The organism is Rhodococcus sp. NPDC060086 (assembly GCF_042730275.1).
Classification (GTDB): Bacteria; Actinomycetota; Actinomycetes; order Mycobacteriales; family Mycobacteriaceae; genus Rhodococcus.
Genome location: NZ_JBHWWZ010000001.1, coordinates 56,220 through 169,871 on the forward strand (window position 1 = coordinate 56,220; position 113,652 = coordinate 169,871).

Sequence of the window (113,652 nt, forward strand, 5' to 3'; positions counted from 1 at the left end):
GCTTCGGCGTGGGCCGATAGCACACACCCAGCAGGGCACCGGCCGCAGCGAGTCCGCCGACCAGGGCGATGAGGACACCGGCCCAACCATCGAGCAGGTTGTCGCCGAAGATCAGGTGGTCGAGGCTGAAGCTACCGGCACCCATGATCGCGACGGCAACGGCTCCCCCGGCGAGCACGAGGTTGTACTCCCAGCCGTTGGCGGCCACGAAGAAGCCGCTGCCCCGGTGCACGGTCCATGCGGCGACGAACATCAGCGCCACGAAACCGGCGGCAGCGAACGGGGTGAGAAGACCCAGTGCCAGCGCAAGACCCGCGCCGACCTCGGTGAGAGCCGCAAGCCACGCATGAATTCTGCCGGGACGCATGCCCATGCCGTCGAACCAACCGGCCGTACCCGGAATGCGGCCACCTCGGAAAAGTTTGCCGTACCCGTGCGCTGCCATCGTCAGCCCCAGCAGCACGCGAAGTACCAGCAGGCCGGTGTCGATCGTATCCACTTCAGCTCCGTTCCTGGACATGCCCGCGCGTGACGGATGCCCTGACGGTGCCACACCGACCGCACCAGAGGATTGTTACCTACATCACTCGGTGACCAAAGACCACACATCCCCCGCCGCTACCGCAGCCTCGAGAAGTTCCGCATCCCACGACGCAACAGTGCCGAACTCGTTGCGCCACGACAGGACACGATTCGCGTGCCGATGCAGTTCGTGCTCCATCGTGAAGCCGATCGCACCGAGCGCCTGATGCGCATTGCGGGTGACCACCGCCGCCGCGTGACCGGTGCACGATGCTGCCGCAGCGACCGCGAAGCGGGTGGCGCTACTGCCGAAACCGTTGTCGACCGCGGCCGCCACCGCCGCGTCGGCTGCCGCCCGTGCGAGGGCCGACTCGGCGGCGATGTCGGATACGAGCGCTTGGACGGCCTGGAACTTTCCGAGTGGCCGACCGAACTGGACACGCGCCGTGACATGTTCGACGACGAGCCCCAGAATCCGATCCATCGCTCCCACCGAGGAGAGTGTCCGCGCAAGCGCACCCCGGTAGCGGAACTCGTCGGCCACCGACGCAGGCACCTCGGTACCCGAGAGCGCAGAGACGTCGACGCGGATGTGGTCGCGCGGCTCCGACGCGAGATTCACGGCCTCCGTGAGTTCGACCTGAGCCCTGGGGATCTCCGCGACCCTCCAGGTACTTCCCGCGTCCTGCCACAGGACGACGATCGAGTCGACGTCGCGCGCCCAGGGCACGAAGCGGGCGCCACCGTCGGCATCGAGTACCGCTGCCGTGCGCACGCCGTCGCCGCCCTCGAGCCCGGCTGTCGTGAGCAGCCACCCGGCGAGCAGGTCGTTCTCCGCGACCGGCACCGCCGCAGAGCCCGCACCGGCTGCGGTGAGAAGCAGTGCCGCCTCGGTCCAGCCTGCGCCGCTGCCACCGTTCGCTTCGTCGCCGGTCAGGCGTGCGAGACCCAATTCGCTGAGCGTGGCCCACAGGCTGCGATCGAATTCGATGACGTCACCGATGCGGTGGTCGTCGCCGGAGGTGAACACTTCGGCGAGCATCCGCTCGAAGTCGCGCAATTCGGTGTTGTCCGTTGCCGTGTTGTCGGTCATCGTAGTCCCAATCCTCGTGCAATGACCCCGCGCAGGATCTCGCTGGTTCCGCCGCGCAATGTGAAGCCCGGGCGCTGCATGACGCTCGCCCGGATCAGCTGCGAAAGATGTTCGTCGGAGGTTCCGTAGCCGGCGATCTCGTCTGCCAGATCGGAGAGGTCACCCTCGGTTTTCGTGCCGAGCACCTTCACCACCGACGCGGCAAGTTCCGCGTTCTCCCCGCGTTCGAGCGATTCGGAGACGGCCGTGGACATCCGGTGCAGCCCGGCCATCCGACCGATGGTCGCGCCGATCCGCGTGTCGGATTCGACGGTGCCCGACCCGACACCGCGGACCAGGCCCTCGAGGACACCGAACGTCGACAGGAATCGTTCGGGACCGCTGCGTTCGAAGCCGAGTTCGCTCGTGACCTGCTCCCAGCCCGATCCGATCGCACCGAGGACGAGATCGTCGGGGACGAAGACATCCTCGAGCAGCACCTCGTTGAAGTGGTGGTCGCCGGACATCGACAGGATCGGGCGGATGGTCACGCCGGGTGAGTCGAGCAGCACGATGAACTGGCTCAGGCCGTCGTGGCGGTGCGCTGGGTCGAGCGGCGCGGAGCGGGCGAGACCGAAGAATGCGTCGGCGTGATGTGCACCCGAGGTCCACAGCTTGGTTCCCGTGATCTTCCAACCGCCCTCGACCTCGACGGCGCGAGTCTTGACGCTGGCCAGGTCGGAGCCGGAGTCGGGCTCGGACATGCCGATGGCCCAGCAGATCTCGCCCGCGGCGATGCCAGGGAGGAACCTCTGCTTCTGCGCTTCGGTGCCGTACTTCAGAAGAGACGGCGCGGCCTGCCGGTCCGCGACCCACTGTGCCGCGACGGGAGCACCGACCGCGAGAAGTTCTTCGGTGACGACGAAGCGCTCCATGAAAGTGCGTCCATGCCCGCCGTATTCGGTGGGGATCGTCATGCCGACCCAGCCCTCGGCCGCGAGCGCCCGGGTGAAGTCGATGTTCCATCGGGTCAGCCAGGTATCGATACCGGGTGTGAACACCCCGGACGCGATCTGTTCCTTCAGGAAAGCCCTCACCTGCATGCGCAGTTCGGCGAGCGCCGGATCGGGTGTCCCGGCCTGCGGGACCAGTCGTGTACTCATCGTGATTCTCTTCCGTCGCGCGGGGCAGCGTTCGTCCCGCTCGGGCACAACAAATCCATTGCCATGTCGGCATAGCGTTCGGCGATATCGTCCGGCGTGTCGGGTCCGGCCGGGTCGTACCAGTTGGCGATCGCAGACACCATCGCCAGGATCGATCTGCGGCAGTCGTCGGGATATTTCGTGGTGAACAGGTCCTGGCGGACGCCCTCGTCGATGATGTCGCGCATCCGTTTGCGTCCCGCGCGTCGGCGCTCGTCGTACTGGCGTGCCCCGTCGGGCTCCAGATTGCGCACCTCGGTCGCGATCAGCTGCCCCTGCTTGGGGTACTGGGTCCGGAACTTGACGTTCCCCCGCACGAACGCGCGTAGCTGCGCGACGGGATCGTCTCCGGCATCGGCGAGCTCGGCGTCGCACACCGCGTCGTACGTGTCGACGCCGTCCAGCAGAATCGCGAGCAGCAGATCCTGCTTGTTCTTGTAGTGGTAGTACAGCGCAGACAGGCTCACGCCGGCTTCCTGCGCGATGGTCCGGATCGATGACGCTCCGTACCCGTTGCGCACGAACTCTTTACGTCCGACATCGATGAACAGTTGTTGTTTGGGAGACGGTGCCATCACGTCGCCCCCGCATCGGCATACACGTCGATGAGGTCTTGCAGAGCACCCTTGACCATCTTGCCGGTGGCGGTACGCGGCAGGTCGTCGACGAAGCGAACTCTACGTGGGCACTTGAACTTCGACAGCCTCTCATGGCAGAAGTCGATGATCTCGCGTTCGAGGTCGTCGCCCGGCGCGGCGCCCCCTGCGGGGCGCACGAACGCTTCGACGCGTTCACCGCGGTCCACGTCCGGAACACCCACCACCGCGACATCGCCGACCCCCGGGTGCAGGGCAAGGATGTTCTCGATCTCCTGCGGGTAGATGTTCACTCCACCGGAGATGATCGTGAACTTGTCGCGGCCGGTGAGGTACAGGTAATCGTCCTCGTCGAGGTAACCGAGGTCGCCGTTGGTCGCCCAGTTCTTCTCGAACGGATGTCGCGCGGACTCGGTCTTGACCGGATCCTTGTGGTACTCGACGTTCTGCACGGGTTTCTCGAAGTAGACGGTCCCCGCCTGCCCTGCAGGCAGCTCGCTGCCGTCGGCTGCACAGATGTGCGCGACCCCGCTGCTTCCGGCTCCTCCTGTGCGGCCCACACTTCCGGGTTTGCGGAGCCACTCCTGCGGTGTGATGACAGTGCTGCCGACCGCCTCGGTGGCCGAGTAGTACTCGTACACGATCTCACCCCACCACTGGATGAGGTTCGCCTTGACTTCGACGGGACACGGCGCCGCAGAGTGGATCGCGCAGCGCAGCGACGACAGGTCGTACTTGTCGCGCACCTCGTCGGGGAGTCGGAGCAGTCGCACGAAATGCGTGGGAACCCATTGACTGTGGGTGACGTGATGGCGCTCGATCAGTTCCAGCGACAGTTCCGCGTCGAAGCGTTCCATGAGCACGACGCTGCCACCCAACCCCTGCGTGAGCACGCTGTAACGCAGCGGCGCCGAGTGGTAGATCGGCGCAGGCGACAGGTAGACGGTGTCCTCATCGAACCCGAAGTGCCGCAGCATGTCGATGAGGGGAGTTCCGGGATCTTCGTCGATCTGCACACCGCTGAGCCGGGGCTTGATTCCCTTGGGACGCCCGGTGGTTCCCGACGAGTACAGCATGTCGCTGCCCCGCGGCTGATCGGCGAGCGGCACCGTGGACAGGCCTTCGACCTCGGTTTCGTAGTCGAGGTGGCCCGGGATCGATCCACCGAACGCGACGCGATGCCGCACCTTCGGTGTCAGTGCGGCGATCTCTTCCGCGAGCGACATGAGGGGCGCCGATACCAGCAGGATCGTCGCGTCACAGTCGTCCACGATGTACGCGGCCTCCGCGGCCGCGAGATGCGAATTGACGAAGGTGATGTACACACCGGAACGGAGCGCACCCCAATACAGTTCGTACACAGTCGCGTCGTTGACGGTGATCACTGCGACATGATCACCGGCACCCACATCGTGCGCGCGTAGCCAGTGTGCGAACCGGACGGACGCATCCTCGAGTTCTCGATAGGTGATCGTCCGCCCGGTCGCAGCCTCGTGTACCGCGGGCCGATCCGGGTGCGTTGCAGCGTAGCGGCCCGGGTACATGACTACAGCCCCAGATCCTTGGAGATGATCGTCTTCATGACTTCGCTGGTGCCACCGTAGATCCGCGTGACCCGCGTGTCGGCGTACAGGCGGGCGATCGGGTACTCGGTGATGTAGCCGTAGCCGCCGTGCAACTGCAGGCACTTGTCGATGACCCGGCCGGCGACCTCCGTGCAGAACAGCTTGGCACGCGCCGCGTCGGCGACCGACAGTTCCTTGCGGTCCAGCAGCTCGAGGCAGTGATCGACGTAGACACGCGCCGCCTGTGTTTCGGCGGAACACTCGGCGAGCACGAACTTCGAGTTCTGGAACGAGGCGACCGGCTTCCCGAACACCTTGCGGTCCTGGGTGTATGCGATCGCGTGGGAGATCGCGGCCTCGGCGAAGCCCACCTGGTTCAGTGCGATGGCGAGGCGTTCCTGCGGCAGGTTGTGCGCGAGGTAGCCGAAGCCGGCGCCTTCTTCACCGAGGAGGTTCTCGACCGGTACCTTGACGTCGCTGTAGGACAGCTCGGCGGTGTCCTGCTGATGCAGGCCGATCTTGTTGAGCTTGCGGCCCACGGCGAAGCCCTCGGTCGCGGTGGGGACGGCGATGATCGACAGGCCGCCGCGCCGGTCCTCCGGATCGAACGGCGAGGTGCGGCACACCGTGAGGATCAGATCGGCGGTGGCGCCACCGGTGATGAAGGTCTTGGCGCCGTTGACGATGTAGTGCGAGCCGTCTTCCGACAGCTTCGCGGTGGTCGCGATGTTCGCGAGGTCGGAACCGGTGCCCGGCTCGGTCATCGCGATGGCGGTCATGATCGAGCCGTCCGCGAAGCCCGGCAGCCAGCGCTTCCGCTGCTCCTCGGTGGCGTACTCGAGCAGGTACGGCAGGATCAGGCACGCGTGGACGGTGTAGCCACCGAACGACACACCGGCGCGCGCGACCTCTTCGAACACGATCGTGTTGTAGATGAAGCTGGATTCGCCACCGCCACCGAACTCTTCGGGCACCTGGATGCCGAGGATGCCGAGTTCGCCGAGGCGGCGGAAGAACTCGCGCGGGGGGTGTCCGAGCTCGTCCCACTCCTCACGGTGCGGTGCAACGTCGCGCTCGATGAAGTCACGCACCATCTGGCGGAACGCGTCGTGCTCTTCGGTGAGGATAGTCCTCTTCACGATATGGAATCCTTCTGTTCTGGGTTACTTGCCGGTGAAGTTGCCCGGGCGGCGTTCCATGAATGCCGCGAGCGCTTCTCGATGGTCTTCGGTGTGGTGCGAGAGCGCCTGCAGCGACGCAGACAGCTCGAGGAGGGTGTCGAGGTCGACGCGTTGTCCTTCGCGGAGCAGCTTCTTGGTCATGCGCAGTGCGTGTGGCGGGTTGACGGCGACACGGTCGGCGAGCGCGCGTGCGGTCTCGAGCAACTGCTCGGGTTCCACGACCTGCGACACCATGCCCCAGTCGAGGGCGGTGGCGGCATCGACGCGATCACCGGTGAACGCCATCTCGGCGGCGCGGGCGGCGCCGATCGCGCGCGGCAGCAGCCACGCGCCGCCGTCACCCGGGATGATGCCGAGTTTGACGAAGCTCTCGGCGAAGAACGCCTTCGTCGACGCGACCCGCATGTCGCACATCATCGCCAGGTCGCAGCCGGCGCCGACGGCGGGGCCGTTGACGGCCGCGATGATCGGCACCTCGCAGTGGAAGATCGCTTTGGGCAGCCGTTGGATTCCGCGCCGGTAGCCGTCGCGGAGGGCGTGCGGTGCACCGGCGAACATGCCGGTGCGATCGACCATGTCCTTGACGTTGCCGCCCGCGGAGAACGCCGAGCCGGCGCCGGTGAGGATCACGACGCGGGTGTCGACGTCGTCGTTCGCCCGGTCCACGAGTTCGACGAGGCGTTCGACGACGTCGTCTCCGGAGATCGGGTTCCGCGCTTCGGGAAGGTTGATCGTCCACGTGACGACGTGGCCGTCCCGTTCGGCGAGTACGACGTCCTGCGATGCACTCATGGGGTCGTGATCCTTCCGTTGCGCTGCCATCGACGTGCCGAACCAACGTGCTGGGTCGAACGATCGTTAAACTACGGCGCGCGCGATGGACTGTAAAGACCTCCGACGCTTTTCGCTCAGTCGGGCAGGCTCACGCCCGATTCGGTGATTCTTATGGCTACTTCATCAGGAAAGACATTGAGGAAGACGAACGGGTCGCGGCCCAATACCCATCCCGGTGCGAGCGCGGTCGCATAGCGCTCGAAATAGCCGACCTGTTTGCCGAACAGCACCAGCTCCTCGGGACTCGTGGTGTTCCATCGACGCCCCAGCGACACGAGCGCACCGATCAACGCGCTGAGCCGCAACTCCGAGAGGTCTCGTCCCAGCAGCGGGCCGAAGGTCTCCGCCATCTGCCGCCCGACCTCCGCATCATCGACATCGAGATTCTCCGCGACCCCGAGCTCCCGGAGACTGCTCGCGACCGAGGAGAAGTCACCGTCGAGCAACGCCGAGCGGAACAATTCGCGCAGCACCGTGCGCCACTGTTCGGGGAGCTCACCGACGATCCCGAAGTCGAGCAACGCGACACGGCCGTCGTCGAGGTGCCACAGATTCCCGGCGTGCACATCACCGTGGAACGGGCCGTGCAACAGCACCGCCTCGATCCACACCTTCACACCGCGCCGAACCAGCAGTGCGGTGTCGAGCCCCTCCTCCCCCGACACGACGCGGTCAAGGGGTGTGCCCGTCAGGCGTTCCATACAGATCACTCTCGGCCCGCACCAATTCCAGTAGACCTCGGGCACGGTGACGAACCGGTTGTCGCCGAACGCCCCGATGTTGTTGCGGAAGCGATCCTGCCGGTCGGCCTCGACCGCGGCGTTGAGTTCGGTCATCGTTGCGTTGTAGAGGTCGCGGATGATCGCAGGAGTGTTGGCGATCCGGAAGAACTCGAAGATCTGCAGCATCTTGGCACCGACGTACGCCGCGCGCAGATCGACGAGCATCCGTCGTGCGATCCCGGGGCGTTGCACCTTGATCACGGCTTCGCGTCCGTCGAGGAGCACGCATCCGTGGACCTGCGCGACCGAGGCCGCTGCGAGCGGCACATCGTCGAATGACGAGAACATCTCGCCGATCGGGTGCCCGAGGTCTTCCTCGATAACCGCGCGCGCCTGTTCGGACGGGAAGGTGGGCACGTCGTCGAGCATGCGCAGGCAAGCGTCGGCGAGCGGGGCAGGGAACAGACCCGGCGACGATGCGACGAGCTGACCGAGTTTCACGAACGTGGGTCCGAGATGTTCGAATGCGTCGACGGTGCCGTGCGCGGCCGCATCGACGACACTGCGACGGGGTGCGCGCCGGACGATGCTCATCGCGGCCCATCGCACCACCGCCCACGTCACGAACGCGACGAGCGCGAAGGCGACGACAACGGCGCGACCGAGTTCGGCGATCCCGAACCTGTCGAGCGGCGGAGTCTCGACGTGCAATGCATCGAGTGGCGGCCCACCCGCGAACGGACCCACAGGGCCCGCCCCACCCGACGCATCGTTCCGCCCGAAGTGTTCCTGCAACACCGGCCCCCAATCCATCCTCCGCGACCCCCACCAGGACACGGCTTCGTCACGCTACCCGCATAACAGGCGTAATCGAAGCGTTCGTGACCTCCGTAGAAGGCACCGCTGCGGACTGTTGTCTGTCGGTCCCCCGGACTACTCTCGGGCAGGTAGTTGTTCAGGCAGTCGGACGAGGGCGGAGACCCATGGCAGAACAGCTCCTTGACACCCCATCGAGTGACCTCGGCGATGCCGACTTCATGGATGCCGCCGAGCCGTACCGGCGCGAACTTCTCGCGCACTGCTACCGCATGAGTGGGTCCCTGCACGACGCGGAAGACCTCGTGCAGGAGACCTATCTGCGAGCATGGCGCGGTTACGACAATTTCGGCGGACGCTCGTCGTTGCGCACGTGGCTGCATCGCATCGCCACCAACGTGTGTCTCACGGCGCTCGAGGGACGCAAACGCAGACCCTTGCCCACCGGGCTGGGTGCACCGAGTTCCGATCCGACGGACGACCTCGTGACGCGTCAGGAAGTCCCCTGGCTCGAGCCGATCCCCGGCAGCTACACCGACGACGGGCACACCGACGACCCGAGCGATCCCGCAACGATCGTCGCGTCACGCGACTCGATCCGGCTCGCGTTCGTCGCAGCGCTACAGCACCTGTCGGCGCGGCAACGCGCAGTGCTCCTGCTGCGCGATGTACTGCAATGGCGGGCAAGCGAAGTCGCCGCCGCACTCGATACCACCACCGCCGCAGTGAACAGCCTGCTGCAACGCGCCCGCGCGCAGCTACGCGACTCCCAGGCCTCGAACGTCGAACTCAGCGAACCCGACAGCGCCGAAACCCGCGCGCTCGTGAAGCGGTGGGTCGAGGGGTTCGAGAAATACGACATCGATTCGCTCGTCACGATGCTCACGGAGGACGCCATCTGGGAAATGCCGCCGTTCGACGGCTGGTATCAAGGCGCCGACGCCATCGTGACTCTGATCAAGTGCAACTGCCCGGCGAAAGGCCCGGGCGATCAGATCCTGCTCCCCACGGTGGCGAACGGACAGCCGGCCCTCGGACTCTATATGCGTGGTGAAGACGGGCAGCACCGTCCTTTTCAACTCCAGGTCCTCGACATCGTCGAGGGCAAGGTTGCGCACGCGACGGTCTTCTTCAGCGACGACCTCGTCGGGTTGTTCGCGCGCTTCGGGCTACCGGCTCACCCCTGAGCCGCACCTTCACCCTCGGGTGCCCACTGAGCCGTCCGGTCACGCTTTGCTCAGGACCCACACCGGGCCGGTGATCAACCAGATGACGGTGATGACTCCGAGCATCGGGAACACGCCGTTGAGGGCGGCGCTCTGAGTGTCGTTCGCGACGGTCGCACCGAGTCCCAGAATGGCCGCTCCACTGATTCCGGCGGCGATGAGCCAGCGCCCGAAACTCGCGATCTCGTGCCGGAACGCCTCCGACCCTTCCTTCGGCGGTCGCGCGGGCTTCTCACCACCGGCGAACAGGTAGGCGAAACGACTATCGGCCCAGCGGATGATGCTGGGGCCGAACGCGACACTCACCCCCAGGTAGATCCCGGCGATTCTGTGGATGTAGCCGACTTCCGTGCCGTTCCGCAGATCGAGTGCCACCGCAGCGAGCAATACCACGTCGATCACCGGGATCAGTGCGAGCGCAACTGCGCCGACCTTCGGTAGACGCAGCGGATATCGGAGCACGAGGCCGAGTGCAAGAACAACCCAGAACCCGACCTCGCTGGCGACGATGAATGCGGTGATGTGGCTGGTGAACATGATTGGAGCATGTCGTCGGGAGACTCGTCGCCGCGTCCGCCGATCGGGTCGCAGAGCGTCATCACTTCGGATGACGCCGGTCTGTTCGGGCAGGTCGTTGTGATCGAATGGCATCGTGATCGACCGATACGCAGCCGCGCTCATCGCACTCGCATATTTCGTGTGCGGCGCGGTGCTGTATCTGCTGGACCTCGGTGCCCTGGTTGCCCACGACGAGACGTCGGTGCAGGTGCGGCTAGTGCTTCTCGCTGCCGTGTGCGTACCGATGCTCCTGCGCCGTTCGCACCCACTACTCGGTCTGGCGCTGGCCTCGGTGCCCGTCGCCGTCGACTTCGCGCTCGGCATGTCCCTGCCGGTGTGGATCGCGTACGGCGATCTGCTGTTCGCGGCCGCGTTGTACGGCACTGCCCGGACGAGTGTGTTCCTGGAGCGGGCACCGATCGCACCGATCGCGATACTCGCCGTCGGAGCCGGAATCTACACCGGCGAGCTGAGACCGGCGGTGTTCGTCGCGGCCATGGGCGCACTCCTCATCTCACTGCCTGTGTGGTGGGCCCGGTCGGTGCGCACCCACCGCGACGCAGCCGAGGCCGAGCGCGTCAAGGCGCAGGCACTCGCCCAGGTCGCCGAACTCGACCGCGCCGCCGCAATCACCGCTGAACGGCAACACCTCGCGCGCGACCTGCACGACATCGTCGCCGGGCACCTGTCGGCGATCGCGATCCAGAGCGAAGCGGCGCTGCGGCTGCGCGAACGCGATCCGCAGAAAGCGATGACGGTCCTCGAGTCGGTTCGCACCAACAGCGTCGAAGCGCTCAGGGAGATGCAGTCGATGGTGACGTTGCTGCGCAGCGAGGACACGCGCGACGACACCGCCACCGCCGGACGTCTCGCCGACCTGTCCGGCCTCGTCTCGTCGGCCGGGGCGAGCGGCAACACCGTCACGATCGATGCGCGCGAGCTTCCCGAACTCGACGCCGAAGTCGACGTGACCGCCTACCGCATCATCCAAGAAGCCCTGACGAATGCCACCAAACACGCGCCCGGCCAGCCCGTACTCGTGTGCCTCGCGGCCGACCGTCGCGAACTGACGATCCGGATCTCCAACCCGCTCGTGCCCGCGAACACCCGAACTGTCGAGGTAGCTCCCGACAGTGATACAGCGTGCGAGAGGGGGGAACGGCAGGGGCTGCGCAATATCGCGGAGCGCGCCGCCGCGATCGGTGGTGGTGCCCGCTCCCGGATCGTCGACGATCAGTGGCGAACAGAAGTACACCTGCCATTGCGAAACGGAGCCGCCCGGTGACCATCACACTCCTGCTGGCCGACGATCACACCGCGATCCGCAGCGGCCTGCGGATGATCCTCGAGTCCGACCCCGACATCGAGGTGGTCGGTGAAGCTGCCGACGGCGCCGTCGCCGTGTCCCAGGTACGCGCACTGCAACCCGATGTGGTGCTGATGGATATCCGGATGCCGGGAACCGACGGCATCGCCGCCACGCGCATCATCACCTCGGAAACCGGTAGCCGGGTGCTCGTACTCACCAGCTTCGAGATCGACGAGTACGTGTTCGACAGCTTGCGGGCCGGTGCGGGCGGCTACCTCCTCAAGACCGCATCGGCCGATGCTCTGCTGCACGCGATCCGGTCCGTGCACGCGGGCGACGGAGTGCTCGCGCCGGAGGTCACCCGAACGGTGATCGACGCGTTCGCCGCCGTGCGCGAACGCACGCCCGCGCCGGTCCCCGCCCTCGAGACCCTCACCGGCAGGGAACGCGAGGTGTTCGACCTCATCGGCGAAGGCCTGTCGAACAGACAGATCGCCACCCGCCTCGGGGTCAGCGAAACCACCGTGAAGACGCATGTCGCGCGGGTTCTGCACAAGCTGGATCTGCAGTCACGGATCCAGGCCGCGATCCTCGCGCACGAGTCCCGCTGAGTCCTCCACCGCTGCCTGAGCGAGAATCGAGGCATGACGCTCGATATTTCCACGTTCCCGATCGACCGACCCGCCACCTACACGGGGGTCGGGGTGAACGTGTGCTCGCCCGACTCTGTCTCGGTGACGCAGACAGTCGGCCCCACCTTCTTCGACCACCGCGGACAGGTCACGATCTCGGCGCTCGGCGCCTTGTCCGACATTGTCGGAGCCGCCCCCGCCGGTGTCGCCAGGGAACACGCCACCGGGCTCCGTGCGCAAGGCGTGCTCGCGCAACTCACAGCGTCGACCGCACATCCGTTCCCGCACGCCGGCCGAGTGTCCGGAGTCGGACGCAGCATGCATTTCGACGACACCTCGGGTCTGTCGTCCGCAGAAATCCTCGATGAGCACGGCAACCTCGTCCTGCACCTGACCGGACGGACCATCGTCGTCGGACGCGCACCCGTCGACGGCGGCGGCGCACCGACCGACGCCTTCCCCACCGCCCCGGACGAGCACGAGCCATGGATCGACGGCGATGTCCTCGCTTCCAGGTCCGGCCTCGACATCGTCGGCGGCATCGCTTCCGGCACGCTGCCGCGAGGTCCGCTCGCGGGGATGCACGACCTCCGGGTGCACAACGTCGAACGCGGTGCGGTGCGCGCCACCGTCGCACCGAGCCAGTGGATGACGAACTTCATCGGCTCGATCCAGGGCGGAGTGCTGCTCTCGATCGCCGAGATCGTCACCGGCCTCGCAGCACAGAGTCTCACCGAAGCGGGCGGGCAGTACCGGATGCTTCAGATCACCCTCGACTACCTGCGTTCTCCCGCGGTGCCCGGACCGGTCGTGCAGGTGCAGTCCGACGTGGTGCGGGCCGGACGGCGTCTCGCTTCACTGGAAACGTTGCTGACCGGGGAGGACGGCACGGTGTATGTGCGGGCGTATGCGAGCGTGCAACTGTTCTCTACGCCCGCCGAGCAGCAGTGACGGCTGCTGCCCCGAGCCGCGGGAACCGTCCGTCGGAGATCGTGGTGTAGGCGTTTCCCATCCGGTTGGTCACGAACGCGAACGACAGTCCGGTCTCGGGATCGGCGAATGCGCCGGAACCCCCGAAACCGTAGTGCCCGATCGACCTGAGCGGCTGCTGACGCACTGCCACCCAGGCGGGGTGGTAGCCGAGTCGCCAGTTGGGACGGAAACCGAGAACGTAGTCGCGACGACGTGTCTGCACCTCGAGCAACTGTTCGACGGTCTCCTCCTTCAGCAGCCGGTGGCCACCGTTACCGGTCCCGGATGCATCGCCGAGTGCACCCCCATTCGCGAGCGCGCCGTACATCCGGGCCAGCGAACGCGCGGTGAATACGCCGTTCCAGCCGGGCATCACGGCGTCGTGAGCCCGGGGACTGCGCATCACCTCGTCGAATCCTTCCGCCATCCCGGCTTCGGCAAGGCCCTTGATGCCGGGCATCCGCGACATCACCGCGCCCGCGGTCGCCCACGGCGCGGGCAGAAAGTTGACCTTGGGAAACACTCGCGCGATGCGGTGCCGCTGCTCGGGCGGCACGCGATACCAGAACTCCGCCGCCCCGAACTCCTCCGCGCCGAGCGGCTCGGCGATCTCCTGCCGAACGAGATCTTGGAACGGCACACCTGAGACCCGAGCGGCGACCTCCGCGACGAGGTTCCCGTAGGTCACGGCGTGATAGCCCGGTCCTGTCAGCCGACGCGGATCCGGGGGCGATGCCGCGAGTGCCGCGGCGACCTTCTCCGAATCGAGGAGCCCGAAGCGTCCCGGAACGAGCCCGCGGGCTTTGTGGAGGCCCGCACGATGCGACATGAGTTCGCGGACGGTGATGCTTCCTTTCCCTGCCGCGCCGAACTCGGGCCAGTACTGCTCGACCGGTGCGTCGTACGACACCAGGTCACGCTCGGCGAGACGGTGCAACACCGTGCTGGCGACGCCCTTTCCCGTGGAGAACGACAGCACGATCGTGTCGCTCGCCCAGCGACGCTGCTTGTCGGCCCACCCCGCCCAGACATCGAGAACCGGTTCGCCGTGCAGGTACGCGGCAATCGCGCCGCCGCCCTGACCCGGTTTGTCGAACATCCGGAAGAAGAGGTCGGCGACGGGCAGGAATCGCTGGTCGACGACCATCTCCGTGTTCAGCGCCGCCTTCGGCATCGGTTCGTCACCGCTGGCCACCGTGTTCATCTCCCATCCGTAGGTTCCGGACCCGATGGTAGGGATCGGCCGGACGACGTGCGCACGTTCTCCGGCGTTCGACCGCTTACTGCACCCGGACCGTTACGGGTGTAAGGATGGATGCCATGACCACTGCGCACTCGGAGACCCGATCCGGAATCGATCTCGACCACGTCGACGAGGGCACTCGCGCCCAGGACGACCTGTTCGAGCACGTCAACGGCCGTTGGCTCACCGAACACGAGATCCCTGCCGACCGCGCCCTCGACGGCGCCTTCCGCACCCTCGCCGACAAGGCCGAGGTCGATGTGCGAACGATCATCGGGGAGGCAGCCGACTCCGATGCCGCGCCCGGGACGGACGCGCAGAAGATCGGCGACCTGTTCACGAGTTTCATGGACACGAACACGATCGAGGCCGCCGGGCTCGGGCCCATCACCGAGGAACTGTCGTCGGTCGCGGGTGCAACCGACCGCGCCGCACTCGCAGCCGTGCTCGGACGGTTGCAGCGGGTGGGCGTCGGCGGCGCGCTCGGCCACTATGTGGACACCGACTCGAAGAACTCCCAGCGCTACCTCGTGCACGTGGCGCAGGGTGGCATCGGCCTGCCCGACGAGTCCTACTACCGCGAGGACCAGTACGCCGAGATCCGCGACGAGTACGTCGCGCACATCGGCCGGATGTTCGCGCTCGCCGGCCTCGAACACGATCCGCAGCGCGTGCTCGCGCTCGAGTCGAAGCTGGCTGCGGGGCACTGGGACGTCGTCAAGCGGCGCGACGCCGACCTGACGTACAACCTCGTCACCCTCGATTCGGTGCTCACCGATCTCCCCGAGTTCGACTGGACCGGCTGGATCACCGCGACAGGCGCCACCGCGGAGCAGTGGGCCGAGATCGTGGTGCGGCAGCCGAGCTTCCTCGAGGTGTTCACACAGGTATGGGCGGGTGAGTCGCTCGACGATTGGAAGGCGTGGGCGTCGTGGCGGATCCTGCGGGCGCGTGCCCCGTATCTGACCGACGCGTTCGTCGACGAGAACTTCGCGTTCTACGGTCGTACGCTCACCGGCGCCGAGGAGATTCGTGAACGGTGGAAGCGCGGCGTGTCGCTCGTGCAGGACCTCCTCGGCGAATCGGTCGGCAAGCTGTACGTCGAACGCCACTTCCCGGCCGAAGCGAAGGTCCGGATGCAAGTACTCGTCGAGAACCTCACCGAGGCGTACCGGCAGAGCATCACCGATCTGGAGTGGATGAGCCCCGACACCCGCCAGGCGGCGCTCCGCAAGCTCGGCAAGTTCACGCCGAAGGTCGGCTACCCCGACAAGTGGCGGGACTACTCGGCCGTCACGATCGCTCCGAACGACGTGGTGGGCAACTACCGCAGCGGCTACGCGGCCGAATACGACCGCGAACTCGCCAAGCTCGGCGGCCCCGTCGACAGGGACGAATGGTTCATGACTCCGCAGACGGTCAACGCCTACTACAACCCGGGCATGAACGAGATCGTCTTCCCGGCGGCGATTCTGCAGCCGCCGTTCTTCGATCTGCATGCCGATGATGCCGCGAACTACGGCGGGATCGGCGCGGTCATCGGGCACGAGATCGGTCACGGCTTCGACGACCAGGGCGCGAAGTACGATGGCGACGGCAACCTCGAGAACTGGTGGACCGACTCGGACCGCAGCGAATTCGGCAAGCGCACTGCAGCTCTCATCGCCCAGTACGACGAGTTCGAACCGAAGGCGCTCCCCGGCAAGCGCGTCAACGGCAGTTTCACGATCGGCGAGAACATCGGCGATCTGGGCGGACTGTCGATCGCGTTGAAGGCCTACGAAATCGCTCTCGGCGGCGAGGAGTCCCCGGCCATCGACGGGCTGACCGGACTGCAGCGGGTGTTCTTCGGGTGGGCGCAGGTGTGGCGCACGAAGGTGCGCGACGAGGAGGCGACGCGCCGGCTCGCCGTCGACCCGCACTCACCGCCGGAGTTCCGGTGCAACGGCGTCGTGCGCAACATCGATGCGTTCCACACCGCCTTCGATGTGAAGCCGGGTGACGGGCTCTACCTCGAACCCGAGGAGCGGGTGAAGATCTGGTGACCCCATGGCTCTGGTGACCCCATGGCTCTGGTGACCCCATGGCTCTGGTGACCTCATGACGAAGGGCCACGCGTACCCCCGACGGGTACGCGTGGCCCTTTCGTCTGCGGCCGAACCGACTACGACAAGTGCGCGCCGGGGACCGGAATGCCGCGGCTCGCGAGCCACGGAGCCGGATCGATCTTGGTGCCGTCGGCGAGGTGAACCTCGTAGTGCAGGTGCGGTCCGGTGGATTGTCCGCGGTTGCCCATCGTGGCAATCTGATCGCCGGCGCTGACCGGCTGGCCCACCGAGACCAGCGACTGATCGATGTGGCCGTAGACGCCGACGGTGCCGTCGTCCTGCTGCACGCGGACCCAGAGCCCGAATCCCGAGGCCGGTCCGGTCTCGATCACATGACCACTGGTGACAGCGAGGATCGGTGTTCCGATGGGAGCGGCGATGTCGATGCCGTTGTGGTTGGTGCCCCACCGAGCACCGTAACCGGAGGTGAAGACACCCGCGGCCGGGAATACTGATGCGGGACGACGCGCGGCTTCCTCGCGCGCAGCCTGCTCCGCCGCCTCACGCGCGATGCGATCCAGTTCGGCCTGATGCGCCGCTGCCGCCTCTGCGATGCGCTGCTGTTCGCGTTCGGTGGCCTTGCGCAGTTTCTCCGTGTAGCTCGATGCATCGACTCCCGAGATGGACAGCACCTGCGGAGCCGTGGACAGCGCCTCACTGCTTCCCGTCCACGAGAGCCCGGCCTGCGCGCGGGTCGTCCTGTCGGTGGTGTCAGTAGCACCGGCAGCCGTCGTTCCGGCCGCCGTCACGGCCCCGGTAACCAGGACCACCGATATCCACCTCCCCATGCGCACGGCAGCGGGTCGACGTCGGGGTGTCACGGTCGGAGCAAGATTTTCGGCAGTGAAAGACAAAGCAACGTTCCTCTGAGCGGCCTCTCGATAACGAAAGGGTTACGAATCCATCACAGAGTACGGGTTTTGCGTTTATCGGCGGCGTGTCGGTTTGACGCCAGCCAGTCCACTGGTCAAAAAATGTCCGAAATTTCCCCACATGAGTCACACGTACAACATGCACGCTCATTCATGACGTCGAAAATGTGTGCGGCCTCACGAGCCGGAGCCTCATTTTCCGCGGTTCATCACCTTGTCTGCGGCTTCCCAATGAGCGTCGGCGACCCACAATTGCGCGAACGCATCGATCGCCTCGTCGGGCGTCGCGCCGGAGATGACGCGCTTGATCGAACCCGAGGATTCGTTGACGAGTGAGCGTGCGAGCGAGCGCCAGCCCTCGTCGAACGATTCGCGCGGCAGCACCTGATCGACGAGACCGATGCGATGAGCATCCTCGGCCCCGAGGATCGTGCCGGACCCCGCAAGCATGAGCGCCTTGCCCCGGCCCACGAGCGCGGCGAGCCGCTCGGCCCCACCCCACGCCGGCATGATCGCGAGGGAGACCTGGTTGAACCCGATCTTGATGTCGTGGGCAGCGACGCGGATGTCGGCCGACACGGCGAACTCCGCGCCGCCTCCGAGCGCATGACCGTTGAGTGCTGCAACTACGGGCCCGGGGAAAGCGGCGATCCGGTCGCAGATCGTCCGCATGCGGCGCGCCATGCCCGCGGCCTCGTCCACCGTCCGCAGCTTGGCCAGTTCCTTGAGGTCCCCACCGGAGACGAAAGCGCGATCGCCTGCGCCGGTGATGACCAGCACGCGGGCATCGCCCACCTTGTCGAGCGTCTCATCGAGACGATCCATCGTCTCGAGCGAAATCGCATTGCGCGCCTGCGGACGATCGATCGTGAGGACCGCCAATCCGTCGTCCAGTTCGAGCTCGACCATAGGGTAATTCTCCCAGGTGATATTGGAATTCTTTCCTATGGAGAATAACATGCTCACATGCCGGTGAAAGCCGGCAGGAACTCCGCCGACGCCGCGGTGTACCTCGGCGCGGCTCCGTAACCATCAGGAGCGACCCGCTCCGTAACCACCTGGAGCGCAACAGATGCGGCAGATACCCCCCGAGCTCGTCGAACGCTACGAAAACGAAGGGTGGTGGACGCACGACACACTCGGCGACCTCCTGGCCCGCGGCCTGAAAGCGGCTCCGGACGCCGAATTCCGAGTCTTCTCCGACGTACGCCCCTGGGAGGGGACGTTCGCAGACGTCGACCTCATGGCACGGCGGCTCGCGTCCGGCCTGCACAAGCGCGGCGTGGGCCCCGGCGACACGGTCGCATTCCAGCTTCCCAACTGGATGGAGGCCGCGGCGGTTTTCTGGGCATCGTCGTTCCTCGGCGCAGCGATCGTGCCGATCGTCCACTTCTACGGGCGCAAGGAACTCTCCTACATTCTGGGTGAGGCGAAGCCCAAGGCGTTCGTGAGCGCGGAACGCTTCGGCAACATGGAGTTCCAACCCGACCTGTGCGCAGACATCCCGATCGTCGGTGTCGTGGGACAGGATTCGTTCGAGGACCTGCTCGACGACGAGCCGTTCGAGGGCGTGTTGCCCGCGGACACAGCGGGCCCCGCCCTGCTCGCATTCACCTCCGGCACCACGAGCAATCCCAAGGGCGTGATCCACAGCCATCGGAGTATCGGATGCGAGACGCGTCAGCTCTCCGCGCGCTACCCCGCCGACCGGGGCAAGCAACTGACCGCCGCGCCGGTCGGCCACTTCATCGGCATGGTCAATGCCTTCCTCATCCCGGTTCTCGACGGCAGCCCCATCAATCTGCTGGACGTCTGGAACCCCGAGCGGGCGCTCGAACTCATGGAAAGCGACGCGCTCGTGGTGGGCGGCGGTGCCACCTACTTCATGACGAGCCTCGTCGATCATCCCGACTTCTCCCCCGAGCGGCACATCCCGTTCATGAAGTACGCAGGGCTCGGCGGGTCCACGGTTCCGGCCACGGTGACACGCAGGCTCGCCGACTACGGCATCACGGTCTTCCGCGCGTACGGCAGCACCGAACACCCGTCGATCACGAGCTCGTTGTCGACCGCTCCCGAGGACAAGCGGCTCTACACCGACGGCAACCCGACACCGGGCGTGGAGATCCGGCTGACCGACGACGGCGAGATCCTCAGCCGCGGACCGGACCTGTGCGCCGGCTACACCGACCCGGCCCTCACTGCGAAGGCGTTCGACGACGAGGGCTGGTACCACACCGGTGATATCGGAGTGCTCGACGACGACGGCTATCTCACCATCACCGACCGCAAGGCGGACTTCATCATCCGCGGCGGCGAAAACATCAGCGCCCTCGAGGTGGAAGAAGTGCTGCTCGCCCTTCCGTCGGTCGCGGAGGCCGCGGTCGTCTCCGCCCCCGACGAGCGCCTCGGTGAGCACGCCGCGGCGGTCCTGAGACTGCATCCGGGGCACACCTTGCCCACCCTCGACGACGTGCGGTCGCACTTCGCGCAGGCGGGGGTCGCGAAGCAGAAGTGGCCGGAGGAACTGCACGAGATCGCAGACTTCCCGCGCACCGCAAGCGGCAAGATCCAGAAGTTCTTGGTCCGAAAGGACATTGCGGCGCGCAACGGAAGAGAATAGTATTCTCACAACGAGAGAAGGAGCATTTCTGATGACAGCGAAAGAGTTGCCGTACCAGCTGTTCGACGCGGACAACCACCTGTACGAGACCGAAGAGGCGCTGACGAAGTTCCTCCCGGACAAGTACAAGGGTGCGATCAAGTACGTCCAGGTCGAAGGACGCACCAAGATCGCGATCCGGAATCAGATCAGCGAGTACATCCCCAACCCCACCTTCGAGGTCGTCGCCCGGCCCGGTGCGATGGAGGATTACTTCAAGAACGGGAATCCCGAAGGTAAGAGCAAGCGGGAGATCTTCGGCAAGCCGATGAAGTCGATCCCGGCGTTCCGTGAGCCGGCCGCACGTCTCGAGCTGATGGACGAGCTCCAGATCGAGCGCACCCTGATGTTCCCGACGCTCGCCAGCCTCGTCGAAGAGCGCATGCGCGACGATCCGGATCTGATCCACGCCGTCGTCCACTCGCTCAACCAGTGGCTGTACGAGACCTGGGGATTCAACTACAAGGACCGCATCTACACAGTTCCCGTCATCAGCCTGCCTATCGTCGAGAAGGCGATCGAAGAGCTCGAGTGGTGTGTCGAGCGTGGCGCGAAGGCCATCCTCGTGCGCCCCGCACCGGTGCCCGGATTCAAGGGGCCGCGGTCGTTCGCGCTCCCCGAGTTCGACCCGTTCTGGAAGCGTGTCGTCGAGCTCGACGTCCTGGTCACCCAGCACTCCTCCGACAGCGGCTACGCCCGCTACAACCAGGAGTGGGACGGTACGGGCGCGGAGATGCTCCCGTTCGTGACCAACGCGTTCCGCATGGTCAGCGAGTGGCGCCCGATCCAGGACGCGGTCTGCTCCTGGGTGTGCCACGGTGCGCTCTTCCGCTTCCCCGAACTGCGGATCGCGGTCATCGAGAACGGCGCATCCTGGCTCCCGCACGTGCTGCAGACCCTCGAAGACACCTTCAAGAAGGCACCCGAAGGCTTCGGCATGCAGGACCCGGTGGCGGCGATCAAGAAGAGCATCCACGTCAGCCCGTTCTGGGAAGAGGACTTCAGCAAGCTCACCGCCCTCATCGGTGCGGAGCGCGTGCTGTTCGGTTCCGACTACCCGCACCCGGAGGGCCTGGCCGAGCCCACCACCTACATCAGCCACATCCAGCACCTCCCCCTCGAAGATCAGAAGTTGGTCATGGGTGGCAACCTTGCGAGGCTCCTGAAGGTATGAACTGGCAGACCATCCCCGAGATGGTCCTGAGTTCGGGCGACCGCTTCGGCAGTGCCGAAGCGGTCGTCGACGGGGACCTCCGGATCACCTTCACCGATCTCACCGACCGGATCCGTCGAGCCGCGGGTGCTTTCGCCGACGCCGGCATCCGCAAGGGCGATCGGGTGGCGATCTGGGGTCCCAACTCGGCCGAATGGGCAATTGCCGCGTTCGGCCTGCTCACCGCAGGCGGAGTCCTCGTCCCGATCAACACCCGCTATCGGGAGGACGAAGCCGCCGACATCATCCGCCGGAGCGGGGCGAAGGCGGTGCTCGTCCAGAAAGGTTTCCTCGGACAGGATTTCACGGTCGCCGAGCCCGTACCGGTGTTCGATCTGAAGTCCGACTTCCTCTCCAGCGGAGAACCGTTCGAGGTGAAAGTGCATGGCGACGACATCGCCGACATCATGTACACCTCGGGTACCACCGGTCGCCCCAAGGGCGTCATGATGAACCATCGACAGACCCTGCGGATGTTCTCGGAATGGTGCGATCTCGCCGATCTGCGCCAGGGCGACCGCTACATGATCGTCAATCCGTTCTTCCACATGTTCGGTTACAAGGCCGGTCTGATCGCATCGATGATCCGCGGCGCCACGGTCCTGCCGATTCCTGTCCTCGACGTCGACCGGGTGCTCGAACTCGTCGAACGCGAGAAGGTCACGATGCTGCCGGGCCCCCCGACGCTCTACCAATCGCTGCTGACCACTCCTACCGCGCACGACATCTCGTCGCTACGCGCCGCCGTCACAGGTTCCGCCGACATTCCGGTCGAGCTCATCCGGAGAATCAGCAAGGAACTACCGTTCGAGACGATCATGACGGGCTACGGCCTGAGCGAAGGCGGGACGGCAACCGCGTCGCGTCGCGGCGACACGTTCGAGCAGATCGCCACCACGGTCGGAAAGCCGTGCGACGGCATCGAGATCCGAATCGCCGACGACAGTGAAGTACTCATCCGCGGCTACAACGTCATGCAAGGCTATCTCGACGATCCGCAGGGCACCGCCGAGGCGATCGATACCCACGGCTGGCTGCACACCGGCGATCTCGGCACGCTCGACCCCGAAGGACGGCTCCGCATCGTCGGACGCAAGAAGGACATGTTCATCGTCGGGGGCTTCAACGCCTACCCCGCGGAGATCGAAGGTTTTCTGCTCGAGCATCCCGCCGTCGACCAGGTTGCCGTCATCGGCGTCCCCGACGAGCGACTCGGCCAGGTAGGCAAGGCATTCGTCGTCTCGCGCGCTCCGGTGCCTGCTGCCGACCTGATCGCCTGGAGCCGCGAACGCATGGCGGGGTTCAAAGCACCCCGCTTCGTCGAGTACCTCGATGCGCTGCCACTCGGCGCCACCGGAAAAGTCATGAAAGACCAACTGCGGTAGGTCGAATCACCACCGCACCAGAGGAGGAGGCACGATGAGAGACGAAGCTGCAATGCTGGCCTTCGCCTTGAAGTGGAGGCATTGGAACGGCGGACCCGATGAAGATATCTTCGTCGAGTTCGGCATCACCCCACCGGAGTTCTTCCACAGGCTACGCGTGCTCCTGACACGGGACCGGTGGAATCGGCTCGACCCGGAGATCCTCGATCAACTCGTCAAGGTCTGCGACGAGCGCATCGGCGCGATCGACATCCGATCGGTCGCCGACCGCGATCGGACGAAGTTCGTCTCGCCACAGCACCCGCTCAGCAGGCTCTCGGCCTGACACGTTGCTCCGGCACGGTCTTCCCGTGCCGGAGCAACGCCTGGTGTGGGCCAGGCACATCGCCCAGCTTGTACGGCCGTCACTTGCGCATTTTGCTGAAATCCCAGCTCACGATCTTCGTCGGCTCGAGCTTCAACCACGCGTGCCTGCCGTCGTAGGAGAAATCGCGTCCGCCGGCATATTTCCCGGCGAAAAGCCGCTCGGGTTCGGCGAGTTCGTCGATATCGTCGCCTCGCCGCGGCGCTTCACCGACCATCACTGCGCGCCCGCGTAGCTCCACACCCCGAAGGCTCATGAAGTCGGCACCTCCGTCATCGATGATCACAGCAAGCCGCGCATCGCGATCGATGTCGGCCCAACGTTGACTACGGACAAGTGAGTTGAGCCACAACGCCTTTCCGTCCCAGACGTACCACAGTGCACTCAGGTGGGGTCCACCCGTGCCGACGGTCGCAACCCGGCACACCGGCTGATTCCGCAGGAACTCGTCGCGCTCGTCGTCGGACATCGCGATCGCGGTACCTCGTCGTTGCTCGCCCATATCGGTCTCCAATACTGTTCGGCCCCTGCGAGAAGATCCCGCGCCTGACCACACCTACAGTTCGCATGGCCAGTTCCTACGACGCTTCTGCCTTGTCGAGGTCGATGTTCTCGACCTCGAACAGATTCTTACGTCCCAGGACGGACGGCAGTGGGAAGTGACATGCCGCGTACTGTCCCGGTCGCACCTCCCGCATTTCCGGTTCTTCCTTCTCGCATCGCTCCTGCGCGTGCGGGCAGCGTGTCCGGAAACGACATCCCGTCGGCGGGGAGAGCGGCGACGGCACATCACCCGCCAGCGCCGGCCCGGCGAAAGCCTTGTCTGGGTCGGTCAACGGGACAGAGTCCAGCAGTGCGCGGGTGTAGGGATGCGCGGGGTCGTCGTAGAGCTCGATGGAGTCGCCGAACTCGCAGACCTTGCCGAGATACATCACCATCACGTTGTCGCTCACAGTGCGGACCACACCGAGATCGTGGGCGATGAACACAACCGTCAGGTCGAACTCCGCCTTGAGTTCTTCGATGAGGTTGAGGATCTGAGCCTGAACCGAGACGTCCAACGCCGAAACCGGTTCGTCGCAGATCAGCAGGCGTGGCCCGAGTGCGAGTGCACGTGCGATCGCGACACGCTGTGCCTGGCCACCGGACAACTGACGGGGAAGGATCTCCGCGAACCGGTCGCCGGGAAGTCCGACCTGCTCGAGCATCGATGCAGACTTCTTCTCGCGCTCCGCGGCATCCGCTCCAGCGACGGTCATGCCCTCGACGACGATGTCCTTGACCGCGCGACGCGGATTGAGCGACGACACCGGGTCCTGGAAGATCATCTGCATGTCGCGGCGCAGCGAGCGCATGTGCTTCTCGCTCACGTTCTCGATCCACTCATCACCGAACCTGATCCGGCCCGCCGTCACGCGATCGAGTCGCAGAACGGCACGACCGGTGGTCGACTTCCCACATCCCGATTCTCCGACGATGCCCAGTGTCTCGCCGGGTAGCAGGTCGAAACTGATCTTCGACACCGCCTGCACCGTGCCGGCCTTCGACGGGTATTCGACGACGAGATCCTGCACCGAAAGCAATGCTTCGTCGCCGCGTAGATGCGCGGTACCACTACCTGCCATGTGATTCACCTCCGGATACAGACCCCACCGGAACCTGGACGGGGTTCACGCACGCGACGTCGTGATCGACGCCGAAGGATTCGAGTTCGATCGGCGCAGAAGAGCATGCGTCCTCCGCGTGCGCACAGCGAGGAGCAAACCTGCAGCCTTCCGGGGGTGACGTCGGGTCGGGAAGCGACCCTTCGATCAGACGCAGAGGTGAATGCCTCTCGTGATCGATCGACGGTGTCGCGCCCAGAAGCGCATGGGTGTAGCGATGCATCGGCGCGTCGAACACTTCGCGCGTGGACCCGATCTCCGCGAGACGACCCGAGTACATGACAGCCACCCGGTCGGTACGACCGGCGACGACGGCGAGGTCGTGGCTGATGAGCATCATCGCCATGTTCCGGTCGCGTTGGACGCGGCGGAGCAGATCGAGGATCTGCCGCTGCACGGTCACATCCAAGGCCGTGGTCGGTTCGTCCGCGATCAGAAGATCCGGCTCACACGCCAAGGCGATCGCCAGCATCACGCGCTGGCGCATGCCGCCGGACATCTCGTGTGGATAGTTCCTCAGGCGGCGTTCCGGATCGGGCACACCCACTTCGTCCAGGAGCTTCAGTGCGCGATCGTGTGCCTCGGACTTACTCACGCCGAGGTGTCGTCGCATTCCCTCGGTGAGCTGACGCTCCACCCGCACAACAGGGTTGAGGGACCGGCCGGGATCCTGGAAGACCATGGCAATCTGGCTTCCCCAGATCTCCAGCTTCTCCTTCTTGCTCAGGGACAGCAGATCGCGTCCCTGGAAGGTGACCTCGCCCGAGCGACCTGATCGCGGCGGCATCAGACCCATGATCGCGCGGGCCATGACCGATTTACCGGAACCGGACTCGCCGACGATACCCAGCGCCTGTCCGGAGTCCAGGTTCAGCGACACATCGTCCACTGCACGGACGGTGCCTCGCGGCGTGCCGATGTAGGCACGTAGATTTCTCACTTCGAGAAGCGGCTGAGCATTCACGGCGAGCCGGCCCTTTCGGTCGTGTCGGCTAGTTACTGATCCAGAGCTCTTCAGGCAGGGTCGAGCCGAGGCTGAAAAGCTGCACCCCGTGCGTGTCCTCGCTGAACGTCACCGATGGCAACGCTCGCGTGTACCAGAGACCCACCACCGATTCGGCAAGGATCTGCTGCACCTCGTCGTAGGCCGCCTTGCGCTCTTCTTGGGTCGCGCCGAACCGGCCGCGTTCGAGCGCAGCATCGAGTTCCGGATTGTCGACGCCCATGAAGTTTCCGGTGGAGTCCGATGTGAACGCCATCGACAGTGCGTAATCCGGATCCTGAGTGACCGCGGACGAGATGAGCATGTCGAAATCGCGGGCACCCGCACGCGCAGTCACCGCGGCGAAGTCGGTGACCTCGACGTTCATCTCCACATTCTCGAAGGCGCTGAGCTGCGCCTGGATCGCCTCGGCCAGGACGCGGCTCTCGGTCGTCGGGTACGACAGGAAGGTGAACTCGACCGGCTTGCCTTCTGCTGCGAGTTCGTCGAACAGCGCCTGTGCCTCTTCGACGTTCGTCTCACCGAGCGGAATATCCGCATAGAACGGCGAGTCCTCGGGGAAGAACGAGGTGGGTACTTCGCCCTCACCGTTGTAGACCACGGTGTTGACGGCCTCGAGATCGACGGCGAGTGATACTGCACGCCGGGCGCGCTCATCGTCGAACGGCGCACGCCGCTGGTTCATGCCGGCGAACTGGCCACCGCCGGTCGACGTCACGACGTACTGGAGCCCCGCGGCGTCGGCCTTGTTGACATTCGTCCAGCTGGTCTCCGCAGTCAGATCGGCACCGCCGGTGGTCATCGTGTTCGATCTCTGGTTGGCATCGGCCACCGTGCGAACTGTCAGACTGTCGAGGTACGGCTTGGGTGCATCCCAGTACTGCGGATTCTTCTCGAGTTCGACTGCGTCCTGCCTGGCCCAGTTCACCAGGGTGAACGGGCCCGCACCGATCGGATTCCGATCGAACGACTCACGTCCTTGTTCGAGCGCCGCCGGTGATGCAACCCAGTTGAGGGCACCCGCAACGAGAGCCTGACCGAACTGCGGATTCGGCTCGACCATCGTGACGCGCATCGTCAACGGGTCGACCACCTCGGTCGACTCGACTTCGACTGCCTGGCGGATGGTCGTCGAACCCAGTGTGGGGTCCTTGAGGCGATCCCAGTTGTATTTCACTGCCGCAGCGTCGAGCGGGGTGCCGTCGCTGAAGACGAGGTCGGACTGGAGGGTGAGGGTGAAGGTTTTGCCGCCGTCTTCGGTCGAGAAGTCGGTCGCCATCTTGTATTCGAGCTCGAACGTGTCGTTGTTCGTGACCAGCAGGGTGCCGTACAGAGCGTTGCCCAGAAGCGGCTGATGCGGCCACGTGTTGGAAAGCGCCGCGGGGTCGAGAGACCGCGGTTCACCCATCTGCAGGATACGTGCGGTGCCGCCGGCAACGGGCTCGCCCGCTTCTACCGTGGCTGCGGTTGAATTGTTCTCGGACCCGGAGTCTCCTCCGGAACCGCATGCACCCAGTACCAGTGCTGCGGAGCACGCCGCCGCGAATACGGCCACTATGCGTCTGTGTCGGATCATTCTCGACCTCTCATGCTTTTTCATACTTCGGAACTACGACCCGGCGCGCTGAGGTGATCTCAGTCGTGCAGTGTGCGGTCGTACTTGGTGCGGAGGAAATCGCCTACCTGATTGAGGCCGAATACCGTGAAGAAGATGACGAGTGAGGGAACCATCACCAGGTGAGGCGACGTGGACAGCGCGTCCTTGCCGTCGTTGATCATCCCGCCCCAGCTCGGTTGTGGCGGCGGAATGCCGAGGCCGAGGAAGCTGAGCGAACCTTCCGCGACGATCAGCGCCGCCATCACGATGGGCAGGTAGGACGCGAGGGGCGCGATCACGTTCGGCGTGATCTCCTTGAACAGGATGCGGCCGTTACCGGCACCCATATTCTTTGCAGCCCTGACAAATTCACGCGACGACCACGACAACGTATTCGCGCGCGACAATCTGATGAACGACGGAACGGCCATCAAGCCCAGACCCAACAGCATGGTCGATACGCTCGGGGTCAGGATGGACGCCAGCGCGAGGAGCAGGATCAGCGGGGGGAACGCGAGCATGGCATCGGTGATCAAGGTGATCACGGAGTCGAGCTTCTTGCCGAAGTAGCCGGAGATCAGACCGAAGAAGGATCCGAGCACGAATCCGGTCAAGCCTGCGACTGCACCGATGACGAGCGAGACCTGCGCACCGTAGACGATGCGCGACAGCATCGATCGGCCGAGCGTATCGGTTCCCAGGAGCAGGTCGAACGACTCGAACGACGGAGACAGCCGAGGCGATCCGATCGGAATGTCGTAGGGCGCAATGGGAAGCAGGCCCGCGAAGATCGCGGCACCGATGATGATCACGAGCCAGACGATCGACAGGTAGACCAGGATCGAACGCTGCTTCTTGACGACCGGGACGTCTGGTAGCGTCGCGGCGGTGCTTCCTGCGGGGATGTCGCCCCCGCGCTTCTCGAGCGCGACCTGCGTCATGCTCCGACCACCTTCCTGACCCGCGGGTCGATGACTTGGTAGCTGAGGTCGACGAGGGTGTTGATACCGACGTACACGACCGCGATGAAGACGACGATGCCCTGCACCATGATGACGTCACGTGATGTGATGGACGAGGCAACCAACTGCCCCAACCCCGGTAGACCGAAGAGTGTTTCGACGATCACGGTGCCGCCGATCAAGCGTCCGAGGTTGATGCCCGCAACCGTGATGAGCGAGAAGGACGACGGCCGCAGCGCGTGCCGGAGCATCACGTACCAGGAGGGCATCCCCTTGGCTCGCGCCGACGCCACGAAGTCCTCGCGAAGTGTGCCGATGAGGTCGGTACGCAGCAGTCGGTGGAATGCGGCAATCTCGGTGAGCGCGATCGCGATCGCTGGCAGGATCGCGCCGCGCAGGTTGTCGCCGAGACCTTCGCTTATCCGCGACCAGCCCATCACCGGGAAGATCTGCATCTGAATGGCGAGAAAGTAGATCAGCACCGGACCGGCGATGAAGGCCGGCACCGAGAGGAACACAGCGGACAGGGCGTTGATACCCCGGTCGACCTTGCTTCCCGGACGCGACGCCGAGACGATGCCCATCACGAGGGAGACGGCCAGCGCGATGATCAGGCCCATGGCCGCGAGCTGCAGCGTGACGGGGAGACGCTCGACGATCGCCTCACTCACCGATTGTCCGGTCAGCGGGGAAGTCCCGAGGTCGCCGCGCACTGCATTGCCCAGCCAGTCGAAGTACCGGACCCAGAACGGTTGATCCAGGCCGAGTTCGGAGTTCATCTGCGCGACCGCTTCGGGCGTGGCGTTCTCACCCAGAATCACCTGGGCGACCGATCCCGGCGCGAAACTGAGCAGGGCGACGACCGCAATCGTGACCAGCAGGACAACCAGGATGCTGCGCCCCACCCGTTTGGAAACCGTGGAAATCATCCGAACTCAACTTTCATCGCGATACCGGAATCGTGCCGCCCAGAACAAGAGACGAAGAACTTGTGACCGCTCCCACAGTAGGACGTTCTCGCGCTGACGGCAATATCAGTTCGCAGAATTAAGAATCTATTTGTTCAATTTACAGAACGGCAATCTTGCACCCCGGCAACATTTGGCCGATCCGGACACAACGGACATCATGACAAGGGCCCCCGGCGCGACGAAAACCCGCGCCACAGTTGCGTGTACGCGGGTTCCCGTGCTGATCATCAGCCGGCTGCCGCCTCCAGGATCGTCACGGCCGCAACGGCAGTAGGCCCTCCCACATTGTGTGCCAGCCCGATCCGAGCTCCGTCCACCTGGTTGACAGCGTCGCCACGCAGTTGCTCGAACAGTTCGACGCACTGAGCGACTCCGGTGGCGCCCGGGGGGTGCCCCTTGGTGTTGAGCCCTCCGCTGGGGTTGACGGGTAGCGGTCCTCCGACGTCCGTACCACCGGACTCGATGAGTTTGAACGCCTCGAACTTCTCGGCGAACCCGAGATCCTCGTAGCTGATCAACTCGATACCCGTGAAGTAGTCGTGCACCTCCGCCACGTCGATGTCGGACGGAGTGAGCCCGGCCATCGCAAAGGCCTGCTTCGCCGCGCGCACGGTCGCGGGGAAGGACGTCATGTCGCGCTTGTGCTGGTGCATAACGGAATCAAGTCCTACGCCGCTCCCACGTATCCACACCGGACGGTCGGTGAATCTGTCGACCACATCCTCGGCGACCAGAACCAGCGCCGCGGCGCCGTCGCTCTGCGGTGCGCAGTCGTAGACCCCGAAAGGGGTGACGACGGTGTCCGCGGCGAGCGCCTCTTCGACGGTGAGCTCGAATCGTCGACAGGCCTTGGGGTTGTTCATCGCATTGTGGTGGTTCTTGACCGCGACCATCGCCATGTGTTCGCGGGTCGCCGGCGATTCGTGCAGGTATCTGCGCACGTGCAGCGCGAATCCCGCCTGCGCGAGCCCGAGCGGGTAATCCCAGGCCATGTCGCGAGACATCGCCTCCCACTCCCACAGCATGCCCTTCGACGCCGTCTCACGGAGCTTGTCGGCCCCCATGACGAGCGCGACGTCGTAGGCACCGGATGCTATGCCGAACATGGCATTTCGTATCGCATCATGTCCGGTTGCGCACGAATTCTCGACGCGGGTGACCGGGATGTCGCGCAGTCCCAGAGTGTCGGCGAGAATCCCCGACGGGAAACCGTCGGAGGTACCCATCGAGCCGAACCAGGCCGCCTGCAGATCCGAGAGGTCGAGCCCCTTGTCGATGCTCGCGGCGCACTCGGAGAACGCCATCGGCAGCAGGTCTCTGATACCCAACGCGAAATGTTCCGCGAACGGTGTCATGCCCGCACCGACAATCGCTACGTTCCTCATGCCGCCTCCTCCGTTCCTGCACCGTCCGTGCCCGCGATGTCGGGCTCGAATGCATAGCCGTAATCGGGCACACCCGAGCGGACGGCCACTCGTCTGAGCACCAGCCTGCCCCGGTCACCGATGTCGACCGTGCCCGCTTCGACCCCGGTGACCCGCACCAGCGCCCGCACTTCCACATCGTCGAGTTCGACGATCACGAGTGTGTACGGAGTCGTCAGGCCGGGCACCGGTACGTGCACGGTCACCTCGGTGTAGACGACGCCGGTACGCGGAAGTTCGACGAAGATGTAGTCGGTCTTCAGCTTTCCGTCGCGGTCCACCCGGTACCGGGGTGGGAAGTCCAGCTCGTCGCTGTCGGAGAACTTTCCCGCTTCCCACCGGACCTTCGCCTCGAAGGCCCGCTCGTACGCGGCAAGGGAGATCGGGATCTCACCGGTCGCGAGCCGGTCGGATTCGGGCAGGGGTTGCGGGGCTCGCTCCCGGCGAAGGACCGAGGCCGAGCCGTCCGCCACCGTGATCCCCGACAGACTCGCCTGTTCGATCCCTACCAGCGGTCCGGTCGTCGAGGCTTCCGCCATGGCCGCCAACGCGAACAGACTGGAACTCGCGCCGGTGGTGGGAAGCGTCACCGGGTCACCGGCGAGCGGTGCTGCTTCCTTGTGCCCCACACCCGCCACGACCACGGGCGTATCCACCCATGCCGTTGCGAGGGACGCGAGATAGCCGCGTTTCTTGAGCAGTCGCGGATCTCCGTAATCGTGGACGTCTCCCGAACTGTTCCGGGTGCGGACCGGCAGGCTCCGCGATACCCGCGCGGCAGTGCGCACCTGCAATCCACGTTCTGCGGTGAGCGCAGCCGCCGCGCCGGCAGCGTCGATGTCGACCCCGATCACGAGTGTTCGGGGTCTGGCGGAGCCGAGTGCGTCCAGTGTCGCGGGAGCCCCACCCAATCGCTCGACGACCTCGAGCTCGGGATCGAGCCCGAGTCCGGCGAGGAGCACCGCGGCATTGCTGCTCTCCGTGAGCGGAAGGTCGCGGCTCACGAGTACGACGTACTCGACCGAACCTCCCGATTCGAGTGCGGCGCGACCTGCTTCGACAGCAAGCGTGATCGCGTCCTCGTCGTCTCCTGGAACCCGGGAGTCACGTGTACCCCAGCATGGCAGGTACGTACCGATCGAAGCGATGTATGGCATGGGGCTCTCCCGACGAACTGGACGACTGCCGAACTAGGTGACTGCGCCGGCAGCCTTGAGGGCGATGATGCGATCCCAGTCGAGCCCGAGCTCGAGTAGGACTTCCTCTGTCTGAGCGGCGAATTCGGGTGCCGCTCCCGACGACGGGGCGGTGACATCGAACTGGACGGGATTGCTGACCAATTCGAGCTCACCGGCCTTGATGATGTACTCGTTCGCCCGGACCTGGGGGTCGCTCGCCACCTGCAGAGAGTCCTGCACGGGCGCCCACGGACCGGAGAGGCTTCCGAAGCGCTCGGTCCACTCGGGGAGCGTGCGACTGCGGATCGCCTCACGAAGGAGTTCCACGGCTTCTGCGGTGTGTGCGGCAATCTGCTCCGCACCGATGAATCGGGGATCGTCGATCAGTTCGGGGCGCTCGATGAGCGTGCACACCTCCGCCCAGTACTTCGTCGGTTGCAGCATCACGAACGACAGGAATCGTCCGTCCGCGGTCTCGTACAACCCGGACAGCGGGTTGGTGAGCGCGCCGTGTCCGCCGGGCACAGGCGCCACCATGTGGTCCTGCATGTGCACCGATAGCGCGATCCCGTGGCCCATCGCCCACACACCGCTGCCGAGCAACGACACGTCGACGATCGACGGCTCACCGGTGCGTTCACGCTTGAACAGTGCCGCCGAGATGCCGCCCGCGAGGTTCGTGCCGGAGATGGTGTCGCCGAACGCCGGTCCCGGAGGGGTGATCATGCCTTCGGTGCCCGGCGGGGTGAGTGTGGCAGCGATGCCTCCTCGCGCCCAGAAGGCGGTCATGTCGTAGCCGCCCTTGTCGGACTCCTCGCCACGTGGACCGAGCGCACTTCCGCGCGCGTAGATCACCTTCGGGTTCACGGCCCGGATATCGTCGACGTCGATACCGAATTTCGTGCGGGCCTGCGGGAGGAAGCTCGTCAGGAACACATCGCAGTTGCGGGCGAGGTCGTGGAGAAGTTCCCTGCCCTCGGGCGTGCTCATGTCCAGGCCGATGCTGCGCTTTCCGCGATTCGCGTGTTCGACATTGGGATTCGGGTCGCCCTCGACACGCATCGGACCGATCTGACGGAGACCACGCTGCGGATCACCGGTGACGGCGTGCTCGACCTTGATGACGTCGGCGCCCCACTCAGCGAGCACTGCACCCGCAGAGGGAACGAACCCGTACATCGCGACCTCGAGGACGCGGATGCCTTCGAGCGGCCTCACGACTTGACCGCCAGAGCGTACGACTTGGTTTCGAGGAACTCCTCCAGACCCTCATGGCTCATTTCGCGGCCGAGGCCCGACTGCTTGTAGCCGCCGAAGGGCATATCGGGGCTGAAGTAGTTGCCGCCGTTGATACCGAAGCTGCCGGTGCGGATGCGGCGAGCGATTGCGATTCCGCGATCGTCGTCGGCGGTGAGAATGCCGCCCGACAGACCGTACTTCGAGTCGTTGGCGATCCGGACGGCGTCTTCTTCGTCATCGAACGGGATCACAGCGAGGACCGGACCGAACGCCTCTTCCTGGGCGATCTCGCTCGACGGATCGACGTTCGCGACCAGGGTGGGCTCGTAGAAGTAGCCGGGGTCGACGGCCTTGCCGCCGGCTGCCAGCGTGGCACCAGCCGCAATCGCGCGCTGCACGAGTCCGTCGACCTTGTCGCGCTGCTTCGCGCTGATGAGCGGTCCCATGTAGATCTTCGGGTTCGTCGGATCGCCGAACGGCACGTTGGCCATCATCGTTGCAATGGCCGCGACGATCTCGTCGTGCTTGTCGCGCGGCACGAGAAGGCGTGAGGTCAGCGCGCAACCCTGGCCGGCGTGCGAGCAGATACTGAAAGCAGCGAACTGGGCGACGGTCGCCAGATCTGCGTCCTCGAGCACGATCAGAGCCGACTTTCCACCCAGCTCGGTGAACACCTTCTTCATCGTTGCTGCAGCCGCAGCCATGATCTGCGCGCCGACCGGTGTGGATCCCGTGAACGTCACTACGTCGACGTCCGGGTGGGTGGTCAGGACCTCGCCGACGGGGATTCCCGACGACGACAGGATGTTCACGACACCCGCGGGGATGTCGGTGTACTTCTGGATGAGCTCGCCTATGGCATTGGTGATGAGCGGTGTATCGGGAGCGCCCTTGAGGACCACGGTGCACCCGGCAGCGAGGGACGGTGCCAGCTTGGCCAGCCCAAGCTGCACCGGGTAGTTGTACGCGGTGATCGCCGAGACGACGCCTGCCGCTTCCTTTCCGACCCAGCGCCGGTGCTTCTGCCCGCGGATCTCGATCTCGGGCTTGTCTTCTTCGAACGAGTACCCGCGCAGGAGATCGGCGTAGTACTTGATGATCCCGATGGGCGCCTCGAGTTGATTGGCATGGGTGGAGATGAAGGTCGCGCCGACCTCCGCGATCAGAATCTCCCGAAGCTCTTCCTTGTGGTCCTGGAACGCCTGATGCAGCTGATCCAGGCACTTGATGCGGAATTCGACGTCGGTCGACCAGGTGGTCGTGTCGAACGCACGTCGTGCGGCGGCAATTGCAGCTTCGGCTTCGTCGACGCCGGCATCCGGAGCGTGACCGTACAGCTCACCGGTCGCAGGATTGTAGGACGGGAAGGTCTTGTCGAGCGTGATCAGTTCGCCGTCGATGAGCAGGGGTTTCGTCACGCCCGTCGATGTAGCGCCGTCGACTACTGCGGTCGACCCGTTGTCCTGCGGTGACATTCCGTCTCCTCACTGGTGGAAATAATATTCTCGCATCTGAGAATCAGAGATCTGTTGGACGCGACTGTACCAAGCGAACCGACTCACGCCTACCCCGTAACGTGATTCACGCCACCTGAAAGACCGGGGAGTCGAGAGCTGGACCCGGACAAATCCGGTCTTGCAACCCTCAATCGAACGAGAGTATGGTTCTCGCATCTGGAAGGGAGATTCTTGTGATTGAGACAACAGCACTCAGTCCGTCACTCGGGGTAGAAATCACCGGCCTCGACAACCTCGACGACGACTCAGTGGTGGCGCGACTGCTCGAAGCACTCAAGTGGCGAGGGGTGTTGCTCATCCGCGGCCTCAACCTCGACGACGAGGGCCAGCTGGCCTTCAGCCGCCGCCTGGGGAAGTTGGTACAGCCGGCGCCGGGGCAGGAAATCTTCACTGTCTCACTCGATCCCGCGAAGACACCCACGGCCGAGTACCTCAAGGGCACCTTCTGCTGGCACATCGACGACACCACCAACGACGTCCCGGCCAAGGCGACCACACTGTCAGCGCGCCACGTCGCGATGGTCGGCGGCGGCACCGAATTCGCCAATACCTATGCCGCGTACGAGAACCTTCCCGAGCATGAGAAGAAGCGCTACGAAGGCCTGCGGGTCATCCACAGCTTCGAAGCCGCGCAGCGCCTGGTGTACCCCGACCCCACCGAAGAGCAGGTTGCAGGGTGGCGCCGGCTTCCCGAGCACGAGTCCTCGCTCGTGTGGGATCGCCGCGACGGCCGCCGATCGCTCGTGATCGGCGCAACGGCCGATCGCATAGTGGGCATGAGCCCCGACGCGAGTCGCGAACTCCTCGACGAACTCCTCACGTGGACCACACAGGAGCGCTTCGTCTACTCGCACGAGTGGTCGGTCGGAGACCTCGTCGTCTGGGACAACACGGGCATGCTGCACCGTGCGCTCCCGTACGACCCGTCGTCGGAGCGCCTCATGCGCCGCACCACGATCGTGGGTGACGAAGCATGGGCGTGAAAACAGCCGTCGTCACCGGCGGAAGCTCAGGTATCGGCAAGGCCATCGCCGAACGTCTTCGTAAGGACGGCCACCAGGTCGCCGTCTTCGATCTAAATCCCTCCGGCGGTGAACTCGAATACAAGGTCGACGTCTCCGATCCGGAGCAGGTCGGGGCGGCCTTCGCGCAGGTCCGCGAAGAGCTCGGACCCGTGACGATCCTCGTCAACGGCGCCGGCCTCGAACTGTACAAACGATTCAAGAACATCGACTACGCCACCTGGCAGAAGGTCGTCGACGTCAACCTCGGCGGCGTGTTCCACTGCGTCCAATCCGCGCTTCCCGACATGATCGACGCCGGCTGGGGCCGCATCGTGAACATCTCCTCGTCGAGCGCGCAGTCGGGCCAGCAGTTCATGTCCGCGTACGTTTCGGCCAAGGCCGCCGTCAACGGGCTCACGAAGTCGCTCGCGCTCGAGTACGGACCGGACGGCATCACCGTCAACGCGGTGCCGCCCGGATTCGTGGACACTCCCATGCTTCGCCGCTCCGAGAGCAAGGGCCTGCTCGGCGGCACCATCGAAGACCACATCCAGCGCACACCGGTCCGTCGTGCCGGCCGCCCCGAAGACATCGCTGCCGCGTGTGCGTTCCTCATCTCGGAAGAAGCCGGCTACATCACCGGACAGATCCTCGGAGTCAACGGTGGCCGAAACACATAGCAGTTCGTAAACCGCAGTGCGTAAAAGCAATACGTAAAAGCAATACGTAAACCGCAGTACGTGAACCGCAGTACGTGAACCGCAGTACGTGAACCGCAGTACGTGAACACTGCCGGCCCATCATCGGGCCTGTGACAACCACACACTCGATCGAAAGGACGAACAGTGGGACGCGTAGAAGGCAAGGTCGCATTCATCACCGGCGCGGCGAGGGGACAGGGCCGCAGCCACGCTGTCAAGCTCGCTTCCGAGGGCGCCGACATCATCGCGGTCGATCGGTGCGAGGACTTCTCGACCATCGGCTACCCGATGGCCAGCCAGGAAGATCTCGACGAGACGGCTCGTCTGGTCGAGAAGGAAGGCCGTCGCATCGTGACGGTCAAGGCCGACGTCCGCGACGCCGCGCAGATGCGCGCAGCGGTCCAGCAGGGCATCGACGAGCTCGGCAAGATCGACATCGTCGTCGCACAGGCCGGTGTGGCCGGCATGAAGGGTGAGCCGCAGCGACAGGCCTGGGCCGATGTGGTCGACACCAACCTTGTCGGCACCATCAACGCCGTGCAGGCCGCACTGCCGCACCTCGGTGAAGGCGCATCGATCATCGCCACCGGCTCGACCGCCGCACTCATGGATGTGTCGAAGGTGGACCAGCCGGGCAAGGACCTCGGCGGCGCCGCGTACGTGTTCTCGAAGCGCGCTCTGTCCCAGTTCATCCATGACCTGGCGACACACCTCGCTCCTGCCGGTGTCCGCGCGAACGTACTGCACCCCACCAACTGCAACACCGACATGCTGCAGAGCGAGCCGATGTACCGGTCGTTCCGTCCGGATCTCGAGCACCCGACCCGCGCGGATGCAGAGCCGGTCTTCAGCGTGCAGCAGGCCATGCGGATTCCGTACATCGAACCCGAGGACAGCAGCAACATGGTGCTCTTCCTCGCCTCCGACGAATCCCGCTACGTCACCGGCATGCAGATGCGTGTGGACGGCGGCGGTTACCTCAAGTGGTACGACTACCACATCTGATCAGCGGTCCCGGCCTTCGGGCCGGGGCCTGACTCCCCGAAATGTACAGCCCACCAACAATATCCATTCGAACGGGAGGAACGCGATGAAGGTGCGAGTCGACCCGGACCGCTGCCAGGGACACACGTTGTGCGCCATGGCAGCACCGGATGTCTTCGAACTGAGCGAGATCGACGGCCACGCCACGGCCATCGACACAGAAATCCCCGAAGCCCTCGAGGAGAACGTCCACGAGGCCGTGCGTTCGTGTCCAGAGCAAGCGATCACAATTCTCTGATTCCCGAGAGGACAGTCATGAGTGTCGACCCAGTTGCCGACGCAGCCCGCAAGACTCCCAAATTCGACTTCGACCGGCACGCAGCGGACTACCGGGACCGTTTTCTCGATGTCACCGAGGAAATGCAATCGAAGTGCCCGATGGCGTGGTCCGACACCCACGGCGGCCACTGGGTCGCTGCGGGTAGCAGCCAGGTCTTCGACCTTGCCCGCTCTGCTGACGTATCCACCGACCACGACCTCCACAACAAGCGCAAGGGCTACAAGGGAATCGCGATTCCGTCCATGGAACGCGCGTCCGGTGTCCGCGGTGGCATCCTCGAAATGGACGATCCCGAGCACCACGAGTTCCGGGGTCTGCTCAACCCGTACCTCTCCCCCGCAGCTGTCGAGCGGTGGATTCCCTTCGTCGACGAAGTGGTCCGAGCGACCATCGACGAGAAGATCGAGAGCGGCAAGATCGATTTCGTCGACGAGCTCGCGAACATCGTGCCGGCTGTCCTGACTCTGGCCATGATGGGGATCCCCATCGAAAAATGGGTTATCTACAACGAGCCCGTGCACGCTGCGGTCTACACCCCGCCGGACTCTCCGGACATCCCGCGTATCAACGAGATGCACCGCACCATGGGGCTCGACCTCCTCACGAGCCTGTTCGAGATCCGGGAGAATCCTCGCCCGGGCTTGATCAACGCGATTGCCAACGTCGAGGTCCTCGGCGAGAAGCCCGACGACATGGAGCTGCTGGGCATCCTCAGTCTCCTGATCGGCGGCGGATTCGACACGACGACCGCGCTCACCGCCCATTCACTCGAATGGCTGGGCCTCAACCCCGAGGAGCGGACCCGTCTGAGCGAGGAGCGCGACACGCTCCTCAATCCCGCCACCGAGGAGTTCCTGCGCTACTTCACGCCGGCGCCTGGCGATGGCCGTACCTTCGCCGCCGACTACGAACTCGACGGTACCGAGTTCAAGGAAGGCGACCGGCTGTGGTTGTCGTGGGCCATGGCCAACCGCGACCCCGAGCTGTTCGACGATCCGAACAACATCGATCTCGAGCGACGAGGCAACCGTCACTTCAGCTTCGGGCTCGGAATCCACCGGTGTGTCGGCTCCAACATGGCGCGCATGGTGTTCAAGCGGATGGTGCTCGCCGTTCTCGATCGCATGCCGGACTACACCGTCGACGTCGAGGGAACAGTGCATTACGACACCATCGGCGTGATCCAGGGCATGCGGCACCTGCCCGCGACGTTCACCCCCGGGCCGCGTCTCGGCGACAATCTCGAAGACACACTGAAGAAGCTCCAGAAGATCTGCGACGAGCAGCGTCTCGCAGATCCGATCACCCGCAAGAAGGATTCGGCGGACCTCGGCAACTGATCCGGCAGCAACTGAGCCGACAGCAACCGATTTCATCCGGGGACGCTGCTGCCTGATACGCAGCGGTGTCCCCGGCACGGACAGTAAGGAATTCGACGCACGTGGCCGAGACAGCGGTGGTCGACCAGACCGGAGACACACCCGTGGCGAAAGCCTCGGGTCGCCCCCTACCCCAACTCACCTCTCAGAACCGCTTCTTCTGGACGGCCGGGGCCGACGGTGTGCTGCGGATTCAGGAATGCGAGTCGTGCTCGGCTCTCATTCATCCGCCGCAACCGATCTGCCGGTACTGCCGGGAGCACCGGATGGGTGTCCGCGAGGTATCCGGTTTTGCGACCCTGGCGGGATTCACGGTCAACCACCGTTTCTCTGTGCCCGGTCTGCCTGCGCAGTATGTCGTTGCGCAGGTTGCGATCGAGGAAGATCCTCGGGTCCGACTGACCACCAACATCGTCGAGTGCGATCCCGAGGAGCTCGAACTCGGCATGCGCATGGAAGTCGTCTTCCAGCAGGACGCGGACGTGTGGCTTCCGCTCTTCCGACCCGCGCAGGAGCGGGGCGAACTCTCTCCCCTGCCGGCCGAAGAGATCGAGCCCGATCAGTTTCGGTTCCATGTGCGCCCCCCGGCCACGCAGGACAAGTACGAGGACAAGGTTGCGCTCACCGGCGTCGGCATGTCCGAAATCGGTCGCCGGCTGATGCGTTCACCCATCGACCTGACCATCGAGGCGTGCGAACGTGCTGTCGCCGATGCAGGTCTGACGATGGATGACATCGACGGCATCGCAAGCTATCCCGGCGGCGGAAACGTCGGGGGGTTCGGTGAGGGCGGCATCACGCAGGTCGAGGCTGCGCTGGGCTTGCGGCCGACGTGGCACAACGGCGGCATCGAGACGTTCGGCCCGGGTGGATCGGTGATCGCCGCGATGATCGCGGTCGCCAGCGGCGCTGCACGGCACGTGCTCTGTTACCGCACCCTGTGGGAAGCCACCTACAGCGAATTGATGAAGCGTGGAGAGATCGCTCCCCCGTCCGGCGGACGCACCCCGAACTGGTTCATGCCGTTCGGTGCCACTTCTGCCGCCCACACCCTCGCGCAGAACGCGCAGCGACATTTTCATCGCTACGGAACCGACCGCGAGACGCTCGGTTGGATCGCTCTCAACCAGCGCGCCAATGCGGCGTTGAACCCGACCGCGATCTACCGCGATCCCATGACGATGGACGACTACATGTCGGCCCGTCCGATCACCACGCCTTTCGGGCTCTACGACTGCGATGTTCCGTGCGACGGTTCGATCGCCGTGATCGTCTCGGCCGTCGATGCGGCACGCGACCTCCCGAAGCCTCCGGTGCTCGTCGAGGCCGTCGGCACACAGATCCTGGAACGTATGGACTGGGATCAGAGCACGCTGACCCATGAACCGCATTCGCTCGGGCCGTCGGCGCACATGTGGTCGCGCACCTCGATGAAGCCCGAGGATGTCGATGTGGCCGAACTCTACGACGGCTTCAGCTTCAACTGTCTGTCGTGGCTCGAAGGGCTCGGCTTCTGCGGTATCGGTGAAGCGAAGGATTTCCTCGCCGGCGGCAAGAACATTGCCCGCGACGGGATCCTTCCCCTCAACACACACGGGGGCCAGCTGTCCCACGGCCGCACACACGGCATGGGTCTGATCCACGAGGCCGTGACACAGTTGCGCGGAGAAGCCGGTGCGCGACAGGTCGCAGGCGCACGTGTCGCGGTGGCCGCGACCGGCGGGCTCTCCCCGGGCGGCGCGATGCTTCTGCGGATGGACTCATGACGTCCACTTCCCCACAATCCTCAGCGATCGAGGAGGCCGGTGTCGGCGACGCGTGGAGTTCCTCACCCGTCTCCCGCGTCGTCGATATCGAGGGCATCCCGATCTCGGGACTCCTCCTCGAGGCCCCCGACCCGCGCGCAGTGATCGTTGCACTGCACGGAGGTGCTGCATTCTCCGCCTATTGGGACTGCCCGGGCCACCCTGAACTGTCGATGATGCGTGCCGCTGCCTCGCGCGGCTACACGGTGCTCGCTCTCGACCGTCCCGGCTACGGTGCCTCGAGGCCGTTCGCCGAGGAGCTCCGCGATTCCCAGCGTCGGGCCGAGCTCACCTACGCGGCAGTGGACGCTGTTCTCGGCTCGAACGCATGCAGTACCGGCCTGTTCCTGTGGGGACATTCGGTCGGCAGCGAACTGACGGTACGGATGGCCACCGACGACCACGGCCACGAGCTGCTCGGTCTCGCGATCTCCGGTACCGGTCGCGAACACCATGCACTCGCGGCGGGAATTCTCGGCACGCGTGAGCGCTACGCTCAGGCGAAAGGCGTGGGCGAGCTGATCTGGACTCCCGACGAGGACCTCTATCCGGCCGACATCATGGGCGGCGCGGCAATCGGTTCTCGCACACCGGATTACGAGGCCGATGTCACGGCGATCTGGCCCACGGAGACCTTCCCTCCGCTGGCAGAGCGGGTGCGTGTCCCCGTCCACTACACCGCCGGCGAGTACGAACGGGTGTGGCGCAGCGATCCGGAGGCACTCGACGATGTCGCCGCGATGTTCACCGCCTCCCATCGTGTCGTCACGGCCCGGATCGCAGGAGGCGGCCACAACCTCAGCGTCTGCAACGCCGCGCCGGAGTACCACCGGACGGTCATGAACTTCATCGACGACTCCCTCGCTCGGCGAGGCCACCAAGGTAAGGACACATGATGCGCGTCGGATTCATCGGTCTCGGTAGCCAAGGCGGCCCCATGGCGCGCCGCATCGTCGAAGCAGGCTACGACGTGACGCTGTGGGCTCGGCGGAAGGAGTCGTTGGAGCCCTACTCCGACACCGCTGCGAAGTATGCCGATACCCCTGCGACACTCGCGGAGGCCAGCGACCTCGTATGCCTGTGCGTCGTGAGTGACGACGACGTCCGCGCGGTGATCACCGGTGAGAACGGCATCCTCGAAGGAATGCGTGACGGCGGCATCATCGCGATCCACAGCACCGTCCATCCCGACACCTGCAAGGAACTCGCGGAGGTGGCCCGCGCGAAGGGTGTGTCGATCATCGATGCGCCGGTCAGCGGCGGCGGCATGGGCGCGGCCGCGGGAACGTTGCTCGTCATGCTCGGTGGAGACGACAAGAGCGTCGAGGCGGCTCGGCCCGTGTTCGAGACGTACGGAAACCCCGTTGTCCACCTCGGTGAGCTGGGATCGGGCCAGGTCGCGAAGCTGCTCAACAACCTGCTCTTCACCGCCAACCTGGCCACCGCGGCGAGCACGCTGGAGCTCGGCAAGTCGCTCGGCGTCGACCCGGCCAAGCTCGGCGAGGTCGTCTCGCACGGTACGGCGAACAGCTTCGCGCTGGGTCGTGTCGTCTCCGCCGGTGGCCTCGAGCGGATCGCAGGTCATGCCGGTGAGCTTCTGCGCAAGGACGTCACTCTCGTCGCGAGCCTCGCCGAGAGCGCAGGAGCCTCCGCAGGAGTCTCTCTGACCACAGCAGACGCCACACTCGACATGATGGGGTACCAGCGATGAGCCGCATCGGATTCATCGGAGCGGGCCGCATGGGCATGCCCATGGTGAAGCGCCTTCTCGGTGCGGGGCACGAAGTTCGGGTACTCGGGCGCTCCGACGAGTCACGCGCCGCAATCGAAAGCACCGGCGCGCACGCTGTCTCCGATGTCTCCGAGGTGGGTATCGACGTCGATCTCGTGACGGTATGCGTCTTCACCGACGCGCAGGTCCGCGAGGTCTGCCTCGATCACGGGCTCCTGCAGGCGATGCCGCGGGGGTCGTCCCTCGTGATCCACACGACCATCAGCCCGAAGACGATCGACGATCTCGTCGCGGTGGCCGAACCGCTGGGGATCGCGGTTGTCGATGCGGCGGTGAGCGGCGGTCCGCACGACATCGCGGCAGGCAACCTGACGCTCTTCGTCGGTGGTCCCGAATCCGACGTCGCCGCCGTCGTTCCCGTGCTGAATGCCTACGGCGACCCTGTACTGCACGTCGGACCGAGCGGCAACGGACTGCGCGTCAAGCTCGTGAACAACGCGTTGTTCGCTGCCCAGATCGGGCTGCTGGCCGAGGCAGAGGCGCTCGGGCAGCAACTCGGTGTCGCGCCGGATGCCCTGTTTTCCGCTCTCCCCCACGGGAGTGGGTCGTGCAAGGTGATGGGAAATGTCGCGATGCGTGGCTCCGTCGAGGCGTTCCGCAGCTCGGTCGGTGAGTTCATCTCGAAGGATGTCTCGGTGGTGCGCAACACGGTTGCAGAACTCGGCGCCGATCTCGGTGTCCTGGACACCGCGATCAGCGCACGAACCTGACCGATACGTTCAGATGACCCGGGTGTCGTGACCGGCCCAGTATTCGTCGCGCACTCGGCGCTTGTACAGCTTTCCATTGGGGTCGCGTGGGAGTTCGTCGACGAAGTCGATGCTGCGGGGGCACTTGTAGGACGCGAGTTCGGCGCGGCAGAAGGAGATGAGTTCGGCTGCCAGGTGCGCGCCCGCCGCCGACGGGTCCAGTAGCTGGATCACGGCCTTGACGGATTCGCCCATCTCGTCGTCGGGCACCCCGATCACCGCGGCGTCCGCTACGGCGGGATGTGTGACGAGCAGGTTCTCGGTCTCCTGCGGGTAGATGTTCACACCGCCCGAAATGATCATGAATGCGACCCGGTCGGTGAGGTAGAGATATCCGTCCTCGTCGCGGTATCCCATGTCGCCGAGGGTTCGCCACCCCTTGTCGTTCGTGACGGACGCCGTCTTCTCCGGATCGTTGTGGTACTCGAACGGGCGGCCTCCGGCGAAGTAGATCGACCCGATCTCACCGTCGGGAAGCTCTTCGCCGGCCTCGCCGACGATGTGACATTCCTGCATGGGCCGACCGACGGATCCGGGATGCTCCAGCCACTCCGCGGCTGTGATCACCGAGGTCCCGACATCTTCTGTTCCCGAATAGTATTCGTCGATGATCGGGCCCCACCATTCGAGCATCTGCCGTTTCACCGGTATCGGGCACGGCGCCGAGGCGTGGACGACCGAGCGGAGGCTCGAGATGTCGTACCGGGAGCGCTCGGACTCGGGAAGTTTGAGCATGCGGACGAACATCGTCGGAACGAATTGGGCGTGGGTGACCCGATGTGTCTCGATGAGCTCGAGACACCGCTGAGGATCGAAGCTCTCCATCACCACGACGGTGCCGCCGAGCCGGTGCCACGACATCGAGAACACCAGCGGCGACGCGTGATACAGCGGTGCCGGTGACAGATAGACCACGTCCGATTGTGGACCGCCCATGACCAGCCCCTTGGCGATCTGCACGGGAGGCGACGACGGGTCGCCGAACGCGGTTCGGGGAAGCGGCTTACGCACACCCTTCGGGAATCCGGTGGTGCCGCCCGAGTAGAGCATCTCGCGTCCCTCGGATTCGTCGATCGGCTCGACGGTCTCGTCGGCGAGCACTTCGTCGTAGCGTTCGAAGCTCGGCATGTCCCCGGAGACGCACACCCGAACAGAGATCTCGGTGAGGTCGAGTTGTTCGACGGTGTTGCGCACCGTGTCGCTGGTGATCAGGGCGGTGGCGCCGCAGTCGTCGAGTACGTGCTGTACCTCGCCGGTCTTGAAATGCCGGTTGATCGCGGTGTAGTACAGGCCGGACCGCTGAGCGGCCCAGCAGATTTCGAGGAAGGGGCGGTTGTTCTCCATGAGGATCGCAATATGGTCTCCGGGCTCGAGCCCGCGGGCTCGGAGTGCACGGGCGAACCGCACCGACCGTTCCTCGAGTTGCGCGTAGGTCACCGTCTCGCCGTGTGCGCCCATCACGATCGCAGGCGCATCCGGACGCTCGAGGGCATGCACGGTCGGAGTCAGTCGAATATCGGTCTCCGTCACAGGTTCTCGCTCTCACAGTGGCAGTTCGACGGTATCGGTCAGGTCGGATACCCTCAACTGTAGAACGTCATTCCGTATTTCAGAAGCACAATTCTCGTAGGGGCAGCTGTGGAAGGTTTGAAGGACAAGGTCATCCTGGTCGCCGGAGCTGCGACAGGTCTGGGAGCCGATTCTGCCGCGCGTCTGGCCCGTGAGGGAGCGAAGGTCGTCGTCGGCGACATCGATCTGCAGGGCGCCGGGCACACCGCGGAGACGATCACCGAGAACGGCGGCACCGCGATTGCCGTCCACGTCGACATCTCCGACGACGCATCCGTACAGGCTCTCGTCGCGGCGACCATCGACGCATACGGCGGACTCGATGCCGTACATATCAATGCGGGCGATATGGGATCGGTCAGCAAGGACAGCGACGTCGTCGACATCGACCTCGATGTCTGGGATCGCACCGTGGCGGTGAACCTGCGCGGCCACATGCTGGTCACCCGACACACCGTTCCGAAACTGCTCGAGCGTGGCGGCGGAGCGGTCGTCTACACGTCGTCGATCGCGTCGTTCACGGGAGAGGCAGCCCGCCCCGCCTATTCCGCCACCAAGGCCGGCATCAACGCCCTCGCCCGACACGTGGCGTCACGGTGGGGCAAAGAAGGTATCCGTGCCAACGCGATCACGCCCGGTCTGATCGTGACACCCGAGATCCGCGACGGTGCGCCCGCCGAGATCCTCGAGCGGGGAATGGCGCGTAACCGGACCACGCGCCACGGCGAACCGCGCGACGTGTCGAGCATGGTGGCATACCTGATGTCGGACGAAGGATCGTGGATCACCGGTCAGGTGGTCAACGTGGACGGCGGAACCGTTCTGCGCTGACCTACCGATGAGAAAAGCCTCGCTCCCTGAGGAGCGAGGCTTTGTTTCTCAGTGATCGGCCGGATCTCCCAGCGACACGTGGTGGAGTTCCTCCAGGTACCGCACCACATCCGTCTGGTCTGCGGCCGGATCGAGTTCGTCGACCGCCGCGTTCCACAACCGTCCCACTGCCTCCCCGAGGAGCGGTGAGATCTCCTGATCGTGCGCGAGGTCGAGTGCGATTCCGATGTCCTTGCGCATCAGGCGCGCAGCGAACCCGGAGTCGAACGATCTCGACAACACGAACTTCTCGAACTTCGTCTCGGTCGCCTGATTTCGTCCGCTGCTCGCGTTGAGCACGCCGAGCAACGTGGCGGGATCGATCCCGAACTTGCGGCCGACGAGAAGCGCTTCCGCCGCGATGAGCACGTTGTTCGCGGCCATCAGATTGTTGAGGGCCTTCGCCGCGTGACCGGATCCGACCGGACCGACGTGGATGACGTCGCTGCCCGTCGCATTCAGCAGAGGAACCACCGAATCGACCGCAGCCGCTTCTCCGCCGACCATCACGGCAAGCGCGGCCTGCCGGGCACGCGCGACACCTCCACTGACCGGAGCGTCGACGACCGCGATGCCCTTCTCTGCCGCCGCTGCGGCGAGTGCCTGTGTGCGCGTGGGGATACTCGATCCCATGTCGATGATCGTGCTACCGGGCCGAAGGTGCTTCAGCAGGCCGTCGTCCGAGAGGACGACGCTGTCGACGATGTCGCTCGTCGGGAGCACCAGGACCACGACGTCGCAGTCCGCGAAGTCGGCCGGACCTGTTGCGCCCCGGATACCGGTGTGGCCGGCGAGGAACCGTTCCTGGGACGCCGGATCGGCGTCGAACACCACCGTGGACTGACCGCTGGCCACGAAATTCTGGGCAATGGGCCGCCCCATCGCACCGAGTCCGATGTGGCCGACGGTCTTGCCGGGCAACGGCACGATCTTGATCGTTGCGGTTTCCGGGCCGGCGGTCATGCGTTGCCCTCCGCGGTGAGCGGGCCGAGTTCGGTCACGAGCACTTCCTGAACCACCCGCATCGCCGAAATACCTGCGGGGCAACCCACATAGGCGGTCGCGTGGACGACCGTCTCGGTGATCTCCTTGCGGGTGAGACCGTTGCCGAGCCCCGCGCGAATGTGCGTCGCCAGTTCCTGGTGCTGTCCCAGCCCGATGAGAATGCTGATCGTCGCGAGCGAGCGGTCGCGGCGTTCGAGCCCGTCGCGCGTCCACACACCGCCCCAGACGAATTCGCTGACGTACTCCTGCAGCGACTCTCCGTCCGATCCTGCGTTGCGTTCGAGGGCGGCATCGACGTACGCATCGCCGAGCACGTCCCTGCGGACCGCGAGTCCGGCGTCGAAGAGGGCGCGGTGCGCGTCGTCGACGGACACTCCGCTCACCCCTGCTTTCTGAGTCGTCACTGAGTCCTGGGTCATGAAACGTTCCTTCCGAGAATGAGTGTCAGCACCCGCGTGCGTTGGTCAGAGCTTGACGGTGACGCATTTGACCTGTCCGTAGTGGTGCAGCGCTTCGACGCCCTTCTCGCGTCCATAGCCACTGTTCTTCCATCCACCGAACGGGGTCTGAACCGATGCCGTCGACCACGTGTTGACGAAAACCTGGCCGGTGCGCAAGCGGTCGCTGACAGCGAGCGCCCGGGACACATCCCTGGTCCACACACCGGCGATCAAACCGTACTCCGAGTCGTCGGCGATCGTGACCGCGTCGTCGTCGGTGTCGAACGGGATCACCACGACGATCGGACCGAAGATCTCTTCGCGCGCAATGCGCATCGAGTTGTCCACCCCGGTGTACACGGTGGGGTCGATGTAGAAGCCGCCGGTCTCCTCCGCCAACGCCGAGACAGTGCCGCCGATCTCGGCACGAGCACCCTCCGATTCGGCAACCTTGAAGTATTCCTGGACGCGCCCGAACTGTTCGCGAGTGATGATCGGACCCATGTCGCGTCCCACCCGGATCGCAGCGACAGCGTCGACCAATCGGCGTACGACCTCGTCGTGGACCTCGCGTTGCACGAGCAGACGGGTACCGGCGGAACATACCTGCCCCGCGTTGCCGGTGAACGCCGCCAGTGCTCCGGCAACGGCGGTATCGAGATCCGCGTCGGCGAAGATGATGTTCGCCGACTTTCCGCCGAGTTCGAGGGTCACCGGAATGATCCGTTCTGCCGCAATCCCCGCGACAGCGCGGCCCGTCGGCACCGAGCCCGTGAACGCGACCTTCGCGACCGCCGGGTGCTGTGCGAGCGCAGCACCCGCTTCGCGTCCGTTTCCGAGCACGATGTTGACCACGCCGTCGGGAATCCCGACCTCCGTGGCGAGTTGCGCAAGCCGCACACTGGTCGCCGAGGTGTTCTCGGACGGCTTCAGTACCACCGTGTTACCTGCGGCGAGTGCGGGCGCACAGGCCCGCGACGCCTGATTGAGCGGCACATTCCACGGCGTGATGACGCCGATGACACCGTACGGCTCGCGCTTGGTGAACACATGCTGGTCGGGTGCCACGTCGAGGGTCTCCCCGACTGGCATCCCGACAAGTCCACCGTAGAACTCGAAATACACGGCAGAGTTCTCGATTTCACCCGACGCGACGGCAAGTGGCTTACCGGTCTCACTCACCTCGAGCTCGGCCAATTCGGACTTGTTCGCACGAATTGCCCGGCCGAGGTCGGTGATGAGGCGCCCACGTGCCAGGGCCGGGATCTTCAACCACTCCGATGTCGCCCTCGACGCAGCGGCGACCGCGGTGTCGATGTCGTCGCTGTCGCCGTCCGCGATCTGTCGCACGGTGCGACCGGTCGCGGGATCGGTCACCGGGAGGTAGCCACCGCCGTGGGGCGCTGCGGCAGCTCCGTCGATCCAGTGTTCGAGGGTCTCCATCGTGTTTGCCTTCCTCAGTCGCGAACTACCGACGGGCTCGGGCCCGAAGAGCATCCGGTGTGAACATCGCCCGGCGCTCGTACAGGAATTCGTGCGGATAGCCGAGGCGGATCTTCGATGCCTCATCGAGTCGCGCCAGGTGCGAGTCGTCGAGTTCTACATCCAGTGCCGCCAGATTGTCGTTGATCTGGTCGACAGTGCGTGCACCGATCGACAGCATAAGCCCTTGCGTGCGTACCCATGCGAGCGCGACCCGCGCGGGTGAGACACCGAGCTCGCCTGCAACCTCACGCGTGGTGGTCAGGACCCGCTGCACGGGGACGGGGAGCTTCGCGAAGTCCTCGTCGGACATGGTGCGGGCCAGGGTGCCGCGCCCGAGCGGACTCCATGCGGAGACCTCGATACCCAGCGCTCGTGCCATCGGCAGGAGGTCGCGTTCTGCAGTGCGTGCGGTGAGCGCATATTCCACCTGCATCGTGCAGAACGAGTTCCATCCGCGCAGTTCGGCGATGGCGACGGACTGCGATACAACCCAGGCCGGAGTGTTCGACACCCCGATCGCGAGCACCTTGCCCGACCGCACCAGGTCGTCGAGAGCGCGCAGGGTCTCGTCCACCGGTGTGCACTGATCCCACGCATGGACCCACAGCAGATCGATGTAGTCGGTGCCGAGCCTGCGAAGGCTCGTCTCGACGCTGCGGCGCAGGCTCTTCCGGTGGTTTCCGCCCGTGTTGGGATCGGCGGGGTCGGTGGGGAAAGAATACTTGGTGCTCACGACGACCGAGTCGCGCTCCGGTGCCACGAGTCGTCCGAGGATTTCCTCGCTCGAACCGTTCGTGTAGTTGTTCGCGGTGTCGAGGTAGTTACCGCCGGCTTCCCGGTACGTCTCGTAGATCTTCCGGCTGGTCGATTCGTCGGTGCCGAAACCCCATTCGGTGCCGAAGGTCATCGTGCCGAGGCACAGGTCGCTGACCCGGATACCGGAGCGGCCGAGCACTCTCATCGGAATTGCATTTTCAGGCATCGTCGTCCACCACCCAGTTCACCATGCGGTGCAACGGGTACATGCCGTCGTGCGGGCTGCCCATGCTGCCGCGAAGTGCACCACCGAGCTTGACGAGCCGCTGCACACCCGCGGTCGCGAGGTGATCGCGGATCTCGGCCTTGCGGTGCGCCGGGTAGACGCCGACCGTCTGCGTGGCCACCGTCGCGTAGGACGCAGCGTCACGCAGTTGCGCGATCGGAATGACGTTCACGGTCTTGAAGTTGGGGTGGAAGTCGACCATCTCCGGCGAACGGACGACGAGTCCGGAGCCGTCGAACTTGCCCCATACCCGGTAGTCCGGCTCCAGGTAGCGCATTCCTTCGACCGCTTCGCGGATTTCGGAGTCGGGCTTCGGGCCTAGTGCAGACGCGAAATCACGGTCCACACCGAGGCGCTCGTGCAGCAGCGCGCAGAAGCGGTCGACCTGTTCGACGTCGCCCTCGACGCAGATGTGACGCGCTGCGAGGCACGCATCCTGGTTGAAGATCGTGGCGTCCGCAGCCGCGAGCTCGGCGACCTCCCGCAGCGTCTCTTCCGATTCGAACGCCTCGCGACCGACGATCGCCATCGAGACCTTCGGGTCGAATGAGATCAGACCGAAGCCCGGCCCCGCGTACTTCGCCGCGTTCTCGATCGCGGCACCGCCGCCCCACGCCACGAGTTTGTCGAAGTACTGCGAGCGGTAGAGCACGCCTTCGACCGACTCGTCACCGCCGCGCCAGTAGACAGCAGAGATCGACTTCAGAACGGGGTGATCGGGTGCGATATCGGCCATCGTCCGGAGCACGGCAACGGTGGTGAACGGGTCTGCCGACGGCATCTTGAACACGTTGACGGCCTTGAGAAGAGCCGCGTCGGCGATCGATGTCATGGCCGCGCTCGGTGAGTTCCCGGCAAGCATGTGGACGAGTCGCGGCGGGAATGCACGGATTTTGCTGACGCTGCCGTTGGGGTCGGTGTTCTCGACCCATCCGTCGAGGACGTCGATGCTTCCGAAGGTGCGCTCGAGCCGGTATTCGAGGGCCTTCTTCGTCAGGAACTGGCCCGGTCGCCGGAAGGTGTTCTCGATGATCCGCCTGGGCAGTGCGCTGACCTGCAGCGTCATCTCCAGCGATTCCTGAAGATAGGGGTTCTTCTCCAGGGAGAGTTGCCCGGCGGTCTCCACGAGGAAGTCGATGATCTCCGAGACGGGCACGTCGAACGCCGGCCCGGGCTCCGTGCGCGGAACGAACAATTCGTTGTATTCGATCTTGGGAGTCACGAACGGGACTCCGAAGTCGCGGGAGAGGTACTCGTTGTCCTCGCCCCAGACCAGCTTTCCGCGCACGAAATGCGGTACCTGGATCTTGGTGCGTGCGGGTGAAGGTGCAGTTGCGGTCATGGTGCTCTACTCCCCTACGATTCCGCGGACATAGGCGTCCATGGTTCCGGCACAGGTGATCTTGTCGTCGTCTCCGAGGTCGGAGTAGCGCACGATGTTCGGCAGGACGGTCTCGCCGTCGCGCCCGCACGGGCAGCGGCCCTGATCGACCGTGATCTTGTCGCCCGAGATGGTGCCGCCCCAGCGGCCGTCGACGGTGGTGTCGACGAATGCGGCTCGGCCTTCGACCAGGTCGCCTGATGCCTCGGCGAGCGCGTCGCCGTCCTTGTTCAGAACGAGAAGGACGATTTCCTCCGGCACGTGGTAGCGACCCTCTTCCGGGCACTTGAACATCCGGTTGTTGAGTTCCTGCATGGAGTAGTAGTGCAGGAAGCGCTCCGGAACGATGTTGAGCATCCGGTAGATCTGTTCCTGGTAGTCGTCGGGCAGGTTGGTGCCCTTCAATCCGCCACCGCTGGTGAGTCCGTTGGCACCGGTGATGTCGCCGTCCTTGACACCCCGCTCGCGGAGAATCTCGACGAGGCGGTACAGCTGCGGGAATTGGGAGGTGAACAGGATGTTCTCGTCGCGGCGGGCGAGGATCTCATCGGCGTAATGGTTCAGTCGCCGATCCTGGAGCGCAGCTCGGTCTGCCGCCTCCGCTTCGAAGGACGCGATGTCGTCGGGGGCGGCAGTGCCATCGGCCATCGCTCGCCGCATCGCCGACAGCTTCGTCATGTAGCGATGGAAGCCCTCCGCCGGGGGCGCGTCGAACAGCGGGAGCGCATCGGGACGGGAGAACGAATCGATCATCAGATCGCGAACTGCGTTGTGCTGGGTCTGACCTGTGTCGGGCCCGACCGGGATGACGTGCCATGCGCCTTCGGGCGCTATCCCCAGTGATGTGAAGCAGTCGAGCAGATTCTGTTGGTTGACCTCGAGGTCGCGCACAGACTTGTTGAGGAACGAGCCCTTTCCGCTGGTTCCGCTCGAGCTGGACACCATGTGGCCGGCCTTTTCCAGTGCGGCAATCCAGCCGTCCACATCCGTCACACCGGAGACGTCGACGTCGTCGAGCCGACGGGTGGACAGAGAACCGAGCCAGCGGTTCATCTGTTGCCACTTTCCCTTGGCGATAAGTGTTTCCGGGTAGCTCTTGTAGGTGGTGTGAGGGAAGAGCAGGGGAACGATGTCTTCTCGCGAGGTAATTTCGGTGATGCCTTGATCGTCCGCACGCTGCGTCAGAACGGGGACCTGCGCCCGCCGTTCCTGGAAGTACGCATTCAGCGTCCCGATGACGTCCTTCTGCATCGTCACTTCTGTCACTGTGCCCTCCGGCCGTTGAGTTTCGGGAAATCCGAGATAACTAGACTTGTAGGTATAGTTAGTGATTACGGATAACCATACTCAGGAGGAAAGATTTGTGTCCAGAGGCAATTTTGTTTGGCACACTCGTCACCTATGACACCGGTGAACGATTTGCCGCAGGCCGCGAGCACCGGTCGGCGCCGAGGGGGCCGACCGACCAAGGAGGAAGCCGGCAAACTCGATGCAGCCGTTCGTGAATCCGCACTCCGACTGTTCCTCGAAAATGGCTACGAGGGCACGACGATGAATGCCATCGCAGCGGCAGCGGGAACGACGAAACCGTCGCTGTACGCACGCTTTCCCACCAAGGACGACGTCTTCCGGTCGGTACTCGGGTGGGCGATGTCGCGCAGCGACTGGCCATGGCCCGAGCCCGAGCTCCCGGATTTCGGCGACCTGGAGAAGGCGCTGACCGCGATCGCCGGCACCGCGGTCCGCCGCGCCCTCGACCCGTCGATGATCAAACTCCAGCAGGTCTCGGTCGCCTACGCCTCCCGCTACCCCGATATCGCCCGCAAGGCACTCGGTTCCGGATATTGGCCGCGTACGAAGCAGGTCGCCGAACTCCTTCGTCGGCACGCCGCCACCGGTGCCATCGTGGCCGACGACCCCGATACCCTCGCCGAACTGTTTCTCGGCATGGCGGCAGGCGCTCCGGCGCGCCTCGCATCGTTCGGGATCATCCGCGGCAATGTCGACGAGCACATCCGTGCCGCAGTCGACCTGTTTCTGCGCAGTCTGCGACCGTAGAGCGCCCTACAACAACGCCGCGATCGGGCCTCAGCGGCCCGTGCGAGGTCAACCAACGGGATGGACGTGCCGGTTCCACCGTGATGCACCCCCCACGCCCATGGGGTCGGTCACGGCGCGGACTTCTCGCGTTGCGAGTTGATCGCCGCCATGACGCCGCCGTCTACGAGGATGTCGATGCCGTTGACGAAGCTCGCACCGTCGGACAGCAGGAACGCCACGACCTTCGCGAGCTCGTCGGCCTGCCCGAGTCGCCCGAGCGGTGTCGCGCGCTGCATGTCGGCGATACGCGGATTGCTCGCCGCCTCCTGCCGGCCCTGCGGCGTATCGATCAGCCCCGGCGACACGGAGTTCGCACGCGCTCCCGCGGCACCGAGCCGGATGGCTTCTGTACGCGCGAATCGCTGCACGCCGTGTTTCGCCCACGAGTATGCGATACCCGGTTGCTCGATCGATTCCCCCACGATCTCGCGGAGCTTGTCGAGGAAATGCTCATCGAGCGGATCGTCCAGGACCGCACCCAGTTCCGGGCTCGGATCCATCTGCCCGATCAGCGGCGCCATGGAGGCGAAATAGACCATCGCCGTACCGGCGGTCGCAAGCGGACGAAGCGCATGCGCGAGCAGTGCAGTACCGACCAGGTCTACCGACACGATCCTGCGCCAGTCGGCCATGGTCGGAGAGATTCCGGCAGCGTGAGCGACGGAACGCAGCGTCCCGAGTTCGGCCGCGCGGTCCGCGAGCCGGCCGAGCGCTTCTGCGTCACCGACATCGGCGACGAACGACTCGACCACGGTCCGGTCCGACGACAACTGCGCCGCGGCCTCTTTCGCGGAGGTGTCATCGATGTCGACGAGCAGCAGCGTGTCGACGGTGCCTACCATCCGCTCCGCGCACGACAACCCCATCCCGCGACCTCCACCGGTCACGATTCCGACGTTTCCCATTCTCTCCCTCTCGACTCGATGCGGTGCGGTGCGTGAACCTCTACCCGGCTGCTACTGCGGTACTGCCCAGCACTGCGACATGCCCGGTTCCGCCACGCGGGTGACGAACTCGAGAAGCAGCCCGGACGGGCTGCGCATGAAGGCGAAGAAGAGACTGCCGTCGGGCGCCAGGCGGGTTGCTTCGGTGCTGTAGCCCTGGCCGGCGAACTCGTCGCGATCCGCGTCGACGTCGTCGGACCAGTAGCCGAGATGGTGAATTCCGGGGACCGCCTCCCACAGCGGCAGCGGTGCGCTCCGGACGAGTTCGATTCGCGGCTCGGTGATCGAGAACGCACACAACAGGTCGACCACCTGCTCTCCCGTCGGGAGCGTCACTGCTACCTCACCGCCGACCTCCGGCCCCCACTCGTACCCGAAGAGCTGCGAGAACTCGGACTTCGTCGTGGTCAGATCGTCTGTTACCACGCCCAGATGGAAAAGGTCTTCGGCTTTCAACTCGGTGCCTTTCGTAGCGGACTGTTCCAAACTGCCTTCAGTCGTGTAAGAATAGCATTCTGGAAAGATGGCATCGACATTCTTTGGATCAGAGAGGAGCCAGGCAATGGCGTGGGACTTCGAAACCGACCCCGAATACCAGGAAAAACTGGACTGGGCCGACGCGTTCGTGCGCGACGAGGTCGAGCCCCTGGACCTGGTGTGGGAGCACCAGCAGTTCGTACCCCTCGACGGACTTCGGCGCAAGGCCATCGATCCGCTCAAGCAGCGGGTTCGTGAACAGGGCCTGTGGGCCACACACCTCGGGCCGGAACTCGGCGGACAGGGCTACGGACAGCTCAAACTCGCACTGCTCAACGAGATCCTCGGTCGCTCGTCGTGGGCACCGATCGTCTTCGGGTGCCAGGCGCCCGACACCGGCAACGCCGAGATCATCGCGCACTACGGCACTCCCGAGCAGAAGAAGAAGTACCTGCAGCCACTGCTCGACGGCGAACTGTTCTCGACGTACTCGATGACCGAACCTCAGGGCGGCGCCGACGTCGCGCAGTTCCGCACCCAAGCGGTCAAGGACGGCGACGACTGGGTCATCAACGGGTGGAAGTACTTCTCCTCCAACGCAAAGACGGCCTCGTTCCTGATCGTGATGGCCGTGACCGACACCGAGGTGGCGGTACACAAGGGCATGTCGATGTTCCTCGTGCCTGCCGACACCCCGGGCATCAACATCGTGCGTAACGTCGGTCTGTACGGCGAGCCGATGAACGGCGGAAGCCACGCGCTCATCCACTACGAGAACGTACGGGTCCCCGCCGAAGCTCTCCTCGGCGGCGAAGGGCAGGCGTTCGCTGTCGCCCAGACCCGGCTCGGTGGCGGCCGCATCCACCACGCGATGCGCACGATCGGCCTGGCACAGAAGGCGCTCGACATGATGTGCGAGCGTGCACTGAGCCGCGAGACCGCCGGTAGCCGCCTCGCCGACAAGCAGACTGTCCAGGGCTACATCGCCGACTCCTACGCGCAGCTGACGCAGTTCCGCCTGTTCGTGCTGCACACCGCGTGGAAGATCGACAAGTACAACGACTACAAGAAGCTCCGCAAGGACATCGCGACGGCCAAGATCGTGATGCCCACCGTCCTCCACGACATCGCCTGGCGTGCGATGCAGGTGCACGGAGCGCTCGGTGTCACCAACGAGATGCCGTTCTTCAAGATGATCCACGGCGCGGCCGTGATGGGCCTGGCCGACGGTCCGACCGAAGTACACAAGACGACCGTCGCCAAGCAGGTCCTGCGTGACTACAGCGCGACCGACGATCTGTGGCCCTCGGAGTGGCTCCCGCGCAAGCAGGACGAAGCCCGTGCAAAGTACGCCGAATACCTCGAACTGGAAGTGGGGAACCTGTGATCGACACGAAACGACTCGCCGAGTGGATGGACGAGCGCGGACTGCCCGGTAAGGGAGCTCCGCTCGAAGCCACCTACCTCTCCGGCGGAACGCAGAACGAGATCTACAAGCTGGTCCGCGACGACTTCACGAGCGTCATCCGGATTCCTCCGAAAGCCGCGCCCGCCGACCGCGACAACGGAATCATGCGCGAGTGGAGGATCATCGAGGGCCTCGACGGTACCGACGTGCCCCACACCGCCGCGATCGCCGCATGCGAGGACACCTCGGTGCTCGGTCGCGCGTTCTACCTCATGGGATTCGTCGACGGCTGGTCCCCCATGGATCATCGCGACGGCTGGCCCGCTCCGTTCGACAACGATCCCGAGGCACGCGCCGGTCTCGCCTACCAGCTCGCGGAGGGCATCGGCCTGCTGTCGAAGGTCGATTGGAAGGCTCAGGGCCTCGAGGGTCTCGGACGGCCGGAAGGTTTCCATGATCGCCAGGTCGACCGCTGGACCCGATTCTTCGAACGGATCAAGGCCCGCGAGATCGAGGGCATGGACATCGCCACCAAGTGGCTGCAGAATCACCGTCCGCTCGACTACATCCCGGGTCTGATGCACGGCGACTACCAGTTCGCCAACGTGATGTACCAGAACGGCGCGCCCGCGAAACTCGCAGCGCTCGTCGACTGGGAGATGGGCACCGTCGGCGATCCGAAGCTCGACCTCGGCTGGATGCTCATGAACTGGCCCGAGGACATGGACGCTCCAGGGGAAAGCGCGGTCAGCTACGTCGACCTGAGCGGCATGCCGAACCGGTCGCAGATGCTCGCCCACTACTCGGAGGTCTCCGGTCGTCAGGTCGACGACATCGACTACTACCTCGTCCTCGCCAAGTGGAAGCTCGCCATCGTCCTCGAGCAGGGCTTCCAGCGCGCCGGTGACGACGTGAAGCTGCAGTCGTACGGTCCTGTCATCACCAGCCTCATGAAGTCGGCCGCCGACCTCGCCGAATCAACGGACTACAAGGGATGAGCGAACCGGTGGAAGGACTCGTACAAGAACAACACGGTGCGGTTCTCTTGCTTCGGCTGAACCGCCCCGAGGCACGCAATGCGCTGACCGGCGCCGTGATCAACGGGATCGGCGCAGCCGTCGAGAACGCGGAAGCAGATCCCCAGATCCGGGCGATCGTGCTCATCGGCACCGGCGACCGCGCCTTCTGCTCGGGCATGGATCTCCGAGCATTCGCGAGCGGCGAGAAGATCGGGCTGGACTCCGGCCCCGGTGCCGCATACGCGCGGCTGGCCAAGGGCGAGACCGACATTCCTGTGATCGGCGCCGCCAACGGCACCGCGATCGGCGGCGGGCTCGAACTTCTTCTCGGGTCCGACATCATCGTTGCCTCCTCGGCCGCGAAGTTCGGTCTTCCCGAGGTGAAGCGGGGCTTGTTCCCCGCAGGAGGTGGAACAAATCTCGGGACGCGGATCCCGCGGGCCGCCGCCATGGAGCTGACGCTGACCGGCGACCTGATCACTGCGCAGCGCGGATACGAACTCGGCCTGATCAACCAGGTCGTCGAGCCGGAAGACGTGCAATCGGCCGCGCTGGCATTCGCCGAGCGCATCGCAGCGAACGCCCCGCTGGGCCTCTCCGCGGTCAAGGAACTCGTCCGTCTCGCGCAGGTGGATCCCACGCGCGCGGGCGAGCGACTCGGACACTGGCAGAGCCTCGTCTTCTCCAGCGACGACGCCAAGGAAGGCGCGGCCGCGTTCGTCGAGAAGCGCGCACCGGTCTGGCACGGGCGGTAACGGGCATGCGCGTAGCGGTCTGTTCCGAGTACGGGGAACCCGAGGTCGTCCGGATCGACGAACGCCCCTCCCCCACTCTCGAACCGGGTCAAGTGCGAGTGCGGGTCGGTGCTGCCGCGGTCAATTTTCCTGATGTTCTGGTCGTCGCCGACAAGTACCAGGTCAGCGTGCCGACGCCGTTCGTACCCGGTAGTGAATTCGCCGGGGTCGTGGAGGAGGTCGCCGGCGATGTCAGCGGTCTCGCCGTCGGCGATCGGGTGAGCGGCACCGGGATCGTCGGCGCGTTCGCTGAGGAGGTCGCGGCAAAGGCCGCGTCGCTGAAGCGGATACCCGACGGCGTCGACCATCGCACCGCTGCCGCATTCGGTGTGGCGCACCGCACCGCGTATCACACGCTCCGGTCGGTGGCTCGGCTCCAGCCGGGTGAAACTCTCGTCGTGCTCGGCGCGGGCGGTGGCGTCGGACTCGCCGCGGTCCAGCTCGGGGCGGTTCTCGGCGCAACGGTCGTCGCGGTGGCCTCCTCGTCCGACAAGCTCGAGGTCGCGGCGTCGTACGGTGCGAAGCATCTCGTCGACCACCGGTCGGGTGATCTACGTGCGCTCCTGAAGGATGCTGTTCCCGAGGGCGCCGACGTCGTGGTCGATCCCGTCGGCGGCGACCTGTCGGAACCTGCGTTGAGGTCGCTGCGCCGCGGCGGGCGCTTCATCACCGTCGGCTACGCATCCGGAAGCATCCCTCGAATACCACTCAACCTCGTTCTGGTGAAAGGTATTCGCATTCAGGGGTTCCAGTTCCAGGATCTCGACCCGGACGAGTACCGGCGAGGCGAGGACGAACTGGTCGAGCTTCTCGTCTCGGGCCGCGCCGTGCCACACATCGGTGCGGTGTATTCGCTGGAGGGCGTCGTCGATGCCCTGCGTCTGGTCGGTGACGGGCGGGCGATCGGCAAGGTCGTCATCGAACTTCAGCAGACCTGACCGACCGAACACGACGTCCCGGCGCTCATCCGAGAGCCGGGACGTTGGTCATTTCTGGGCTGCCGAACTGTTACGTCTTTGCACTGCTGAGCCTTTGCACTGCTGTGTCTTTGCGCTGCCGTGCCGTGTGCGATCCGGTCGACATCAGACCGACGTGAGGTGACCCGACTGCTGTGCAGTGAATCCGGAGGTCCGGAAGGATTCGGTGGGGGCGATCACGGGCGCGGGGACGGCTGCCGCGACGAGCGCGTGCCGCTTGAATACCTGCGCCGCCCGGCTCATACAGTATTCCGACGACGAGAACCTGGCAGCGAGGTCTGCCGGGATCCCATCACCCCACATGCTGAATTTCGTGCTGCCTTGCTCGAGAAGCCTGTTCAACCCGGCTCGGATGCGTTCGTCGGCGGAGTAGAGCTCGGCCGATGCCACCAATGCCTCGGGAATGAGACCGTTTTCGGTCGACAAGGCCGAGTCCAGATCGACGACTCGAGCTCCGAGGATCTCGAGGGGACGGATGTCCTGATGCTCTCGCGTCAGGACAGTGACTTCCCATCCTGCGAGGACCTGGTCGTAGAGCCACCCACCGACGTGGCGCACGGTATCGACCACACGCGGAGCGACGATGACGACGCGGTGCCTCAAATTGTGCTGATGGGCATGAGCTGTTGCTCGAGCGACTGTGTGAAGTCCTCGAAGATCTCGGCTAACGGGAGCGAACGATCGAGCAGCCATGAGGTTTCCATTCCGTTGAGGAAAGCGACGATTTCCACCGCTTTGACGGCTGGGTTCACATCCATTCGATACCGACCGACATGTTGACCACGTCGGATTCCCGCCTCGATTGTGTCGACGGCGGCCCGGTGTCGAGCGAGTAGGCGATCGTGCAGTGGAGCATCCGGCTCCAGGTTCTCGATCAGGAGTACAGCAAACATCCCGACCAGGTCAGGGGACTTCTCGAAACGCAAGTAGAGGCCCCTGATCTGCTCGATCGGATCTCCCGAGCGATCAGCACGTGCATCATCGTCTGCATCCCGTGCGTCGAGCACGGCATGCAGCAATTGGTCTTTGGACTGGAAGTGATGCAGCAGGCCCGCGGGAGTGATACCCGCGGCCCGTGCGATCTGAGCGAGGCTTGTGCTGCGCCACCCGTTCCTCGCCAACAACCGCTGAGCTGCGCTGAGAATCAGTTCTCTGCGGTCCTCACCCTTGGCGAGAAGCGTGTCGTACGCCCTTTGCACGCTGCCCCTCTCCCTCACGTCCCCAACCTACTGAACACACATTAGGTCGGTTCTTCACTTGTGACAAGGGTCTCAGCCTGAGAATTTCCAGCACTGAATCACACTAGGCGTGAACCTACGTATCGAGTAGTTCGACGACTGTGGCGTTCGCGGTCCCGCCGCCTTCACACATGGTCTGGAGCCCGTACCGAATTCCGTTGTCGCGCATGTGATGAATCATTCGGGTCATCAGAACGGCACCCGATCCACCGAGCGGATGCCCGAGCGCGATCGCCCCTCCGAGAGGGTTGACCAGCTCCGGATCGGCGCCCGTCTCGGCGAGCCACGCCAGCGGAACCGACGCGAATGCTTCGTTGACCTCGAAGACTCCGACATCCTTCAGGCCGATTCCCGCCTTCCCGAGAGCCTTCTCGGTGGCCGGAATCGGGCCGGTGAGCATGAGCACCGGATCAGCACCCGCCACCGCACCCGCCCGATAACGGACGAGCGGGGTCAGGCCCAGCTCACGCGCCTTCTCGCGGGTGGTCACCAACAACGCGGCCGCGCCGTCGGAAATCTGCGACGAGTTTCCGGCGTGGATCACGCCGTCGTCGGCGAACGCGGGCTTCAGGCCGGCGAGCTTCTCGACCGTGGTGCCGCGGCGGATTCCTTCGTCGGCACCGACCGTGCCCTCGTCGGTGACCACCGGAACGATCTGCGTCTCGAATGCCCCACGATCCTGCGCCGCGGCGGCCCGCTCGTGCGAGGTCGTCGAGTATTCGTCGAGTCGAGTGCGCGAGAATCCCCATTTCTGGGCGATCTTCTCTGCGGAGATTCCCTGGTTGAACGGGAACCCGTCGTAGCGGGCGAGCGCTCGGGGGCCGTACGGCTGACCGGACGCACGCGCCGAGCCGAGCGGCACCCGGCTCATGACCTCGACACCGCCGGCGACGACGACGTCCTGCTGTCCCGACATCACCGCCTGAGCAGCGAAATCGATCGCCTGCTGACTCGACCCACACGCCCGATTGATCGTGGTCCCCGGGATGGATTCCGGCCATCCGGCGGCGAGCACCGAGTAGCGGCCGATATTGCTCGACTGGTCGCCCACCTGCGACACACAACCCCAGATGACGTCGTCGACGATCTCGGGATCGAGGCCTGTTCGTTCGACCAGCGCCTCGAGCACGAGCGCCGACAGATCTGCCGGGTGCACCCCGGCCAGCCCACCGTTGCGCTTGCCTACCGGGGTCCGGACGGCTGCAGCGATGACCACTTCACGCATTCGAATTCTCCTGGGTCCATGTGTGTTCGACGTTCGTCCCCCGCGTGACGGTCATCCCCCGTCCATCGATGATCACTGCACCGGTCCGATCGCGCCCTGCGCACGCAGGCGATCGATCTCGTCGGGGCGGAGACCGAAGTCCGCGAGGATGGTGTCCGTATGCTCGCCCAAGCCGGGTACCGGCGCCATCGGCGGCTCGTAGCCTTCGATCACCGGGGGCGGCAGAAGCGATTCGACGGGCCCGTTCGGGCTCGCAACCGTCCGCCAGCGATTGCGGGCGGCGAGTTGTGGGTGATCGATGACGTCGCGCGGCGTGTTGTAGCGGGAATTACCGATACCCGCCTCGTCGGCGATCTTCTGTACGTGGTCGAGCGGGTGCTGCGCGCACCACGCGGCAATGGCCTCGTCGAGCTCGGCGCGGTGCTCGCACCGCGCCGCGTTGGTCGAGAACCGCTCGTCGTCGGCGAGGTCGTGGCGCCCGATGATCTCGCGTGCCAGACGCTGCCATTCGCGGTCGTTGGTGGTACCGAGCACGACGATCTGATCGTCGGCGGTGCGATACGAGCCGTACGGCGCCACCGCAGGCGAACTCATGCCGAGCGGTTGCTGCTCGACACCCGAATAGCGGGTGTACGTCAGGGGATAGCCCATGATGTCTGCCATCGTGTCGAACAGACTCACCGACACCTTCGACAGTCCACCGCCGCGGCCCCGATTGCGTTCTCGTCCGCACAGCAACGCGAGGATCGACAACGCCGAATACAGTCCGGTGCTGATGTCCGCAACCGGCGGTCCTGGCTTCGCGGGCTGTCCGGGGAAGCCGGTGACGGAGCAGGCCCCCGACTCGGCCTGGATGAGCAGGTCGTAGGCGCGTTTGTGCGACAGCGGCCCGTCGGGGCCGTATCCGTCGATCTCGACCGCGATCAGGTCCGGATAGCGCTCGGCCAGATCCTCCGGTGAGAGTCCGAGCCGCGCAGTGGCGCCGGGTGCAAGATTCGATACGAGGGCATCGGCCCGCGCCAGCAAGATATGGAGGGCTTCGAGTCCGCCCTGGGTCTTCAGGTCGAGGGCGATCGATTCCTTGCCGCGGTTGGCCCAGACGAAGTGCGCGGCCATTCCGTTGACGACGTCGTCGTAGTCGCGGGCGAAATCGCCGCCCTTCGGGTTCTCGACTTTGATCACACGCGCACCGAAATCGGCGAGGACTCGGGTGCACATCGGCGCGGAGACCGCTTGTTCGAGGGTCACCACGGTGATCCCTGCGAGCGGGGCATCCATCAGTAGCTCCTCGGCAGTCCGAGCGTGTGGGAGGCCAGGTAGTTCAGAATCATCTCCTGGCTGACCGGGGCGATACGCATCACGCGCGCCTCACGGAAGTACCGCGAAACGTTGTATTCCTCCGAGTAGCCCATTCCGCCGTGGGTCTGCAGTGCACGATCGGCCGCGGCGAAACCTGCTTCGGCACAGAGGTATTTGGCGGTGTTCGCTTCACGACCACACGGCTTGCCGTTGTCGTAGAGCCAGGTTGCCTTGCGCAGGACGAGTTCCGCCGCATCGAGATGCGCAAGTGCATCTGCGAGGGGGAACTGAATGCCCTGGTTCATGCCGATGGGACGGTCGAACACAACACGTTCCTTGCCGTACTTCACGGCCTTGTCCAGTGCGACACGGCCGATGCCGAGAGCTTCGGACGCGATCAACATGCGCTCGGGATTGAGACCGTCGAGCAACAGCTTGAATCCCTGCCCTTCCTCACCGATGCGGTCTTCGACGGGGATCCGGAGGTTGTCGATGAACAGCTCGTTGGAGGTGACCGCGTTGCGCCCCATTTTCCGGATCGGACGAATATCGATCTTGCTGCGGTCGAGATCGGTGAGGAACAGCGTCATGCCGTCGGTCTTCTTCTCGACCTCGTCGTAGCGCTGAGTGCGGGTCAGGAGGAGGATCTTCTCCGATTCGACGGCCTTGGAGATCCACACCTTCCGTCCGTTGACGACATAGCTGTCGCCCTCGCGTTTCGCGAACGTGGTGATCCGAGATGTGTCGAGGCCTGCGCCCGGTTCGGTCACACCGAAGCACACGTGCAGATCGCCGTTGACGATGCGGGGCAGCGTGCGCGCCTTCATTTCGTCCGAGCCGTGCTTGACGACGGGCTGCATACCGAAGATGTTGAGGTGGATCGCGCTCGCGGCATTCATTGCGCCGCCGGAGCGAGCGATCTCTTCGAGCAGGATCGTCGCTTCCGTGATGCCGAGACCGTGGCCGCCGTACTCCTCGGGCATCGTGATGCCCATCCAGCCGCCATCGGCGAGCACCTTGTAGAACTCCGTCGGGAACTCGTGAGCGAGATCCTTCTCCATCCAGTACTGGTCGTCGAAGTTCTTCATCAGCTCGGCAACGGATTTCCGGATCAGTTCCTGATCCTCGCTCAGAGCGAAGCTCATTCCACCCATAATCGACACCTCTTGCCGTCGTCGCGGGGCCGCGAACTGCGCAACTGCGGCAGCACGTCCGGCCTATCTTCAGTTGGGATCGAGCGAATCAATCGGAGGCCGGCAATGCCTTGGCCGCCTTGATGGTCATCGGGGCGCCGCCGTACGACAGTTCGCCGGTGCCGGGTGACGTGCACAGCACCTCGATCGACCCGTCGGCGTCGACGTAGCGCTTACCCAGAAGGGTGACCACATCGCCGGCGGGCTTGGACTCCGGTTTGCCGGGAGGCGCCGCGATCATCGGGCTTCCACCGCAGACGATCTCCTGTGCACCATCCGCGGGTGCACGCACGACCACCACCCGAGTGGTGCAGACGGTGCTGGCAAGTTGCCCACCAGGGCGCAGGGTTGCAGTCACGGGAAACCTCTCTTTCGGCAGACGGTCTGCGCGCGCGTCGGGTCGCCGACGACCACACAGTGCTCTCTCCAATGGAAACTATCTTCTCGAATGCGGAGAATCAATATGCTCATCACATACGAGCACCCGATCCGCAGACTGCCGGCACATTCGACCCCGCACGCGACGCGGCACGCGACGCAAGCCGGAACATCTCTGCCACCAGGATGTTCAGCCGTCGCACCACCGTTTGTTGACTATCCGGCGGAGTCATGAGAATCTAGCATCCGTAAACGAGAATATGATTCTCACAAGGAGGAGTTCGGCATGCCCCTGGTGCCCCCACTGCCCGCAGACCAATGGGACGAGCGCGTCGACTCCGCATTGAAGGGGCTGATGCCCCGGCACATGCGGAATCCTGAGCAGGCCGGCACTGCAATGTCGACGCTCGTCCGTCATCCGGATCTGGCCAAGGCGTTCCTCGGGTTCAGCGTTCATCTGCTGTTCCGGTCGACGCTGCCCGCGCGGTTGCGTGAGCTGACGATCCTGCGCGTAGCGGAGTTGCACGACTGCGACTACGAGCGCAGCCACCATATCCAGATGGCCGAGGACGAGGCCGGGCTTTCCCGCCCGGAGATCGAGGCCGCGCTTGCCGGCACCGCAGTGGACGAGTTCGAGAACCGACTCCTCGCAGCGGTCGCCGAACTGGTCGAGAACTCCGCACTGTCCGAGCAGACCTGGAACACGCTCGGGGAACAACTCAGCGAACAGCAGCGGATGGACTTCATCTTCACCGTAGGCGGTTACGGCCTGTTGGCCATGGCCTACAACACATTCGGCATCGAGTTCGAAAGCGAAAGGTAGAGCCTTGCCACACTTCACCAAACCGGCAGCAGGAAGCTGGACCGAGAACTACCCGGAACTCGGCACCGCACCGGTCGACTACACCGACTCCATCGACCCCGCCTTCTTCGAAGCCGAACGCGAAGCAATCTTCAAGCGCACCTGGCTCTACGTCGGCCGCGTCGAACAACTCCCCCGCGTCGGCGCCTACTTCACCAAAGAACTCCCCTCCGCCGGACCCGGCACCTCCCTGGTCATCGTCAAAGGCAACGACAGCAAGATCCGCGCCTTCCACAACGTCTGCCGCCACCGCGGCAACAAACTCGTCTGGAACGACTTCCCCGGCGAGGAAACCGCAGGCAGCTGCAAGCAATTCACCTGCAAATACCACGCCTGGCGCTACAGCCTCGAAGGCGAACTCACCTTCGTCCAGCAGGAAGGCGAATTCTTCGACCTCGACAAGGGCGACTACGGCCTCAAGGACGTACGCTGCGAAACGTGGGAAGGGTTCATCTACATCAACCTCGACCCCGACGCCATCCCCCTCGTCGACTACCTCGGCACCTTCGCCAAGGGCCTCGAAGGCTACCCCTTCGGTGAAATGACCGAGGTCTACAGCTACCGCGCCGAAATCGGCGCCAACTGGAAGCTGTTCATCGACGCATTCGCCGAGTTCTACCACGCACCGATCCTGCACATGAAGCAGGCAGTCAAGGACGAAGCAGACAAGCTCGCCGGCTACGGCTACGAAGCCCTGCACTACGACCTGCAGCCCCCGCACTCGATGATCTCCTCCTGGGGCGGCATGGCACCGCCCAAGGACCTCAACATGGTCAAGCCCATCGAACGCGTCCTGCGCTCCGGACTGTTCGGCCCCTGGGACCAGCCCGACATCGACGGCCTCGCCGACGACCAGCTGCCCACCGCACTGAACCCCACCGGCTTCCACAGCTGGGGCCAGGACTCCTTCGAGTTCTTCCCCAACATGACCCTGCTCGTCTGGAAGCCGGGCTGGTACCTGACCTACGCCTACTGGCCCACCGCCGTCGACAAGCACATCTTCGAGGCCAGCCTCTACTTCGTGCCCCCGAAGAACGCCCGCGAGCGCCTCGCACAGGAACTCGCCGCGGTGACCTTCAAGGAATACGCCCTCCAGGACGCCAACACCCTCGAAGCCACCCAAACGATGATCGGCACCCGCACGGTGACCGAATTCCCCCTCTGCGACCAGGAGCTTCTCCTGCGTCACCTCCACAAGACCGTCGGAGACTACGTCAAGGAGTACCGCGATGCCTCTGCCAACTGAATTCGCCGACCTCGAGCCCTACATCGGCTGGGACCTGGCCACCGAACCCGAACGCTACGCCAAGCGACTCGCCTCGACGATGCCGGAAATGCAGGAGTTCTACAACGCCGCATTCCCCCGCCTCGAAGACGCCATCGCCTTCTGCGACAAGTTCGACCTCGACGACCTGCCCGACGATGCACGCACCGTCATGCACCTGATGCAGTCACTGGTCATGGTCTCCTTCCCCGTCGAAGTCTGGAAGCAGCCCCGCGTCCCCGACAGCGGCGCCGCCTGGGCCGAAATCACCAAAGAACCGGTGGTCTGAGACAAGCAGCCCCGGTGAGAACAGGACCTGCGAGATAGCAGTTGCACCCGCTACAAATCGTGCCCGTGTCCGAGCGACAGTCGTCGTTCGGACACGGGCACGCTTGCATTTCGGGGCCTTCACTTGTGATGCCAGCCACAGGGCTGCCGCGATCGAGAGTGACATCACCAAGATCAACTACACCGCGGGATCAATTTCCCTGTGCAGCATCACAAGTCCGATATGTACGAAACATCCCTGAGTGAGACGGATCGAGGAGCGTGATTTGATGTGCGACGAGACTCGGCGTCGGCGCGGCACTGACCGCGACTCGGGGCCGCGCTCGGCCACAGCCCGAAGCTTGATTCTCGAGAGGAAATGATGACCGACATCGAGACGAAGAACTTCTTCACCGACCCCGAGTTCGTCGGGGACCCCAACCCGTACTACGACGGGATGCGCGCGAGTTGCCCCGTCAAGCGCGAGCCGCACCACAACGTCATGATGGTGACCGGATACGAGGAAGCAATCCAGGTCCTCAGCGATGAGAAGTCCTACTCCTCGTGCATCTCGGTTACCGGCCCCTTCTCGGGCTTCCCGCTCCCGGCCGAGAGCGACGACATCTCCGACCTCATCGAGGAGCACCGCCCCTCGCTGCCGATGAGTGATCAGCTCCCCACGATGGACCCGCCCCAGCATGCGGACCATCGCGGCCTGTTGATGCGCCTGATCACCCCCAAGCGCCTCAAGGAGAACGAAGAGTTCATCTACCGCCTGGCCGACAAGCTCCTCGACAACATCCTGGCCAAGGGCGAGGGCGACTACATCAGCGAATTCGCCGGCCCCTTCGCAATGCTCGTCATCGCCGACCTTCTCGGCGTACCGGAAAGCGACCATGCAGAGTTCATCGCGGGCCTGAACCTGGCGACGGAAGGCGGCTTCACTCTCGGCAGCACCGAGGGAGAGTCGCTGAAGCTGAACCCGCTCGAGTTCCTCTACAAGAAGTTCGGCGAGTACATCGAGGATCGTCGCGCGAACCCCACGGACGACGTCCTGACCGGGCTCGCGACCGCGACGTTCCCCGACGGCACGCTTCCCCCTGTCGACGATGTCCTCCGCATTGCGGCGAACGTCTTCTCCGCCGGCCAGGAGACCACGGTGCGGTTGCTGAGCTCCGGCCTCCGGATCATCGCCGAGAATCCCGAGATCCAGCAGGCCCTCCGCGACGACCCGGAGAAGATCCCCAACTTCATCGAAGAGACGCTGCGGATGGAGAGCCCGATCAAGGGCGACTTCCGACTCTCCAAGATTCCGACCGAAGTCGGCGGTGTCGAAGTTCCGGCCGGCACCATCCTGATGCTCCTGAACGGCGCCGCCAATCGCGACACCCGGCAGTTCGCCGACCCGGCAGAGTTCGATCTCGATCGCCGTAACGCGCGTACCCACATCGCATTCGGGCGCGGTGTCCACGCATGCCCCGGTGCACCCCTCGCCCGTACCGAGGGACGCGTGGGTATCCAGCGCCTCCTGGAGCGGACCATCGACATCAAGCTTTCCGAAGAGGTCCATGGGCCCGAGGGCGACAGGAAGTTCGACTACCTGCCCACCTTCATCCTTCGTGGTCTGCTGAACCTCAATCTGGAATACACCGTCGCGGCAGGCGACAACAGTGGCACCGTCGCAGAGGGTGACAGCAAGTGAAGGTTCATGTCGACGATGATGCGTGCCGTGGCCACGGCTTCTGCCTCGCGATCTGTCCGGAGGTCTTCGAGCTGAGCGACGGCGGCTACGCCGTGACGCTCGTGTCCGAAGTTCCGGCCGAACACGAGGACAACGTTCGCGAAGCCGTCGCGAGTTGCCCCGAGCGCGCAATCTCGATCTCGTAGCCCCGCTCCACACCGAACACCTCGCCCGCCCTCATGGTTCCGACCGTGGGGGCGGGCGTCTTTGACGCCCTCCCGGCCGTAAACGACCGGGATTCCTACCGCGGCAACACGTGCCGCATCGGCGGGTTCCTGTTTCATCGAGTCGCGCTCCCCGCTAGGCGAGGAGACTTACCGTCTCTCCGCAGGCGTTTAACCACTCCGCACGTCCTGCGGCGTGGATGTTGATGGCAGCATTCAGATCGCGATCGTGGACCGCCCCGCATGGACACGACCAGGTGCGCACGGACAACGGTTTCGGCCCGTCCACCCTCCCACACACCGAGCAGAGCTGCGACGACGGGAAGAACCTGTTGACCTTCACGAAGGTGCGCCCATACCGGGCGGCCTTCTCCTCCAGCAACCGGGTGAACATGCCCCACCCGGCATCGTGCACCGACTTCGCCAGCCGCGTCCGCGCCAACCCGGTGACGCACAAGTCCTCGACGAACACCGCTTGATTCTCGCGGATGATCACCGTGGAGCGTTGATGCGCCCAATCCTTGCGGGCATCGGCCACCCTGGCGTGGGCCTTCGCGACACGGACACGTTCGGCGCGGCGGAAGAACTTCGGGGACTCGATCACCTTCCCGTCCGAGAGCACCGCGAACGTGGCGAGCCCCAGATCGATACCCACCTCCGCATCGCACTCCGGCAGCGGATCGTCGGACGTCTCCACGACGAACGACGCGAAATACCGGCCCGCGGCATCCTTGATGATCGTCACACTCGACGGCTCCGACGGCAGATCCCGCGACCACGCCACCTTCACGTCGCCAACCTTCGCCACATACAACTTCCGGTTGGCCCGGATACTGAAGCCGTTGCGGGTGAGCCGGATCGCCTGCCTATTGTCCTTACGAGACCGGAACCGCGGCGCCCCGACCCTGCGGCCCTTCCGCTTCCCCGACATCGAGTCGAACCAGTTCCTGTACGCGCGGCGCGCATCCTGACAGGCCTGCACCAACACCACCGACGCCACCTCGGAAAGCCACACCCGCGCCGGGGTTTTCTTCGCCTCAGTGACCACCTGTTTCTGCACGTCGGTGTCCGAGAGCTTCACCCCGGCCGCGTACGCGTCCTGCCGGACGCGCAGTGCGTCGTTGAACACCACCCGTGCACACCCGAACGACCGGGCCAGCGTGTCCTGCTGGCCCGGTGTCGGGTAGACGCGGTACTGGTATCGCAGTTGCACACCGCGACCATAAACACGACCACCGACATAATTGATGCGCTGACCCGGGCCTGATAGACCCGGGCTTGCGCGCTACGTTTCCCGCTCATAGTGTGCGGCAACCACCTTCACCTCACACCGAGGAGCGCAGATGCCCAAGGGATATGTCATCCTGACCGAAGCCATCCGGGATCAAGACGGCATGGCCGCATACAGCAAGCTCTCCGGCCCCTCGATCGTGCAGGCGGGCGCAAGGGTTCTTGCCGTCGCCGAACCCCAGGTTCTCGAAGGCGAGTGGCACGGCCACCGGACTGTCGTTCTGGAATTCGAGTCCGTCGAGGCGGCACAGACCTGGTACGCATCCGAGGACTATCAGAAGGCGCTGCCGCTGCGTCAGGCCGCTGCCGACTGCACTGCCGTGATCCTGGAGGGCTTCGGGCGGCCCGCGTCTGCCGGGTAGGCAACACACTCTTCGGGCAGCTTCTCGGCGTCGACCTGGGACTTCGGTCCGGGTCGGCGCCTTTTTCATGCCTTGTCCAACTCGACGATTGACGCCGGTCCGGTTCTATGGAAACCTAAGTTTCATCAGTGAGAGCGTCATTCTCACTAGAGAGAGTGCTCTCAGACGAAAGGTAGAGCCTTGCCACACTTCACCAAACCGGCAGCAGGAAGCTGGACCGAGAACTACCCGGAACTCGGCACCGCACCGGTCGACTACACCGACTCCATCGACCCCGCCTTCTTCGAAGCCGAACGCGAAGCAATCTTCAAGCGCACCTGGCTCTACGTCGGCCGCGTCGAACAACTCCCCCGCGTCGGCGCCTACTTCACCAAAGAACTCCCCTCCGCCGGACCCGGCACCTCCCTGGTCATCGTCAAAGGCAACGACAGCAAGATCCGCGCCTTCCACAACGTCTGCCGCCACCGCGGCAACAAACTCGTCTGGAACGACTTCCCCGGCGAGGAAACCGCAGGCAGCTGCAAGCAATTCACCTGCAAATACCACGCCTGGCGCTACAGCCTCGAAGGCGAACTCACCTTCGTCCAGCAGGAAGGCGAATTCTTCGACCTCGACAAGGGCGACTACGGCCTCAAGGACGTACGCTGCGAAACGTGGGAAGGGTTCATCTACATCAACCTCGACCCCGACGCCATCCCCCTCGTCGACTACCTCGGCACCTTCGCCAAGGGCCTCGAAGGCTACCCCTTCGGTGAAATGACCGAGGTCTACAGCTACCGCGCCGAAATCGGCGCCAACTGGAAGCTGTTCATCGACGCATTCGCCGAGTTCTACCACGCACCGATCCTGCACATGAAGCAGGCAGTCAAGGACGAAGCAGACAAGCTCGCCGGCTACGGCTACGAAGCCCTGCACTACGACCTGCAGCCCCCGCACTCGATGATCTCCTCCTGGGGCGGCATGGCACCGCCCAAGGACCTCAACATGGTCAAGCCCATCGAACGCGTCCTGCGCTCCGGACTGTTCGGCCCCTGGGACCAGCCCGACATCGACGGCCTCGCCGACGACCAGCTGCCCACCGCACTGAACCCCACCGGCTTCCACAGCTGGGGCCAGGACTCCTTCGAGTTCTTCCCCAACATGACCCTGCTCGTCTGGAAGCCGGGCTGGTACCTGACCTACGCCTACTGGCCCACCGCCGTCGACAAGCACATCTTCGAGGCCAGCCTCTACTTCGTGCCCCCGAAGAACGCCCGCGAGCGCCTCGCACAGGAACTCGCCGCGGTGACCTTCAAGGAATACGCCCTCCAGGACGCCAACACCCTCGAAGCCACCCAAACGATGATCGGCACCCGCACGGTGACCGAATTCCCCCTCTGCGACCAGGAGCTTCTCCTGCGTCACCTCCACAAGACCGTCGGAGACTACGTCAAGGAGTACCGCGATGCCTCTGCCAACTGAATTCGCCGACCTCGAGCCCTACATCGGCTGGGACCTGGCCACCGAACCCGAACGCTACGCCAAGCGACTCGCCTCGACGATGCCGGAAATGCAGGAGTTCTACAACGCCGCATTCCCCCGCCTCGAAGACGCCATCGCCTTCTGCGACAAGTTCGACCTCGACGACCTGCCCGACGATGCACGCACCGTCATGCACCTGATGCAGTCACTGGTCATGGTCTCCTTCCCCATCGAGGTCTGGAAGCAACCCCGCGTCCCCGACAGCGGCGCCGCCTGGGCCGAAATCACCAAAGAACCGGTGGTGTAACCGCATGCTGACGCTCAAGGCAGCCGGCCTCCTCGATGTCGAGACCGGCGAGATCATCCGACCGGGAATCATCCACATCGACGGCGACCGGATTGCGGGTGTCGGCGGCGAACCACGCGGCGAGGTCATCGATCTCGGTGATCAGATCCTCATGCCGGGTCTGATGGACATGGAGGTCAACCTGCTCATGGGTGGGCGCGGCGAGAAGCCCGTCTACTCCACGGTGCAGGACGATCCTCCGCTGCGCATGCTGCGTGCGGTGGGCAATTCCCGCCGCACGCTGCGTGCCGGCTTCACGACCGTCCGAAATCTGGGACTGTTCGTGAAGACCGGCGGTTATCTCCTCGACGTCGCCCTCGGTAAGGCGATCGACGCCGGATGGGTGGACGGACCGCGCATCATCCCCGCCGGTCACGCGATCACCCCGACCGGTGGCCACCTGGATCCGACGATGTTCGCGGCCTTCGCACCCGGTGTCCTCGATCTGACCATCGAAGAAGGCATCGCCAACGGTGTCGACGAGGTTCGCAAGGCCGTCCGATACCAGATCAAGCACGGCGCCCAGCTCATCAAGGTGTGTGTCTCCGGCGGCGTGATGTCGATGACCGGATCCGCAGGTGCCCAGCATTATTCCGACGAAGAACTGCGCGCGATCGTCGACGAGGCACACCGGCGCGGCTTGAAGGTCGCGTCCCACACCCACGGCGCCGAGGCGGTACGCCACGCGGTTGCAGCGGGTATCGACTGCATCGAACACGGCTTCCTCATCGACGACGACGCGATCGATCAGATGGTGGCGAACGGCACGTGGCTGGTTCCCACCACACGCCTGGCCGACGCGATGGACACCTCCCACGCCCCGCCCGAACTCCAGGCGAAGGCTGCCGAGATGTTCCCGAAGGCACGCACTTCCGTGCTCGCGGCGTACAAGGCCGGCGTCAAGATCGCGGTCGGCACCGACGCTCCGGCGATTCCGCACGGCAAGAATGCCGACGAGATCGTCGCGCTGGTCGACCGGGGACTCCCGCCGCTGGCGGTCATCCAGGCCGCGACGATCAACGCGGCCGAGCTGATCGGTGTCGACGACCGTGGCCGCCTCGTCGAGGGTCTGCTCGCCGACATCATCGCTGTCCCGGGTGATCCCACAGAGGACATCACCGTCACCCAGGACGTTCGGTTCGTGATGAAAGGCGGAAAGGTCTATGTCAACAAGTGACGATCTCGTAGAGATCAATCAACTCCTCGCGCGGTACGCCGTGAACATGACCAAGGGGGACGTCGACGGCGTCGTCGCCGTCTTCACGCCCGACGGCACCTACAGCGCCTTCGGTGATGCGTTCACCCTCGATCAGTTTCCGGAGTTGGTCGCAGCGGCACCGCAAGGACTCTTCATGACCGGCACCGCACTGATCGCACTCGACGGCGACTCTGCGACCGGGACCCAACCACTGTGCTTCGTCGAGCATTCGGCACACGACATGCGGATCGGGTACTACACCGACGCCTATGTCCGCACCGACGACGGGTGGCGTCTGAAGACCCGCAAGATGACGTTCATCCGTCGCAGCGGTGTGCACGACTCGGGAATCCCGCACGCATTCGAGGCACCGACGGCATGAACCTCACCGGGGCGAGCGACGCGACGGGGAGTGTCCAGGCGAGCGAAGCAACGGGGAGTGTCCAGGAGTTCAGGACAGCAGTTCGTGCCTGGCTGGACGAGAACGATCTCACCCCCGGACCCGACCTCACGTTCGACGAACACGTCGAGCAGCTGGGTCGGGTCCGGCGCGCTCTCTACGACGCCGGATGGATGCGTTACGGATGGCCGGCCGAGGTCGGAGGCCTCGGCGGGCCCGCGATGCTGCGGGCGGTACTCGGCGAGGAGGTCGCAACACGCGACCTCGCCGAGCCGGGTATCTACTCGATGATCGAGGTCCTCGCGCCCACCATGATCAAGTATGCGAGGCCGGAACTGGCCGCCGAGATGGTGCCGCGACTGCTCGACGGCAGCGAACAGTGGTGCCAGGGCTTCTCCGAGCCCGGCTCGGGTAGCGACCTGGCGTCGCTGTCCACCCGCGCCGAGCAACGCGACGACACGTGGGTGATCAACGGGCAGAAGGTCTGGACCTCACTGGCGCAGTTCGCAACCCGATGTGTACTCCTCACCCGCACGGGCCCCGGACACGACGGCATCACCGCATTCTTCCTCGACATGGACACCCCGGGCATCACGGTCCGTCCACTGACGACGATGCACGACCGCGACGAGTTCTGCGAGGTCTACTTCGACGATGTCGTGGTTCCTGCCGATCGGATGCTGGGAAAACCCGGCGACGGCTGGAAGCTCGCGATGGATCTGCTGCCCCACGAGCGTTCGTCGTGCTTCTGGCACCGGATCGCCTACCTGTTCACGCGTCTCGATCAGGTTGCTGCCGTGTCGGATCCTGCCGACGATCGGGAACTCGGCGACGCGTACCTCGCGTTGCACACGGTGCGGTGCCGCTCGTACAGCACGCAGAACCGTCTCCAGGCCGGTCTGCCACTGGGCCCGGAAACGTCGGTCGACAAGATACTGTTGGCAACTGCGGAACAGCAATTGTTCGATACTGCACGGGATCTGATCCCCGGCAGGATCGAACTGTTCGACACCGAACTGCGGACCGAGTTCCTGTATTCGCGGGCAGCGTCGATCTACGGCGGTACCGCGGAGATTCAGCGCAACATCGTCGCCCGCCGTCTACTGCACCTGGGGAAAGAGCAATGACCACGAACGGCACTGCACCGGCGGTGGATTCAGAACTGGCGCTGCTCGAGGACGCTCTTCGAAAGACGATGGAGTCCACCACGGGCGTCGCACTCGACTCGGCGCTCGTCGAACTCGGCTGGCACGACATGCTCAGCGAGATGCCCGATGTGGCGATTCCCCTGGTGTTCCGGTTGCTGGGTGAGACCGGGGCGCACGCACCCGTGATCAACGACGTGATCCTGGCGGAGGCCGGAGCCGGCCCCGGCGGCACTGTTCCGCTCCCGTACGCGGGCGGTTCGTGGCTCGTGTGGCACCGCACCCAACGGACCACCGAGGCGCTCGACAAGGAACTCACCGTCGAGGTGGTCGGTTCCGGGAATCCGGTGCCGGTCGCTGCGGGCCGTCGCGCGCTCGGGTGGTGGCTGGTGGGCACGAGCCGCACCATGCTGGATCTCGCCCGGACTCACGCGCTCAGCCGCACCCAGTTCGGCAAGCCCATCTCCGGATTCCAGGCGGTACGCCACAAGCTCGCCGAGACCTTTGTGGCGATCGAAGGTGCCGAAGCGGCACTCCTCGTGGCGAATGACGATTTCAGTTCACTGCTGGCCAAGGCTGCTGCGGGCAAGGCCGCCGTGACGGCTGCGCGGCACTGTCAACAGGTGCTGGGCGGTATCGGTTTCACCGACGAACACGACCTGCATCGTCACATCCGTCGCGGACTGTTCCTCGACGGATTGCTGGGCAGTTCCAAGGAATTGACACGGGAGGCAGGGGCTGCCGTCCGCGCGTCGGGATCTGCGCCGCGTATCGCCAACCTGTAGAGAATCACCTGAACGAGTAGAGGCCACCGTCGATGACGGTGGCCTCTACTCGTTTGTCCCGAGCTCTACGAGGACGCTGCCGACTGCGTGGCGGCACCGTTCTTGGACGGATCGGGATGGTTCGAGAACCAGAGGTTCTCCTCCACGGCCTTCCGGCTCTTCCATCCGTCGGCGGTGCGTACGACCTCGTGGTGGTAGTTGCCACCGCAGTACGTCAGGCCGTCGACGCCCGGCAGCTGCATGGGGTTGTAGAACATCGCCGAGACATTCGTCGTGTCGTCATCGACGAACGTGATCTCGATGTTGGTGACGAAGTGCTGGGTCATGGGGCACTGGTCGAGCCCGCGACTCAGCATCGCGATCACCTGGTCGCGCGTACCTGCCGGGTAACCGACCGAGGTGTAGTCGAGATGGGCGTCCTCGGTGAAGACGGTCGCCAGCTGTACCCAGTTCTTTGTGTCGACCGAGGTCGCGTACTTGTACAGCAGGTCGGCGATGTCGAGCCGATCCTGGAGCTTCTGCAATGTCATTCCGGTCCTCATTCCTCGATGTCGGATCTGTCGCATTTTCTCACCCTGCCCGGATGTGGCTCATCCGCCCCAGCTGGCGCCGATCATCACTCTCTCATGTCGAAATAGTATTCTTTGGAGAGAGAATAGCCTTTCCAAATTCCAGATTATGCGCAACAATCGCTAGATGACGCCATTGCATTCGCTCCACGACCTCACCGGTAGGACCGCCATCATCACGGGTGGCTCGCGAGGAATCGGTCGGGCCATTGCCCAGATACTCGCCGAAGCCGGCGCCGACGTCGTCATCGCTTCCCGAAAACTCGATGCCTGCGAACTGGCCGCGAAGGAGATCGAAGCATCGACCGGACGGCGTGCGCTCGCCGTCGCATGCCACGTCGGCCAGTGGGACGACTGCGACGCGCTGGTCGACCGCACCCTCGAGCACTTCGGTCGCATCGACATTCTCGTCAACAATGCCGGAATGTCGCCGCTGTACGAGAATCTCGAGTCGATCACCGAGGACCTGTACGACAAGACATTCAGCGTCAACCTCAAGGGACCGTTCCGTCTGGCCGTCCGCGCGGGTGCACACATGGCTGCCCACGACGGCGGATCGATCATCAACGTCGGTACGGCAGGCTCGTTGACCGCGAGTGTGCGGGAACTCCCGTACGCGTGCGCCAAAGCCGGCCTCAATGCTTTCACCGTGGGACTCGCGGACGCCTACGCACCGAAGGTCCGCGTCAACGCCATCCTGCCCGGCCCGTTCCGAACCGATCTGTCGAAGGGATGGGCACCCGAAGAGGGCGAGAAAGCTGCGTTCGTGCCGCTCGAGCGCATGGGCCGCCCCGAAGAGGTCGCTCCGCTCGCCCTGCATCTCGCGAGCGATGCCTCGAGCTTCACAACCGGAGCGATCATCCGCGTCGACGGTGGAGTCACGAAAAAGGTCTGACCAGAAGTCAATTCACAAGCACTTCGAGAAAGGATCCCATGCCGGATCCAGCACAACTTGCAGACAAGGTAGCCATCGTGACCGGAGCGGGTGGCGGAATCGGCCGCACCTACTCACGCGGCCTCGCCGAGGCGGGTGCCGCAGTGGTGGTGGCCGACATCGATCTCGACTCCGCAAGCAGGACCACAGACGAGTTGAAGGCCGACGGGTACCGTGCCCTCGCCGTCCGCGTCGATGTGCGGGACGAGAAGAGTACGTCGGAGATGGCCGCGGCAGCCGCCGCTGAGTTCGGCTCCGTGGACATCCTCGTCAACAACGCGGGTCTGATGGCGGAGGTCGTCGGCAAGGGCGGTCTCACGTCGATGCCCCTGGACCTGTGGAACAACACGCTCGCGGTCAACCTCACAGGTCCGCTCCTGTGTACCCGCGCGGTCGTTCCGTACATGAAGGAACGCGGTTACGGGAAGATCGTCAACCAGTCGTCGAGCGGCGCATTCATGGCAGCTCAGGCATACGGGATCACGAAACTCGGCCTCGTGAGCATGACGGTGTCGCTCTCACGCGAACTTGCACCGTTCGGGATCCGCGTCAACGCCATCGCGCCGGGCATGGTGAACACCGAGGCAGGCGACATCGCGTCGCCACCCGAGCTGAAGGAGATGGTCAAGCACTCGATCCCCTTCCCGTTCGGTGAGCCGGAGGAGTTGATTCCCGGTCTGCTCTACCTGGTTTCGTCCGGTAGCGATTGGGTGACGGGCCACACCTTGAACATCGACGGCGGCTGGATCGTCCGAGTCTGAGTTACGCACTCGAGAAGAGGAGCACGATGAAGTACTACCTGATGGTCGAAGCATTCCCGTCCCACCCGGATCGGGTCGACGAGTTCAACGAGTGGTACGAAACCACACACATTCGCGAGGTCGTCGCGTGCGACGGCTTCCTCAAGGCCACTCGCTTGGCTCCTGCAGACGCGGCCGGTGGTTCGTTCATCACCCTGTACGAGATCGAGGGCGATCCGGAGCGGGCCCTGCACAATGTGCACGCTGCCGCTGCTGCAAAGCAGTTCGACATGTCGGACTCCCTGAGCTTCGGTCCGGTTCCGAAGATGCGCATCATGCAGGTGTACTCGGAGTACGTCAAACCAGAGTGACACACAGACGAATCGGGCGCCCCACCAGCCGGTGAAGGCGCCCGAGTCGGCATGCGCTACTTGATGTTCTGCTTCATCTCGTCGAGTTTCATGAGCACCGGCCATCCGCCGACGCTCAGGGCATTGCCGTGCCCGGTCTGGTGCACGTCGAACACCGACTGGATGGCCGCGTAGAAGCCCTGGACGTCGAGGGTCTGATTGACCGCACGCTTGGCCTGCCGTAGACCGAACGGCGGCATCTTCGCGATCTGCTCGGCGAGTGCACGTGTCTCGGTGTCGAGCTGGTCGCGCGGCACCACCTTGTTGACCATGCCGGTCTTCTCGGCCTCCTCGGCCGTGACCGGCCGACCGGTGAACAAAATCTCCTTGGCCTTCCTCGGTCCGAGTTCCCAAGTGTGGCCGTGGTATTCGACGCCACCGATACCCATCATGACCACCGGGTCGGAGAACTTGGCATCCTCGGACGCGATGATCAGGTCGCAGGGCCAGCACAGCAGCAGGCCGCCGGCGATGCAGCGCCCCTGCACCGCGGCAATCGACGGCTTGGGGATGTTGCGCCAGCGCATCGAGTACTCGAGGTAGCGGCGCGACTCGGTGGTGTAGATCATGTCGAGGGTGATCTTGTCGGGCACCGGGCCCCCGCCACCGGTCATGTCATGCCCCGCGGAGAAGTGCTTGCCTTCCGCGCGCAACACGATGACCGACACATCCGGGTCGTCGCCCGCGCGGACCCACGCCGCGTCGAGTTCGTCGAGCAGAGCCGCGTTCTGAGCGTTCGCGGCATCCGGCCGATTCAACGTGATCGTTGCGATCCGGTCTGCTACCTCGTAGAGAATGTACAAGTTGCTCTCCTCAGCCGCGTGGTAGCCCGAGCACTCGCTGGGCGACGATGTTCCTTTGGATTTCCGATGTACCGCCCGCGATGGTGCCGGCAAAACTGCGGGCATAGCGTTCGAACCAGCTCGCTGCGAAGTTGTCGAGGTTCCACGGCGTGTACGCCGAGGTCGATGCAGGGTGCACGAGCCCTTCCGGACCCTCGGCATCGAGTGCGTGCTCGACGGAGCGTTGAATCGCTTCGGACCCGAGCAGCTTCAGGACCGACAGAGAAGCCACGTCCTGCTCACCGCGCGACTCGCGCGCGAGCGCCGCGGACCCGAGCAGGCGCAGCGCCTGCAGGTCCATCACCAGCGTTGCGTATCGATCGCGGTCGATGACCGTGTGCGGCTCGAAATCTGCGACGAGATCTTCCAATCGATCCGCGAAGCTGAGCCACAGGAGGGTGCGCTCGTGCCCGAGCGAGCCGTTGGCGACGGTCCAACCCTGGTTGAGCTCGCCGATGAGGTTTTCCGCCGGCACTCGGACGTCCTCGAAGAACACTTCGTTGAAGTCGCGATCGTCCCTGTCGGCGATGGACGCGAACGGGCGACGGACCACACCCGGTGTGTCGGTGGGGATCAGCAGCACGCTGATGCCCTTGTGCTTGGGTGCATCCGGATCGGTACGAACGAAGGTGAGGAGCACATCGGCGTGGTGGGCACCCGATGTCCATACCTTCTGGCCGTTGACGACGAAATGGTCGCCGTCCAGAACGGCCCGCGTGCGGAGGCCCGCGAGGTCGGAACCCGCGCCGGGCTCGCTCATCCCCAATGCAGCGGTGATCTCGGCGCGAAGGATCCGCGCCGCCCACTGTTGCTTCTGCTCCTCCGTACCGAACGAGAGGATGGAGGCGGCGATGATGCCGAGGCCCTGAGGATTGAAGCTGTGGTAGATCCGGCGCTTCGACAGTTCTTCGAGGTGGACGGCCTGCTGGATCAACGTGGCGTTGCGTCCGCCGAATTCGGGCGGGTTCCCCGGCAGCAACCAGCCGTTGTCGAACTGGACTCGCTGCCACCGGCGTGCCCAGTCGGGCATGTCGGCGCTCGAGGTGGACCGCTCGGTGGCGTCGGCCTCGTCGGGAAGGTTCGCCTCGAGGAAGGCCACGAATTCGGCGCGAAACGCCTCTACGTCGTCGTCATACGAGAGTTGCACGGTACTCCTCGGTGATCAGTGCCCGATGCTCGGCAGCGCCACCGAGCAGATGCTCGCAGGCACGGGCACGTTTGAGCGCGAACTGCAGATCGTTCTCCCAGGTGAAACCCATGGCACCGAACAGTTGCAGGCCGTTACGGAACACGAGCGATTGGCATTCACCGGCGGCTGCCTTGGCCATCGATGCGGCGAGACTCCTGCGCGGATCGTCCTCTGCGATGGTGAGCGCGGCGAAGTACGCGAGCGCACGGGCACGTTCGATCGCGATGTGCATGTCGGTGGCCCTGTGCTGGACGGCCTGGAACGACCCGATCGCGACGCCGAACTGCTGCCGGTTCTTCACGTGATCGAGAGCGAGATCGAGAACCCGTTGGCACGCACCGACGGTCGTGAGTGCGAGGCCGGTGAGCGCCATGTGACGCGCCCGGGCCGGATCGACGTCGGAGCGCGGGTCGCCCTCGACCCGAACCTGATCGAACCGCACTTCCGCAATGTGCAGCGCGGGATCGAACACCGGGCTGCGGGTCGCGGTGACCTTGTCTGCGGTGACGACGAAGACGCCGGCCTCGGTGACCACGGCCAGCAGATCGGCACGATCCCCGTCGAGGACCTGTGCGGCAGTGCCGTGGAGTACCCAGCCGTCGGCGTCGCGGTGCGCGCGGACGCCGCTGTACACCGCAGCGCCTGCCTGGTCGGGCTCGGCCACACCGGGTGCGAGGGGCGCGAACTGCGACATCGTCGCGAGGTAGGGCGTGGGATCGGTGGCCCGCCCCAGCTCTTCCAGGACGATCCCGAGTTCGACAGCAGCTTCGGGGTCTGTGAGTTCGGTCCAGCCGAGTCCCACGAAGACTTTCCACAGCGGTCCTGGGTCTGCGCCGTTGTCGACGATATTGCGGATCAGCGTGGACGGACATTCCTTCGCCGTGACATCACGGACGGTGTCCTGCCACAGTCGCTGATCGGAGTCGAACTCGAAAAGCATTCCGACATACCTCTCTGACAGAGCTGCGGTGCACAGCCATACGAGAATATCATTCTCGATAGAAGAAAGTAATGGTCTCATTCTCCGCATCTGACTCTTAGGTAACCTTGCAGGAACAAGCAGGTTCTCCGGTACAGTGCTCACATGTTTGCCTCACGCAACAATGGGCAGTGCTCGCGGTGACCGGCCCGAGCGAAGAACCCGCATGGAAGCAGCGCGCAGTCGAGCGGTCGATCCGGACCGCAAAACTGCGGGCCGAGCAGCGTGTGCAGCGCTTCCTTGACGCCGCCCAGGCCATCATCACCGAGAAGGGCAGTACCGACTTCACGGTGCAGGAGGTCGTCGATCGCTCGAAGCAATCCCTGCGAAGCTTCTACCTTCAGTTCGACGGCAAGCACGAGCTGCTGCTCGCACTGTTCGAGGATGCACTCGGCCGTTCCGCCGACCAGATCCGCGCCGCCGCGGCCGGTAAGGACGACCCGATGGATCAGCTCCACATCGCCGTCGAACTCCTGTTCGAATCATCACGTCCCGATCCCGTTGCACAACGCCCTCTGTTCACCGACTTCGCACCTCAACTGCTGCTCACCCACCCCGCCGAGGTCAAAGTGGCACACTCCTCGATGTTGTCGCTGTTCACCGAACTCATGGAGAAGGTCGCCGCGTCGGGTCAGTTGCGCAGCGATTTCAACGCGCGACGCGCTGCCGCGATGACGATGCAGACCGTGATGTTCATCGCGCAATCCAGCGGCGATGCCGACTCCACTGCGCGCCCGATCACGGCCGACGAGGTATGGACATTCTGCTCGCACGGATTCGCCAGCAAGTAAAGAGAATACTGTTCTCATTTGAGAGCGGGTAATTTACACTCGGTCTGTGACCGAGCTTTGGAATGATCTCCTGACGTGTCTCGACCTCACTCCGGCCGCCGATTCGGCCCCTGACCCCGCTGACGCCACTGCCGGCGTCACCGTGTTCGAAGGCGCAAACCAGCGCCTCGAGTACCACCGACTCTTCGGTGGCCAACTCCTCGGGCAGTTCGTCCGCGCAGCTCAGCTGACATGCCCGGAGAAGGCCATCAAGTCGCTGCACACGGTGTTCGCCCGGGAAGGCCGCGCCGACGAGCCGGTCCGATACGAGGTGACCCGCCAGCACGAAGGCCGGTCGTTCGGCACCCTCACCATCGTCGCTCGCCAGACCAAGGGTGTACTGGCCACCGCATCGGTCTCCATGCACGCGCCGGAGAACGGTCCCGAACGGCAATCGTTCCCGCCCGTGCCCTCACTGCTGCCGGAGGAGAGCCGGGTCGACTTCTCCCTCATCCCGTGGGAAACACGCGCCTCCTCCGATCTCAACGAACTCGGAACGGCCACACCCGAATTCGATATGTGGATGCGCACACCGACCGTGGATGAAGCGCTGGCACCCGCACTCACCTCGTATGCGACCGACCTCCACCTCATCGGCACGGCGCTACTCGCAGTCGACGGCTACTGCCAGACCGGGAACGGCACGGCCTTCACCTCGGCGGTGACCTCCCACAATCTCTGGTTCCACCGGCCGTTCCGCATCGACGACTGGCTTCTGGTGCGCCATCGGAGTCCCCTCATCGCGAACGGTCGTTGCTTCGGCCGCGGCGACATCTTCACCGAGCAGGGCGAGCTCGTCGCATCCTTCGCCCAGGAGGCACTCCTCCGACTTCCCGCCGAGGTGGTCTGACGTGTCCCAGAAAACACTACGTGTCGTCCAGTGGACCACCGGCAATATCGGCACCCGGGCACTCCGCGCCGTGATCGACCATCCGAACCTCACACTGGCCGGTCTGTATGTCCACAGCGGCGCCAAGGAAGGGCTCGACGCCGGCGAACTGTGCGACCGAGGCACGGTCGGAGTGAAGGCAACGCGCAGCATCGACGAGATCATCGACCTGGGAGCGGATTGCGTGCTCTACATGCCGCTGCAGTTCGATCTCGACGAGGTCTGCCGGATCCTCTCCTCGGGCACGAACATCGTCACCACCCGAGGCGAATTCCACCATCCGCCGAGCATGCCCGCCGAGATCCGCGACGCCGTCGAGGCCGCATGCGCCGCGGGCGGCACATCCATCCACAGCACCGGAAGCAGTCCCGGGTTCATCACCGAAGCGGTGCCCCTGGTTCTGAGCTCCATCCAACGCACGCTCGACCATCTCGCCATCGACGAGTACGCCGATCTGTCACAGCGGAACTCACCAGGGATCCTGTTCGAGGTGATGGGATTCGGTCAGCCTCCGGCCGACTTCGCGGAAGCACGTCTCGACCACGTGAAAGCCAACTTCGGTCCGTCGCTCCAGGTGCTCGCCGACGCACTCGGCCTGCCCTTCGACTCCGTCGAGGCACGTGGTGAGTTGGCTGTGGCCCGGGCCGACGTCACGATCGCGGCGGGCGAGATTCCCGCCGGAACGGTAGCGGCGCAGCGCATCACCATCTCCGGTATGCGCGACGGCCGCGAACTGATGCGCTTCCGGCCGACGTGGTACTGCACCACCGATCTCGACTTCACCGGCAGCGACGCCGAATGGGATCTGCACGCGACCGGCTGGCACATCTCCATCGACGGAGACGCCCCCCTCGACATCGAGATGCGCTTCCCGGTCCCGCTCGAGCGGATGAGCGAGACGGCCCCGAACTACACGGCGAACCGCGCGGTCAATGCCGTGCACGCGGTGCATGCTGCAACACCCGGAATCCGCACCAGCCTCGATCTTCCTCTGATCGTGCCGGTCCTGAACTGACCTCCGACCGCCGCCTGCCGCCCGGATCTACTGACCGAGCAGGCCGGCGGCGGCGGTGTACGGGTCGCTGCGCCCGTCCGCGACGGCAGCGGCGAGTGCGTTGAGGTCCGGGTGAGTACGCAACCGCGTCGTAGCGAGCGACAGAATCTGGGCACGGGCCCGAGCAGCACGGCGTTCCGGAGTGTCGGCGCGCTGATGTGCCTCGATGGCATCGATCAACTTGTCCACACCGTCGCCCGTCGACGCAATCAACTTGAGGATCGTCATACCGGTTTCGACACGCAGGTCGCGGGCCGTCGCATCGGCGCCGTCCCGGTCGGCCTTGTTGACGACGAGGATGTCGGCCACCTCGAGCAATCCGGCCTTCGCGGCCTGAACAGCGTCTCCCGCACCGGGGTTGAGAATGACGACGGTCGGATCGGCGACCGCAGCGATCTCGACCTCGGACTGTCCGACACCGACGGTCTCGAGCAGGATCACGTCGTAGGCCAGAGCGCCGAGCAACTTGATCGCCGCCGGTACCGCCGCAGCCAGACCACCGAGGTGACCGCGTGACGCCACCGACCGGATCAGCACATCCGGATCAGTGACGTGCGCGGCCATCCGGATGCGGTCGCCGAGCAGGGCTCCCCCGCTGTACGGCGAGGAGGGGTCGACGGCGAGCACCGCGACACGAAGGCCGCGCGCGCGGTAGCCGCCGGTGAGCACGCCGACCGTCGTCGACTTTCCGGCGCCCGGCGGCCCGGTGATGCCCACGACCCGGACCGGTGCCGTGCCGACGGCGCCCGGAGGTGCCCCATCGATCAGTTCGAGAACCTCGTCGCGGCGGTCGCCTTCGACCAGGGTCAGCAAGCGGCCCGTCGCGCGTGGTGAGCCGCGACGAGCCGCTTCGACGAGTTCGGCGATGTTCACGTCGCGTCCGGAGTCGACGACACATTCACCAGAGCCGGTATCACGGTGCCGGTACCTCGATCACCACTGCCGAGCCGATTCCTCCGCCCGCGCACATCGAGGCAACACCGACTCCGCCGCCGCGGCGACGCAGTTCGTGCACGAGGGTGGTGAGCATGCGCGCACCGGTCGCGGCGACGGGGTGCCCGAGCGAGCAGCCACTGCCGTAGATGTTCACGCGATCCGCGTCGAGTTCGAGCATCTTGATCACTGCAACACACTGCGCCGCAAAAGCCTCGTTGATCTCGAAGAGGTCGACGTCGGCGATCGACATCCCGGCGCGCGCCAGCGCCTTGGGGATTGCGTCCACAGGCGAGAGACCGGTGAAGGCGGGATCGATACCGGTGGAAGCCCACGACTTGACGGTGGCCAGCGCGGGCAGACCGAGGTCGCTGCTCGCGATGGTCAGGGCCGCCGCGGCGTCGTTGCCACCGCTGGCGTTGCCCGCGGTGATGCTGAAGCCTTCGATCTCCGGGTGGAGAACCTTCAGCGACGCAAGCTTTTCCATGCTGGTGTCGCGACGCGGGTGCTCGTCGACCGAGAACAGGCCGTGCGGGGTCTCGATCGGGACGATCTCGTCGACGAACTTGCCCTCGTCGATGGCCTTGATCGCGACCTGGTGGGAGCGCAGGGCCCACGCGTCCATCTCTTCGCGCGACACACCGGCCTTCACCGCGGCATTCCAGCCGACGGTGATGGACATGTCCTTGTTGGGCGCGTCCTCGCGGTTGGGGTGGGTCGGCGACAGCCACGGCTCCCAGTTCTCACCGTTGCGCATGAGCGACTGCGGCGAGGTGGAGGCCGAGTTGACGCCACCGGCGATGACGAGCCGGTCCATGCCTGCCATGATGCTCGCCGACGCGTTCTGCACCGCGGCCAGGCTCGCGGCGCAATGCCGGTTGACGGCCATTCCCGGCACACTGGTCAATCCGGCGGTGATCGCGGCGTGACGGGCGATCACGCCACCGCCGTACAGGCCCTCGCCGAGGATGACGTCGTCGATGTCGGCCGCGTCGTGCCCCTTCGCCGCCGCGGCGACGATGTGGTTGGCGAGATCGAAGGCGTTGGTGTCGCGGAGCGTTCCCTTACGGACCGTGCCGATGGGGGTTCGCAGAGCGGAAACGATGACGGCTTCAGGCATTTTGGTTCTCCAGTTCGGCGAGCAGGGTGCGGCGTAGTAGCTTTCCGGTTTCGGTCTTCGGGAGTTCGTGTCGGAAGACGATGGTGTCGGGGGTCTTCGACGAGCGCAACCGGTCCTTGACCCACTGTCGCACCTCGTCCGGGTCTGCGTCGCCGACGAGAACGGCGACGATGCGCTGTCCCCATTCGGGGTCGGACACACCGATGACGGCGGCCTCGCCGATGGCGGGATGGGCCAGCAGGACGTCCTCGATCTCTGCGGGCGCGATGTTCTCGCCGCCTCTGATGATCGTGTCGTCGGAGCGGCCCTCGACGTACACGTAGCCGTCGGCGTCGAGATGCCCTAGGTCGCGGGTGGAGAACCAGCCGTCGGAATCGAGCACGCTGCGTCCGCCGTATTCGCCGGAGATCTGTTCGCCGCGCACGAAGATCAGCCCGGTGTCGCCGGTCGCGACCGGTTCGTCGCCCTCGGTACGGATCTCGAACTCGATGCCCGGCAGGGGCCGGCCGACCGAGCCGAGCCGGTCGCGTACGGCCGAGTCGTCGGAGGCTATCGCCTCGCGGTGGTCGTCGGGTCCGAGGACTGCGACCGAGGACGCCGTTTCGGTGAGCCCGTACGCGTTGACGAATCCGGTGTCGGGGAAGGCGCGCAGCGCGTGCTCGAGCACTGGCCGCGGAGTGCGGGAACCTCCGTAGGCGAGGGTCGCGAGCGTCGGAACATTCGCTTCTTCCTCGCCCAGGTGGGCGACGATCCGGGCGAGCATCGTCGGCACGAGCATCGCATGGACGACCTTCTCGCGGCGCACGGTCTCGAGCCAGGTGACCGGTTCGAATGTCGACAGGTACACGATCCTGCGGCCGCTGTAGAGGTTGGAGATCAGGTTCGTCAGGCCCGCGATGTGATACGGCGGCACCGACACCAGCGAGGCGTCGGTGTCCTCGGCGGACGCGAACTCCATCGTGTTGAGCACGTATGCGATCACATGCCGGTGCCGCAGCACGGCGGGCTTGGGATCGGACGTCGTGCCGCTGGTGTAGATGATCGCGGCGATGGCGTCGCCGTCCCATTGGGGCTCGAGTTCGGCGGGCTCGCCGTCGTCCGGCGCATCGGTGATCAGCGCATCGAGATCGTCCTGACGCAGGATCGTCGCATCCGGATGGCGCTCGATCAGCGCGGACAACTGCTGCTCGCCGAGACGGTAGTTGAGGGGGACGAAGGGCACACCCGCGAGTGCCGCACCGAACAGTGCCACCGGGTAGGCGAGATGATTCGTTCCCAGGTAGAGCACCGCGGAGCTGTCGCGTACCCGCGCGGCGAGGCGACGGGCGTGCGTGTCGAGATCCGCGGCAGTCAAGGAGCGATCGCCAACGGTCGCAACTGCGCGTTCGCCGTTGTTTGCCACCATTTCTAGAATCATGCTTAGGTTCATGAGAACATTATTCTCGCAGTACGAGAGCATTAGTTGCAAGAAGGGAAATCAGAATGCAGATCGCAGGTATCTCGGCCATCGTCGTCGGAGGCACCGGAGGCCTCGGGCAGGCCACCGTTCGCCGCCTCCATGAGGGCGGAGCCAAGGTTGTCGTCGCAGACGTCAACGACGAGGCAGGCAAGGCTCTCGAAGACGAGCTGGGCGTGCGCTACGTCAACACCGACGCGGGCAGCGAGGAGTCGGTCCTGGCGGCCATCGCCGAAGCCGAGTCGCTCGGACCGCTGCGGGTGTCGGTGGACTGCCACGGCGGCCCCGCAGGTGGCGGACGGCTCGTCGGCAAGGACGGCAGCCCGATGTCGCTCGACGGCTTCACCAAGACCATCCAGTCGTACCTGACCTCGTCGTTCAACGTCCTGCGTCTTGCCGCGGCAGCCATCGCCAAGCAGGACCCGTTCGACGACGAAGGCTCGCGCGGCGTCATCGTGCAGACCGCGTCGATCGCAGGCTACGAAGGTCAGATCGGGCAGCTCCCCTACGCGGCGGCCAAAGGCGGCATCCTCGGCATGACGCTCGTCGCCGCGCGCGATCTGTCGCCGTTGGGAATCCGCGTCAACACCATCGCCCCCGGCACCATCCTCACCCCCGCGTACGGTAAGGCCGGCGACCAACTCGAGGCGTACTGGGGCCCGCAGGTGCCGCACCCCAAGCGCATGGGCCGCCCGGTGGAGTACGCGACGCTGGTTGCCTCGATCGTCGAGAACGACTACCTCAACGGCGAGACCATCCGTCTCGACGGCGCGCTGAGGTTCCCGCCGAAGTGACCTCCCTCGACGGAAAGGTCGCGTTCGTCGCGGGCGCCAGCCGCGGGATCGGGGCGGCGATCGCCGTCGCCCTCGCAGATGCGGGAGCAACGGTGGCCGTCGCCGCCCGGACGCAAGAGGAAGGCAAGATCCCGGGCACCATCGGCGCGGTCGCCGAGCGGATCAACTCCGCCGGTGGCAGGGCGATCCCGGTCCAGTGCAATGTCGCGGACGAGGCCTCCGTCGACGCCGCCGTCGCCACGACGGTCGGCGAATTCGGTGGCCTGGACATCCTCGTCGCCAACGCGGGTGTCCTGTGGATGGGTCCGATCGAGTCGACGCCGCTCAAACGGTGGCAACTCTGTCTCGACGTGAATCTGACCGGCGTGTTCAACGTGACCAAGGCTGCCATCCCGCACCTCCGTGCGCGGGGCGGCGGGTCGATGATCGCGGTGACCACGACCGGTGTCACGATGATCGATCGTGGATCGAACGCCTACTGGGTGTCGAAGGCCGGCGTCGAGCGCCTCTACACGGGTCTCGCGTCCGACCTGAAAGCCGACAACATCGCGGTGAACTGCTTGTCGCCGTCACGTGTCGTGCTCACCGAAGGGTGGCTTGCCGGCGGTGGCGGGCAGAAGATTCCACCCGAGGCGATCGAGCCGCCGGAAACAATGGGTGCCGCAGCCGTTCTACTCGGACAGCAGGATGCTTCCGGTATCACGGGCACCATCCAGCGCTCGGAAACGCTGATACCGCAGCAGTAGTTCGTCGAGTGAGGGCCGGTCGTCCGCGGGATGACCGGCCCTCACTCGACACCGGTCAGTCCCCGAAACGCGCCACCAGACGTCCGGTGACCTCGTTGTTGCGCAGGCGGTCCAACCCCGCGCCTATCTCGTCGAAGCCGATCTCGGTGTATTCGGGCTCGATCTCGCGGGCGAGCAGAAGCGCGAAGACCTCTTCGATGTCCTGCACCGTTCCGCCCAGGGAGCCCACGAGAGTCCGTCCGAGCATCGTGGGCGTGTTCACGGTGAATGTCGGCTTCCCCAAGCCGACCTGAACAACCTTGCCGCCGCGCTTGATCGCCTCGAGCGCCTTGTTCGTGGTGTCGAAGCCCGCGTAATCGACGACGAGATCGAATCCCTTGCCCGCCCATTCGGACGCGTCGCGCACGAGGTCCACAACACCGGCCGCACGGGCCAGGTCCCACACGGATTCCTTCGTTTCGGCGACATGCACCTCGGCTCCCGTCAGCACTGCTGCGCGCGTGCCGAATTGGCCCAGGCCGCCGTATCCGATGACGCCGACCTTCATCCCCGCTGCTGCTCCGCCCTCTTTGATGATCGCGTGGTACGACGTCATACCGGCGTCGGTCGCCAGCGCCGCCAATGCGAGATCGAGCCCCTCGGGCACGCGTGCGAGATCGCGGGCGTCGGCGAGGAACTTGTCGGCGAATCCACCTGGGGTGAACATTCCGGCCGGTGGCCGGGCACCGGATGTGCAGACTCCGACGACATCGCCGAGGTTCCACCCTTCGACGCCTGCGCCGAGTGCGCTGATGACTCCGGCGTTCTCGTGCCCCTGGGTCATCGGGAGGAACGGCATGCTCGCCTCACCGACCTCCATGTACATGACGTCGCTGTGACACAGTCCGGCGGCTTTGACATCGATGACGACCTCTCCGGGTCCCGGTACAGGTTCCGGCACCTCGTTCAGTGAGATCGACTTCCCGGTTCCTTCGAACTGCCATGCCTTCAAGTTGCTCCCCTTCGTCATAGACCGGACGGTCGCCGGTCCTGGAATCGAACGTCGACACCGTGCAGGAACCTTGCGGAATCACCCGCTCGAGATTATGGTTCTCCACATCCGGAAGGACATTCTTATAATGCAGACTACGCGACCGGGACGGCACGGTCACGATTCCATCGGAGTCGTTCAGGGAATACGACAACTCCCGGCGACCTTCACTCCTGGCCCGCGTATCGGCGCCGGACTCGACGAGCCCCTGGCCGCCCTTCAGCTCATGATCGACGAACAAGAACTCGCCGCTCCGATAGCGGTTCGACAGTGAGGAATTCGATGAACATCGACGACATGGTGATGGTCAGCATCGACGACCACGTAGTGGAACCCCGCGACATCTTCGAAAAACACTTCCCGAAGAGCCTCATGAACCACGCCCCGACACTGACCACCCACCCCCGCAACCCCGACGTCGAAGCATGGCTGTTCCAAGACTCCGTCGTCGGCAGCTCCGGACTCAACGCCGTCGTCTCCTGGCCCAAGAAAGAATGGGGCATGGACCCCACCGGCTACGCCGAAATGCGCCCCGGCGTCTACGACATGGACCAACGCGTGCGCGACATGGACGCCAACGGCACCCTCGCCGCCACCCTGTTCGCCACCTTCCCCGGCTTCGCAGGCACCCACCTCGCCACCCTGCCCGACAAGAAGCTCTCACTCGCAGCATTGAAAGCCTTCAACGACTGGGTCGTCGGCGAAGTCCCCGACACCCACCCCGGACGCTTCATCCCCCTGGGAATCATCCCGTTTTACGACGTGGAAGAGTCCGTCAAGGAGATCCACCGGCTCGCCGCAATGGGCTGTCGCTCCATCTCCATCCCCGAAACCCCCTACGGCGTCGGAGACGGCTACCCCGACTTCAAATCCGGCTACTGGGACCCGATCTTCAAGGCCTGCGTCGACCACAACATCGTGCTCAGCCTGCACATCGGCGGCGGCATGAGCCTGGTCAAACGACCCGAAGGTTTCGACCTCGACGACATGATGGTCCTCACCCCACTGATCTCGACGATCGCCGCCACCGACGTGATGCTCAGCGGCGCGTTCCAGAAGTTCCCGGATCTCAAGGTCGCCATGAGCGAAGGCGGCGTCGGCTGGGTCGCGCCGTGGCTCGACCGCCTCGAACGCCACATCGTCAACCAATCGTGGACCGGCGCGAGCTTCCTGCCGAAGGGCATGACACCGACCGACGTCTGGAAGAAGAACTTCCTCGCCTGCTACATCACCGAACCGAGCGGCCTGAACAACCGCGAGCGCCTCGGCATCGACACCATCGCCTGGGAATGCGACTACCCGCATTCGGATTCCACCTGGCCCCGGTCCCCCGAGGTGCTGATGGAGGAACTCGTCGCGTCCGGACTCACCGACGACGAGATCGACAAGGTCACCTTCGAGAACGCCGCACGGTTCTTCGGCTGGGATCCGTTCGAGCACACTCCCCGCGAGCAGGCCACCGTCGGCGCCCTGCGTGCCCGGGCGAAGGACGTGGACATCAGCGAAACCTCCAAGGAGGAATACCGCCGGCGTTACGAGCTCGCGAACTCGTAACCGACTCGACGGTGCTTCCGGACCTCGGTGGGTCCGGAAGCACCGTCGTCGATTGGTCGAACCGTCGTCTTACACCACGTTGTCCACAGCGACACACTGTTTCTCGAAGAACTCCCGCGCGACACCACTACGGGCGGCGACTGAATCGAATCCGTGGAAAGCCCCCGCTACCGCATGGAATTCGCACGGAACACCGGCTTCGGCGAGACGGTCCGCATACTCGCGATCTTCGAGCGCGAACAGATCGTTGGATCCGACACCGATCCATGCCGGCGGAAGCCCTGCCAGATCGGTGCGGCGCCCCGGCGCGGCGGTCGACGGATCAGCCTCCCCGAGAAAGCTCGACCATCCGAAGCGGTTGCAGTCCTTGTCCCACATGCGCATGTGGTCCGGTCCGGAATCGGTGCGGTCGTCGAGCATCGGATACACGAGAAGCTGAAGCACCGGCGGTACGAGGTCGCTGTCGCGGATGGCGAACGCCAGCGCAGCGGCGAGACCACCACCCGCGCTGGCACCACCGATCACGACCTTCGTCGGATCCACTTCCGGCCGATGCACAAGCCATCGGTACGCCTGGAAGCAGTCGTCCAGCGGGATCGGATACGGGTGCTCCGGCGCCAGCCGGTAGTCGACCGACGCGACGACAGCACCGAGCCGATCGGCGAAACGCTGACACAGGTCGTCGTCCTGGGCGGCCCGACCGAACACATAGCCGCCGCCGTGAATCCACAGGAGTGCCGGGCGCGGCTCGCCGCCCATCGGTGTACGCGGACGGAAATACCGCACCGCCACACCGGGTTCCAGGACGTGGACGTCAGGGTCGTTTCCCTTGATCGCTTTCGTGAGCCTACGCATCACCGCGAGTGTTCGCGGCGTCACCGCGCGTCGCGGCGCCAACAGCGCCGCGACACGCAGATCCGGATGAAAGTACGACAGCGACCTCACACGGCCCAACACGGTTCCGTCAGCTCTTGGCTGCGGTGAGACGCGCGATGTTCGCCCGGAAGTCATCACTCTGGAACGTCATCTCCTCGGCGCTCATCGCAAAATCGAGAGCGGCGAGAACCGCGCGCTCGAGGTGGATGTTGAGCAGACGCTTCGTCGCCTCGATCGCCTTCTGCGGCTGATCCAGAATGGTCTTGGCGAATGCCAACGCTTCGGTCATCGGGTCGGCAACAACCTGGTTGGCCATGCCGAGTTCGACTGCCCGCTGGGCGGAGATCCGCTTACCCGTGAACGCGAACTCCTTGGCCTGCAACAGACTGATCTGCAACGGCCAGGTGAGCGGACCACCGTCGGCCGCAACCAGACCGACCTGCACGTGCGGGTCGGCGAGGTACGTCTTCTCACCCATGAAGACCTGGTCGCTGAGCGCAACCAGGCTACAGCCGAGCCCCACCGCAGGTCCGTTCACGGCCGCGATCACCGGAATTCGGCACCGGGCCATCCCGAGCACGATTTCCCGTCCGTCGTGGATCGTCTTGGCGCGCAGGTCTGCATCCTGCGCCAGCTCGGCGAGATACGCGAAATCCCCACCGGCCGAGAATGCTCGGCCTGCGCCGGTGATCACCGCGACGCGAGCTTCACGGTCGCCGCTGAGCCGCGGCCACAGTCGTGCAAGTCCCTCGTGCAGAGGATCGTTGACGGCATTGAGATCGTCGGGCCTATTGAGTGTGATGATCCGAAGCGGACCGTCGGCCTGAACGTCGATTTCGTCGGGCATGTCGTACATGTCAGACCCCCAATCCGAGGATTCGTGAAGCGATGATGTTCTTCTGGATCTGCGAGGTACCACCCATCACCGACTGCGCGCGGCTGTACATGTACGAGCCGAGCAGTTCGGTGTCGCGGGTGCCTGCGACAGCCAGTGCGGCATGCCCCACCGACTGATCCACCCAGGTCATGAGCAACTTGTCGAGGGAGCCTTCGGATCCGTGGTTCACGCCGTCGAGCTGTTCCGACAGCCTGCGGCGCACGTGCAGCCGCAGCATCTCCGACTGCACTGCCGCCCACGCGAGATCTTCCGGGGGACGCCCTTCGGTGCGGGCAGCGAGCTGACGGACGAGTTTGCCGTAACGCGCCGCGAATCCGAGCGTGGACGGTTCCCGTTCGTGCCCGACCACCGTCATCGCGATGCGCCAGCCGTCGCCGGGGTTGCCGACCATCTGATCCGCAGACACCCGGGCGCCGTCGAACAGCACCTGGCCGAATTCCTTCGTGACACCGCTGATCATCTTCAGTGGCCGCTGCTCGATCCCCGGCTGCTTCATCGGGACGATGAAAGCCGAGATGCCGCGGTGCCGCGGTGCATCCGGGTCTGTGCGCGCGAGCAACAGGCACCAGTCGGCGACGTCGGAGTAGCTCGTCCACACCTTGTGACCGTGGATGACGTATTCGTCGCCGTCGCGGGTCGCGGTAGTGGTGAGCGATGCGAGGTCGGAGCCGGCATCGGGCTCGCTGAATCCCTGGCACCACCGCTGCGTGCCGTTGATCATTCCGGGCAGGAAACGCTGCTGCAGTTCTTTGCTGCCGTGGTGTCCGAGGCCCACCACGAGATAGCCGAGGCTGGGCCGAGGCGGAGCACCGGCGATCGCGAGTTCCTCGTCGAGGATCACGTCGAAGACGGGTGGGAGTTCCTGGCCGCCGTATTCCTTGGGCCAGGACAATCCGAAGAATCCCGCTCCGTACAGAGCCTGATGCCATTCGCCCTGTTTGGCCCAGTACTCATCGCCCGATGTGGGGAACTTGCCTGCTATCTCTGCGAGCCAGGTGCGCAGCCGCGTGCGGAACGCGGCTTCTTCCGGCGAGTCACGAAAGTCCAAGGTCGATCTCCTCCAGGCTCACGGGGAACAGTTCGGTGGACGTCAGCGCCCGCCGCAGATATACGTGTTCGATACATTCCCAGGTGTTTCCGATACCGCCGTGCACCTGGATGGCGGTCTCGCACACCGTGCGTGCGGCACGGGCGCAATAGATCTTCGCGATCTTTGCGGCGCGCACCGCTTCGGCCGGTGTCAGTTCGTCGACGGCCCACGCCGCGTGACGCAGCACGCTGATGGAGCCTTCGATGAGCGCCTCGCTCTCGGCGAGCAGGTGCGCGACAGCCTGATACGAGCCGATCGTGTTGCCGTACTGCTCGCGCAGCTTGGCATAGTCGACGGCCGCCGCCTGGGCGCCGCGCGAGGTTCCCACGAGGTCGGCGCACGTGGCGACGAGCGCCAACGCGTATCCGCGCTCGACCTGCTCGGCCGACAGTTCGCCGATCTGCTCGTACGGTTCCACCAGCGTGGCGAACGCGCGGGTCAGGTCTGCACCCTCTGCCGGTCCTCCGATGTCTGCCGCAAGAATGCTGTTGTCGCGCACCACGAGTGCGCGAGTGAGGCCCGTCGCGTCGAACGCATCATCGCCGACGCCGATGGCCCAGGTCTGCTGATCGTCTGTGAGATGCCGTCGCAGGTCGTCGGCCAGGACCGGTCCGAGGAACGGGACATCTACGAGTCCTCGGCCGAATTCTTCTGCCACGATGGCCACCTCGACGGCGGAGGCGCCGTCGGAGCGCAGTTCGCGCCAGCCGGCCGCGGCGACCGTCTTCTCCAGCCGCGCGACACGTGTCGCGTCGTCGAGGTCCTGAACCGAGCCCGGCCCCAGATCGTCGGCGAGTTTTGCGGCTGCGTCGCGCAATTGCTGCTGTTCATTGGTCAGACGTACGTCCATGGCGCTCCTCGAGTATTCGGCGCAACACCTTGCCGGAGGGCAGGCGCGGGATTTCGGGCACGAAGACCACTCGGCTCGGTCGTTTGTACGAGGCGAGGGTACTTCCGACAAGGTCGATGATCTCGTCGGCTGTGATCGGTGCGGTGGTCGTGACTGCAGCGACGACGGCTTCACCGGTGAATGGGTCGTCGACGCCGAACACCGCGCAGTCGGCGATGTCGGGATGTGAGAACAGGACGGTTTCGATCTCGGCGGGCGCCACCTGGAAGCCCTTGACCTTGATCATGTCCTTGGATCTGTCGGTGATGCGCACCCAGCCGTCGGTGTCGACGCTGCCGACGTCGCCGGTGCGGTACCAGCCGTCGTCGAATGCGTCGGCGGTCGTGGTGCTGGGTAGGTAGCCGGCCATCATCGACGCGGAGCGCACCTGGAGCTCGCCTGTGTTGCCCGGGGCGAGTGCGTCGCCCGTGCCGCACGGGGCGAGCACCGCGCCGGTGTCGAGCGACACGACGCGCATCTCGACGCCGGGCACGGCGCGTCCCACGCTGTCGAGGCGCGCGCCGTCGATCGGGCTGCAGGCGATCACGGGGACTTCACTCGCGCCGTACGCGGGCACCCAGGGGACCCCGGTACGGCGGGTGACGGTCTCGGCGACGCTCGGCGTGACGGGCGTGGCACCCCACATGATGTAGCGCAGCGACGACAGGTCGAAGGATTCGAGATCCGGGTGCGACGCGATGGCAAGGGCGATCGGCGCGACCGCCATCTCGACGGTGATGCGGTCGCTCTCGATGTGGCTCAGCATCGCGTCGAGGTCGAAGCGCCGGTGCAGCCGCATCCAGGCACCGACGTCGAGCACGGTCGCGATGTTGAGCAGGCCGAGGATGTGCGACGGGGGCGTGACTATCTGGATGCGGTCGGCGGCGGTGAGTTTCAGGGCGTCGCGCCAGTGTTCGATCGCGGCGGCGAACGATGCGTGGGTGTGGCGGACCGCTTTCGGGAGGCCGGTGGTGCCGGAACTGAAGACCAGCACGGCGTCGGCGTCGGGACCGGCCGGTGTGGGCGGCCGGAAGCCCTCCTCTATCGGATCATCGAGACAGAGGGTGGGCATCAGTGCGGTCAGTACCGAATTGTCGCCGACGGCATGGGCCACCTCACCGACCTCGAGCGCGTGCGCGACCTCGGTGCGCTTCCACGCCGGACTGATCAGCACGACGACTGCGCCGGCCTGCCAGATGGCCAGCACTGCGATGACGAACTCGGGCCGGTTCGACGACATGAGCGCCACTCGATCACCGGGTACGACGCCGCGCCGCTCGAGCGACGCCGCCATACCGGCAGCCAACGCGTCGAGTCGCGCACGGCTGTATTCCTGCTGGTCGAAGGCCAGCACGGTGCGGTCGGCCATGTCCCCGTTCCTTACGATCCCGTCTCATCCTGCGAATATCTCGGTCGGGAGCTTTCGCTCTCACTGGCGAGAATAGTACTCTCCTAGTAGCAGAATATCGATACCAGGAGGAGACGGTCCATGGCGAGACCACCTTTGTTCCAGCGCGCGACCGTTACCCGGATCGTGAAGGAGACCGACGACGCCCGTACCTACGTGCTCGCGCCCGTAGACGGGCCGTTCACCTACCAGGCAGGCCAGTTCTGCACCTTCAAGGTCAACGTGGACGGCACCGACCTCTACCGGTCGTACTCGATGTCGAGTGCCCCCGAGACCGACACCGAGATGATGACCACCGTCAAGCGGGTCCCCGGAGGCAAGGTCTCCAACTGGCTGCACGACAACGTGGCCGAGGGCGATCAGGTGGAGATCACTCGTCCGGCAGGCACCTTCCTGCTCCGCGAAGGCGAAGGCCCCCTCATCGGCTTCGCAGGCGGCAGCGGCATCACCCCGCTCCTGTCGATCGCGAAGAGCACGCTCGCCACCACCGATCGCCACGTTCGCCTCCTGATCGCCGACCGCGACCGCAACTCGGCGATCTTCGACGCTCTGACCGACGAACTCGTCGAGAAGTACGCCGGACGTCTCACCGTCGTCCGCCACTTCGACGACGACTCGGGCCTGCTCACCCCCGCGGGTGCGCTGGAATTCGTCGGCGGCAGCACCGCATCCGACGCATACCTGTGCGGACCCGAGGCCTTCATGGACATGATCGAGTCTGCACTCACCGGACCCGGCAAGGTGTACAGCGAACGCTTCGGCGCCGCCGCAGAGCCAGTGAAGGCTGCCGACGCCGCAGAGGAAGCCGGGGCTGCCGGGGCCGGGGCATCGACTCCGGCCGCCCCCATCGAGGGCACCGTGTCGATCCGCCTGGGAGGCCAGCGCGTGTCGGTTCCGCTGAACCCCGGAGAAACGCTCCTCGAAAGCGCACGCCGCGCGGGCCTGGCACCCCCGTTCTCATGCGAGGCAGGCAACTGCGCGACGTGCATCGCGAAGATCACCGACGGCAGCGCCACCATGCGCGTCAACGATGCGCTCAGCGACGACGAGATCGCCGACGGCTACACCCTCACGTGCCAGGCCGTACCGGACTGCTCCATCAAGGTGCGGTACGAGTAGGACCGCGTAGTAGATCGATGGCCTCCAACGGATTCCGTTGGAGGCCATCGATGTGCTGCTTTGTTGCGACCGACGACTCCGGTCATCCGACCGGAAGTGTGCCGTGCTCCCCCAACCGCGGCGGTGCACCGTATTCGGGCTCGTAGCCATCGATTCGGATGGGGCTGCCGACGAGCCGGAAGTCACCGGCCTCGACCACCATGCCCGGCGTGGCCTCGAGCGCGTCCGGCAGCGACCGGACCGCGGCGGCGGGCACACCCAAGGGACGCAACCGGGATTCCCACCCGGCGGCAGTGTCGCCGGCGAGTACTTCGGTGACCACGGCGAGTACCTCGTCCCGATTCGCCGCGCGCTCGGCCATCGTCGCGAAGCCCTCGACGCCGGCTTCGGCAGCGAAAGTGCGCCAGAACCCGTCGTGTGTGATGAACAGTGCCAACGTGCCGCCGGACGTCGGGAACAGCTGCGCCGGAACGTAGTACGAGTGCGCCCCGCTCGGCATGCGACGCGGCGCGGTACCTTCGTTGAGAAATGCGGAGGCGCGGTAGTTGAGCTGCGAGAGCATGACGTCGCGCAGCGACACCTCCACCTGACCGCCGCGACCCGACACGATCTGAGCCAGCAGACCGAGCGCGGCCGTCAGACCGGTCGAGTTGTCGGCCGCCGAGTACCCGGGCAGCGTCGGTGGGCCTGCGGGATCGCCGGTGAGATCGGCAACGCCCGTCACCGCCTGGATGACGTAGTCGAATGCGGGATCGTCACCCTCTGCGAGGCCGTACCCGGTGAGCGCGACACAGACGATCTTGTCGTTGAACCGGCGCAGTGCGTCGTAGGTCAGTCCGTACTTTCGGATCGCCGACGGCTTGAGATTGACCAGCAGAGCATGTGATTCGGCGGCGAGCTCACCGAGCCTGAGCCGGCCCTCCTCAGTGGTCAGATCGAGGCAGATACTCCGCTTACCCCGGTTGAGGCTCGCGAAGTACGCGTCGCTGACCTGCCGCGACAGATCGCCCGTCGGTGGTTCGATCTTCGTGACCTCGGCCCCGAGATCGGCGAGCATCATCGTCGCGTACGGTCCGGCGAGGATGTGGCCGACCTCGAGGATCCGAATACCCGCGAGTGGACCGGCGTTCGCACCCGCGGGCGGGTCCGTTGTCACACCCGCGTGCGGGTCCACCTTCACCGAAGTTCCTTCGCGAGCTCGGCGACGACCTCACGGGTGCGGTACTTCGACGCGACCAGTTCGTCGCGGTTGTTGCCGATGGGCAGCAGGCGCATCGACAGATCGGTCACGCCGGCATCGCGGTAGCGGCGGAACCCGGCGAGGATCGCCTTCTCGTCGCCGACGATGGCCATCTGGCCGATGTCCTTCGCCTCACCCTGCTCGAGCAGCCGCTGGTAGTTCGGCGAGATCTCGGCCTCGGCGAGGATCCGATTGGCTCGCTCACGCGCCGTGTCCTCTTCACCCGGCGCGCACAGGCACACCGGGACGCCCGCAACGATCCGAGGATCGGGACGTCCGGCTTCTGCGGCAGCCTTGGTGATGCGCGGAGCAATGTGCTCGCCGATCGCACGTTCGTCGGCCATCCACAGGATGGTTCCGTCGGCGCGTTCACCGGCGATCTTCAGCATGACGGGCCCCAGCGCGGCAACCAAGAGGGGCATCGGTGCCACAGGTCCGATATCGAGAGGGTTGTGCACGGTGAACGTGTCGTTCTCGACGTCGATCGAACCGGGCAGATCCTTGATGGCGCCGAGCACGTCGATGTAGTCCCGAGTGAACTTGGCGGGCTTCTCGTAGGGCAGGCCGAGCATGTCCTGCACGATCCAATGGTGGGACGGACCGACACCGAGCGCGAGTCGTCCGTTCAGCGCAGCGTGGGTGGACAGCGCCTGGCGCACCAGGTGCACCGGGTGCTGTGCCTGGAGAGGCACCACGGCAGTACCGATCTCGATTCGGCTCGTCCTCGTGCTCATGAGGGCGATGGCCGTCAATGCGTCGAAGTCGGTGGGGATCTGCGGAACCCACACGGTGTCGAATCCGGCGGCCTCCGCCCATTCGACATCCTTCAACATCCGGTCGACCTTGCGGCTGGTGTCCCCCTGCTCGGGTCCGACCATCACTCCGATCCGCACGATACCTCCAAGTTTCCGACGAAGTTCTGTCCTCTGCGCGGCCCGGTGTCGCGCTCGATGACCGGGCTCGGGAACGGCCTACGCGCGGTCCGCGTTCTCGGTCAGTTTGCGTACCCCGGCGACCAGAACGTCGAGTGGTGTGCTGGTCGGGAACACCGCCGCGGCCCCGGCCTCGAGAAGCTTGGGGACGTCGGACGCGGGAATGGTGCCGCCGACGACCACGTCGATATCGCCGGCATCCGCTGCACGCAAGGCCTCGACGACCTTCGTCGTCAGCGCGACGTGCGCGCCCGACAGAATGCTCAGACCCACGACCTCGACATCTTCCTGAAGGGCGATGGACACGATGTCCTCGACCTTCTGGCGAATCCCGGTGTAGATCACTTCGAAGCCTGCGTCGCGCAGCGCACGCGCGACGATCTTGGCGCCGCGATCGTGTCCGTCGAGACCGGGCTTGGCGACGAGAATGCGGGCGGCCATCAGAACACCACCGGCTGCTGGAATTCGCCCCACACGGACTTCAGTGCTGACACCATTTCGCCGACGGTGCAGTAGGCGTTGGCGCAGTCGATCAGGGAGTGCATCAGATTGTCGGTTCCTTCCGCTGCGCGGGACAGGGCTGCGAGGGTGCTGCGCACGGCCTCGGGGTCACGTTCTGCCTTCACCTTCGCGAGACGCTTCAGCTGCATCTCGCGGCCTTCGGCATCGAGTTCGTAGGTGGATATCTCCGGGGCCGGTTCGTCGGAGACGAACTTGTTGACGCCGACGACGGGTCGTTCTCCGGCCTCGATCTCCTTGTGGATCTTGTACGCCTCGTCGGCGATGAGGCCCTGGAGGTACCCGTCCTCGATGGCACGGACCATACCGCCGTGCTGTTCGAGGTCGGTCATGATCTCGACGATGCGCTCTTCGGTGCGGTCGGTGAGCGCTTCGACGAAGTAGGACCCGCCGAGAGGATCGGCCACTCGGGTCACGCCGGTCTCGTAGGCCAGAATCTGCTGTGTGCGCAGCGCGAGCGTCGCGGATTCCTCACTCGGCAGCGCGAACGGCTCGTCCCACGCCGCGGTGAACATCGACTGGACGCCACCGAGCACCGAAGCCATGGACTCGTAGGCCACGCGCACGAGGTTGTTCTGAGCCTGCGGCGCATAGAGCGAGGCACCGCCGGCGACACAGCCGAACCGGAACATCGAGGCCTTGTCGGTGGTCGCGCCGTAACGCTCGCGGACGAGCGTTGCCCAACGTCGCCGTCCGGCACGGTATTTGGCGATCTCTTCGAAGAAGTCGCCATGGGTGTAGAAGAAGAACGAGATCTGCGGCGCGAACTGGTCGATGGTCATGCGGCCGCGTTCGACCACGGTGTCGCAATAGGTGACGCCGTCCGCGAGAGTGAACGCCATCTCCTGAACCGCGTTGGCTCCGGCATCGCGGAAATGCGCGCCGGCCACCGAGATCGCGTTGAACCGCGGGACTTCGGCGGCACAGAACTCGATCGTGTCGGCGATCAGTCGCAGGGATGGCTCGGGCGGCCAGATCCACGTACCGCGGGACGCGTATTCCTTCAGAATGTCGTTCTGGATGGTGCCGGTGAGCTTCTCGCGCGGCACACCCTTGCGTTCGGCGGCGGCCACGTAGAAGGCCAGCAGGATCGCGGCGGTGCCGTTGATCGTGAAACTCGTGCTGATCTTGTCCAGGGGAATGCTGTCGAAGAGAATCTCGGCGTCGGCGAGGGTGTCGACGGCGACACCGACGCGACCGACCTCTTCGGTGACCTCGGGGTCATCGGAGTCGTAGCCGCACTGAGTGGGCAGATCCAACGCAACCGAAAGCCCGGTGCCACCTTGGTCGAGCAGGTAACGGTAACGGCGGTTGGATTCTTCGGCGGTGCCGAAGCCCGAATACTGACGGAATGTCCACAGTCGGCCCCGGTAGCCGGAGGCGAAGTTTCCACGAGTGAAGGGGAACTTGCCCGGCAGGGGCAGTTCACGCTCTTGATCCCCCGACCCGTAAACCGGATCGAGCGGGATCCCGGACGAGGTTTCCACGATATCGCTCACGCCGGATACCTTACTTGCAGAAAATGAGAATGCCAATATCATCGGTGAGAACGAACAAGCCCCACGAATCCGATCAGGGAGAACGATGACGAGCCAGCATGCACTTCGCGACCGCACGATGGTTGTGTCCGGCGCCAGCCGCGGCATCGGACTTGCGATCGCCGTCGCTGCCGCCACACAGGGCGCGAACGTGGTGCTCCTGGCCAAGACCGCCGAACCCCACCCGAAGCTGCAGGGTACCGTCCACACAGCCGTCGCCGACATCGAAGCAGCAGGCGGCAAGGCCGTTGCCATCGTCGGCGACGTGCGTAAAGAAGAAGACGTGCAGCGCCTCGTCGACACCGCCGTCGAGCGATTCGGTGGCATCGACATGTGCGTCAACAATGCGAGCGCGATCGGAACCGAACCGACCGAGAAGTTGTCGGCGAAGAAGTACGACCTCATGCAGGAGATCAACTGCCGCGGCACCTTCCTCCTCACGAAGGCAGCACTGCCGCATCTCCGCAAGTCCGAGAACGGGCACATCCTCACGATCGCCCCGCCGATCAACATGAACCCGTACTGGCTGGGCGCGCATCCCGCATACACCCTGTCCAAGTACGGAATGTCCCTGTTGACACTGGGTTTCGCCGCCGAGTACGCCGAGGCCGGAATCGCTGCGAACTGCCTCTGGCCGGAGACGTACATCGCCACCTCCGCGGTCGCGAACATGCAGGACGGCGATCACCTGCTGTCGTCGTCGCGCAGCCCCGAGATCATGGCCGACGCCGCAGTCGAGATCCTGTCGAGCCCGGCAGAGACCACCAGCGGCAAGTGCTTCATCGACGCCGATGTGCTCACTGCAGCGGGCCTCACAGATCTGTCGCACTACGGCGGTGGCGACAACCCGCAGTGGGATCTGTTCCTCGACAAGGACTGACCAGCAGACTCATCCAGAACGGCACCGAGTGAACCTCACTCGGTGCCGTTGCATTTCGGGAACTACCGGACCATTCGCCGTCTGCGCGCGGCCGTCCGTTCCTCTTCGGTCATGCCGCCCCAGACCCCGTATCGTTCACCGGATTCCAGCGCATAGCGCAAACACTGCATGCGCACCGGGCACGACTCGCAGATCTGCTTCGCGGCCGCGATCCGCTCTTCCCGCGGCTCGCCACGCTCGTTGTCGGGGTGGAAGAAGAGTGCACCGTCCACGTCGCGGCACGCCGCGTCCATCTGCCAGTCCCACGACTCCGCCACCGGGATCGGAAGTTTGAGGAGTTTCAGAGCGGGCACGGGGTCACTCTCCCTTCGACATCTCGCGGTAGCTTCGGATGAGGGCGTCGGTGGAGGCATCACCTGTCGTCGGATCACCGTCACCGAACAGCGCCGGCTGCAGTTGTGTTGCCTGCATCTTGCCCAGCTCCACGCCCCACTGGTCGAACGAATCGATCCCCCACACCACGCCCTGGACGAACACCTGATGCTCGTACAGCGCGATCAACTGCCCGAGGGTCGACGGTGTCAACTTCGGCGCAAGGATGGTCGTCGACGGCTGATTCCCGGGCATCACCTTGTGCGCCACCAACTCTTCGGGCGTGCCGTCGGCTCGTACCTGGTCTGCGGTGCGTCCGAACGCCATCACCTTCGACTGCGCGAAACAGTTCGCCATGAGCACGTCGTGCATGCTTCCGGTTCCGTCTGCGGTCGGCAGATCTTCCGTCGACGCGGCGAATCCGATGAAATCCGCAGGCACCAGGTGCGTTCCCTGGTGCAGTAGTTGATAGAAGGCGTGTTGCCCGTTCGTACCCGGTTCACCCCAGAAGATCTCACCGGTCGCACAACCCACCGGAGTGCCGTCGGAGCGCACCGACTTGCCGTTCGACTCCATGGTCAGTTGCTGCAGGTAGGCCGGGAAGCGCACGAGGTCACTGGAATAGGGCAACACAGCACGTGATTGCGCGCCGAGGAAACTCGTGTACCACACGCCGAGAAGACCCAGCAGGATCGGAGTGTTCTCGTCGAGAGGTGCGGTGCGGAAGTGGGTGTCGATGCGGTGGAAACCGTCGAGCAATTCACCGAATTGCTCTCGGCCGATCGCACACATCACCGACAGCCCGATGGCCGACCCGAGCGAATACCGGCCACCGACCCAGTCCCAGAAGCCGAACATGTTGACCGGATCGATGCCGAACTCGGCGACCCGTTGCGCATGCGTGGACACCGCGACGAAATGCGCCGGCACTGCACCTTCCCCGAGTTTCGCAACCAGCCAGCGCCTTGCCGCGGTCGCGTTGGTCAGCGTCTCCACCGTCGAGAACGTCTTCGACGCCACGATGAACAACGTCGTCGCCGGATCAAGGCCATCGAGTGCCGTTGTGAGATCGGCCGGGTCGACGTTCGACACGAACCGCACCCGCGGGCCGTCGTGGTAGTGCCGCAGCGCGCGCGTCACCATCACAGGGCCCAGATCCGATCCTCCGATCCCGATGTTGACCACCATCGCGATCTTCTCGCCGGTCGCTCCGCGCCACCGCCCGTCGCGGACACGATCGGTGAAGTCGCCCATCGCCCCGAGCACCTCGTGCACATCGGCGACCGCGTCCTGCCCGTCGACCGTCAACTGCGCGGTCGGCGGCAGCCGCAGCGCAGTGTGCAGCACTGCCCGGTCCTCGGTGACGTTGATGTGTTCTCCGGCGAACATCCGGTCGCGTGCGGCCTCCACGCCGGTCACGCGCGCAAGGTCGAGCAGCAGTTCCTCGGTGCGGGTGGTGATCCGGTGTTTGCTGTAGTCGACCATCAGGTCCGCAGCGGCGACGGTCATCGAGTCCACCCGCCCCGGATCGGCGGCGAACAATTCACGCAGGTGCACCGACCCGACGTCGTCGCGATGGGCCTCGAGGGCACGCCACTGTGGAAGGGTTGTCACATTCTGTGCAACCGAAGTCATCTCGCTCCTCCGTCCGCTCAGGCCAGAGCGCGCAGACGAGGAGCCAGATCCCGCTCGAACAACTCCAGAAAGCGCCGCTGATCATGACCCGGCGCATGAAACACCAAATGATTCAACCCTGCATCCACATACGCCTTCACCTGCTCCACCGCCACATCAGGATCCGACGCCACAATCCACCGCTTCGCCACCTGCTCGATCGGCAACGCATCCGCCGCCGCCTCCATCTCGATCGGATCCTCGATGGAATGCTTCTGCTCCGGCGACAACGACAACGGCGCCCAGAACCGCGTGTTCTCCAACGCCAGATCAGGATCCGTATCGTACGAAATCTTGATCTCGATCATCTTGTCCACCGACGCAACATCACGCTCGGCCTTCGCCGCGCCCTCGGCCACCGCAGGCAACAGCTTGTCGGTGTACAACTCCATGCCCTTACCCGAAGTACAGATGAACCCATCCCCCGCGCGGCCCGCATACCGCGCCACCACCGGGCCACCAGCCGCGATGTACACCGGAATACCGCCCTCGGGCACGTCGTAGATCGACGCCCCCACCGTCTTGTAGAACTCACCGTCGAAATCGACACGATCACCGGTCCACAATTCCCGCATCAACCGCACCGACTCCCGAAGACGTGCGAACCGCTCCTTGAACTCCGGCCACGCGTCGCTGTACCCGGTCGCGATCTCGTTGAGCGCCTCACCGGTCCCCACCCCCAGGAACACCCGCCCCGGATACAGGCACCCCATCGTCGCGAACGCCTGCGCGATCACCGCCGGGTTGTACCGGAACGTCGGCGTGAGCACCGAGGTCCCCAACTGCAACCGCTCGGTACGTTCCCCGACCGCGGTCATCCACGCCAACGAGAATGGGGCATGGCCCCCGTTGTGCCGCCACGGCTGGAAGTGATCCGACACCGTCGCCGAATCCATCCCGTGCGCCTCGGCGAGCACCCCCAACTCCACGAGTTCCCGCGGGCCGAACTGCTCCGCCGACGCCTTGTATCCCAACTTGAGCATTGCGTGTGACCTCCGAAAGACAACGTCGTATCCGGTCGTCCGAGGTCACTGCGGCAACCTCGGCGGTTCCAGTGTGCTTGGTAAATTTCACGTTCTCGGCAAAACTTCACGATCTTCGAAACTTGACGGCTCTCAAATAGACCTGCGCGAGAACGCGCACGTTCTGCTCGAAATCATGCACACTTTCGTGCATCAGTGTCAATATCTATGCGCATTCTGCGTGTCGGTGCGCTATGGTCGTCACCGATCGAGCAGTGACTCGGTCTCGACCATCCCACACCGATGTACCGATCCGAGGAGCATTCGTGTCCGCGAGCGCACGGCGACGTGACATCTTCACTCGAGTACTCGCCGACGGATACGTCGACGCGAAGACATTGTCGGCGGCACTCGGCGTCGATTCCTCCACCATCCGGCGCGACCTCGACGCGCTGGCACGCGACGGCAAGGTCGAACGCACCCACGGCGGCGCGAAAGCGATAGACGGTGCATCCTTCGAAGTCCCGTACGTGCTCAAACAGGACGTGCGCCGCGCCGAGAAATCGGCGATCGCGTCGGTCGCGGCCGCACTCGTGTCCGACGGCGACAGCGTCGTTCTCGACAGCGGGTCCACCACCTACGAGATCGCGGTCGCGCTGCGTGAGAGGTCGTCGCTGACCGTGCTCACGAACGATCTCCGCATCGCTAAGTTCGTCGCGTCGTTTCCCGATGTCCGGTTGCTGGTGTCCGGTGGTGAGCTGCTCGGATCCGTCTACACACTCATCGGCGACCATGCCGTCCGGTTCATGTCGCACTATTCGGCGGACTGGGCGTTCCTGGGTGCGGACGCGATCGAACCCGCTGCCGGAATCACCAACAACAACACCCTCGAAGTTCCCATCAAACGGGCCTTGATCTCCGCTGCCGCACACACAGTGGTGGTTGCCGACCACGCCAAGTTCGGTCGACGCGCCCTCGCGAAGGTGGCAGCACTCGACGAGGTGGACACCATCGTCACCGACTCCCGGCTCGACGACGACCAACATGCCCTCTACGGAGACAAACTGGTGCTCGCCGCGGTTCCCACTCCGTCATGATCCGATGCGAAGTCCGGTCTCTGCCGAGAAAAAGAAGACTTCACCGGGTTTCGGAATCAGGTGGATCGCTTCACCATTCGCAACGGGAGTGCGTCGATCCCAACGGACGACGACTTTCCCGCTCTCGTCGGTCGGGTCAGTAGATACCGCGTGGACGAACGACTCGGCGCCGAGCTCTTCGACGAGGACGACCCGCACGGTCCATGACCCCTTGCGCCAGGCACCGACCGACGTCCACGACTCCGGCCGGACTCCCAACACCACGCGACCCGAGTCGACCGACCGGGGCGTCGGAACCTGCAGCTCACCGAGCTTTGCCGATCCGTCCAGCACGGGAACCTCGACGAGGTTCATTCCCGGCGACCCGACGAACCCCGCCACGAAAGTGTTGACGGGATCATCGTAGAGCGTGCGCGGCGTCGCGACCTGCTGCAGGCGTCCGCCGTCGAGCACCGCGACCCGATCGCCCATCGTCATCGCCTCGACCTGGTCGTGGGTGACATACACCGTGGTCGTTTCCAACCTGCGCTGCAGTTCGGCGATCTGGGCGCGAGTGCTCACCCGCAGTTTCGCATCGAGGTTCGACAGCGGTTCGTCCATGCAGAACACCGCCGGATGTCGAACAATGGCTCGACCCATGGCTACTCGCTGACGCTGGCCGCCCGAGAGCTTGCCCGGTCTGCGGTCGAGCAGCGCGTCGAGTTCGAGCATCTTGGCGGCCTCGAGCACACGCTTCGTGCGTTCCGGCTTCTTCACCCCGGCGTTCTGCAACGCGAACGCCATGTTCTCGGCCACCGTCATGTTCGGGTACAGCGCGTAGTTCTGGAACACCATCGCGACATCTCGCGCCTTGGGCGGTAACCCCGTCACGTCGCACCCACCGATCTCGACGCGGCCGGAGTCGATCGCCTCGAGACCGGCGAGCATACGCAGGCTCGTCGACTTCCCACATCCGGACGGACCCACCAGCACCAGGAATTCGCCGTCCGTGATCTCGAGGTCGAGCGAATCGACCGACGGGCGGTCCGAACCGGGATAGCGGTGCGTGACGTTCCGAAAACTGATCTGGGCCACTGGGTCCTACCTCTGTCTGTGAATGTGCGCTTACAGGTTCGGAGCGATCTGGCGATCGATGATCTGCTGAAGCTGGTCCTGAACCTCCGCGAATGTTGCAGCGACATCGGCGTTCTGGAGGGCGATCTTCTCGAGTCCGGTGCCGATGACCTGGTCTGCGCCGGGAACGAACACCCGAGCGTAGTCCTGCGAACGAGTGACCGCGAGCTGGTCGACAGCGGTGCGCGCATTGGGGTTCTCGTCGAGATACTTCTTCATCTCGGCGTTCTCGACCGCGGATTTACGGACCGGCATGTATCCGGTGGTCTGCGAGAAGTACGCCGTGTTGTCGCCGTTGGTGACGAAGTCGACGAACTTCAACGCGTTGGCCTTGCGCTCGTCGGAGATACCGGACGGGATCGCCAGGCCCGCACCACCGGTCGGGCATCCGGGCCCCTCGGGTGCGGGTAGGAATGCAGTGCCGAAGTCGAAGGCGGCGTTGCTGGTGATGCCAGACAGGTCGCCGGTGGACGCAATCGTGGACGCGAGGAGACCGGCCGAGAAGTCGTTGGCGATGTCGTTCGAGACGGACGCGTACTTCTTGGTGTGGATCATGTCCTTCAGGAAGGTGCCGGCCTCGATCGTCTTCGAATCCGTGAACAACAGGTCCCAACCATCGGAGTAGGCGCCGCCGAAAGTCCAGATCGGGCCCTCGAACGTCCAGCCGAGGTAGTCCGCAGCATTGCCCCACCCGTGCGCCCACTTGCCGCCGCCGACGACCTCCTGGATGCGCGGTCCCCACTCGTCGAACTCCGCCCACGACTCGGGGCCGCGGTCGGGCAGCCCGGCCTGGGCCCACACGTCCTTGTTGTAGTAGAACAGCGGCGTCGAACGAGCGTAGGGAATAGCGAAATGACTTCCCTCATAAAGGTAATCGGCGAGGAGAGCGTCTACATAGTCGTCGGTGTCGACGCCGACAGTCGAAAACAGATCGTCGAGCGGTGCGATGGCGCCGGTGATGGCGTAGTTGAACCACCACACGTCGGACAGGACGACGACGTCCGGCAGGTCGCCACCGGACAGTGCCGCGTTGAACTTCTGCGACACCTCCTCGTAGTTCTTGCCCCCGTCGACCAAGTTGACCGTCAGGTCGGGATTCTGCGCGTGGAAGCGACCGATCAGTTCCTTCTCGACCTCCATGGATTTGCCGGGGTGGTTGGACCAGAAGTTGATGGTGGTCGCGTCACCGGACGCCGCCGCACCCGATGTGCCGGAGGAACTTCCCGAACCGCCCCCGGTACCCGCGCACGCGGCCAGCGCTGCACTCGTCGCGACAAGGCCGGTCAGGCCAAGGAAACCGCGCCTGTTCACATTCCTGATGTCGATACCCATTACTTCGCTCCCTGAGTGTTCAGCCCTTGACCGCACCGGAGGTGAGGCCCTTGATCATGTGTCGTTGCAGGAGAAGGAAAACCACAAGGATCGGCAGCATCGCGAGCAACGTGCCCGCCATGACCGGACCCCAGTTGGTGACGCCGTCGTTGTTCTGAAGCAGCGTCAGTCCGATGGGCAGCGGCGCAACGGACGCGTCGTCTGCCATGAGGAACGGCCAGAGGTACTCGTTCCACTCGTTGACCACGGTGATGATCGCGAACGCCACCATCGTCGGACCCGACACCGGCAGCACGACCCGCCACAGCAACCGGAACGGACCTGCGCCGTCCATCCGTGCGGCCTCGATGATCTCGGCCGGGATCGACAGGAAATGATTGCGCATGAGGAAGGTACCGAATGCGACACCCGCAAGAGGAACGATGATCCCTTGGAATGTGTTGCGCCACCCCCATTCCGCGACCAGCGCGTAGTTGGAGATGACGGTGATCTGGTTGGGCACCATGAGAGCAGCGATGATGCCGAGGAACACGATGTTCTTACCTGGGAAGCGCAGGAACACCAATCCGTACGCGCTGAGTACCCCGAGGACGAACTTCACGCTCGCGAGGATCGACGTGATGATCACCGAGTTACGGAAGAATGCCGCGAAATCGACGGATCGGACAGCCTCGGAGTAGTTCTGAGGATGGAATGCGGCCGGCCACCAGGTCACCGGAATCGTGTAGATGTCCGGGCGATCCTTGAAGGAGGTCACCACGATCCAGTACAGGGGCAGCGCCACGACGATCAGGACACACAGCATGGCCGCGTAGCCGAGCATCTTCACCAGACGATCGCGTCGCGCGTAGGTGCGTGCCGGCAACGTTTCGAGTTCGGCGTGGACGACGGGGCGGTCGGCGAGCGCGGTCACTTCTGGTCTCCTCGGTCCATGATGCGCACCTGATAGACGGTCACCGCGAGCAGCACCAGGAACATGATGGTGGCGACGGTCGCCCCGTAGCCCGCGCGGAAGTTGCGGAAGGATTCGTCGTAGATCTGGTACACCATCGTGGTGGTGCCGGTGCCGAGCGGGCCGCCGCGGGTCATCACGTTGATGATGTCGAACACCTGGAACGAATTGAGCAGCACCGTGATCGACAGGAAGTAGGTGGTGGGACGCAGCTGCGGGAGGATGACCTTGCGGAAGGTGGCCCAACCCGACGCCCCGTCGATCGCCGCAGCCTCGCTCAGTTCGGGACGCAGACCTTGCAGCGCGGCGAGATAGATCACGAAGGTGTAGCCGAGGTTCTTCCACAGATAAGTGAGTGTCACCATCACCAACGCCCAGGTCGGGTCCTGGTAGAAATTGGGCGATTCGATCCCGACCCGGGCCAGAACATCCTGGACGAGACCGAAATTCGGGTCGAAGACGAACTGGAAGGCAACTCCGATAGCGGCGCCGGAGATGACGAACGGCGCGAACAGTGCGGAGCGGACGAGGTTGCACCCGAGAAGTTTCCGGTCGAGGAGCAGGGCGAGACCGAGGCCGATCACCATCGAGCCGATGACGGCGGCCGCGGTGAAGACGATCGTGTTTCCCACGATCTTCCAGGTGTCGGACCTACCGAACCATTCTCGGTAGTTGTCGAAGCCGATGAACCTCGAGGCAGGACTGGCGATGTTCCATTCGAAGAACGAGAGCCTGATGTTGTCCACCAGGGGGCGATAGGTGAACAGGATCAACAGTGCAAGGTTGGGTCCGACGAGCACTGCGAACAGCGCGTAGTCGGTCCACGGACGGCCGCGTAGACCGCGGGTCGTCTGCGGCAGGGTTCGTTCCGGACTCGGTGGCACCGGGGAAGTCTGGACGCCACCGGCGAACAGACGGTTACGGCAAGAAGACGCCCCCTACCCTTTCGAGCGAATGTATCGTTCGTCTCCGTAGATCGATCGGACGATACATTCGCTCAACTGAGGTAGGGGGCGGAAGCGCAGCGCTCGCTAGAGGTTCCAGTCTCCGAGGCCGTCCCAGCCGTTGAGGACACCGCCCGCAGTGTTCTGCACGATCACCGGGTCGCCCTTACGGGCGTTGTCGTAGAACCACTGGCCGTCGGCGGTGCTCACATTGAGGCAGCCGTGGCTTGTGTTCGTGTTTCCCTGCGCCCATTCGGACCACGGGGCGGCATGGATGAAGATGCCGCTGTTGGACATCCGCGTGGCGTACTCGACGTAGGTGCGGTAGCCCTCGGGGTCGTCGACGGGCACGCCGTACGTGGACGAATCCATGTACATCTCGCGGAACTTGTCACCGACGATATAGGTGCCGTTCGGGGTTTCGTAGCCGGGCTTGCCGAACGAGGTCGGCATGGTCCGGACCACCTCGCCGTTGCGGGTGACGGTGATCGTCTTGGTGTTGTCGTCGGCCACGGTCACGAGCGCGTCGCCGATCGTGAACGACGAGTGCGAGCCGCCGGCCCGGACGTCGACGGTGGTGTGTGCGGGCCAGAACTCGTACGGCTTCCACCGCACCTGCTGATCCGACGCCCAGTAGAAGTGGCCACCGACCGCCGGCGTCGAGGTGATCTTGATTGCGCGTTCGGCGGCGGCGCGGTCGCCGACCGGCTCGTTGAACCGGATGATGACGGGCTGCGCGACGCCGACCGTTTCACCGGAGGACGGGTTCACAGACGGGTCCGAGAACGGCGCCGCCTGCTGCGGGGTCGGGAGCTGCGGTGCGCCCGGGACCGCCGGTGCGAGACCCTCGATCAGGTCTTCGACGCTCGGCGCCTCCGGTCCGCCCGGCCACAGCGGCGCGGCAGCCACGGGGCCCGCCATTGCGAGTGCGACTGCGCCGGCACCCGTGAGAGCGGCGACGAAGCGGCCGACCCGGCGCGCGACACGGTGACGACTCTTGGGCATGGACTGCTTCACAGACATCGATAAATTACCCATCATTCGACGGTGCGCCGCGTTTTCCATCCCCGACCGCGACACTGGCGTACCTCGTCATTACACACACCGACCCGACATCGAGCAATTCGGGAGCTGAGCGAATGTATCGTTCGATCTATTGAAGGAGACGAACGATACATTCGCTCAGCGTGGGTGGAGCCAGTGCGCGATCAGGCCTCGGGCCGTGATGCCGCAAGCAATTCCTCGACCGAAACGAACTTCAGGCGCGGCCTGCCTGCTGCCTTGCCGCGGGCGCGTTCCTGCTTGTCGATGGCCTGCCATCCCTTGTAGTCGACGTACTCTGGGCGACGCTCGGCGATCAGTGCGTCGAGCTTCTCCCGATCCGCGACAGGTTCGGCGAGCCGACCGGCGATGAAGTCGTCGACGAGTTGCGCGACGGTCTCTGCCGAGCACTGTTTGTTGGTGCCGATCACACCGCTCGGACCGCGCTTGATCCAGCCCGCGGTGTAGACACCGGGGACGGGGTTGCCGGTGTCGAGATCCACGACCTTTCCCGCCTCGTTCGGGATGACCCCCCGCTTCTCGTCGAACGGGAGTCCGTCGACGGCGGTGCCGCGGTACCCGATCGAGCGGAGTACGAGGCCGGTGGTGAGTGTCTCGGTCTCGCCGGTGGGCCTGGCTTCCAGCCTGCCGTCGGCTTCGACGAGTTCGTTGCGTTCGATGGTGATCGACTCGACGCTGCCCTCGCCCGCGATCTCGACCGGCGACGCGAGGTACCGCAGCACGATGCGCTTGTTGCCGGGGTTCGGGGCGTTCTGCGCGTACCCCTCGACCTGACGCATCTTGAGGGCGATCCGCGGTTCGACGTCGGGGTCGTCGAGGAGTGCCTGGCTGGCCGCATCGAGTTCGATCTCGGCCGGATCGACGATGACATCGATACCGTCGAGCTGCCCGAGGGCGAGCAATTCGGGATTGGTGTACGCGGCCTGTGCCGGGCCACGACGACCGACGACGACCACCTCGCGGATGTTCGAGCTCCGCAGTGCTTCGACTGCGTGCTCGGCCATGTCGGTGCGGGCGAGATCGTCGGGGTTCATCACCAGTGCGCGTGCGACGTCGAGTGCGACGTTGCCGTTGCCGATGATCACGGCGCGCTCCCCGGACAGGTCGAACTGCCGGTCGGCGTAGTCGGGATGGCCGTTGTACCAGGCGACGAATTCTGTGGCGGCGTGGGAACCCGCGAGGTCCTCGCCGGGC

Annotated in this window: 112 protein-coding genes and 1 pseudogene (2 of these 113 running past the window's edge); 49 read left to right on the forward strand and 64 right to left on the reverse strand. The window is 64.9% G+C overall.

The window, feature by feature from the left end; genetic code table 11:
* The 8 genes from ACFWB0_RS00285 to ACFWB0_RS00320 all read right to left on the reverse strand — a co-directional run.
* Window positions 1-520: the 5' portion of a DoxX family protein gene (locus ACFWB0_RS00285; RefSeq protein WP_378488416.1), read on the reverse strand. 29 nt of this gene lie to the left of the window's left edge; 520 of the gene's 549 nt are visible here — the first part of the coding sequence; its start codon is at window positions 518-520; the stop codon falls past the left edge of the window.
* Window positions 521-583: 63 nt separating this feature from the next.
* Window positions 584-1,615: an acyl-CoA dehydrogenase family protein gene (locus tag ACFWB0_RS00290; protein ID WP_378488417.1), complete on the reverse strand. Its 1,032-nt coding sequence runs from the start codon at window positions 1,613-1,615 to the stop codon at window positions 584-586.
* Complete coding sequence (locus ACFWB0_RS00295; RefSeq protein ID WP_378488418.1) at window positions 1,612-2,757, reverse strand: acyl-CoA dehydrogenase family protein; 1,146 nt, start codon at window positions 2,755-2,757, stop codon at window positions 1,612-1,614. The genes ACFWB0_RS00290 and ACFWB0_RS00295 overlap by 4 nt, the downstream gene beginning before the upstream one ends.
* Window positions 2,754-3,371: a TetR/AcrR family transcriptional regulator gene (locus ACFWB0_RS00300; RefSeq protein WP_378488419.1), complete on the reverse strand. Its 618-nt coding sequence runs from the start codon at window positions 3,369-3,371 to the stop codon at window positions 2,754-2,756. Before ACFWB0_RS00300 ends, ACFWB0_RS00295 begins: the two co-directional genes overlap by 4 nt.
* Complete coding sequence (locus tag ACFWB0_RS00305) at window positions 3,371-4,936, reverse strand: AMP-binding protein (protein ID WP_378488420.1); 1,566 nt, start codon at window positions 4,934-4,936, stop codon at window positions 3,371-3,373. The genes ACFWB0_RS00300 and ACFWB0_RS00305 overlap by 1 nt, the downstream gene beginning before the upstream one ends.
* A 2-nt stretch (window positions 4,937-4,938) precedes the next feature.
* A complete protein-coding gene (locus tag ACFWB0_RS00310) occupies window positions 4,939-6,096 on the reverse strand; it encodes an acyl-CoA dehydrogenase family protein (RefSeq protein WP_054807450.1) in 1,158 nt (385 codons plus the stop codon).
* Between the two features lie 24 nt (window positions 6,097-6,120).
* Window positions 6,121-6,930: a crotonase/enoyl-CoA hydratase family protein gene (locus ACFWB0_RS00315; RefSeq protein ID WP_378488421.1), complete on the reverse strand. Its 810-nt coding sequence runs from the start codon at window positions 6,928-6,930 to the stop codon at window positions 6,121-6,123.
* Between the two features lie 116 nt (window positions 6,931-7,046).
* Window positions 7,047-8,507, reverse strand: a complete 1,461-nt coding sequence (locus ACFWB0_RS00320; protein WP_378488422.1) for an ABC1 kinase family protein — start codon at window positions 8,505-8,507, stop codon at window positions 7,047-7,049.
* A 170-nt stretch (window positions 8,508-8,677) separates the two neighbouring features.
* Between ACFWB0_RS00320 and ACFWB0_RS00325 the strand changes: the two genes are divergently transcribed.
* The gene (locus tag ACFWB0_RS00325) at window positions 8,678-9,697 is read left to right on the forward strand and encodes a sigma-70 family RNA polymerase sigma factor (RefSeq protein ID WP_378488423.1); all 1,020 of its coding nucleotides are present in this window, start codon (window positions 8,678-8,680) and stop codon (window positions 9,695-9,697) included.
* 39 nt (window positions 9,698-9,736) lie between these two features.
* Here ACFWB0_RS00325 and ACFWB0_RS00330 read toward each other — a convergent pair whose 3' ends face one another.
* Entirely contained in the window at window positions 9,737-10,273 is a 537-nt protein-coding gene (locus ACFWB0_RS00330) for a hypothetical protein (protein ID WP_378488424.1), read from the reverse strand.
* Between the two features lie 115 nt (window positions 10,274-10,388).
* Between ACFWB0_RS00330 and ACFWB0_RS00335 the strand changes: the two genes are divergently transcribed.
* The 3 genes from ACFWB0_RS00335 to ACFWB0_RS00345 are packed head-to-tail and all read left to right on the forward strand — an operon-like array spanning window position 10,389 to window position 13,186.
* On the forward strand, window positions 10,389-11,579 hold the full coding sequence (locus tag ACFWB0_RS00335) for a sensor histidine kinase (protein WP_378488425.1): 1,191 nt from the start codon (window positions 10,389-10,391) through the stop codon (window positions 11,577-11,579).
* Window positions 11,576-12,214, forward strand: a complete 639-nt coding sequence (locus ACFWB0_RS00340) for a response regulator (RefSeq protein ID WP_378488426.1) — start codon at window positions 11,576-11,578, stop codon at window positions 12,212-12,214. The genes ACFWB0_RS00335 and ACFWB0_RS00340 overlap by 4 nt, the downstream gene beginning before the upstream one ends.
* Before the next feature lie 33 nt (window positions 12,215-12,247).
* Entirely contained in the window at window positions 12,248-13,186 is a 939-nt protein-coding gene (locus ACFWB0_RS00345; protein WP_378488427.1) for a PaaI family thioesterase, read from the forward strand.
* Here ACFWB0_RS00345 and ACFWB0_RS00350 read toward each other — a convergent pair.
* Window positions 13,164-14,411: a serine hydrolase domain-containing protein gene (locus ACFWB0_RS00350; protein WP_378488428.1), complete on the reverse strand. Its 1,248-nt coding sequence runs from the start codon at window positions 14,409-14,411 to the stop codon at window positions 13,164-13,166. The two genes, ACFWB0_RS00345 and ACFWB0_RS00350, sit on opposite strands and share 23 nt — an antisense overlap.
* A gap of 116 nt (window positions 14,412-14,527) precedes the next feature.
* On the opposite strand from ACFWB0_RS00350, the gene ACFWB0_RS00355 reads away from it, so the two are divergent.
* On the forward strand, window positions 14,528-16,495 hold the full coding sequence (locus ACFWB0_RS00355; protein WP_378488429.1) for a M13 family metallopeptidase: 1,968 nt from the start codon (window positions 14,528-14,530) through the stop codon (window positions 16,493-16,495).
* Between the two features lie 119 nt (window positions 16,496-16,614).
* On the opposite strand, the gene ACFWB0_RS00360 is transcribed toward ACFWB0_RS00355, so the two are convergent.
* Together ACFWB0_RS00360 and ACFWB0_RS00365 are read right to left on the reverse strand one after the other, a co-directional pair.
* Window positions 16,615-17,346 (reverse strand): M23 family metallopeptidase, encoded by a 732-nt coding sequence (locus tag ACFWB0_RS00360; protein WP_378488672.1) that lies wholly within the window; start codon window positions 17,344-17,346, stop codon window positions 16,615-16,617.
* Window positions 17,347-17,622: 276 nt separating this feature from the next.
* On the reverse strand, window positions 17,623-18,339 hold the full coding sequence (locus tag ACFWB0_RS00365) for an enoyl-CoA hydratase/isomerase family protein (RefSeq protein WP_378488430.1): 717 nt from the start codon (window positions 18,337-18,339) through the stop codon (window positions 17,623-17,625).
* 163 nt (window positions 18,340-18,502) lie between these two features.
* Between ACFWB0_RS00365 and ACFWB0_RS00370 the strand changes: the two genes are divergently transcribed.
* Genes ACFWB0_RS00370 through ACFWB0_RS00385 form a run of 4 tightly spaced genes read left to right on the forward strand, consistent with a single transcriptional unit; the run spans window position 18,503 to window position 23,015 of the window.
* Window positions 18,503-20,053: an AMP-binding protein gene (locus tag ACFWB0_RS00370; RefSeq protein WP_378488431.1), complete on the forward strand. Its 1,551-nt coding sequence runs from the start codon at window positions 18,503-18,505 to the stop codon at window positions 20,051-20,053.
* Window positions 20,054-20,084: 31 nt separating this feature from the next.
* Window positions 20,085-21,266: an amidohydrolase family protein gene (locus tag ACFWB0_RS00375; RefSeq protein ID WP_378488432.1), complete on the forward strand. Its 1,182-nt coding sequence runs from the start codon at window positions 20,085-20,087 to the stop codon at window positions 21,264-21,266.
* The gene (locus ACFWB0_RS00380; RefSeq protein ID WP_378488433.1) at window positions 21,263-22,690 is read left to right on the forward strand and encodes a FadD3 family acyl-CoA ligase; all 1,428 of its coding nucleotides are present in this window, start codon (window positions 21,263-21,265) and stop codon (window positions 22,688-22,690) included. The genes ACFWB0_RS00375 and ACFWB0_RS00380 overlap by 4 nt, the downstream gene beginning before the upstream one ends.
* 34 nt (window positions 22,691-22,724) lie before the next feature.
* On the forward strand, window positions 22,725-23,015 hold the full coding sequence (locus ACFWB0_RS00385; RefSeq protein WP_378488434.1) for a DUF3263 domain-containing protein: 291 nt from the start codon (window positions 22,725-22,727) through the stop codon (window positions 23,013-23,015).
* A 79-nt stretch (window positions 23,016-23,094) separates the two neighbouring features.
* On the opposite strand, the gene ACFWB0_RS00390 is transcribed toward ACFWB0_RS00385, so the two are convergent.
* The 10 genes from ACFWB0_RS00390 to ACFWB0_RS00435 all read right to left on the reverse strand — a co-directional run bounded on the left by ACFWB0_RS00390 (window position 23,095) and on the right by ACFWB0_RS00435 (window position 34,567).
* Window positions 23,095-23,556 carry a pyridoxamine 5'-phosphate oxidase family protein gene (locus ACFWB0_RS00390; RefSeq protein ID WP_378488435.1) on the reverse strand — a complete coding sequence of 154 codons (462 nt, stop codon included), beginning with the start codon at window positions 23,554-23,556 and terminating at the stop codon, window positions 23,095-23,097.
* Between the two features lie 76 nt (window positions 23,557-23,632).
* Window positions 23,633-24,679, reverse strand: a complete 1,047-nt coding sequence (locus tag ACFWB0_RS00395) for an ABC transporter ATP-binding protein (RefSeq protein ID WP_378488436.1) — start codon at window positions 24,677-24,679, stop codon at window positions 23,633-23,635.
* Window positions 24,669-25,607, reverse strand: a complete 939-nt coding sequence (locus ACFWB0_RS00400) for an ABC transporter ATP-binding protein (protein ID WP_378488437.1) — start codon at window positions 25,605-25,607, stop codon at window positions 24,669-24,671. The genes ACFWB0_RS00395 and ACFWB0_RS00400 overlap by 11 nt, the downstream gene beginning before the upstream one ends.
* 103 nt (window positions 25,608-25,710) lie before the next feature.
* A complete protein-coding gene (locus tag ACFWB0_RS00405; RefSeq protein WP_378488438.1) occupies window positions 25,711-27,297 on the reverse strand; it encodes an ABC transporter substrate-binding protein in 1,587 nt (528 codons plus the stop codon).
* Between the two features lie 59 nt (window positions 27,298-27,356).
* Window positions 27,357-28,259 carry an ABC transporter permease gene (locus ACFWB0_RS00410; RefSeq protein WP_378488439.1) on the reverse strand — a complete coding sequence of 301 codons (903 nt, stop codon included), beginning with the start codon at window positions 28,257-28,259 and terminating at the stop codon, window positions 27,357-27,359.
* Window positions 28,256-29,209 (reverse strand): ABC transporter permease, encoded by a 954-nt coding sequence (locus ACFWB0_RS00415; RefSeq protein ID WP_378488440.1) that lies wholly within the window; start codon window positions 29,207-29,209, stop codon window positions 28,256-28,258. The genes ACFWB0_RS00410 and ACFWB0_RS00415 overlap by 4 nt, the downstream gene beginning before the upstream one ends.
* 269 nt (window positions 29,210-29,478) lie before the next feature.
* Window positions 29,479-30,636, reverse strand: coding sequence for a beta-ketoacyl synthase N-terminal-like domain-containing protein (locus ACFWB0_RS00420; protein WP_378488441.1), 1,158 nt, complete (start codon window positions 30,634-30,636; stop codon window positions 29,479-29,481).
* A complete protein-coding gene (locus ACFWB0_RS00425; protein ID WP_378488442.1) occupies window positions 30,633-31,832 on the reverse strand; it encodes an OB-fold domain-containing protein in 1,200 nt (399 codons plus the stop codon). The genes ACFWB0_RS00420 and ACFWB0_RS00425 overlap by 4 nt, the downstream gene beginning before the upstream one ends.
* Before the next feature lie 33 nt (window positions 31,833-31,865).
* Window positions 31,866-33,071: a CaiB/BaiF CoA transferase family protein gene (locus tag ACFWB0_RS00430; protein ID WP_378488443.1), complete on the reverse strand. Its 1,206-nt coding sequence runs from the start codon at window positions 33,069-33,071 to the stop codon at window positions 31,866-31,868.
* Window positions 33,068-34,567, reverse strand: a complete 1,500-nt coding sequence (locus tag ACFWB0_RS00435; RefSeq protein WP_378488444.1) for an aldehyde dehydrogenase family protein — start codon at window positions 34,565-34,567, stop codon at window positions 33,068-33,070. The genes ACFWB0_RS00430 and ACFWB0_RS00435 overlap by 4 nt, the downstream gene beginning before the upstream one ends.
* A 215-nt stretch (window positions 34,568-34,782) precedes the next feature.
* Here ACFWB0_RS00435 and ACFWB0_RS00440 point away from each other — a divergent pair, with 215 nt between their 5' ends.
* From ACFWB0_RS00440 to ACFWB0_RS00480, 9 genes are all read left to right on the forward strand, one after another.
* On the forward strand, window positions 34,783-35,592 hold the full coding sequence (locus tag ACFWB0_RS00440; RefSeq protein WP_378488445.1) for a TauD/TfdA dioxygenase family protein: 810 nt from the start codon (window positions 34,783-34,785) through the stop codon (window positions 35,590-35,592).
* Complete coding sequence (locus ACFWB0_RS00445) at window positions 35,589-36,293, forward strand: SDR family NAD(P)-dependent oxidoreductase (protein WP_378488673.1); 705 nt, start codon at window positions 35,589-35,591, stop codon at window positions 36,291-36,293. Before ACFWB0_RS00440 ends, ACFWB0_RS00445 begins: the two co-directional genes overlap by 4 nt.
* A 165-nt stretch (window positions 36,294-36,458) precedes the next feature.
* Complete coding sequence (locus tag ACFWB0_RS00450) at window positions 36,459-37,319, forward strand: mycofactocin-coupled SDR family oxidoreductase (RefSeq protein WP_378488446.1); 861 nt, start codon at window positions 36,459-36,461, stop codon at window positions 37,317-37,319.
* An 85-nt stretch (window positions 37,320-37,404) separates the two neighbouring features.
* The gene (locus ACFWB0_RS00455) at window positions 37,405-37,596 is read left to right on the forward strand and encodes a ferredoxin (RefSeq protein WP_378488447.1); all 192 of its coding nucleotides are present in this window, start codon (window positions 37,405-37,407) and stop codon (window positions 37,594-37,596) included.
* A gap of 17 nt (window positions 37,597-37,613) precedes the next feature.
* Entirely contained in the window at window positions 37,614-38,978 is a 1,365-nt protein-coding gene (locus tag ACFWB0_RS00460) for a cytochrome P450 (protein ID WP_378488448.1), read from the forward strand.
* Window positions 38,979-39,121: 143 nt separating this feature from the next.
* Window positions 39,122-40,783 carry an OB-fold domain-containing protein gene (locus ACFWB0_RS00465; protein WP_378488674.1) on the forward strand — a complete coding sequence of 554 codons (1,662 nt, stop codon included), beginning with the start codon at window positions 39,122-39,124 and terminating at the stop codon, window positions 40,781-40,783.
* A complete protein-coding gene (locus tag ACFWB0_RS00470) occupies window positions 40,780-41,718 on the forward strand; it encodes an alpha/beta hydrolase (RefSeq protein WP_378488449.1) in 939 nt (312 codons plus the stop codon). Before ACFWB0_RS00465 ends, ACFWB0_RS00470 begins: the two co-directional genes overlap by 4 nt.
* Complete coding sequence (locus ACFWB0_RS00475; protein WP_378488675.1) at window positions 41,718-42,533, forward strand: NAD(P)-dependent oxidoreductase; 816 nt, start codon at window positions 41,718-41,720, stop codon at window positions 42,531-42,533. The genes ACFWB0_RS00470 and ACFWB0_RS00475 overlap by 1 nt, the downstream gene beginning before the upstream one ends.
* Window positions 42,530-43,324, forward strand: a complete 795-nt coding sequence (locus ACFWB0_RS00480) for an NAD(P)-dependent oxidoreductase (protein ID WP_378488450.1) — start codon at window positions 42,530-42,532, stop codon at window positions 43,322-43,324. Before ACFWB0_RS00475 ends, ACFWB0_RS00480 begins: the two co-directional genes overlap by 4 nt.
* 9 nt (window positions 43,325-43,333) lie before the next feature.
* Here the strand turns inward: ACFWB0_RS00480 and ACFWB0_RS00485 are convergent, their stop codons facing one another.
* Complete coding sequence (locus ACFWB0_RS00485) at window positions 43,334-44,893, reverse strand: acyl-CoA synthetase (protein ID WP_378488451.1); 1,560 nt, start codon at window positions 44,891-44,893, stop codon at window positions 43,334-43,336.
* Window positions 44,894-45,001: 108 nt separating this feature from the next.
* Between ACFWB0_RS00485 and ACFWB0_RS00490 the strand changes: the two genes are divergently transcribed.
* Window positions 45,002-45,763: an SDR family NAD(P)-dependent oxidoreductase gene (locus ACFWB0_RS00490; RefSeq protein ID WP_378488452.1), complete on the forward strand. Its 762-nt coding sequence runs from the start codon at window positions 45,002-45,004 to the stop codon at window positions 45,761-45,763.
* Window positions 45,764-45,811: 48 nt separating this feature from the next.
* On the opposite strand, the gene ACFWB0_RS00495 is transcribed toward ACFWB0_RS00490, so the two are convergent.
* From ACFWB0_RS00495 to ACFWB0_RS00520, 6 genes are read right to left on the reverse strand one after another with little or no spacing between them, the layout of a single operon-like run.
* Window positions 45,812-46,765: an NAD(P)-dependent oxidoreductase gene (locus tag ACFWB0_RS00495; RefSeq protein WP_378488453.1), complete on the reverse strand. Its 954-nt coding sequence runs from the start codon at window positions 46,763-46,765 to the stop codon at window positions 45,812-45,814.
* Complete coding sequence (locus tag ACFWB0_RS00500; protein WP_378488454.1) at window positions 46,762-47,226, reverse strand: carboxymuconolactone decarboxylase family protein; 465 nt, start codon at window positions 47,224-47,226, stop codon at window positions 46,762-46,764. Before ACFWB0_RS00500 ends, ACFWB0_RS00495 begins: the two co-directional genes overlap by 4 nt.
* Before the next feature lie 45 nt (window positions 47,227-47,271).
* A complete protein-coding gene (locus ACFWB0_RS00505; RefSeq protein WP_378488455.1) occupies window positions 47,272-48,690 on the reverse strand; it encodes an aldehyde dehydrogenase family protein in 1,419 nt (472 codons plus the stop codon).
* A gap of 25 nt (window positions 48,691-48,715) precedes the next feature.
* Entirely contained in the window at window positions 48,716-49,714 is a 999-nt protein-coding gene (locus ACFWB0_RS00510; RefSeq protein WP_378488456.1) for an aldo/keto reductase, read from the reverse strand.
* Window positions 49,707-51,116: an acyl-CoA reductase gene (locus tag ACFWB0_RS00515; protein ID WP_378488457.1), complete on the reverse strand. Its 1,410-nt coding sequence runs from the start codon at window positions 51,114-51,116 to the stop codon at window positions 49,707-49,709. The genes ACFWB0_RS00510 and ACFWB0_RS00515 overlap by 8 nt, the downstream gene beginning before the upstream one ends.
* A 6-nt stretch (window positions 51,117-51,122) precedes the next feature.
* A complete protein-coding gene (locus ACFWB0_RS00520) occupies window positions 51,123-52,406 on the reverse strand; it encodes a hypothetical protein (protein WP_378488676.1) in 1,284 nt (427 codons plus the stop codon).
* 150 nt (window positions 52,407-52,556) lie between these two features.
* On the opposite strand from ACFWB0_RS00520, the gene ACFWB0_RS00525 reads away from it, so the two are divergent.
* Window positions 52,557-53,213: a TetR/AcrR family transcriptional regulator gene (locus ACFWB0_RS00525; protein ID WP_378488458.1), complete on the forward strand. Its 657-nt coding sequence runs from the start codon at window positions 52,557-52,559 to the stop codon at window positions 53,211-53,213.
* Window positions 53,214-53,323: 110 nt separating this feature from the next.
* Here the strand turns inward: ACFWB0_RS00525 and ACFWB0_RS00530 are convergent, their stop codons facing one another.
* Both ACFWB0_RS00530 and ACFWB0_RS00535 read right to left on the reverse strand, forming a co-directional pair.
* On the reverse strand, window positions 53,324-54,160 hold the full coding sequence (locus ACFWB0_RS00530; protein ID WP_378488459.1) for an SDR family oxidoreductase: 837 nt from the start codon (window positions 54,158-54,160) through the stop codon (window positions 53,324-53,326).
* 51 nt (window positions 54,161-54,211) lie between these two features.
* The gene (locus tag ACFWB0_RS00535) at window positions 54,212-54,625 is read right to left on the reverse strand and encodes a VOC family protein (protein ID WP_378488460.1); all 414 of its coding nucleotides are present in this window, start codon (window positions 54,623-54,625) and stop codon (window positions 54,212-54,214) included.
* A gap of 136 nt (window positions 54,626-54,761) precedes the next feature.
* On the opposite strand from ACFWB0_RS00535, the gene ACFWB0_RS00540 reads away from it, so the two are divergent.
* Genes ACFWB0_RS00540 through ACFWB0_RS00555 form a run of 4 tightly spaced genes read left to right on the forward strand, consistent with a single transcriptional unit; the run spans window position 54,762 to window position 58,835 of the window.
* Window positions 54,762-56,063: an acyl-CoA dehydrogenase family protein gene (locus ACFWB0_RS00540; RefSeq protein ID WP_378488461.1), complete on the forward strand. Its 1,302-nt coding sequence runs from the start codon at window positions 54,762-54,764 to the stop codon at window positions 56,061-56,063.
* A gap of 26 nt (window positions 56,064-56,089) precedes the next feature.
* The gene (locus ACFWB0_RS00545) at window positions 56,090-57,082 is read left to right on the forward strand and encodes a phosphotransferase family protein (protein WP_378488677.1); all 993 of its coding nucleotides are present in this window, start codon (window positions 56,090-56,092) and stop codon (window positions 57,080-57,082) included.
* Window positions 57,079-57,858 (forward strand): enoyl-CoA hydratase-related protein, encoded by a 780-nt coding sequence (locus tag ACFWB0_RS00550; RefSeq protein ID WP_378488462.1) that lies wholly within the window; start codon window positions 57,079-57,081, stop codon window positions 57,856-57,858. The genes ACFWB0_RS00545 and ACFWB0_RS00550 overlap by 4 nt, the downstream gene beginning before the upstream one ends.
* A gap of 5 nt (window positions 57,859-57,863) precedes the next feature.
* Window positions 57,864-58,835, forward strand: a complete 972-nt coding sequence (locus tag ACFWB0_RS00555; protein ID WP_378488463.1) for an NADPH:quinone oxidoreductase family protein — start codon at window positions 57,864-57,866, stop codon at window positions 58,833-58,835.
* A 144-nt stretch (window positions 58,836-58,979) separates the two neighbouring features.
* Here ACFWB0_RS00555 and ACFWB0_RS00560 read toward each other — a convergent pair whose 3' ends face one another.
* The 6 genes from ACFWB0_RS00560 to ACFWB0_RS00585 all read right to left on the reverse strand — a co-directional run bounded on the left by ACFWB0_RS00560 (window position 58,980) and on the right by ACFWB0_RS00585 (window position 64,187).
* Window positions 58,980-59,444: a hypothetical protein gene (locus ACFWB0_RS00560; RefSeq protein WP_378488464.1), complete on the reverse strand. Its 465-nt coding sequence runs from the start codon at window positions 59,442-59,444 to the stop codon at window positions 58,980-58,982.
* A 29-nt stretch (window positions 59,445-59,473) separates the two neighbouring features.
* Window positions 59,474-60,073: a TetR/AcrR family transcriptional regulator gene (locus ACFWB0_RS00565; RefSeq protein WP_378488465.1), complete on the reverse strand. Its 600-nt coding sequence runs from the start codon at window positions 60,071-60,073 to the stop codon at window positions 59,474-59,476.
* Window positions 60,074-60,188: 115 nt separating this feature from the next.
* Window positions 60,189-61,337, reverse strand: a complete 1,149-nt coding sequence (locus tag ACFWB0_RS00570) for a thiolase family protein (RefSeq protein ID WP_378488466.1) — start codon at window positions 61,335-61,337, stop codon at window positions 60,189-60,191.
* 72 nt (window positions 61,338-61,409) lie between these two features.
* Entirely contained in the window at window positions 61,410-62,615 is a 1,206-nt protein-coding gene (locus tag ACFWB0_RS00575; RefSeq protein ID WP_378488467.1) for a CaiB/BaiF CoA transferase family protein, read from the reverse strand.
* Complete coding sequence (locus ACFWB0_RS00580; RefSeq protein ID WP_378488678.1) at window positions 62,615-63,781, reverse strand: acyl-CoA dehydrogenase family protein; 1,167 nt, start codon at window positions 63,779-63,781, stop codon at window positions 62,615-62,617. The genes ACFWB0_RS00575 and ACFWB0_RS00580 overlap by 1 nt, the downstream gene beginning before the upstream one ends.
* A 97-nt stretch (window positions 63,782-63,878) precedes the next feature.
* Window positions 63,879-64,187, reverse strand: coding sequence for a hypothetical protein (locus ACFWB0_RS00585; protein ID WP_378488468.1), 309 nt, complete (start codon window positions 64,185-64,187; stop codon window positions 63,879-63,881).
* A 306-nt stretch (window positions 64,188-64,493) separates the two neighbouring features.
* On the opposite strand from ACFWB0_RS00585, the gene ACFWB0_RS00590 reads away from it, so the two are divergent.
* The 5 genes from ACFWB0_RS00590 to ACFWB0_RS00610 all read left to right on the forward strand — a co-directional run bounded on the left by ACFWB0_RS00590 (window position 64,494) and on the right by ACFWB0_RS00610 (window position 68,487).
* Window positions 64,494-65,030, forward strand: coding sequence for a carboxymuconolactone decarboxylase family protein (locus tag ACFWB0_RS00590; protein ID WP_378488469.1), 537 nt, complete (start codon window positions 64,494-64,496; stop codon window positions 65,028-65,030).
* 4 nt (window positions 65,031-65,034) lie between these two features.
* On the forward strand, window positions 65,035-66,315 hold the full coding sequence (locus ACFWB0_RS00595) for an aromatic ring-hydroxylating dioxygenase subunit alpha (RefSeq protein ID WP_378488470.1): 1,281 nt from the start codon (window positions 65,035-65,037) through the stop codon (window positions 66,313-66,315).
* A complete protein-coding gene (locus ACFWB0_RS00600) occupies window positions 66,299-66,622 on the forward strand; it encodes a hypothetical protein (RefSeq protein WP_054807988.1) in 324 nt (107 codons plus the stop codon). The genes ACFWB0_RS00595 and ACFWB0_RS00600 overlap by 17 nt, the downstream gene beginning before the upstream one ends.
* Window positions 66,623-66,979: 357 nt before the next feature.
* Window positions 66,980-68,302 (forward strand): cytochrome P450, encoded by a 1,323-nt coding sequence (locus ACFWB0_RS00605; RefSeq protein WP_378488471.1) that lies wholly within the window; start codon window positions 66,980-66,982, stop codon window positions 68,300-68,302.
* Window positions 68,299-68,487 carry a ferredoxin gene (locus ACFWB0_RS00610; protein WP_054807641.1) on the forward strand — a complete coding sequence of 63 codons (189 nt, stop codon included), beginning with the start codon at window positions 68,299-68,301 and terminating at the stop codon, window positions 68,485-68,487. Before ACFWB0_RS00605 ends, ACFWB0_RS00610 begins: the two co-directional genes overlap by 4 nt.
* A gap of 154 nt (window positions 68,488-68,641) precedes the next feature.
* Here the strand turns inward: ACFWB0_RS00610 and ACFWB0_RS00615 are convergent, their stop codons facing one another.
* Window positions 68,642-69,718, reverse strand: a complete 1,077-nt coding sequence (locus ACFWB0_RS00615; protein WP_378488472.1) for an RNA-guided endonuclease InsQ/TnpB family protein — start codon at window positions 69,716-69,718, stop codon at window positions 68,642-68,644.
* A gap of 130 nt (window positions 69,719-69,848) precedes the next feature.
* Between ACFWB0_RS00615 and ACFWB0_RS00620 the strand changes: the two genes are divergently transcribed.
* The 7 genes from ACFWB0_RS00620 to ACFWB0_RS00650 all read left to right on the forward strand — a co-directional run bounded on the left by ACFWB0_RS00620 (window position 69,849) and on the right by ACFWB0_RS00650 (window position 75,492).
* Window positions 69,849-70,157 carry a DUF1330 domain-containing protein gene (locus tag ACFWB0_RS00620; RefSeq protein WP_054807640.1) on the forward strand — a complete coding sequence of 103 codons (309 nt, stop codon included), beginning with the start codon at window positions 69,849-69,851 and terminating at the stop codon, window positions 70,155-70,157.
* Between the two features lie 180 nt (window positions 70,158-70,337).
* The gene (locus ACFWB0_RS00625) at window positions 70,338-71,618 is read left to right on the forward strand and encodes an aromatic ring-hydroxylating dioxygenase subunit alpha (protein WP_378488470.1); all 1,281 of its coding nucleotides are present in this window, start codon (window positions 70,338-70,340) and stop codon (window positions 71,616-71,618) included.
* On the forward strand, window positions 71,602-71,925 hold the full coding sequence (locus tag ACFWB0_RS00630) for a hypothetical protein (RefSeq protein WP_378488473.1): 324 nt from the start codon (window positions 71,602-71,604) through the stop codon (window positions 71,923-71,925). The genes ACFWB0_RS00625 and ACFWB0_RS00630 overlap by 17 nt, the downstream gene beginning before the upstream one ends.
* A gap of 4 nt (window positions 71,926-71,929) precedes the next feature.
* Window positions 71,930-73,141, forward strand: a complete 1,212-nt coding sequence (locus tag ACFWB0_RS00635; RefSeq protein ID WP_378488474.1) for an amidohydrolase family protein — start codon at window positions 71,930-71,932, stop codon at window positions 73,139-73,141.
* Window positions 73,128-73,544, forward strand: a complete 417-nt coding sequence (locus ACFWB0_RS00640; RefSeq protein WP_054806624.1) for a nuclear transport factor 2 family protein — start codon at window positions 73,128-73,130, stop codon at window positions 73,542-73,544. Before ACFWB0_RS00635 ends, ACFWB0_RS00640 begins: the two co-directional genes overlap by 14 nt.
* Window positions 73,541-74,689 (forward strand): acyl-CoA dehydrogenase family protein, encoded by a 1,149-nt coding sequence (locus ACFWB0_RS00645; RefSeq protein WP_378488475.1) that lies wholly within the window; start codon window positions 73,541-73,543, stop codon window positions 74,687-74,689. The genes ACFWB0_RS00640 and ACFWB0_RS00645 overlap by 4 nt, the downstream gene beginning before the upstream one ends.
* The gene (locus ACFWB0_RS00650) at window positions 74,686-75,492 is read left to right on the forward strand and encodes an acyl-CoA dehydrogenase family protein (RefSeq protein ID WP_378488476.1); all 807 of its coding nucleotides are present in this window, start codon (window positions 74,686-74,688) and stop codon (window positions 75,490-75,492) included. Before ACFWB0_RS00645 ends, ACFWB0_RS00650 begins: the two co-directional genes overlap by 4 nt.
* 65 nt (window positions 75,493-75,557) lie before the next feature.
* On the opposite strand, the gene ACFWB0_RS00655 is transcribed toward ACFWB0_RS00650, so the two are convergent.
* Window positions 75,558-76,022, reverse strand: coding sequence for a nuclear transport factor 2 family protein (locus ACFWB0_RS00655; RefSeq protein WP_378488477.1), 465 nt, complete (start codon window positions 76,020-76,022; stop codon window positions 75,558-75,560).
* 166 nt (window positions 76,023-76,188) lie between these two features.
* On the opposite strand from ACFWB0_RS00655, the gene ACFWB0_RS00660 reads away from it, so the two are divergent.
* From ACFWB0_RS00660 to ACFWB0_RS00670, 3 genes are read left to right on the forward strand one after another with little or no spacing between them, the layout of a single operon-like run.
* A complete protein-coding gene (locus ACFWB0_RS00660; RefSeq protein ID WP_378488478.1) occupies window positions 76,189-76,956 on the forward strand; it encodes an SDR family NAD(P)-dependent oxidoreductase in 768 nt (255 codons plus the stop codon).
* Between the two features lie 38 nt (window positions 76,957-76,994).
* Window positions 76,995-77,756 carry an SDR family oxidoreductase gene (locus ACFWB0_RS00665; protein WP_378488479.1) on the forward strand — a complete coding sequence of 254 codons (762 nt, stop codon included), beginning with the start codon at window positions 76,995-76,997 and terminating at the stop codon, window positions 77,754-77,756.
* 26 nt (window positions 77,757-77,782) lie between these two features.
* Window positions 77,783-78,106: a hypothetical protein gene (locus ACFWB0_RS00670; protein WP_378488480.1), complete on the forward strand. Its 324-nt coding sequence runs from the start codon at window positions 77,783-77,785 to the stop codon at window positions 78,104-78,106.
* 56 nt (window positions 78,107-78,162) lie between these two features.
* On the opposite strand, the gene ACFWB0_RS00675 is transcribed toward ACFWB0_RS00670, so the two are convergent.
* Genes ACFWB0_RS00675 through ACFWB0_RS00685 form a run of 3 tightly spaced genes read right to left on the reverse strand, consistent with a single transcriptional unit; the run spans window position 78,163 to window position 81,116 of the window.
* Window positions 78,163-78,948, reverse strand: a complete 786-nt coding sequence (locus ACFWB0_RS00675) for an enoyl-CoA hydratase (RefSeq protein WP_378488481.1) — start codon at window positions 78,946-78,948, stop codon at window positions 78,163-78,165.
* Window positions 78,949-78,958: 10 nt separating this feature from the next.
* The gene (locus ACFWB0_RS00680) at window positions 78,959-80,134 is read right to left on the reverse strand and encodes an acyl-CoA dehydrogenase family protein (protein ID WP_378488482.1); all 1,176 of its coding nucleotides are present in this window, start codon (window positions 80,132-80,134) and stop codon (window positions 78,959-78,961) included.
* Window positions 80,118-81,116: an acyl-CoA dehydrogenase family protein gene (locus ACFWB0_RS00685; RefSeq protein WP_378488483.1), complete on the reverse strand. Its 999-nt coding sequence runs from the start codon at window positions 81,114-81,116 to the stop codon at window positions 80,118-80,120. The genes ACFWB0_RS00680 and ACFWB0_RS00685 overlap by 17 nt, the downstream gene beginning before the upstream one ends.
* Window positions 81,117-81,295: 179 nt before the next feature.
* On the opposite strand from ACFWB0_RS00685, the gene ACFWB0_RS00690 reads away from it, so the two are divergent.
* Genes ACFWB0_RS00690 through ACFWB0_RS00700 form a run of 3 tightly spaced genes read left to right on the forward strand, consistent with a single transcriptional unit; the run spans window position 81,296 to window position 83,889 of the window.
* The gene (locus tag ACFWB0_RS00690; protein WP_378488484.1) at window positions 81,296-81,946 is read left to right on the forward strand and encodes a TetR/AcrR family transcriptional regulator; all 651 of its coding nucleotides are present in this window, start codon (window positions 81,296-81,298) and stop codon (window positions 81,944-81,946) included.
* Window positions 81,947-81,992: 46 nt separating this feature from the next.
* Window positions 81,993-82,835, forward strand: a complete 843-nt coding sequence (locus ACFWB0_RS00695; protein WP_378488485.1) for an acyl-CoA thioesterase — start codon at window positions 81,993-81,995, stop codon at window positions 82,833-82,835.
* Window position 82,836: 1 nt separating this feature from the next.
* Window positions 82,837-83,889, forward strand: a complete 1,053-nt coding sequence (locus ACFWB0_RS00700) for a dihydrodipicolinate reductase (RefSeq protein ID WP_378488486.1) — start codon at window positions 82,837-82,839, stop codon at window positions 83,887-83,889.
* A gap of 27 nt (window positions 83,890-83,916) precedes the next feature.
* On the opposite strand, the gene meaB is transcribed toward ACFWB0_RS00700, so the two are convergent.
* From meaB to ACFWB0_RS00715, 3 genes are read right to left on the reverse strand one after another with little or no spacing between them, the layout of a single operon-like run.
* The gene (meaB, locus tag ACFWB0_RS00705) at window positions 83,917-84,801 is read right to left on the reverse strand and encodes a methylmalonyl Co-A mutase-associated GTPase MeaB (RefSeq protein ID WP_378488487.1); all 885 of its coding nucleotides are present in this window, start codon (window positions 84,799-84,801) and stop codon (window positions 83,917-83,919) included.
* Between the two features lie 40 nt (window positions 84,802-84,841).
* Window positions 84,842-85,981, reverse strand: a complete 1,140-nt coding sequence (locus tag ACFWB0_RS00710; RefSeq protein WP_378488488.1) for a thiolase family protein — start codon at window positions 85,979-85,981, stop codon at window positions 84,842-84,844.
* The gene (locus tag ACFWB0_RS00715; RefSeq protein ID WP_378488489.1) at window positions 85,974-87,410 is read right to left on the reverse strand and encodes a class I adenylate-forming enzyme family protein; all 1,437 of its coding nucleotides are present in this window, start codon (window positions 87,408-87,410) and stop codon (window positions 85,974-85,976) included. Before ACFWB0_RS00715 ends, ACFWB0_RS00710 begins: the two co-directional genes overlap by 8 nt.
* A gap of 53 nt (window positions 87,411-87,463) precedes the next feature.
* Between ACFWB0_RS00715 and ACFWB0_RS00720 the strand changes: the two genes are divergently transcribed.
* Entirely contained in the window at window positions 87,464-88,231 is a 768-nt protein-coding gene (locus tag ACFWB0_RS00720) for an SDR family oxidoreductase (protein WP_378488490.1), read from the forward strand.
* Window positions 88,228-88,977, forward strand: coding sequence for an SDR family NAD(P)-dependent oxidoreductase (locus tag ACFWB0_RS00725; protein ID WP_378488491.1), 750 nt, complete (start codon window positions 88,228-88,230; stop codon window positions 88,975-88,977). Before ACFWB0_RS00720 ends, ACFWB0_RS00725 begins: the two co-directional genes overlap by 4 nt.
* Window positions 88,978-89,032: 55 nt before the next feature.
* On the opposite strand, the gene ACFWB0_RS00730 is transcribed toward ACFWB0_RS00725, so the two are convergent.
* Window positions 89,033-89,986 carry an alcohol dehydrogenase catalytic domain-containing protein gene (locus ACFWB0_RS00730; protein ID WP_378488492.1) on the reverse strand — a complete coding sequence of 318 codons (954 nt, stop codon included), beginning with the start codon at window positions 89,984-89,986 and terminating at the stop codon, window positions 89,033-89,035.
* A 139-nt stretch (window positions 89,987-90,125) separates the two neighbouring features.
* On the opposite strand from ACFWB0_RS00730, the pseudogene ACFWB0_RS00735 reads away from it, so the two are divergent.
* Both ACFWB0_RS00735 and ACFWB0_RS00740 read left to right on the forward strand, forming a co-directional pair.
* Window positions 90,126-90,281 (forward strand): annotated as a pseudogene (locus tag ACFWB0_RS00735) (cytochrome P450); the annotation flags it as partial.
* Between the two features lie 8 nt (window positions 90,282-90,289).
* A complete protein-coding gene (locus tag ACFWB0_RS00740) occupies window positions 90,290-91,561 on the forward strand; it encodes an amidohydrolase family protein (RefSeq protein ID WP_378488493.1) in 1,272 nt (423 codons plus the stop codon).
* Window positions 91,562-91,630: 69 nt separating this feature from the next.
* Here ACFWB0_RS00740 and ACFWB0_RS00745 read toward each other — a convergent pair whose 3' ends face one another.
* The 5 genes from ACFWB0_RS00745 to ACFWB0_RS00765 are packed head-to-tail and all read right to left on the reverse strand — an operon-like array spanning window position 91,631 to window position 96,683.
* A complete protein-coding gene (locus ACFWB0_RS00745; RefSeq protein ID WP_378488494.1) occupies window positions 91,631-92,506 on the reverse strand; it encodes an alpha/beta hydrolase in 876 nt (291 codons plus the stop codon).
* 19 nt (window positions 92,507-92,525) lie between these two features.
* A complete protein-coding gene (locus tag ACFWB0_RS00750; protein WP_378488495.1) occupies window positions 92,526-93,293 on the reverse strand; it encodes an enoyl-CoA hydratase/isomerase family protein in 768 nt (255 codons plus the stop codon).
* A 1-nt stretch (window position 93,294) separates the two neighbouring features.
* Window positions 93,295-94,383, reverse strand: coding sequence for an acyl-CoA dehydrogenase family protein (locus ACFWB0_RS00755; RefSeq protein ID WP_378488496.1), 1,089 nt, complete (start codon window positions 94,381-94,383; stop codon window positions 93,295-93,297).
* Complete coding sequence (locus tag ACFWB0_RS00760) at window positions 94,370-95,275, reverse strand: acyl-CoA dehydrogenase family protein (protein ID WP_378488497.1); 906 nt, start codon at window positions 95,273-95,275, stop codon at window positions 94,370-94,372. Before ACFWB0_RS00760 ends, ACFWB0_RS00755 begins: the two co-directional genes overlap by 14 nt.
* The gene (locus tag ACFWB0_RS00765; protein WP_378488498.1) at window positions 95,253-96,683 is read right to left on the reverse strand and encodes a class I adenylate-forming enzyme family protein; all 1,431 of its coding nucleotides are present in this window, start codon (window positions 96,681-96,683) and stop codon (window positions 95,253-95,255) included. The genes ACFWB0_RS00760 and ACFWB0_RS00765 overlap by 23 nt, the downstream gene beginning before the upstream one ends.
* Before the next feature lie 120 nt (window positions 96,684-96,803).
* Here ACFWB0_RS00765 and ACFWB0_RS00770 point away from each other — a divergent pair, with 120 nt between their 5' ends.
* The gene (locus ACFWB0_RS00770) at window positions 96,804-97,841 is read left to right on the forward strand and encodes a 2Fe-2S iron-sulfur cluster-binding protein (protein ID WP_378488499.1); all 1,038 of its coding nucleotides are present in this window, start codon (window positions 96,804-96,806) and stop codon (window positions 97,839-97,841) included.
* 82 nt (window positions 97,842-97,923) lie between these two features.
* Here the strand turns inward: ACFWB0_RS00770 and ACFWB0_RS00775 are convergent, their stop codons facing one another.
* The 4 genes from ACFWB0_RS00775 to ACFWB0_RS00790 all read right to left on the reverse strand — a co-directional run bounded on the left by ACFWB0_RS00775 (window position 97,924) and on the right by ACFWB0_RS00790 (window position 102,031).
* A complete protein-coding gene (locus ACFWB0_RS00775; RefSeq protein ID WP_378488500.1) occupies window positions 97,924-99,021 on the reverse strand; it encodes a CaiB/BaiF CoA transferase family protein in 1,098 nt (365 codons plus the stop codon).
* Entirely contained in the window at window positions 99,018-99,974 is a 957-nt protein-coding gene (locus tag ACFWB0_RS00780; RefSeq protein WP_378488501.1) for an LLM class F420-dependent oxidoreductase, read from the reverse strand. The genes ACFWB0_RS00775 and ACFWB0_RS00780 overlap by 4 nt, the downstream gene beginning before the upstream one ends.
* A 78-nt stretch (window positions 99,975-100,052) precedes the next feature.
* Complete coding sequence (locus ACFWB0_RS00785) at window positions 100,053-100,454, reverse strand: cobalamin B12-binding domain-containing protein (protein WP_378488502.1); 402 nt, start codon at window positions 100,452-100,454, stop codon at window positions 100,053-100,055.
* Window positions 100,454-102,031: a methylmalonyl-CoA mutase family protein gene (locus ACFWB0_RS00790; RefSeq protein WP_378488503.1), complete on the reverse strand. Its 1,578-nt coding sequence runs from the start codon at window positions 102,029-102,031 to the stop codon at window positions 100,454-100,456. Before ACFWB0_RS00790 ends, ACFWB0_RS00785 begins: the two co-directional genes overlap by 1 nt.
* 85 nt (window positions 102,032-102,116) lie before the next feature.
* Between ACFWB0_RS00790 and ACFWB0_RS00795 the strand changes: the two genes are divergently transcribed.
* Window positions 102,117-102,950 carry an SDR family oxidoreductase gene (locus ACFWB0_RS00795; protein WP_378488504.1) on the forward strand — a complete coding sequence of 278 codons (834 nt, stop codon included), beginning with the start codon at window positions 102,117-102,119 and terminating at the stop codon, window positions 102,948-102,950.
* A gap of 62 nt (window positions 102,951-103,012) precedes the next feature.
* Here the strand turns inward: ACFWB0_RS00795 and ACFWB0_RS00800 are convergent, their stop codons facing one another.
* Genes ACFWB0_RS00800 through fgd form a run of 3 tightly spaced genes read right to left on the reverse strand, consistent with a single transcriptional unit; the run spans window position 103,013 to window position 105,979 of the window.
* Entirely contained in the window at window positions 103,013-103,303 is a 291-nt protein-coding gene (locus ACFWB0_RS00800) for a WhiB family transcriptional regulator (RefSeq protein WP_378488505.1), read from the reverse strand.
* Between the two features lie 4 nt (window positions 103,304-103,307).
* Window positions 103,308-104,957 (reverse strand): glucose-6-phosphate isomerase, encoded by a 1,650-nt coding sequence (pgi, locus tag ACFWB0_RS00805; protein ID WP_378488506.1) that lies wholly within the window; start codon window positions 104,955-104,957, stop codon window positions 103,308-103,310.
* Window positions 104,958-104,974: 17 nt separating this feature from the next.
* Window positions 104,975-105,979 (reverse strand): glucose-6-phosphate dehydrogenase (coenzyme-F420), encoded by a 1,005-nt coding sequence (gene fgd, locus ACFWB0_RS00810; RefSeq protein ID WP_378488507.1) that lies wholly within the window; start codon window positions 105,977-105,979, stop codon window positions 104,975-104,977.
* Window positions 105,980-106,284: 305 nt separating this feature from the next.
* Here fgd and ACFWB0_RS00815 point away from each other — a divergent pair, with 305 nt between their 5' ends.
* Complete coding sequence (locus ACFWB0_RS00815) at window positions 106,285-107,055, forward strand: DeoR/GlpR family DNA-binding transcription regulator (protein WP_378488508.1); 771 nt, start codon at window positions 106,285-106,287, stop codon at window positions 107,053-107,055.
* On the opposite strand, the gene ACFWB0_RS00820 is transcribed toward ACFWB0_RS00815, so the two are convergent.
* The 6 genes from ACFWB0_RS00820 to ACFWB0_RS00845 all read right to left on the reverse strand — a co-directional run.
* Window positions 107,050-108,129, reverse strand: coding sequence for an ABC transporter ATP-binding protein (locus ACFWB0_RS00820; protein WP_378488509.1), 1,080 nt, complete (start codon window positions 108,127-108,129; stop codon window positions 107,050-107,052). The two genes, ACFWB0_RS00815 and ACFWB0_RS00820, sit on opposite strands and share 6 nt — an antisense overlap.
* Window positions 108,130-108,159: 30 nt before the next feature.
* Window positions 108,160-109,488: an ABC transporter substrate-binding protein gene (locus ACFWB0_RS00825; RefSeq protein ID WP_378488679.1), complete on the reverse strand. Its 1,329-nt coding sequence runs from the start codon at window positions 109,486-109,488 to the stop codon at window positions 108,160-108,162.
* A gap of 31 nt (window positions 109,489-109,519) precedes the next feature.
* Window positions 109,520-110,413, reverse strand: coding sequence for a carbohydrate ABC transporter permease (locus tag ACFWB0_RS00830; protein ID WP_378488510.1), 894 nt, complete (start codon window positions 110,411-110,413; stop codon window positions 109,520-109,522).
* Window positions 110,410-111,336, reverse strand: a complete 927-nt coding sequence (locus ACFWB0_RS00835) for a carbohydrate ABC transporter permease (RefSeq protein ID WP_378488511.1) — start codon at window positions 111,334-111,336, stop codon at window positions 110,410-110,412. Before ACFWB0_RS00835 ends, ACFWB0_RS00830 begins: the two co-directional genes overlap by 4 nt.
* 147 nt (window positions 111,337-111,483) lie before the next feature.
* On the reverse strand, window positions 111,484-112,401 hold the full coding sequence (locus tag ACFWB0_RS00840) for an Ig-like domain-containing protein (protein WP_378488512.1): 918 nt from the start codon (window positions 112,399-112,401) through the stop codon (window positions 111,484-111,486).
* A 203-nt stretch (window positions 112,402-112,604) separates the two neighbouring features.
* A protein-coding gene (locus ACFWB0_RS00845; protein ID WP_378488513.1) for an FAD-dependent oxidoreductase crosses the window boundary here: on the reverse strand, window positions 112,605-113,652 show its 3' portion. The gene runs 632 nt beyond the window's last position; only the last 1,048 of its 1,680 coding nucleotides appear in the window; its start codon lies off the right edge, out of view; its stop codon occupies window positions 112,605-112,607.

Excerpts from the sequence above, each read along its gene's own strand:
- ACFWB0_RS00290 (WP_378488417.1), bottom strand. The coding sequence starts at position 1,615 with ATGACCGACAACACGGCAACGGACAACACCGAATTGCGCGACTTCGAG.
- ACFWB0_RS00295 (WP_378488418.1), bottom strand. The coding sequence starts at position 2,757 with ATGAGTACACGACTGGTCCCGCAGGCCGGGACACCCGATCCGGCGCTC.
- ACFWB0_RS00300 (WP_378488419.1), bottom strand. The coding sequence starts at position 3,371 with ATGGCACCGTCTCCCAAACAACAACTGTTCATCGATGTCGGACGTAAA.
- ACFWB0_RS00305 (WP_378488420.1), bottom strand. The coding sequence starts at position 4,936 with ATGTACCCGGGCCGCTACGCTGCAACGCACCCGGATCGGCCCGCGGTA.
- ACFWB0_RS00315 (WP_378488421.1), bottom strand. The coding sequence starts at position 6,930 with ATGAGTGCATCGCAGGACGTCGTACTCGCCGAACGGGACGGCCACGTC.
- ACFWB0_RS00320 (WP_378488422.1), bottom strand. The coding sequence starts at position 8,507 with ATGGATTGGGGGCCGGTGTTGCAGGAACACTTCGGGCGGAACGATGCG.
- ACFWB0_RS00325 (WP_378488423.1), top strand. The coding sequence starts at position 8,678 with ATGGCAGAACAGCTCCTTGACACCCCATCGAGTGACCTCGGCGATGCC.
- ACFWB0_RS00330 (WP_378488424.1), bottom strand. The coding sequence starts at position 10,273 with ATGTTCACCAGCCACATCACCGCATTCATCGTCGCCAGCGAGGTCGGG.
- ACFWB0_RS00345 (WP_378488427.1), top strand. The coding sequence starts at position 12,248 with ATGACGCTCGATATTTCCACGTTCCCGATCGACCGACCCGCCACCTAC.
- ACFWB0_RS00350 (WP_378488428.1), bottom strand. The coding sequence starts at position 14,411 with ATGAACACGGTGGCCAGCGGTGACGAACCGATGCCGAAGGCGGCGCTG.
- ACFWB0_RS00355 (WP_378488429.1), top strand. The coding sequence starts at position 14,528 with ATGACCACTGCGCACTCGGAGACCCGATCCGGAATCGATCTCGACCAC.
- ACFWB0_RS00360 (WP_378488672.1), bottom strand. The coding sequence starts at position 17,346 with ATGGGGAGGTGGATATCGGTGGTCCTGGTTACCGGGGCCGTGACGGCG.
- ACFWB0_RS00365 (WP_378488430.1), bottom strand. The coding sequence starts at position 18,339 with ATGGTCGAGCTCGAACTGGACGACGGATTGGCGGTCCTCACGATCGAT.
- ACFWB0_RS00370 (WP_378488431.1), top strand. The coding sequence starts at position 18,503 with ATGCGGCAGATACCCCCCGAGCTCGTCGAACGCTACGAAAACGAAGGG.
- ACFWB0_RS00375 (WP_378488432.1), top strand. The coding sequence starts at position 20,085 with ATGACAGCGAAAGAGTTGCCGTACCAGCTGTTCGACGCGGACAACCAC.
- ACFWB0_RS00380 (WP_378488433.1), top strand. The coding sequence starts at position 21,263 with ATGAACTGGCAGACCATCCCCGAGATGGTCCTGAGTTCGGGCGACCGC.
- ACFWB0_RS00385 (WP_378488434.1), top strand. The coding sequence starts at position 22,725 with ATGAGAGACGAAGCTGCAATGCTGGCCTTCGCCTTGAAGTGGAGGCAT.
- ACFWB0_RS00390 (WP_378488435.1), bottom strand. The coding sequence starts at position 23,556 with ATGGGCGAGCAACGACGAGGTACCGCGATCGCGATGTCCGACGACGAG.
- ACFWB0_RS00395 (WP_378488436.1), bottom strand. The coding sequence starts at position 24,679 with ATGGCAGGTAGTGGTACCGCGCATCTACGCGGCGACGAAGCATTGCTT.
- ACFWB0_RS00405 (WP_378488438.1), bottom strand. The coding sequence starts at position 27,297 with ATGATCCGACACAGACGCATAGTGGCCGTATTCGCGGCGGCGTGCTCC.
- ACFWB0_RS00410 (WP_378488439.1), bottom strand. The coding sequence starts at position 28,259 with ATGACGCAGGTCGCGCTCGAGAAGCGCGGGGGCGACATCCCCGCAGGA.
- ACFWB0_RS00415 (WP_378488440.1), bottom strand. The coding sequence starts at position 29,209 with ATGATTTCCACGGTTTCCAAACGGGTGGGGCGCAGCATCCTGGTTGTC.
- ACFWB0_RS00420 (WP_378488441.1), bottom strand. The coding sequence starts at position 30,636 with ATGAGGAACGTAGCGATTGTCGGTGCGGGCATGACACCGTTCGCGGAA.
- ACFWB0_RS00425 (WP_378488442.1), bottom strand. The coding sequence starts at position 31,832 with ATGCCATACATCGCTTCGATCGGTACGTACCTGCCATGCTGGGGTACA.
- ACFWB0_RS00435 (WP_378488444.1), bottom strand. The coding sequence starts at position 34,567 with ATGTCACCGCAGGACAACGGGTCGACCGCAGTAGTCGACGGCGCTACA.
- ACFWB0_RS00455 (WP_378488447.1), top strand. The coding sequence starts at position 37,405 with ATGAAGGTGCGAGTCGACCCGGACCGCTGCCAGGGACACACGTTGTGC.
- ACFWB0_RS00460 (WP_378488448.1), top strand. The coding sequence starts at position 37,614 with ATGAGTGTCGACCCAGTTGCCGACGCAGCCCGCAAGACTCCCAAATTC.
- ACFWB0_RS00470 (WP_378488449.1), top strand. The coding sequence starts at position 40,780 with ATGACGTCCACTTCCCCACAATCCTCAGCGATCGAGGAGGCCGGTGTC.
- ACFWB0_RS00475 (WP_378488675.1), top strand. The coding sequence starts at position 41,718 with ATGCGCGTCGGATTCATCGGTCTCGGTAGCCAAGGCGGCCCCATGGCG.
- ACFWB0_RS00480 (WP_378488450.1), top strand. The coding sequence starts at position 42,530 with ATGAGCCGCATCGGATTCATCGGAGCGGGCCGCATGGGCATGCCCATG.
- ACFWB0_RS00495 (WP_378488453.1), bottom strand. The coding sequence starts at position 46,765 with ATGACCGCCGGCCCGGAAACCGCAACGATCAAGATCGTGCCGTTGCCC.
- ACFWB0_RS00500 (WP_378488454.1), bottom strand. The coding sequence starts at position 47,226 with ATGACCCAGGACTCAGTGACGACTCAGAAAGCAGGGGTGAGCGGAGTG.
- ACFWB0_RS00505 (WP_378488455.1), bottom strand. The coding sequence starts at position 48,690 with ATGGAGACCCTCGAACACTGGATCGACGGAGCTGCCGCAGCGCCCCAC.
- ACFWB0_RS00510 (WP_378488456.1), bottom strand. The coding sequence starts at position 49,714 with ATGCCTGAAAATGCAATTCCGATGAGAGTGCTCGGCCGCTCCGGTATC.
- ACFWB0_RS00515 (WP_378488457.1), bottom strand. The coding sequence starts at position 51,116 with ATGACCGCAACTGCACCTTCACCCGCACGCACCAAGATCCAGGTACCG.
- ACFWB0_RS00520 (WP_378488676.1), bottom strand. The coding sequence starts at position 52,406 with ATGCAGAAGGACGTCATCGGGACGCTGAATGCGTACTTCCAGGAACGG.
- ACFWB0_RS00525 (WP_378488458.1), top strand. The coding sequence starts at position 52,557 with ATGACACCGGTGAACGATTTGCCGCAGGCCGCGAGCACCGGTCGGCGC.
- ACFWB0_RS00530 (WP_378488459.1), bottom strand. The coding sequence starts at position 54,160 with ATGGGAAACGTCGGAATCGTGACCGGTGGAGGTCGCGGGATGGGGTTG.
- ACFWB0_RS00540 (WP_378488461.1), top strand. The coding sequence starts at position 54,762 with ATGGCGTGGGACTTCGAAACCGACCCCGAATACCAGGAAAAACTGGAC.
- ACFWB0_RS00545 (WP_378488677.1), top strand. The coding sequence starts at position 56,090 with ATGGACGAGCGCGGACTGCCCGGTAAGGGAGCTCCGCTCGAAGCCACC.
- ACFWB0_RS00550 (WP_378488462.1), top strand. The coding sequence starts at position 57,079 with ATGAGCGAACCGGTGGAAGGACTCGTACAAGAACAACACGGTGCGGTT.
- ACFWB0_RS00555 (WP_378488463.1), top strand. The coding sequence starts at position 57,864 with ATGCGCGTAGCGGTCTGTTCCGAGTACGGGGAACCCGAGGTCGTCCGG.
- ACFWB0_RS00570 (WP_378488466.1), bottom strand. The coding sequence starts at position 61,337 with ATGCGTGAAGTGGTCATCGCTGCAGCCGTCCGGACCCCGGTAGGCAAG.
- ACFWB0_RS00575 (WP_378488467.1), bottom strand. The coding sequence starts at position 62,615 with ATGGATGCCCCGCTCGCAGGGATCACCGTGGTGACCCTCGAACAAGCG.
- ACFWB0_RS00580 (WP_378488678.1), bottom strand. The coding sequence starts at position 63,781 with ATGAGCTTCGCTCTGAGCGAGGATCAGGAACTGATCCGGAAATCCGTT.
- ACFWB0_RS00590 (WP_378488469.1), top strand. The coding sequence starts at position 64,494 with ATGCCCCTGGTGCCCCCACTGCCCGCAGACCAATGGGACGAGCGCGTC.
- ACFWB0_RS00600 (WP_054807988.1), top strand. The coding sequence starts at position 66,299 with ATGCCTCTGCCAACTGAATTCGCCGACCTCGAGCCCTACATCGGCTGG.
- ACFWB0_RS00605 (WP_378488471.1), top strand. The coding sequence starts at position 66,980 with ATGATGACCGACATCGAGACGAAGAACTTCTTCACCGACCCCGAGTTC.
- ACFWB0_RS00620 (WP_054807640.1), top strand. The coding sequence starts at position 69,849 with ATGCCCAAGGGATATGTCATCCTGACCGAAGCCATCCGGGATCAAGAC.
- ACFWB0_RS00630 (WP_378488473.1), top strand. The coding sequence starts at position 71,602 with ATGCCTCTGCCAACTGAATTCGCCGACCTCGAGCCCTACATCGGCTGG.
- ACFWB0_RS00635 (WP_378488474.1), top strand. The coding sequence starts at position 71,930 with ATGCTGACGCTCAAGGCAGCCGGCCTCCTCGATGTCGAGACCGGCGAG.
- ACFWB0_RS00640 (WP_054806624.1), top strand. The coding sequence starts at position 73,128 with ATGTCAACAAGTGACGATCTCGTAGAGATCAATCAACTCCTCGCGCGG.
- ACFWB0_RS00645 (WP_378488475.1), top strand. The coding sequence starts at position 73,541 with ATGAACCTCACCGGGGCGAGCGACGCGACGGGGAGTGTCCAGGCGAGC.
- ACFWB0_RS00650 (WP_378488476.1), top strand. The coding sequence starts at position 74,686 with ATGACCACGAACGGCACTGCACCGGCGGTGGATTCAGAACTGGCGCTG.
- ACFWB0_RS00655 (WP_378488477.1), bottom strand. The coding sequence starts at position 76,022 with ATGACATTGCAGAAGCTCCAGGATCGGCTCGACATCGCCGACCTGCTG.
- ACFWB0_RS00660 (WP_378488478.1), top strand. The coding sequence starts at position 76,189 with ATGACGCCATTGCATTCGCTCCACGACCTCACCGGTAGGACCGCCATC.
- ACFWB0_RS00665 (WP_378488479.1), top strand. The coding sequence starts at position 76,995 with ATGCCGGATCCAGCACAACTTGCAGACAAGGTAGCCATCGTGACCGGA.
- ACFWB0_RS00670 (WP_378488480.1), top strand. The coding sequence starts at position 77,783 with ATGAAGTACTACCTGATGGTCGAAGCATTCCCGTCCCACCCGGATCGG.
- ACFWB0_RS00685 (WP_378488483.1), bottom strand. The coding sequence starts at position 81,116 with ATGCTTTTCGAGTTCGACTCCGATCAGCGACTGTGGCAGGACACCGTC.
- ACFWB0_RS00710 (WP_378488488.1), bottom strand. The coding sequence starts at position 85,981 with ATGCCTGAAGCCGTCATCGTTTCCGCTCTGCGAACCCCCATCGGCACG.
- ACFWB0_RS00715 (WP_378488489.1), bottom strand. The coding sequence starts at position 87,410 with ATGAACCTAAGCATGATTCTAGAAATGGTGGCAAACAACGGCGAACGC.
- ACFWB0_RS00720 (WP_378488490.1), top strand. The coding sequence starts at position 87,464 with ATGCAGATCGCAGGTATCTCGGCCATCGTCGTCGGAGGCACCGGAGGC.
- ACFWB0_RS00730 (WP_378488492.1), bottom strand. The coding sequence starts at position 89,986 with ATGACGAAGGGGAGCAACTTGAAGGCATGGCAGTTCGAAGGAACCGGG.
- ACFWB0_RS00740 (WP_378488493.1), top strand. The coding sequence starts at position 90,290 with ATGAACATCGACGACATGGTGATGGTCAGCATCGACGACCACGTAGTG.
- ACFWB0_RS00750 (WP_378488495.1), bottom strand. The coding sequence starts at position 93,293 with ATGTACGACATGCCCGACGAAATCGACGTTCAGGCCGACGGTCCGCTT.
- ACFWB0_RS00760 (WP_378488497.1), bottom strand. The coding sequence starts at position 95,275 with ATGGACGTACGTCTGACCAATGAACAGCAGCAATTGCGCGACGCAGCC.
- ACFWB0_RS00765 (WP_378488498.1), bottom strand. The coding sequence starts at position 96,683 with ATGGCCGACCGCACCGTGCTGGCCTTCGACCAGCAGGAATACAGCCGT.
- ACFWB0_RS00770 (WP_378488499.1), top strand. The coding sequence starts at position 96,804 with ATGGCGAGACCACCTTTGTTCCAGCGCGCGACCGTTACCCGGATCGTG.
- ACFWB0_RS00785 (WP_378488502.1), bottom strand. The coding sequence starts at position 100,454 with ATGGCCGCCCGCATTCTCGTCGCCAAGCCCGGTCTCGACGGACACGAT.
- ACFWB0_RS00795 (WP_378488504.1), top strand. The coding sequence starts at position 102,117 with ATGACGAGCCAGCATGCACTTCGCGACCGCACGATGGTTGTGTCCGGC.
- pgi (WP_378488506.1), bottom strand. The coding sequence starts at position 104,957 with ATGACTTCGGTTGCACAGAATGTGACAACCCTTCCACAGTGGCGTGCC.
- fgd (WP_378488507.1), bottom strand. The coding sequence starts at position 105,979 with ATGCTCAAGTTGGGATACAAGGCGTCGGCGGAGCAGTTCGGCCCGCGG.
- ACFWB0_RS00840 (WP_378488512.1), bottom strand. The coding sequence starts at position 112,401 with ATGCCCAAGAGTCGTCACCGTGTCGCGCGCCGGGTCGGCCGCTTCGTC.